The sequence below is a fragment of the Pseudoalteromonas luteoviolacea genome, assembly GCF_001696455.1.
In the GTDB taxonomy this organism is placed as follows: domain Bacteria; phylum Pseudomonadota; class Gammaproteobacteria; order Enterobacterales; family Alteromonadaceae; genus Pseudoalteromonas; species Pseudoalteromonas luteoviolacea_C.
This window is the reverse complement of record NZ_MAUJ01000007.1, coordinates 1-115343: the sequence shown is the minus strand read 5'-3', so window position 1 is coordinate 115343 and position 115343 is coordinate 1. Positions and strand designations below refer to the sequence as shown.

The 115343-nt window shown below is 42.4% G+C and carries 99 protein-coding genes and 7 tRNA genes (1 of these 106 running past the window's edge); 62 read left to right on the top strand and 44 right to left on the bottom strand.

Annotated elements, in window-relative coordinates:
* Window positions 1-466 carry the 5' end (the start) of an L-aspartate oxidase gene (nadB, locus tag A7985_RS18575; protein ID WP_065791899.1) on the bottom strand. It extends 1136 nt beyond the left edge of the window, so the window shows 466 of its 1602 coding nt (coding positions 1-466); its start codon is at window positions 464-466; the stop codon falls past the left edge of the window.
* 248 nt (window positions 467-714) lie between these two features.
* Here nadB and rpoE point away from each other — a divergent pair, with 248 nt between their 5' ends.
* The 10 genes from rpoE (at window position 715) to pdxJ (ending at window position 9154) form a co-directional block, all read left to right on the top strand.
* A complete protein-coding gene (rpoE, locus tag A7985_RS18570; RefSeq protein ID WP_063371694.1) occupies window positions 715-1296 on the top strand; it encodes an RNA polymerase sigma factor RpoE in 582 nt (193 codons plus the stop codon).
* Window positions 1297-1899, top strand: a complete 603-nt coding sequence (locus tag A7985_RS18565) for a sigma-E factor negative regulatory protein (protein ID WP_065791898.1) — start codon at window positions 1297-1299, stop codon at window positions 1897-1899.
* Between the two features lie 6 nt (window positions 1900-1905).
* Window positions 1906-2856 (top strand): MucB/RseB C-terminal domain-containing protein, encoded by a 951-nt coding sequence (locus A7985_RS18560; RefSeq protein ID WP_065791897.1) that lies wholly within the window; start codon window positions 1906-1908, stop codon window positions 2854-2856.
* Window positions 2853-3302, top strand: coding sequence for a SoxR reducing system RseC family protein (locus A7985_RS18555; protein WP_065791896.1), 450 nt, complete (start codon window positions 2853-2855; stop codon window positions 3300-3302). The genes A7985_RS18560 and A7985_RS18555 overlap by 4 nt, the downstream gene beginning before the upstream one ends.
* Window positions 3303-3369: 67 nt before the next feature.
* Window positions 3370-5157: a translation elongation factor 4 gene (lepA, locus tag A7985_RS18550; RefSeq protein WP_065791895.1), complete on the top strand. Its 1788-nt coding sequence runs from the start codon at window positions 3370-3372 to the stop codon at window positions 5155-5157.
* Between the two features lie 15 nt (window positions 5158-5172).
* Window positions 5173-6108 carry a signal peptidase I gene (gene lepB / locus A7985_RS18545; protein ID WP_065791894.1) on the top strand — a complete coding sequence of 312 codons (936 nt, stop codon included), beginning with the start codon at window positions 5173-5175 and terminating at the stop codon, window positions 6106-6108.
* A gap of 2 nt (window positions 6109-6110) precedes the next feature.
* Entirely contained in the window at window positions 6111-6788 is a 678-nt protein-coding gene (gene rnc / locus A7985_RS18540; RefSeq protein ID WP_065791893.1) for a ribonuclease III, read from the top strand.
* Window positions 6778-7677, top strand: coding sequence for a GTPase Era (gene era / locus A7985_RS18535; RefSeq protein ID WP_065791892.1), 900 nt, complete (start codon window positions 6778-6780; stop codon window positions 7675-7677). The genes rnc and era overlap by 11 nt, the downstream gene beginning before the upstream one ends.
* Window positions 7678-8415 (top strand): DNA repair protein RecO, encoded by a 738-nt coding sequence (recO, locus tag A7985_RS18530; RefSeq protein ID WP_065791891.1) that lies wholly within the window; start codon window positions 7678-7680, stop codon window positions 8413-8415.
* A 4-nt stretch (window positions 8416-8419) separates the two neighbouring features.
* Complete coding sequence (gene pdxJ, locus A7985_RS18525; protein WP_065791890.1) at window positions 8420-9154, top strand: pyridoxine 5'-phosphate synthase; 735 nt, start codon at window positions 8420-8422, stop codon at window positions 9152-9154.
* 51 nt (window positions 9155-9205) lie between these two features.
* Here pdxJ and bcp read toward each other — a convergent pair whose 3' ends face one another.
* Together bcp and A7985_RS18515 are read right to left on the bottom strand one after the other, a co-directional pair.
* Window positions 9206-9679, bottom strand: a complete 474-nt coding sequence (gene bcp, locus A7985_RS18520; protein ID WP_065791889.1) for a thioredoxin-dependent thiol peroxidase — start codon at window positions 9677-9679, stop codon at window positions 9206-9208.
* Window positions 9680-9688: 9 nt separating this feature from the next.
* Window positions 9689-10222: a glycine cleavage system protein R gene (locus A7985_RS18515; protein WP_065791888.1), complete on the bottom strand. Its 534-nt coding sequence runs from the start codon at window positions 10220-10222 to the stop codon at window positions 9689-9691.
* 310 nt (window positions 10223-10532) lie between these two features.
* Here A7985_RS18515 and bamC point away from each other — a divergent pair, with 310 nt between their 5' ends.
* Window positions 10533-11594: an outer membrane protein assembly factor BamC gene (gene bamC, locus A7985_RS18510; protein ID WP_065791887.1), complete on the top strand. Its 1062-nt coding sequence runs from the start codon at window positions 10533-10535 to the stop codon at window positions 11592-11594.
* Between the two features lie 68 nt (window positions 11595-11662).
* Entirely contained in the window at window positions 11663-13033 is a 1371-nt protein-coding gene (locus tag A7985_RS18505) for a YjiH family protein (RefSeq protein ID WP_065792107.1), read from the top strand.
* Window positions 13034-13070: 37 nt separating this feature from the next.
* Here the strand turns inward: A7985_RS18505 and A7985_RS18500 are convergent, their stop codons facing one another.
* Entirely contained in the window at window positions 13071-13328 is a 258-nt protein-coding gene (locus A7985_RS18500; RefSeq protein WP_256096797.1) for a DUF2897 family protein, read from the bottom strand.
* Between the two features lie 180 nt (window positions 13329-13508).
* Between A7985_RS18500 and A7985_RS18495 the strand changes: the two genes are divergently transcribed.
* A complete protein-coding gene (locus A7985_RS18495; protein ID WP_065791885.1) occupies window positions 13509-14843 on the top strand; it encodes an ankyrin repeat domain-containing protein in 1335 nt (444 codons plus the stop codon).
* 52 nt (window positions 14844-14895) lie between these two features.
* Here the strand turns inward: A7985_RS18495 and A7985_RS18490 are convergent, their stop codons facing one another.
* Window positions 14896-15255 (bottom strand): outer membrane protein assembly factor BamE, encoded by a 360-nt coding sequence (locus tag A7985_RS18490; protein WP_065791884.1) that lies wholly within the window; start codon window positions 15253-15255, stop codon window positions 14896-14898.
* A 68-nt stretch (window positions 15256-15323) separates the two neighbouring features.
* Here A7985_RS18490 and A7985_RS25830 point away from each other — a divergent pair, with 68 nt between their 5' ends.
* The gene (locus A7985_RS25830) at window positions 15324-15743 is read left to right on the top strand and encodes a GIY-YIG nuclease family protein (RefSeq protein WP_370671174.1); all 420 of its coding nucleotides are present in this window, start codon (window positions 15324-15326) and stop codon (window positions 15741-15743) included.
* On the opposite strand, the gene A7985_RS18485 is transcribed toward A7985_RS25830, so the two are convergent.
* The 4 genes from A7985_RS18485 to ilvC all read right to left on the bottom strand — a co-directional run bounded on the left by A7985_RS18485 (window position 15626) and on the right by ilvC (window position 21343).
* A complete protein-coding gene (locus A7985_RS18485) occupies window positions 15626-16525 on the bottom strand; it encodes a M20/M25/M40 family metallo-hydrolase (protein WP_081310628.1) in 900 nt (299 codons plus the stop codon). The two genes, A7985_RS25830 and A7985_RS18485, sit on opposite strands and share 118 nt — an antisense overlap.
* Window positions 16506-17690, bottom strand: coding sequence for a tetratricopeptide repeat protein (locus A7985_RS18480; protein ID WP_065791883.1), 1185 nt, complete (start codon window positions 17688-17690; stop codon window positions 16506-16508). The genes A7985_RS18485 and A7985_RS18480 overlap by 20 nt, the downstream gene beginning before the upstream one ends.
* A 105-nt stretch (window positions 17691-17795) precedes the next feature.
* Window positions 17796-19700 (bottom strand): methyl-accepting chemotaxis protein, encoded by a 1905-nt coding sequence (locus A7985_RS18475; RefSeq protein WP_065791882.1) that lies wholly within the window; start codon window positions 19698-19700, stop codon window positions 17796-17798.
* Between the two features lie 170 nt (window positions 19701-19870).
* On the bottom strand, window positions 19871-21343 hold the full coding sequence (gene ilvC, locus A7985_RS18470) for a ketol-acid reductoisomerase (protein ID WP_065791881.1): 1473 nt from the start codon (window positions 21341-21343) through the stop codon (window positions 19871-19873).
* A 131-nt stretch (window positions 21344-21474) separates the two neighbouring features.
* On the opposite strand from ilvC, the gene ilvY reads away from it, so the two are divergent.
* The 6 genes from ilvY (at window position 21475) to A7985_RS18440 (ending at window position 29875) form a co-directional block, all read left to right on the top strand.
* Window positions 21475-22368 carry an HTH-type transcriptional activator IlvY gene (ilvY, locus tag A7985_RS18465; RefSeq protein WP_065791880.1) on the top strand — a complete coding sequence of 298 codons (894 nt, stop codon included), beginning with the start codon at window positions 21475-21477 and terminating at the stop codon, window positions 22366-22368.
* Between the two features lie 62 nt (window positions 22369-22430).
* Complete coding sequence (locus A7985_RS18460) at window positions 22431-23150, top strand: winged helix-turn-helix domain-containing protein (RefSeq protein ID WP_065791879.1); 720 nt, start codon at window positions 22431-22433, stop codon at window positions 23148-23150.
* Between the two features lie 288 nt (window positions 23151-23438).
* A complete protein-coding gene (locus A7985_RS18455) occupies window positions 23439-25220 on the top strand; it encodes a DUF4856 domain-containing protein (RefSeq protein ID WP_065791878.1) in 1782 nt (593 codons plus the stop codon).
* Window positions 25221-25307: 87 nt separating this feature from the next.
* Window positions 25308-26606, top strand: a complete 1299-nt coding sequence (locus tag A7985_RS18450; protein ID WP_065791877.1) for an imelysin family protein — start codon at window positions 25308-25310, stop codon at window positions 26604-26606.
* Complete coding sequence (locus A7985_RS18445; protein WP_065791876.1) at window positions 26599-28818, top strand: TonB-dependent receptor family protein; 2220 nt, start codon at window positions 26599-26601, stop codon at window positions 28816-28818. Before A7985_RS18450 ends, A7985_RS18445 begins: the two co-directional genes overlap by 8 nt.
* Before the next feature lie 79 nt (window positions 28819-28897).
* On the top strand, window positions 28898-29875 hold the full coding sequence (locus tag A7985_RS18440; RefSeq protein WP_065791875.1) for a sterol desaturase family protein: 978 nt from the start codon (window positions 28898-28900) through the stop codon (window positions 29873-29875).
* Window positions 29876-29948: 73 nt separating this feature from the next.
* Here the strand turns inward: A7985_RS18440 and A7985_RS18435 are convergent, their stop codons facing one another.
* Window positions 29949-30233: a hypothetical protein gene (locus A7985_RS18435; RefSeq protein WP_065791874.1), complete on the bottom strand. Its 285-nt coding sequence runs from the start codon at window positions 30231-30233 to the stop codon at window positions 29949-29951.
* Window positions 30234-30524: 291 nt separating this feature from the next.
* On the bottom strand, window positions 30525-32093 hold the full coding sequence (locus tag A7985_RS18430) for a cation:proton antiporter family protein (protein ID WP_065791873.1): 1569 nt from the start codon (window positions 32091-32093) through the stop codon (window positions 30525-30527).
* A gap of 202 nt (window positions 32094-32295) precedes the next feature.
* On the opposite strand from A7985_RS18430, the gene A7985_RS18425 reads away from it, so the two are divergent.
* Complete coding sequence (locus A7985_RS18425; RefSeq protein ID WP_065791872.1) at window positions 32296-33039, top strand: sporulation protein; 744 nt, start codon at window positions 32296-32298, stop codon at window positions 33037-33039.
* 24 nt (window positions 33040-33063) lie between these two features.
* The gene (locus tag A7985_RS18420; protein ID WP_065791871.1) at window positions 33064-33516 is read left to right on the top strand and encodes a GNAT family N-acetyltransferase; all 453 of its coding nucleotides are present in this window, start codon (window positions 33064-33066) and stop codon (window positions 33514-33516) included.
* 50 nt (window positions 33517-33566) lie between these two features.
* On the opposite strand, the gene A7985_RS18415 is transcribed toward A7985_RS18420, so the two are convergent.
* The 4 genes from A7985_RS18415 to A7985_RS18400 all read right to left on the bottom strand — a co-directional run bounded on the left by A7985_RS18415 (window position 33567) and on the right by A7985_RS18400 (window position 38122).
* Complete coding sequence (locus A7985_RS18415; protein WP_065791870.1) at window positions 33567-34913, bottom strand: sodium-dependent transporter; 1347 nt, start codon at window positions 34911-34913, stop codon at window positions 33567-33569.
* Window positions 34914-35115: 202 nt separating this feature from the next.
* Window positions 35116-36429, bottom strand: coding sequence for a sensor histidine kinase (locus tag A7985_RS18410; protein ID WP_065791869.1), 1314 nt, complete (start codon window positions 36427-36429; stop codon window positions 35116-35118).
* A gap of 87 nt (window positions 36430-36516) precedes the next feature.
* Window positions 36517-37224, bottom strand: coding sequence for a response regulator transcription factor (locus tag A7985_RS18405; RefSeq protein ID WP_065791868.1), 708 nt, complete (start codon window positions 37222-37224; stop codon window positions 36517-36519).
* A 145-nt stretch (window positions 37225-37369) separates the two neighbouring features.
* Window positions 37370-38122: a hypothetical protein gene (locus A7985_RS18400; RefSeq protein ID WP_256096796.1), complete on the bottom strand. Its 753-nt coding sequence runs from the start codon at window positions 38120-38122 to the stop codon at window positions 37370-37372.
* A gap of 275 nt (window positions 38123-38397) precedes the next feature.
* Here A7985_RS18400 and A7985_RS18395 point away from each other — a divergent pair, with 275 nt between their 5' ends.
* Window positions 38398-39552 (top strand): serine hydrolase domain-containing protein, encoded by a 1155-nt coding sequence (locus A7985_RS18395; protein WP_065791866.1) that lies wholly within the window; start codon window positions 38398-38400, stop codon window positions 39550-39552.
* Between the two features lie 19 nt (window positions 39553-39571).
* On the opposite strand, the gene yhbY is transcribed toward A7985_RS18395, so the two are convergent.
* Window positions 39572-39868, bottom strand: coding sequence for a ribosome assembly RNA-binding protein YhbY (gene yhbY / locus A7985_RS18390; RefSeq protein WP_065791865.1), 297 nt, complete (start codon window positions 39866-39868; stop codon window positions 39572-39574).
* Between the two features lie 84 nt (window positions 39869-39952).
* Between yhbY and rlmE the strand changes: the two genes are divergently transcribed.
* The 10 genes from rlmE to A7985_RS18340 all read left to right on the top strand — a co-directional run bounded on the left by rlmE (window position 39953) and on the right by A7985_RS18340 (window position 52298).
* Window positions 39953-40582 carry a 23S rRNA (uridine(2552)-2'-O)-methyltransferase RlmE gene (rlmE, locus tag A7985_RS18385; protein ID WP_065791864.1) on the top strand — a complete coding sequence of 210 codons (630 nt, stop codon included), beginning with the start codon at window positions 39953-39955 and terminating at the stop codon, window positions 40580-40582.
* Between the two features lie 67 nt (window positions 40583-40649).
* Window positions 40650-42575, top strand: a complete 1926-nt coding sequence (gene ftsH, locus A7985_RS18380) for an ATP-dependent zinc metalloprotease FtsH (protein WP_065791863.1) — start codon at window positions 40650-40652, stop codon at window positions 42573-42575.
* Window positions 42576-42761: 186 nt separating this feature from the next.
* Window positions 42762-43607 (top strand): dihydropteroate synthase, encoded by an 846-nt coding sequence (gene folP / locus A7985_RS18375; protein WP_065791862.1) that lies wholly within the window; start codon window positions 42762-42764, stop codon window positions 43605-43607.
* Window positions 43604-44944, top strand: coding sequence for a phosphoglucosamine mutase (glmM, locus tag A7985_RS18370; protein ID WP_065791861.1), 1341 nt, complete (start codon window positions 43604-43606; stop codon window positions 44942-44944). The genes folP and glmM overlap by 4 nt, the downstream gene beginning before the upstream one ends.
* 79 nt (window positions 44945-45023) lie before the next feature.
* Entirely contained in the window at window positions 45024-45767 is a 744-nt protein-coding gene (tpiA, locus tag A7985_RS18365; RefSeq protein ID WP_065791860.1) for a triose-phosphate isomerase, read from the top strand.
* A gap of 4 nt (window positions 45768-45771) precedes the next feature.
* Window positions 45772-46110 carry a preprotein translocase subunit SecG gene (gene secG / locus A7985_RS18360; protein WP_065791859.1) on the top strand — a complete coding sequence of 113 codons (339 nt, stop codon included), beginning with the start codon at window positions 45772-45774 and terminating at the stop codon, window positions 46108-46110.
* A 6-nt stretch (window positions 46111-46116) separates the two neighbouring features.
* A tRNA-Leu gene (locus A7985_RS18355) sits at window positions 46117-46202 on the top strand.
* 405 nt (window positions 46203-46607) lie between these two features.
* The gene (locus tag A7985_RS18350) at window positions 46608-48794 is read left to right on the top strand and encodes a TonB-dependent receptor (RefSeq protein ID WP_065792103.1); all 2187 of its coding nucleotides are present in this window, start codon (window positions 46608-46610) and stop codon (window positions 48792-48794) included.
* Window positions 48795-48947: 153 nt separating this feature from the next.
* Window positions 48948-50927 (top strand): UvrD-helicase domain-containing protein, encoded by a 1980-nt coding sequence (locus tag A7985_RS18345; protein ID WP_081310626.1) that lies wholly within the window; start codon window positions 48948-48950, stop codon window positions 50925-50927.
* A gap of 84 nt (window positions 50928-51011) precedes the next feature.
* Window positions 51012-52298: a Glu/Leu/Phe/Val family dehydrogenase gene (locus tag A7985_RS18340; RefSeq protein WP_065791857.1), complete on the top strand. Its 1287-nt coding sequence runs from the start codon at window positions 51012-51014 to the stop codon at window positions 52296-52298.
* A 164-nt stretch (window positions 52299-52462) separates the two neighbouring features.
* Here A7985_RS18340 and A7985_RS18335 read toward each other — a convergent pair whose 3' ends face one another.
* From A7985_RS18335 to A7985_RS18325, 3 genes are all read right to left on the bottom strand, one after another.
* On the bottom strand, window positions 52463-52654 hold the full coding sequence (locus tag A7985_RS18335; protein ID WP_065791856.1) for a hypothetical protein: 192 nt from the start codon (window positions 52652-52654) through the stop codon (window positions 52463-52465).
* A gap of 342 nt (window positions 52655-52996) precedes the next feature.
* The gene (locus tag A7985_RS18330) at window positions 52997-55516 is read right to left on the bottom strand and encodes a TonB-dependent receptor plug domain-containing protein (RefSeq protein WP_065791855.1); all 2520 of its coding nucleotides are present in this window, start codon (window positions 55514-55516) and stop codon (window positions 52997-52999) included.
* 293 nt (window positions 55517-55809) lie between these two features.
* Complete coding sequence (locus A7985_RS18325) at window positions 55810-56655, bottom strand: LytR/AlgR family response regulator transcription factor (RefSeq protein WP_065791854.1); 846 nt, start codon at window positions 56653-56655, stop codon at window positions 55810-55812.
* A 116-nt stretch (window positions 56656-56771) separates the two neighbouring features.
* Between A7985_RS18325 and A7985_RS18320 the strand changes: the two genes are divergently transcribed.
* A complete protein-coding gene (locus A7985_RS18320; RefSeq protein ID WP_065791853.1) occupies window positions 56772-57977 on the top strand; it encodes an acyltransferase family protein in 1206 nt (401 codons plus the stop codon).
* A 34-nt stretch (window positions 57978-58011) separates the two neighbouring features.
* Here the strand turns inward: A7985_RS18320 and A7985_RS18315 are convergent, their stop codons facing one another.
* Both A7985_RS18315 and queC read right to left on the bottom strand, forming a co-directional pair.
* Complete coding sequence (locus A7985_RS18315) at window positions 58012-58242, bottom strand: hypothetical protein (protein ID WP_065791852.1); 231 nt, start codon at window positions 58240-58242, stop codon at window positions 58012-58014.
* A gap of 189 nt (window positions 58243-58431) precedes the next feature.
* Window positions 58432-59088, bottom strand: coding sequence for a 7-cyano-7-deazaguanine synthase QueC (gene queC, locus A7985_RS18310; RefSeq protein ID WP_063371740.1), 657 nt, complete (start codon window positions 59086-59088; stop codon window positions 58432-58434).
* A 146-nt stretch (window positions 59089-59234) separates the two neighbouring features.
* Between queC and queE the strand changes: the two genes are divergently transcribed.
* Entirely contained in the window at window positions 59235-59900 is a 666-nt protein-coding gene (gene queE, locus A7985_RS18305) for a 7-carboxy-7-deazaguanine synthase QueE (RefSeq protein WP_065791851.1), read from the top strand.
* Window positions 59901-59927: 27 nt separating this feature from the next.
* Here queE and A7985_RS18300 read toward each other — a convergent pair whose 3' ends face one another.
* The 3 genes from A7985_RS18300 to A7985_RS18290 all read right to left on the bottom strand — a co-directional run bounded on the left by A7985_RS18300 (window position 59928) and on the right by A7985_RS18290 (window position 64659).
* Window positions 59928-60809, bottom strand: a complete 882-nt coding sequence (locus A7985_RS18300; RefSeq protein ID WP_141685403.1) for a substrate-binding periplasmic protein — start codon at window positions 60807-60809, stop codon at window positions 59928-59930.
* 399 nt (window positions 60810-61208) lie between these two features.
* The gene (gene cysK, locus A7985_RS18295; RefSeq protein ID WP_065791849.1) at window positions 61209-62177 is read right to left on the bottom strand and encodes a cysteine synthase A; all 969 of its coding nucleotides are present in this window, start codon (window positions 62175-62177) and stop codon (window positions 61209-61211) included.
* A gap of 181 nt (window positions 62178-62358) precedes the next feature.
* Window positions 62359-64659, bottom strand: coding sequence for a carbohydrate binding family 9 domain-containing protein (locus tag A7985_RS18290; RefSeq protein WP_065791848.1), 2301 nt, complete (start codon window positions 64657-64659; stop codon window positions 62359-62361).
* A gap of 198 nt (window positions 64660-64857) precedes the next feature.
* Between A7985_RS18290 and A7985_RS18285 the strand changes: the two genes are divergently transcribed.
* From A7985_RS18285 to A7985_RS18235, 11 genes are all read left to right on the top strand, one after another.
* Window positions 64858-66003: a dicarboxylate/amino acid:cation symporter gene (locus A7985_RS18285; RefSeq protein ID WP_065791847.1), complete on the top strand. Its 1146-nt coding sequence runs from the start codon at window positions 64858-64860 to the stop codon at window positions 66001-66003.
* A 144-nt stretch (window positions 66004-66147) separates the two neighbouring features.
* On the top strand, window positions 66148-66798 hold the full coding sequence (gene uvrY / locus A7985_RS18280) for a UvrY/SirA/GacA family response regulator transcription factor (protein WP_023398753.1): 651 nt from the start codon (window positions 66148-66150) through the stop codon (window positions 66796-66798).
* A gap of 8 nt (window positions 66799-66806) precedes the next feature.
* Entirely contained in the window at window positions 66807-68630 is a 1824-nt protein-coding gene (gene uvrC / locus A7985_RS18275) for an excinuclease ABC subunit UvrC (RefSeq protein WP_065791846.1), read from the top strand.
* A gap of 42 nt (window positions 68631-68672) precedes the next feature.
* Window positions 68673-69218, top strand: coding sequence for a CDP-diacylglycerol--glycerol-3-phosphate 3-phosphatidyltransferase (gene pgsA / locus A7985_RS18270; protein WP_065791845.1), 546 nt, complete (start codon window positions 68673-68675; stop codon window positions 69216-69218).
* Window positions 69219-69390: 172 nt separating this feature from the next.
* A tRNA-Gly gene (locus A7985_RS18265) sits at window positions 69391-69466 on the top strand.
* A gap of 14 nt (window positions 69467-69480) precedes the next feature.
* Window positions 69481-69554: transfer RNA gene (locus A7985_RS18260), tRNA-Cys, on the top strand.
* 38 nt (window positions 69555-69592) lie between these two features.
* Window positions 69593-69679, top strand: a tRNA-Leu gene (locus A7985_RS18255).
* Between the two features lie 19 nt (window positions 69680-69698).
* Window positions 69699-69774 (top strand) — tRNA-Gly (locus tag A7985_RS18250).
* A gap of 17 nt (window positions 69775-69791) precedes the next feature.
* A tRNA-Cys gene (locus A7985_RS18245) sits at window positions 69792-69865 on the top strand.
* A gap of 38 nt (window positions 69866-69903) precedes the next feature.
* Window positions 69904-69990, top strand: a tRNA-Leu gene (locus A7985_RS18240).
* Window positions 69991-70118: 128 nt separating this feature from the next.
* The gene (locus A7985_RS18235; protein ID WP_065791844.1) at window positions 70119-70739 is read left to right on the top strand and encodes a LysE family translocator; all 621 of its coding nucleotides are present in this window, start codon (window positions 70119-70121) and stop codon (window positions 70737-70739) included.
* 83 nt (window positions 70740-70822) lie between these two features.
* On the opposite strand, the gene A7985_RS18230 is transcribed toward A7985_RS18235, so the two are convergent.
* The 3 genes from A7985_RS18230 to A7985_RS18220 form a co-directional block, all read right to left on the bottom strand.
* On the bottom strand, window positions 70823-71398 hold the full coding sequence (locus tag A7985_RS18230; RefSeq protein ID WP_065791843.1) for a hypothetical protein: 576 nt from the start codon (window positions 71396-71398) through the stop codon (window positions 70823-70825).
* Entirely contained in the window at window positions 71395-72156 is a 762-nt protein-coding gene (locus A7985_RS18225) for a hypothetical protein (RefSeq protein WP_065791842.1), read from the bottom strand. The genes A7985_RS18230 and A7985_RS18225 overlap by 4 nt, the downstream gene beginning before the upstream one ends.
* A 164-nt stretch (window positions 72157-72320) precedes the next feature.
* Window positions 72321-75881, bottom strand: a complete 3561-nt coding sequence (locus A7985_RS18220) for a tetratricopeptide repeat protein (RefSeq protein WP_065791841.1) — start codon at window positions 75879-75881, stop codon at window positions 72321-72323.
* A gap of 763 nt (window positions 75882-76644) precedes the next feature.
* On the opposite strand from A7985_RS18220, the gene A7985_RS18215 reads away from it, so the two are divergent.
* Complete coding sequence (locus A7985_RS18215) at window positions 76645-78525, top strand: S8 family peptidase (protein ID WP_065791840.1); 1881 nt, start codon at window positions 76645-76647, stop codon at window positions 78523-78525.
* Between the two features lie 64 nt (window positions 78526-78589).
* Here A7985_RS18215 and A7985_RS18210 read toward each other — a convergent pair whose 3' ends face one another.
* The 7 genes from A7985_RS18210 to A7985_RS18180 are packed head-to-tail and all read right to left on the bottom strand — an operon-like array spanning window position 78590 to window position 87025.
* Window positions 78590-79684 carry a hypothetical protein gene (locus A7985_RS18210; protein ID WP_065791839.1) on the bottom strand — a complete coding sequence of 365 codons (1095 nt, stop codon included), beginning with the start codon at window positions 79682-79684 and terminating at the stop codon, window positions 78590-78592.
* A gap of 41 nt (window positions 79685-79725) precedes the next feature.
* Window positions 79726-81054, bottom strand: a complete 1329-nt coding sequence (locus tag A7985_RS18205) for a sensor histidine kinase (protein WP_065791838.1) — start codon at window positions 81052-81054, stop codon at window positions 79726-79728.
* Window positions 81054-82388, bottom strand: coding sequence for a sigma-54-dependent transcriptional regulator (locus A7985_RS18200; RefSeq protein WP_065791837.1), 1335 nt, complete (start codon window positions 82386-82388; stop codon window positions 81054-81056). The genes A7985_RS18205 and A7985_RS18200 overlap by 1 nt, the downstream gene beginning before the upstream one ends.
* Window positions 82389-82438: 50 nt before the next feature.
* Window positions 82439-83662 (bottom strand): ABC transporter permease, encoded by a 1224-nt coding sequence (locus tag A7985_RS18195; protein WP_065791836.1) that lies wholly within the window; start codon window positions 83660-83662, stop codon window positions 82439-82441.
* A 4-nt stretch (window positions 83663-83666) separates the two neighbouring features.
* Entirely contained in the window at window positions 83667-85034 is a 1368-nt protein-coding gene (locus tag A7985_RS18190) for an ABC transporter permease (RefSeq protein ID WP_065791835.1), read from the bottom strand.
* A gap of 9 nt (window positions 85035-85043) precedes the next feature.
* Window positions 85044-85739, bottom strand: a complete 696-nt coding sequence (locus tag A7985_RS18185; RefSeq protein ID WP_065791834.1) for an ABC transporter ATP-binding protein — start codon at window positions 85737-85739, stop codon at window positions 85044-85046.
* A gap of 17 nt (window positions 85740-85756) precedes the next feature.
* Complete coding sequence (locus A7985_RS18180; protein WP_065791833.1) at window positions 85757-87025, bottom strand: efflux RND transporter periplasmic adaptor subunit; 1269 nt, start codon at window positions 87023-87025, stop codon at window positions 85757-85759.
* Between the two features lie 91 nt (window positions 87026-87116).
* Here A7985_RS18180 and A7985_RS26560 point away from each other — a divergent pair, with 91 nt between their 5' ends.
* On the top strand, window positions 87117-87281 hold the full coding sequence (locus A7985_RS26560) for a hypothetical protein (protein ID WP_176716772.1): 165 nt from the start codon (window positions 87117-87119) through the stop codon (window positions 87279-87281).
* Window positions 87282-87438: 157 nt separating this feature from the next.
* Entirely contained in the window at window positions 87439-88797 is a 1359-nt protein-coding gene (locus A7985_RS18175) for a hypothetical protein (protein ID WP_065791832.1), read from the top strand.
* Between the two features lie 35 nt (window positions 88798-88832).
* Here the strand turns inward: A7985_RS18175 and A7985_RS18170 are convergent, their stop codons facing one another.
* Entirely contained in the window at window positions 88833-89291 is a 459-nt protein-coding gene (locus tag A7985_RS18170; protein WP_065791831.1) for a hypothetical protein, read from the bottom strand.
* Window positions 89292-89571: 280 nt separating this feature from the next.
* On the opposite strand from A7985_RS18170, the gene A7985_RS18165 reads away from it, so the two are divergent.
* Window positions 89572-91392 (top strand): cytochrome-c peroxidase, encoded by a 1821-nt coding sequence (locus A7985_RS18165; RefSeq protein WP_081310625.1) that lies wholly within the window; start codon window positions 89572-89574, stop codon window positions 91390-91392.
* A 60-nt stretch (window positions 91393-91452) separates the two neighbouring features.
* Here A7985_RS18165 and A7985_RS18160 read toward each other — a convergent pair whose 3' ends face one another.
* From A7985_RS18160 to A7985_RS18150, 3 genes are read right to left on the bottom strand one after another with little or no spacing between them, the layout of a single operon-like run.
* Window positions 91453-93051 carry a PepSY-associated TM helix domain-containing protein gene (locus tag A7985_RS18160; protein ID WP_065791829.1) on the bottom strand — a complete coding sequence of 533 codons (1599 nt, stop codon included), beginning with the start codon at window positions 93049-93051 and terminating at the stop codon, window positions 91453-91455.
* Between the two features lie 4 nt (window positions 93052-93055).
* Window positions 93056-93304, bottom strand: a complete 249-nt coding sequence (locus tag A7985_RS18155; protein ID WP_065791828.1) for a hypothetical protein — start codon at window positions 93302-93304, stop codon at window positions 93056-93058.
* Window positions 93294-93614: a hypothetical protein gene (locus tag A7985_RS18150; RefSeq protein WP_065791827.1), complete on the bottom strand. Its 321-nt coding sequence runs from the start codon at window positions 93612-93614 to the stop codon at window positions 93294-93296. The genes A7985_RS18155 and A7985_RS18150 overlap by 11 nt, the downstream gene beginning before the upstream one ends.
* A 498-nt stretch (window positions 93615-94112) precedes the next feature.
* Between A7985_RS18150 and A7985_RS18145 the strand changes: the two genes are divergently transcribed.
* A complete protein-coding gene (locus tag A7985_RS18145; protein ID WP_065791826.1) occupies window positions 94113-95273 on the top strand; it encodes a hypothetical protein in 1161 nt (386 codons plus the stop codon).
* A gap of 70 nt (window positions 95274-95343) precedes the next feature.
* Here the strand turns inward: A7985_RS18145 and A7985_RS18140 are convergent, their stop codons facing one another.
* The 3 genes from A7985_RS18140 to A7985_RS18130 form a co-directional block, all read right to left on the bottom strand.
* On the bottom strand, window positions 95344-99564 hold the full coding sequence (locus A7985_RS18140; protein WP_256096795.1) for a DEAD/DEAH box helicase: 4221 nt from the start codon (window positions 99562-99564) through the stop codon (window positions 95344-95346).
* A 75-nt stretch (window positions 99565-99639) separates the two neighbouring features.
* Window positions 99640-100230, bottom strand: a complete 591-nt coding sequence (locus A7985_RS18135; protein ID WP_065791825.1) for a GNAT family N-acetyltransferase — start codon at window positions 100228-100230, stop codon at window positions 99640-99642.
* Window positions 100223-100639, bottom strand: a complete 417-nt coding sequence (locus A7985_RS18130; RefSeq protein ID WP_256096794.1) for a hypothetical protein — start codon at window positions 100637-100639, stop codon at window positions 100223-100225. Before A7985_RS18130 ends, A7985_RS18135 begins: the two co-directional genes overlap by 8 nt.
* A 114-nt stretch (window positions 100640-100753) precedes the next feature.
* On the opposite strand from A7985_RS18130, the gene A7985_RS18125 reads away from it, so the two are divergent.
* Entirely contained in the window at window positions 100754-101551 is a 798-nt protein-coding gene (locus A7985_RS18125) for an AraC family transcriptional regulator (RefSeq protein ID WP_065791824.1), read from the top strand.
* A 29-nt stretch (window positions 101552-101580) separates the two neighbouring features.
* Here the strand turns inward: A7985_RS18125 and nfi are convergent, their stop codons facing one another.
* Entirely contained in the window at window positions 101581-102243 is a 663-nt protein-coding gene (gene nfi, locus A7985_RS18120) for a deoxyribonuclease V (RefSeq protein WP_065791823.1), read from the bottom strand.
* Between the two features lie 172 nt (window positions 102244-102415).
* Window positions 102416-103558, bottom strand: a complete 1143-nt coding sequence (locus A7985_RS18115) for a porin (RefSeq protein ID WP_065791822.1) — start codon at window positions 103556-103558, stop codon at window positions 102416-102418.
* A gap of 84 nt (window positions 103559-103642) precedes the next feature.
* Between A7985_RS18115 and A7985_RS18110 the strand changes: the two genes are divergently transcribed.
* From A7985_RS18110 to A7985_RS18070, 9 genes are all read left to right on the top strand, one after another.
* Complete coding sequence (locus A7985_RS18110; RefSeq protein ID WP_065791821.1) at window positions 103643-105526, top strand: methyl-accepting chemotaxis protein; 1884 nt, start codon at window positions 103643-103645, stop codon at window positions 105524-105526.
* Between the two features lie 85 nt (window positions 105527-105611).
* A complete protein-coding gene (locus A7985_RS18105) occupies window positions 105612-106064 on the top strand; it encodes a YaiI/YqxD family protein (RefSeq protein ID WP_065791820.1) in 453 nt (150 codons plus the stop codon).
* 164 nt (window positions 106065-106228) lie between these two features.
* Entirely contained in the window at window positions 106229-106711 is a 483-nt protein-coding gene (locus A7985_RS18100; RefSeq protein WP_065791819.1) for a GNAT family N-acetyltransferase, read from the top strand.
* A 20-nt stretch (window positions 106712-106731) separates the two neighbouring features.
* Window positions 106732-107205 carry a GNAT family N-acetyltransferase gene (locus A7985_RS18095; protein WP_065791818.1) on the top strand — a complete coding sequence of 158 codons (474 nt, stop codon included), beginning with the start codon at window positions 106732-106734 and terminating at the stop codon, window positions 107203-107205.
* Window positions 107202-107630, top strand: coding sequence for a VOC family protein (locus A7985_RS18090; RefSeq protein ID WP_065791817.1), 429 nt, complete (start codon window positions 107202-107204; stop codon window positions 107628-107630). The genes A7985_RS18095 and A7985_RS18090 overlap by 4 nt, the downstream gene beginning before the upstream one ends.
* Before the next feature lie 154 nt (window positions 107631-107784).
* Entirely contained in the window at window positions 107785-108138 is a 354-nt protein-coding gene (locus A7985_RS18085) for a hypothetical protein (protein ID WP_141685397.1), read from the top strand.
* A gap of 279 nt (window positions 108139-108417) precedes the next feature.
* A complete protein-coding gene (locus A7985_RS18080) occupies window positions 108418-109617 on the top strand; it encodes an efflux RND transporter periplasmic adaptor subunit (protein WP_176716771.1) in 1200 nt (399 codons plus the stop codon).
* Window positions 109618-109627: 10 nt separating this feature from the next.
* The gene (locus tag A7985_RS18075; protein WP_065791815.1) at window positions 109628-112756 is read left to right on the top strand and encodes an efflux RND transporter permease subunit; all 3129 of its coding nucleotides are present in this window, start codon (window positions 109628-109630) and stop codon (window positions 112754-112756) included.
* 75 nt (window positions 112757-112831) lie between these two features.
* On the top strand, window positions 112832-113137 hold the full coding sequence (locus A7985_RS18070; protein WP_065791814.1) for a DUF962 domain-containing protein: 306 nt from the start codon (window positions 112832-112834) through the stop codon (window positions 113135-113137).
* A 4-nt stretch (window positions 113138-113141) separates the two neighbouring features.
* Here the strand turns inward: A7985_RS18070 and A7985_RS18065 are convergent, their stop codons facing one another.
* Complete coding sequence (locus A7985_RS18065) at window positions 113142-114068, bottom strand: DMT family transporter (protein WP_065791813.1); 927 nt, start codon at window positions 114066-114068, stop codon at window positions 113142-113144.
* A gap of 297 nt (window positions 114069-114365) precedes the next feature.
* On the opposite strand from A7985_RS18065, the gene A7985_RS18060 reads away from it, so the two are divergent.
* Window positions 114366-114701: a hypothetical protein gene (locus A7985_RS18060; RefSeq protein ID WP_065791812.1), complete on the top strand. Its 336-nt coding sequence runs from the start codon at window positions 114366-114368 to the stop codon at window positions 114699-114701.
* Window positions 114702-115343 lie beyond the last annotated feature (642 nt).

The window sequence follows — 115343 nt, the reverse complement described above, 5'->3', positions numbered from 1 at the left end:
AAATATTGGGGTTTTCAAGCACGCGATCGACGAGTGTCGTCTGCACAGCTTTTCCTGTGGCATCGGCTGCATGAAGGATACGTCTATGACTATGTCCCCCTTCTCGCGTAAGGTGGTATCGCTCTTTGCCCTTGCTGTCGAACTCCATATCAAATGGGACACCCTGTTCGATAAGCCATTTTAAACATTTCTTAGCATTTGACGCAGTGTAGTGCACGGCCTCTCTGTCACATAATCCACCACCTGCAGCCAGCGTGTCCTCAACATGAGACTCAATGCTGTCATTTTTTTTGTCGAATACCGCAGCAATGCCCCCTTGAGCATAAAGGGTTGAGCCTTCTTTTAAGTCTCCTTTACTGATTACAGTTACTTGGCAATGGTTTGCCAAAGAAAGAGCGAGGCTGAGTCCAGCGGCGCCGCTACCGACAATAATAACATCTGTCTGATGCTGCATTTTTTTCTTCATGTTAGTGGTTCTTAGCGTTTAAAGTTTTATAACAACTACATTATGAACTAGTATCATATATCAATTAACTCAGCTTTATTAGAGATAAAAATAGTAGTTGTGTATCGTCTAGGACGAAGTAATACGGACTATTTTAAAAAAAATATTAAAAAAACAGAACTTTTTATTCATGGTGCAGTCAGACTAGCTGTAAAATGATGGCAACAATGCGCAAAAACAAGTAATAACAAAGAGGAGTACCGGCTCGAATGAACGAGCAGGATTTGGATTTAGAATTAGTTAGAAAAGTTCAGCAAGGAGATAAAAACGCCTTCAACCTACTGGTTGCCAAATATCAAAATAAGGTAGCGGCGTTGATTTCTCGTTATGTATCTAACTCAGGTGATGTTGCCGATGTGGCACAGGAAGCATTTATCAAAGCGTACAGAGCTTTGCCCAACTTTAGAGGGGACAGTGCTTTTTATACTTGGTTATACAGGATAGCTGTAAACTGCTCTAAAAATTATTTGGTATCTCAGGGCCGCAAGGCGCCTGCAAGTGATATAGATGCTGAGGAAGCGGAAGTTTATGACGGCGCGGAGCAGTTAAGATCTAATGCTTCTCCTGAAAGCTTACTCCTTAGTGACGAAATCAAAGCTGTGATTTTTCGAACGATCGAAGAATTGCCCGATGACCTAAAAACAGCCATTACCTTGAGAGAAATAGAAGGTATGAGCTATGAAGAGATAGCCGTTATTATGGAATGTCCCGTGGGCACGGTGAGATCTCGTATTTTTAGGGCTCGAGAAGCGATAGATAAAAATATTAACCCACTCATAGGTAAAAATTAAATGACGCAGTCAAAGTTTAATGTGAACAATGAAGAAGTGACGTCGGAAATTTTAGACGGAGAATGTGCATTAAATGGGAGCAACCAAGCGCAGTTAGATGCGCATAAATTTGCTCGCTACGCATTGATTGGTGATGTAATGCGCCAAAAAGAGCAGTCAACAGCATGTATTGATATTACTTCAAGTGTTGCTGCAGCACTTGCCGATGAGCCCGTTTACACTGCAACTGACAACACGGCTGTGAAACAAAAAGATGACGAAAAAGTCGTACAAATGTCATTTTGGCGTCGCCCAATATCGCAAGTTGCCATTGCTGCAAGTGTGGCTTTGTGTACTGTGGTTGGCGTAAACAACTTCATGCCACAAAATGCGGTAGATACACATTCACCTGTGTTACAATCTACGCCATTAACAGGCTCTGTAGCCCCAGTAAGCTTCTCTTCAGAGCAACCAGCACTGCAATCAGCTGAACAAGGGCTTAGAGAGTTACAAAAACAACGCATCGGTGCGTTAGTTCTTGAGCACCAGCGCCAGTCCAGAATGGCGCACGCACTTTCGCAAAATACTGCTCAAGCGGATAAGGAACAGCAAGAGGAAAAATAAACCTTGATGAAATGGCTCTCGGTAGTACTGAGCTTGTTTTTAACAACTCAGATTTATGCCAACGAAACGATTAATGCTCGCCAGTTACTAAAAGACATGTCTCTGGCTGTGCAGGAACGTAACTTTGACGCCTCTTTTGTTGTCGTTAAAGGAAAGGGTATGGAACCTTATAGATGGATCCATGGCCAAGTGGAGCAAACTGATCTAGAAATTTTAACGTTATTGAATGGCGCTGGGCTTGAAGTAGTGAGAGTGGATGATGTTGTAACTTACTTTGAGCCTCAAACTGAACCTTATTCGGTGAATACAGACGCCATAGCAGGGCCAATTCCAGAGGTGTTGCTGCGTGATATTGATTCGCTAAATGAAAGCTATGAATTTGTACTTGGTGGAAAAGAACGTATTGCAGGTCGCCCTGCGCAATTAGTGCGCCTAGTCGCTAAAGACGAGAATAAATACAACTATTGGTTGTGGGTTGATTTACAGTCGGCGTTGTTATTAAAAGCCGCTTATGTCAATCAACGCTCTGAAGTATTAGAGCAACTTCAGTTAACGCATATTAGCGTGACGGAGAAACCAGCCAATCAACTTTTAGAGTTGCATGAACGGGAATTTCCGAAACCTTCTTCGAGCAAAGAGCTGCAAGCACAAGCTAAAAAGCAGAATAACTGGCAAATTGCGTGGTTACCTAAAGGGTTTAAATTATTAAAATCTGACAGGCACAAGTTGGATTTGAATAATGAGCTAGCAGATTACTTTCTCTATTCAGATGGCTTAGTCGAGATATCCGTTTTTGTGCAAAGACCACTTTCTGGACAAAGAGCCAGTGGCGCACTGACTTCTGGTGCAACAACTGTCTACGTTCACAATGCTGGCGCGTATGATGTGTCGGTTGTTGGCAAGGTCCCAGTGGATACTGCAAAGACGATTGCTGAATCTGTTAAGCGTGCTTTATGATAGAGCAGACGCTGACGGTTTCAGAGCTAAGAAACAACACCGCATGGCTGGTTTCACAGCAGAAGCCAGCTTGTGAGGGCTGCAATGGTAAATGCGGCTCTCAAGTATTTAGCAAACTATTCGGTACCCACAAAAAAGCATTTCCAATTCCTCTCACTGAACCTCTTCAAGTCGGGCAAAAAGTAAAACTCGCGCTCGATGATAGTCAGGTGGTTCAACATGCACTTTGGGTGTACTTATTGCCGCTTGTTATGGCATTCATAGGCATGTTTAGTGCCTTACTTCTGTTTTCACTGTCTGAAGGTGGCCAAATAGCCAGTGCAGCTGCTTTCGCATTTTTAGGCTTTTTGATAGCGAAAAAAAAGGGGCAAAGCCTAAAACACGACGTAAAAGTGATAAAAATTTATCCAATTAGCCTTCCAGTAACGCAAATAGATGGTGATTAACTCAAATAAATTGTAAAATCGGCGTTTAATCTCTATTTGTGAATAACAGAAGTTTAGAATCCAGTATATGAAGCATATCCGTAACTTTTCAATTATAGCCCATATAGATCATGGAAAATCGACACTTTCGGACCGCTTAATCCAGGTATGCGGTGGCTTGTCAGACCGCGAAATGCAGCAGCAAGTACTGGATTCAATGGAACTTGAGCGTGAGCGTGGTATTACGATCAAGGCGCAAAGTGTTACCCTGAACTATACAGCGCAAGATGGCGAAACTTATCAGTTAAACTTTATCGACACACCAGGACATGTTGACTTCACTTATGAAGTATCCCGTTCTTTGGCTGCCTGTGAAGGTGCATTATTAGTTGTCGATGCAGGACAAGGTGTAGAGGCACAAACGCTTGCTAACTGTTACACAGCAATTGAAATGGACTTAGAAGTCGTTCCAATTCTGAATAAGATTGACTTACCACAGGCCGACCCTCTGCGTGTTGCAGAAGAAATCGAAGAAATTGTTGGTATTGATGCGCTAGAAGCTGTGCAGTGTAGTGCGAAGACCGGTATTGGTATTGATGCCGTTCTTGAAGAGATTGTAAAGGAGATCCCACCGCCAGAGGGCGATGTGAATAAACCTCTGCAAGCTTTGATCATCGATTCATGGTTTGACCCTTACCAAGGGGTTGTATCACTGGTGCGCATTAAGCACGGTCAACTACGTAAAGGTGAAAAAATCAAAATTATGTCTACGGATCAAGTTCATATCGTAGATAAAATTGGTATTTTCACGCCTAAGCAAACCGACACGGGTATACTAACGAGTGGTGAAGTTGGCTTTATCATCGCAGGTATTAAAGACATCCATGGTGCACCAGTTGGTGATACGATAACCCTTGCAAAAACGCCTGCAGAAGAAACACTGCCGGGCTTCCAGAAAGTGAAGCCGCAAGTTTATGCAGGTATGTTCCCGATTTCTTCAGACGATTACGAAAACTTCCGTGATGCACTGAATAAACTGAGCTTGAACGACGCATCTTTGTTCTTCGAGCCTGAAAACTCTACGGCACTGGGCTTTGGTTTCCGTTGTGGCTTCTTAGGTATGCTGCACATGGAGATCATCCAAGAGCGTCTAGAGCGTGAATATGACATGGACCTTATCACCACTGCGCCAACCGTGGTCTACGAAGTAGAAACCAAAGATGGTGTTATTCAAATCGATAACCCGTCTGATTTACCACCAGTTAATGACATTATTGAAATTCGCGAGCCAATCGTTGAAGCAAATATTCTTGTACCTCAGGAGTATCTTGGTAATGTCATCACCTTGTGTGTTGAGAAACGCGGTATGCAGACGAAGATGAGTTACCATGGTAATCAGGTTGCAGTCACTTATGAATTACCTATGGCTGAAGTGGTCATGGATTTCTTTGATAAATTGAAATCGACTAGCCGTGGTTTTGCATCATTAGATTACAACTTCAAGCGTTTCCAAGTATCTGACATGGTACGCTGTGACATTCTGATTAACGGTGATAGAGTCGACGCTTTGGCGATCATTGTGCACCGCGATAACTCTCAGAGCCGTGGCCGTCAATTGGCAGAAGCGTTAAGAGAGCTTATTCCAAGACAAATGTTCGATATTGCTATTCAAGCCGCAATTGGTAATCATGTAATTGCACGTACTACTGTTAAGCAGTTACGTAAAAACGTAATCGCCAAGTGTTATGGTGGTGACGTGAGTCGTAAGAAAAAGCTATTGCAGAAGCAAAAAGAAGGTAAGAAGCGTATGAAACAGTTAGGTAATGTTGAAGTACCTCAAGATGCGTTCCTTGCGATATTAAAAGTAGGTAAGTAACAGGAATTATTATTTATGGCAGGTTATTTTTCGGTCTTTCTCGTGCTGTTAACTTTGGGATCGGGCCTGATCTGGTTGATAGATCACTTAGTTTATGCACCAAAGCGTAAGGAGCGTATTGCGCTTGCCCAAGGAGCTTCAGAGCAACCACTTGATCAAGAAGTGATTGATCAGATAGCGCCAGTGCCTGCCATAACTGATAGTGCGAAGTCTATTTTTCCAATGATAGCGGCGATCACAGTTTTTAGATCGTTTATCTTCGAGCCTTTTCAAATTCCGTCGGGCTCAATGATGCCAACATTGTTGGATGGTGACTTCATCCTCGTTCAAAAGTATGCATACGGTATTAAAGACCCCGTTTGGCGTTCTCAACTTGTTGAAGTTGAAGATCCTAAACGTGGCGACATTGCTGTATTTAAGTTTCCTTTGGACGAGCGTATTGACTTTATCAAGCGTATTGTCGGTTTACCGGGCGACAGAATTGTGTATCGTAATCGTCAACTTTTCATTAATCCTAAATGTGAAGATGGTGAGCAAAACCGAGATGGGTTGGTATGTGGAGAATTCAACAAGATTGACGTAGAAATTGTCAATCGCGATGAATTTAAACAAGGGTCTATGCCACTAGTACGTTTGACAGAATCTTTACCAGATGTTGAGCACGACATTTTAATTAATCCGAAAGCTTTAGAATTGTCAGAGCGCTATTACCAGCAAGCTGGAACACGCCGAGACGAATGGGTCGTACCAGAAAACAGCTATTTCGCCATGGGCGATAACCGAAACAACAGCCAAGACAGCCGTATGTGGGGCTTTGTTCCTAAAGAGAACTTAGTAGGTAAAGCTGTATTCATCTGGATGAGTTTTGATTTTGAGAATGGCCCAGATAGCTTGTTGCCAAGCTGGGTTCCAACAGGGGTTCGTTTTGAACGCCTAGGTAATATTCAGTAACAATGAAAAAGAACGTCACAGAATTATATAAAAAAATCGGCTACGATTTTGCAGATCAGGGCTTGCTTGAGCAAGCCATGACTCACCGTAGTCATAAAGGTCAACATAACGAGCGCCTAGAATTTCTAGGCGATTCTATTTTAAGCTTTGTTATTGCAGACGCGCTGTATCACAAGTTTCCTAAAGCGCGGGAAGGCGATCTAAGCCGCATGCGTTCGACTCTTGTGCGCGGCCAAACGCTCGCAGAGTTTGGTGTTGAATTTGGCTTAGGTGATTATTTACGCCTAGGTCCAGGTGAGCTTAAAAGTGGCGGTTATCGTCGAGAGTCTACTTTGGCAGATGCTGTGGAAGCGATTATTGGCGCGGTGTTTTTAGATTCAGACATCGAGACCTGTAAGACGCTTGTATTACAGTGGTATCAGAGCCGTTTAGAAGCTATTTCACCAGGGCATAACCAAAAAGACCCAAAAACGCTGTTGCAGGAGTATTTGCAAGCGAGAAAGCAGCCTTTGCCAGCATATCAAGTTATTGATACTAAAGGGCAAGCGCACAATCAGACATTCACGGTCGAGTGCTCTGTTAAAGGGATGGATAGTATTATCTCTGTCGGTAGCTCACGTCGTAAAGCTGAGCAAAAAGCCGCTGAACAAGCATTGAAGATTTTAAAAGATGAATCCTAATACCCATTGCGGCATGGTTGCCATTGTTGGCCGCCCAAATGTCGGTAAATCCACCTTGTTGAACAAGATTGTTGAACAAAAAGTGAGTATCACGTCTCGTAAACCTCAAACCACGAGACACCGTATTATGGGGATCCATACAGAAGACAACTACCAGGCTGTCTATGTGGATACACCGGGGTTACACATTGAAGAAAAGCGCGCTATAAACAGACTGATGAATAGGGCTGCCAGTAGCTCTATTGGAGATGTTGAGCTCATCATTTTTGTTGTTGAAGGCACTTTGTGGAATCAAGATGACGAGATGGTACTTAACAAGGTCAAAGAAAGTGGCCGTCCAGTTTTGGTGGTGATGAATAAGAGTGATCAGGTAAAGGAAAAGGAAGCTATCTTACACCATATGCAGTGGTTGAGTGAGCAACATGAGTTCATCGGGATTGTGCCTGTATCAGCCAAAATCGGCAAAAACATCGATATGGTAAAAGATGAGGTTAAAGGCCGTTTGCCAGAGTGCGAATTTTATTTTCCAGATGACTACGTAACGGATCGCTCAATGCGCTTTTTAGCGGCAGAAATTGTACGCGAAAAGTTAATGCGCTTTATGGGTGATGAGTTACCTTACTCAGTAACGGTAGAGATTGAACAGTTTAAGTGGCAGGACAACGGCGTCTGGCAGATCAATGCTTTGATACTTGTTGAACGACAATCACAAAAACGCATGGTTATTGGGAATAAGGGCGAGAAGCTCAAAGTGATAGGCCGAGAAGCACGAAAAGACCTAGAAGATATGCTTGATAACAAAGTATTCTTGGAGCTATGGGTTAAAGTGAAATCTGGTTGGGCAGATGACGAGCGTGCACTTCGCAGCTTAGGTTACGGAGAAGACTGATTGGATAGCGACTTTCGGCAAGCATATTTGCTGCATCGGCGACCATACAGAGATTCGCAAGTGATGCTAAATATGCTGGTCGAAGGTATCGGCCAGCTTTCCATGGTGGCTCGAATAAAAGGTAAAAGAGCACTAAAACAAAATGCATCTTTGCAACCATTCACTTGCCTGCTGGTGAGGTTTGCTGGAAAGTATGACTTAAAGTACCTCAATGATTTTGAGATTCAAACTCCCCCTCTGTTATTTAAAGGTATCCACCTTTATTGCGGCTTTTACTTAAACGAATTGTCGCACCGTGTAATCCCAACAAACGAACCCTTAGATCACGTGTTCGAGTTATATCAAACTCACTTAAAACAGTTATATACAGCCAACCTAACAATGATAAACTCAAATGAGCATGATAAAGCGGCTGTCAGTGAACAGATTGAGGGAATACTTCGTAACTATGAGTTTCAATTACTCTGTGAATTGGGTTTTGGTGTGGAGTTCGATTTCGACGCATATGGGGAGCCAATTGAAGTAACGAAACATTATCAGTTTGTGCGTGAAGTGGGGTTTTGCCCAAGTGAAGACATACATCGCAGCTTTTCTGGAAAGACGCTCTTTGCTATTGCTCAAGGTGACTATCAAACACAGACAGTGAGACGGCAGGCAAAAGCTTTGAGCCGCTATTTATTAAAACCACTGCTTGGAAGTAAACCACTTAAAAGCAGAGAATTATTTCAACCAAGGTAAAATAATGAAAGATATATTATTGGGTGTTAACGTAGACCACATCGCTACTTTAAGACAGGCTCGTGGTACAAGCTACCCAGATCCTGCTCATGCCGCTGCGGTTGCAGAACATGCCGGCGCAGATGGTATCACGATTCATTTGCGTGAAGATCGTCGTCATATTCAGGATAGAGACGTGTATGTCATGGCTAAAACAATTCAGACACGTATGAACCTAGAGATTGCCGTGACGGATGAAATGCTGGATATTGCGTGTGAAGTAAAACCTGAATATGTTTGCCTAGTCCCAGAGAAGCGTGAAGAATTGACCACCGAAGGTGGCTTGGACGTTGTGGGTAATCAACAAAAGGTCACAGATGCTGTTAACAAACTAGCGGACGCGGGTATCAAGGTTTCACTGTTTATTGACGCAGATAAGGCGCAGATTGATGCGGCAAAAGCCACTGGCGCGCCTTACATTGAAATCCATACAGGCGCATATGCGGACGCACACACAGACAGTGAACAAACAGCTGAGCTGGAACGCATACGCGAAGGCGTACAATATGCTCATAAGCAAGGTATTGTGGTCAATGCGGGACATGGACTTCATTATCACAACATAAAGCCAATTGCAGAGATGCCTGAGATTTATGAGTTAAACATTGGTCACGCCATTATTGCGCGTGCTGCGATCGATGGCTTGGATAAAGCAGTGAGAGATATGAAGCGCTTAATGCTTGAAGCGCGTCAAGCTTAGTTTGAGCGACTTTTCAAATAAAAACCCCAGCGATGCAGCTGGGGTTTTTACTTATGCTTGTTCAGCTAGGTAATCGATAACTACCTGATGGTGTTCTTTGGTTTTAAACTTATTGAACACATGGCTCACTTTACCGTCTTGGCCAATTAGGAAGCTAATGCGGTGAATGCCATCGTACTCTTTACCCATAAACTTTTTTAGACCCCACACACCAAATGCATCTGCAATCGCATGGTCTTCATCTGAAAGTAGGTCAAAGTTTAATTCTTTTTTTGTTTCGAAGTTCTTTAACTTTTTCACAGGATCTGGGCTAATGCCGACCGCAACGGTATTGTGTTGTGCGAGTTGCGCTTTATGATCGCGCAGCTGCTCTGCTTGCACGGTGCAGCCAGGTGTTAATGCTTTCGGGTAAAAGTAAACCAATACCTGGTGTGTACTTAGTAGATTACTGAGTTCTACCATTTCACCATTTTGATTTTCAAGTTTAAAACTAGGTGCGTTATCACCTGCTTGTAATGTATTCATTTATGATCCTTAGCGAATGCGTCTGAAAACATAGTGTACGTTTGAAATACCAGAAAGTTCTTCAAACTTTTCTTTAAATTTATCAAAGTCTAATTCAGAAGGGGTATTAAATTCTAGAAGACAGCTCATGTGCATTTCACCTTGCTCATCATAAGTGTCAGATTTTAGGGAGCAAATACTCATATTTTGTTCAGCAAAAAAGCGTGTTACGCGGCTGAGCGTACCTTGTGTATCGAGGCCCGAATATTCTAATGTATACCCAGCGCCATATTCATTTTCTGTATGACTCGAAGTACGTTTCATCATTGTCATAAGACCGAGCTCAACGCTTTTAACAGGCAGCGTATGTTCGACTCGACTAATTGCGGCCATGTCGCCAGACAACAGCATGATAAATGTAAATTCGTTACCTAATATCGCAATTCGACTATCAATGATGTTGCAGTTGCTTTCACTCACCAACTGGGTGAGTTCGCTTACTATACCGGGTTTGTCTTCCCCGATAGCAGTTAAAACAAGTTGATGTGAAGTAAAAGTAGTCATACTGACATCCTAGTGAGCTTGCGCCAAATTGAGTTATTGAGACTGGTTTTTAGTTATATAGCGGCGAATACTATCACAGTTTAATACTGAGTCCCACCGCTGAGCAAAAGCAGCGGCTACGCGCTTAGGACAATTCAGACTTACTATTCTTGTGTTTACGGGGTTTGCCAAGTAACATAGTGCAAATTTTTTTGAAATTTATCTGTCACTCCAGAACAAATTTATTGAGTTTGGCAGTGAACCATTTCAGCAATCCTTAATCTTAAGTGAAAGAATAATTATATAATGGGTTTGCTAAGGAGTTTTATTAGTGCAGTATTGGGTCCCTAAAGCGCTAACGTTAGGCGTTGTACTTGGTTTATCAGGTTGTAGTGTTTTTACCAACGACGCTCATCACAAGAAAAACTATCGAGTTCACGAAGCTGTGCAAGTTCCAGCAGATCTTGAGCAACCGTATCAAGACCAAGAATTTAAAATGAGTGTTGCCACTTATGCCAATGATTCTGAAGCTAAGGGTTATCGCCCACCTCAGCAAGTTCTGACGCTAGCCAAGGGCAGTTGGGCAGAAGATAAAGAAGATGTTGCGCGTATTTATTTTGACAAAAATGATGGCATTGAAACATTAGACGACTTTATTTGGCGTGCCGTTGAAAATGTTGTGAGCAGCCATGAAACAAGTATTGGTGAAGATAACCGTAATCAAGGTTCAGTGACGACGGGTTGGTATTCATTAATCAAGGCTGAGGAAGGCTGGTTTTGGGAAACTGAAAAAGAAGTTTCAAGACAGCGCTTTGAATTCGTCTTGTCTCAAAAAGAACACCAGAGAACCGCATCGTTAGAAGCCAAGCTTGTTGACTATCAGAGTGATGATGTCCCACTTAACGAGCTATTACAGCAACAGCTTGAAGTGCGTGCTATCAATGAAGTTGTGGCAGAGTTTGATTATCAGTACCGCTTATTGGTAGTCGAGATGCGCAAGCAGCAGGGCGTTCTTTCGTTAGATCTGGGCTTTGATAAAGAAGGTAATGCTGCTTTAATAACTCTAGCTGACCGCAGTACGGTTATGGAAAGATTATCCAACTTCTTAGAGCGAGTGAACTTTACGGTTATCAGAATTGATGATGATATCAATGAAGTCCTAGTTAGATATGAAGCACCAGAGAATAGTGTGTGGGATTCTATCTGGGGCGAGGAAGTAGCAGCGCTTGCTATTCCTGATGGTGACTACACCATTAAAATTGGTACGACAGATGATGAACAAACATCTCTAACATGGTTTGATGCAGAAAGTAATATACTAGATGCAGCAACCATGTCATCGCTTCAGCAAGGGCTTGTTGAGGCGTTAAGAAACCGCGGACTAAGTATATAATTACAAACCGCTAAAGTAGTTCAGAAAAGAGCATTTGCTCTTTTCTTTTTTTTGTGGGTAAAGAAATGATGTCAGATACAACGCATTCATCACAAGTGAATTGGCGAACTTGGTTCGCGTTTTTGGTGCCATCGCTAATAGGTGTTTTTCTTTTTATGACGCCTGTACCTGATGGTGAAGCAATGACAATTCCCATCGCAAAACTGGCAAAAGCCTTACAGGAAATCACCGGACCAATTATACATGCATTGATTTTATCAATCGTTTGCATAACGGGCGTCTTAAGTGTTGTTGTAAAAGTATTTAAACCAAAACCCCTACTAAAAGTAGACTTGATCAGGCATTTGTTTGATGTAAGTTGGTTGTGGGTAGTAACTCGTCTATTTGGTATGCTTTTTATTATCATGACTTTTTTCCAAGTGGGCCCCGAACTCATTCATTCAAAATATACCGGGGCATTGGTATTAAATGACTTATTGCCTGTATTATTTTCGGTATTTGTTTTAGCCGGCTTACTATTACCTTTATTACTGAATTTCGGCTTGCTAGAGCTTGTAGGTACGTTGTTAACAAAGATTATGCGACCTGTTTTTGGTGTGCCAGGACGCAGCGCCGTAAATTGTGTGGCATCTTGGCTAGGGGATGGAAGCGTTGGTATCTTGATGACTTCTCGCCAATATGAAGATAAGCACTATACGCAAAGAGAAGCTGCTATTATCGGCACGACTTTTTCTGCTGTATCCATTACGTTTTGTTTAGTGGTGATTGGACAAGTTAAACTTGAGCACTTATTTGCACCATTTTATTTGACGGTATGTGCTGCGGGTATTGTTGCGGCAATCATAGTACCAAGATTGCCCCCATTGAGTTTTAAAAAAGACGTATATGTAGATGGTGCTACACACAATGAAGATTCAGAACTAGTACCCGAAGGCAAAACCCTGTTTGGTCATGCGCTAGATGTAGCACTAGATAAGGCACATAAAGCACCAGGCGTAAAAGGAACGGCAAAAGAAGGAGTTTATAATGCTTTGGATATGTTATTTGCTGTGCTGCCAGTCGTAATGGCTGTGGGCACCTTTGCACTTATCATTGCAGAAGAAACACCTATCTTCCAATTCTTAGGCCAACCATTTATTCCATATCTAGAATTATTACAAGTCCCTGAGGCGGCAAAAGCTGCCGAAACAATAGTTGTGGGCTTTGCGGATATGTTTATCCCATCTATTCTTGCCGCTGGCAGCATTGAAAGTGATGTAACGCGGTTTATCGTTGCGGCACTGAGTGTCACTCAACTAATTTATATGTCAGAAGTTGGGGCGCTACTACTGGGTAGTAAAATACCAGTGAACATTTTTGAGCTATTTGCGGTATTTATCTTGAGAACCTTGGTGACTTTGCCTGTGATTGCATTGATGGCACACTGGCTGGTTGGGTAATCTCAGGGGCAGGGGATCTCAGGTGCGATCCTCTGTCCTAATCTTTGCTGCTTTGTTTATCCTCGGGCTTTTCCTCACTTACCTCTTCATTTTTAATTTGCTTATCTAATTTGTTTTTTACATTGAACTTTGTGGCGTATTTTAACAGCGTAATGTTGCCTATGATGTAGCCAAGTACAGCGACAATAATTAAGATTATTTGCCAAGTTTCTAGCTTTTCTTCACCCATTAAATCGCTCTCGTGTTCTAAGTTGTTCAGGTTATATAAACTTCTGATAAATATTCTAGAAGTCACATAAGATAGTCTACTAAAATCACTCTGATTGTTCGACCAATAATAATTGTAAATAGTGTGAGATATTCGCAGCATTTTAATTTTACAATTGGTATGATCGGCTGTAATGAAAGTGATGCAAATGATTGCATAGTTTCTAGAACATCTAAATTTTCTGATTAATAAATGGTTTGTGCATCCATGGAGCAAGTTTTAATTTGGCCTTCTCAGTTTCCGTTGCTTTTAAAAGGGCTTGTTGAAGACAATGGCGCTTTTATTTTGGACGCCTTAGAGGCGTGGCCAGAATGTGAAACTATAAAGGATGAACAAGGCGTCGTATCACAAGTACTGCCACCAATTTTTTATGTCGCATGGCTTCAACCGTTAGACCCCTTTGAGTCTTGTTTTTTTCAACATATTGATGAGTATGACGCAGAGGAACACCAGTATGTGGCTGGCTTACTGCAACATATTGCCGCTGCAGGAATGAGTAAAGATGAGTTAACGCTAAAGTTACTTGGTAGTCTGGCAAGATACTCCAGTATCAAAGCACAGGTGAAACTGCAGAAAAAAGTCTCATTCGCTGACTTACTACTCAAAAATGAGCAGTATAAAACAATCGCTTGGTTACTTGAGGGAGATTTAAAACTAACCCCAGCGCAAGCTTGTGACTACTGGATTTATGGCGCAGCCAGTGCAAGAGAAAGTCTGTCAAATTGTTATCAAAACGCGCTACAAAATCTAACTCAAACTCAGCTAGAAGCTGTTAAAAGGCTCAATGAGGGGGAAGATTGTGACGGACTTTTGAACCTTCTGTGCAATGAAGAAGAGTTGCTTCATATATTAGACAATGCATTGCTTGAACAAGTGATGTCAGGTACCGCAAAGCAATCACACATGATGTCTTTAATCGAAAAAGGCGCAAAGGGGCATGGCAAGGATAGTGCAGGTAAATCTGCGATGATGTGGATTGTTGAAAAAGGGTTTGTCAGTGCTGCAAAAGCACTCAGCAATTTTCATTGCGCCGTCTCATTAGACGATCTCGGGCGAAACTTAATGCACTATGCTGTTCTATCCAATTCAAAGCCAATGTTAGAGTTGGTGGAGGGAATGGGCGTCGATCCTCGGCTGGCTGATATCACAGGCTGTACGCCATATCGTTTGGCATCAGAAAATCAATCTGTCAGTGCCAAAAAATACCTGGAAAAACGGGGGATCATCGAGCTGAGCGATGAAGCAAAGTACCAACGAATATTTAGAGTGTATTTGCTCAAAGCGCTTGTTGTGGTGTTGTTGCCAGTTCAAATGGCATTGTTCTTTGACTCTGGGCGCGATAATAAACTTTCGATGATTATATTGTTGTCTAGTTGCACATTGTTTATCTTTGCCCTTGCCCGGCTTTTAAAAGGCCGAAAACTGTTTCCCACAATGAGATTGCCAATTACGTTAAGGTGCTTAGGTGCAATGAGTTGGCTGAGTTTGGCTATCCAAGCATTGTTTACTGTGACAATGTGTTTAGCGGTTGTGAGTAGTTAAGAAGAGTTGTTAGGGGATATCGGCAGGTGTTCAACCTGCCGCATTAATAAGGTTACTGATCGAGCGGTGTATCGAATTCAGCCGGCTTGTCAAAATCGCCTGATATGCGTACCAGCTTATCGTTTTCAAAATAAACCGTTAGACTCTTGCGGATTTCAGAGTCACGATCAATGTTGAACACATAATTATAGTGCCATTTACTCGAGTCAAAAGCGTCTTTAGCGACGGGAGTACCAAGCACGTACATTACCTGTTCTCTGCTCATTTGAACTCTGAGCTTATCAACATCTGATTGCTCTAAAAAGTTACCCTGAGGAACATTGATCCTATAAACCCAGCTTGAACAACCGGACAAAAAAACACTCATTATGGCGGCGGTTAGCCAAGTTAAAAGGAGTTTATTGTACTGCATGTATATGTGTATCCTTATTTTTGATTCTTACGAATGATACAGATTGCATAAAGAAGGTAAAGTAGATTGTGCATTTCGACTGCTTAATTTACAAAAAGTTTCTAAAAGTGAGAAATATAATAGTGACTGAAAATAAACAAGCAGAATCAAACTGGCTCTTATATATTGTAGAAAATGCTTTGGGTCATTGGTACACCGGAATTACCAATGACTTGGAACGAAGACTGGCCTCACACCGCAGTGGCAAAGGAGCAAAAAGTTTACGAGGGAAAGGGCCGCTTACGCTGATAATCGCTGTAGCTGGGCTCTCCAAAAGGGATGCAGCTAGACTTGAATGGCAAGTGAAACAACTGAACAAGCGCCAGAAAGTTCAGTTAGTATCCGACGCGTTAACGCTGGCCAGTGATAAAACAACACCAGTAATTGACTTTGACACCTGCGCTAACTTTTCCAAATTAATTTTGTCCAAGGAATCGTCCGTTGAGTGATGGTTTTTATCTAAACCGGAGCCAAAGTAAATAAACGGGATTTTAGCGCGGTGAAAAGGGTAGTGGTCACTTGCTCGAAGCCAGTCGATCTTCGGTGCATTTAACTTTCTTGCCATTCTCTTTGAGGAGAAAAATACAGTGAGTTGCACTAATTGGTTACTGAATTGACTTTCGATTTGCGTCTTTAATGGCTTAAAATCTTTGGAGGCGAGGGCATACAACGTATTGCGTTTTTGAATACTAAGCATATCCAAATTGATATTCATAAACACAGGATCATCACCAATTTGCGCGACATAATGCTTAGCGCCATGCAGCCCCTTTTCTTCGGCATCTGTTGCGACAAACACGATGTTTCTATCAAGTTGTATGCCTTTCAAGCGTCTTGCAATATCCATCATCACAGCGACACCTGTGGCATTGTCGTTCGCGCCAGGGTAGTGCCTGTATCCACTGCTGCCTAAATGGTCATAGTGTGCTGTTATAACTATTGGCGCGTGGCACTCTTTTGAAGTGCAGTGCTTAGTAGCCACCACATTGTGCCCTGTGCCAGTTTCAAAAAAGCCGCGTTTAAACTCAAAGCTAGAAATTTGAACGTCTAATCCGGGCTTTTCAAATTGCCTCATGATGTAAAATGCACTGCGATGTGGCACTTTAGCCCCCGAAGGCCGACCTTCGAAATCGGGGCTAGTCAATACAACCATGTCTCTAGTGAGCGCAGAGGATAGGACATTCAGAGGCATTAAAAGTAATAAGAGCGTACTAATTCTTAGCCACTGCATCCAGCCACTCCAGCTTTCCTCTATATTGCAATTGATTGTGCTTGAATTGAGAAAGGGCGAGTGCACGCTGCAAGTGCCGTTTTGTCAGCTCTAGTTTGCCAAGAGCAAAATAGGCTTTGGCGAGCGCAAAATGCCCTTCGTGAAGCCTTTTATCCAGCTTTAAGGCATCTCGATAGAGGTTTATTGCTTTGACTGCATTACCTTGTTCAAGTGCTTCGTTACCCAATGTGATGACGTAATAAGGGTTACTTTTTCTCACTTGATATAATTGTGCTCTAATTTGTTCGGCTTGTTCACTTCTATCTGTCATATCATAAAGCACCGCTAAGTTGCCTTTGGCGGTATTGTTATCCGAGTTTAACGCCAATGCTTGGTTATACATTTTTTCGGCGATTTGAAGTTTTCCAGAAAGTCGATATAAAATCGCTAAGTTGGCCCAAGCACTGGAGTACTGAGAGTCCATCTCTATGGCTGCTTGAAAGTAGCTGAATGCTTGATCTTTTCGCCCTTCAACCATATTGATTGCGCCCTTGTTGTTATAAAACATTGCGGTCACGCGATCTTTTGTAATTTCGGTCGTTCTAAATGCTTGTCGTCTACTATTAGGGTCGAAGTCGATGGTTAACGTTTTAGGCGACGTATGAAGTACATTCTTGCCGATAAATTTGGCTCTGTCTTCGTATACTTTGAGATTAATATGGCCGCTTAGGAAGTTATATCCACGGCTACTTGCCCAGTATTCAGGTACGTGTACTTTCTGGAATTGACCTTTTAAGTTGAGGTATTCAGACAAACTAAAGGCCAAGATAGACAGTGATAGGCAGTTGGCGTTTAAATTATGGTAAGCCTGTGAAGCAGTTAGGTTTGCATCACTCATGTAAGAAAGGGTGTTATCACCATTGTCTAGCAAGAATTGCATGATGACTTCGGCTCGACGCAATTCAGGTTGCTCACTACGTTTAAAATTTTGATTCAGCGTGTCTACAATGTGCTCATCTAGTGTGAAAATCTCTTTTTGGCTTTCAACGGGTAACACTTTGAATGGGGCATTATCTAGCAGGGTTAAATCAGCAGGAGGGGCGTTAGTCGATTGACAACCAACAAGCGACGCGCTTGAAACAAATAGCAAAATGGCACTGAAAACACTTTGATAACTTAACTTCATTTAGATTACTCCCAACTACTTATCTATTATTAGCGTAGCGAATGTTGGGAGTAAATAAAGAAAAAATTGTTACAAAGCGTTGCTGGCTTTTTATTCAGTGTCGAGCTAAAAAGACGCCACTAATTTATCCAGTGCTTTAGCAGAATCAGCAAGTTGCTGTATCGCTTGCTCAGTATTAAGCTGCTCATTCATAACTTCATCACTGATCACGCTTATCTGCTCGATACTACGACCCACATCAACGACCACATTGCTCTGTTCTTCTGTCGCTGTCGCAATAAGCGTCGTCATGTCATTAATCTGATTGGCCGTTTCTGTGATGGTGTCCATCAGCTCAACCGAAGTTTGCATTTGGCTAACGCTCTGCTCAGCCTGCTTGGATGAGAGGGCAATTTGCTCTACGATTGAGTCGGATGCTGAAGTGAGTTCAGTAATCGTTGCTTGAATTTCGTCAGTTGATTGAGACGTCCTACTTGCCAATGCCCGCACTTCATCTGCTACAACGGCAAAGCCTCGTCCATGCTCACCAGCACGGGCTGATTCGATAGCGGCATTGAGTGCGAGTAGATTTGTTTGCTCTGATATAGCACGAATAACATCTAGAATATTTGCGATTGACTGAGTTTTACTTGCCAGCGTTGCAACCTGTGAGGCCATATTTTGAATGTCTGTTGCTAACTCCATCAGGGTCTCTTGACTGGTTTGCACACAGTCGTGGCTCTCTTCAGAGTTGTCTTTACTCGCAAGTGTTAACTTGGCAGTGTTGTTTGCACTGCCAGCAATTTCCTGCACAGTTGCCGCCATTTCATTGATTGCAGCCGCTACGGAAATCGTCTGATTCTTTTGTTCATCCAAGCATTGAGAGTTACGTTGTGATTGCGCAAATACTTGCTCACTGGCCGCGCGAATATCACGGCTCTCGCTTGCGACCTTGGTAATCGCAGACTCAATTTTGCCGATAAACTGATTAAACCCATCTCCTAGTGCTGCCAGCTCCGGTTGCTCGGAGTTAGGTACTCGGTAGTTCAAATTAGCATCGCCACTACCTAATTGTTTAAATACATCTGCCATTTTAAGTAATGGAGCGCTTAATGTACGGGCTAAAAGTACGCTAATAATACTTGCTATCAGTGCAATGACGAGTGCAAATGTTACGATCTGCCATTGTAAATTATTTACTTCTGAGAACACTTCACTCTGTGGTACTTGTGCGATAACGTATAGATCTGTCTCTGGGATTTGATTCGCGGCAACTAATACAGCCTCACCCTGCGACTCTAATTTTAGGATATTTAGCTTTGAGCCATTTAATAGCTTAGCAGCCGCTGATTGGTCGTAGAATTCGTCCAAGTTTGACTTTGCAACTAAACTTGCGTCTGGGTGTAATTGCACCGTCCCTTTTTTGTTAACGACAAAAACAAAACCGCTCTTCTCGATGCGCATGTTTGCAAGTTTTCTCTGCATTTCATCAATGCTTTTAGCGAGGCCAGCAAGACCTATACCGTTGGTTTGCTGGTGATTTACAAACATTTTAACGTCACCAGGCGCTTCTTGGAATATACTAATTGAGTACGACTGATTACTGCTTTTAAACGCAAAAAACCAGCCATCTTGCTGTTGATTTAATACGCGCAAAAAGCCACTTTGATTCCAGTATTTATAATTCTCTCTATTTGCCCATGAGGCTGTGGCAAGTCCATATTGGCGTTGTAGTCTATTTAATTCTTCAAGCAATAGCTTCTCGTCTAGTTGCCCGCTTTTGGCTGCGTCGACAATAAATTGGTTGCTAGAAAGTTGTTTGGCGGCATTTTTCAAAACCACAATCTCTTGCTCTAAAGATTTGGTGATGCTTTCAACTTTACTAGGTAATTCAGAACTAAGCATTCTGGTCTCAACCATCGTTTTTGATTGGTAAACTGAGATAAAGCCGATCAAACTTGCAACGAGAATTGCCGTTGCACTGCCTAGAATGGTGATTTTCTGCGTGATTGTTAAACCTGTGTTACTCATTTAGCCTACTAGTACTTATTACCGTGTGGTGATAATTTTAGCATGGTCAATAATTAACACATATACATTTATACTAATTGTCGTTAAACATAATAAAAAAGGATTAAAAAAGACTAAAAAAGCCCATAGCTTGCACTAATGGGCCTTGGTTCTAACAAGCGAACTTTACTTTAAACAATGCGTTTCATTGCGGACATATAGCCACGTAATTCTTTGCCGATGATTTCAACAGGGTGGCTGCGAATAGCATCGTTCACGGCAATGAGTTTTTGATTATCCACATAATTGTCGTCTGTGCTTAGGCCTGCACCGATAACGTCACTTTGAATATTCTCCATGAATGGTTTCAATAGCGGTAGGCAAGCATGGTTATATAGGTAGCAACCATATTCAGCTGTATCCGAGATTGTTCTATTCATTTCAAATAGCTTTTTACGTGCTATCGTATTTGCGATTAGTGGCGTTTCATGCAGTGACTCATAGTATGCTGACTCGTCAATAATGCCAGCTGCCGTCATAGTTTCAAAAGCAAGCTCAACGCCAGCTTTAACCATCGCGACCATCAAAATACCCTTATCAAAAAAGGCTTGTTCAGAGATGTGCTGCTCAGTATTGGCTTGCTTCTCAAAGGCGGTTTGTGCAGTTTCTGCACGCCAAGTCAATAGCTTTGCATCACCTTCGGCCCAATCTGCCATCATGCCTTTAGAGAATTCACCACTGATGATGTCATCCATATGCTTGTTGTATAAAGGCGTCATCAGTGCTTTAAGCTCTTCACTTAATTCAAAAGCTTTTATCTTTGCCGGGTTTGACAATCTGTCCATCATGTTGGTAATACCACCATGCTTGAGTGCTTCAGTGATTACTTCCCAGCCATATTGGATCAATTTTGAAGCGTAGTCAGGTGCAATACCTTGCTCAACCATTTTGTCAAAGCACAGCAATGAGCCTGTTTGCAGCATGCCACATAAAATTGTTTGTTCACCCATCAAGTCAGACTTAACTTCTGCAATAAACGATGAGTTAAGAACACCTGCACGATGTCCACCAGTACCAGCTGCGTAGGCTTTAGCTTGAGCAAGCCCTTGACCTTGTGGGTCATTCTCAGGGTGCACTGCAATCAACGTTGGCACGCCAAAGCCTCTTTTGTACTCTTCTCTAACCTCTGTACCCGGGCACTTGGGCGCAACCATAATCACAGTAATGTCGTCTCTGACTTGCATGCCTTCTTCAACGATGTTGAAACCATGGGAGTACGCTAAAGTTGCGCCTTGCTTCATTAAAGGCATTACAGCACTGACCACAGCGGTATGTTGCTTGTCTGGCGTTAAATTTAAAACGAGATCAGCGTCTGGGATTAGTTCCTCATAGGTGCCTACGATAAAGCCATTGTCGCTTGCATTTAGATAAGACTGTCTTTTTTCATCAATCGCAGACTGCCTCAACGCGTATGATACGTTGAGCCCTGAGTCTCTTAGGTTTAGGCCCTGATTTAACCCTTGCGCACCACACCCTACAATTACCAACTTTTTACCAAGTAGTACGTCAACGCCTTCACTAAACTCTGAAGGGTTCATAAATTCGCACTGTGCTAATTGCGCTAGCTGTTCTCGCAATGATAAAGAATTAAAATAGTTCGCCATGTCAGATCCTGCTTATTTCTTAATGTTACTCTGTTTTTCGGTATAGGTTTAAGATAAGAGGATATTTAGGTTGCGTAAAATGATATATTTAAATTATTGTATTTCACATTATGAAATACAAAGGCAAGTAAATGGACCACAAACAACTTAATTACTTTTTAGCCCTTGCAGATACACTACACTTTTCTCGTGCGAGTGAGCGTTGTTATATTAGTCCCCCGACATTGAGTCGCCAAATTAAGCAGCTCGAAAATGAAGTTGGTACGGCTTTGTTTATTCGCGATAATCGCAGTGTGTCTCTCACTCCGCAGGGAAAAGCCTTTGTGCAATATGCCCAAGCTACTCTGGCCAGTTGGCGGCAATTCAAAAGTGAGTGCCAAGATGAGTCTCAACCGCTGTCTGGTGAATTGAGTCTATACTGCTCTGTGACAGCCTCTTATAGTTTTATCTACGACTTATTTGCCCGTTATAGAAAAGAATTCCCGCAGGTTGAATTGAATTTAATCACCGGAGATCCGGCACACTCCATTGCTCAGGTGCAGAGTGATTTAGCTGATGTTGCAGTAGCGGTAAAACCAGCACATCTAGCTCAGGGAGTAGAGTACCAATCAATCGGTCGTTCTCGGCTCGTATTTATTGCGCCGACAATGCAGTGCCCACTAACTGAGCTGCTAGAAAAATGCGCGGACTCTTCATTACCTTGGGCGCAGCTCCCATTTATTGTGCCTGAGCAGGGCGTATTAAAAGAGCGGATAGATCGATTTTTTAAACGTATGTCTATTCAGCCTCAGGTATACGCCCATGTGTCAGGGCATGAAGCGATGGTCGCGCTAACAAGCTTGGGTTTTGGCGTTGCGTATGTACCTGAGATAGTTCTTGCACAAAGCCCTTTTAAAAACCAAGTACAGCAATTAAATCTACAGTCTGAGGAGATAGATATCGGCCTCGTGGCTAAAAAGAAGCGCCTGCAAGATCCCGTAATTAATAAATTATTCCATGTCGCCAATGGAATATTTAATTCGTAAAGCTAGAGTTCAGTTAGCCGCTGTAGACTCGCAAAAATATAAATCAAATGCGGGGTTTAGCAGTGCATACCGTTTTAATCGCAGAGAGCAAAGTTAACAGCTTGGCAGCGCCTTTAGCTGCACTTCAGGGTCAGGGTTTTGATGTGCAAACGATGGTGCTAGAAAACTTGGATCATGTAAATCATAGAAATAATCAAGGAATTGTAAACAGCATTGTGATTGACCAAACTATTGCCACAAGCGCAAGGTTTGACACCATTAACACATTAAAGTCTCACTTTCAGGTACCTGTACTAGTTTCCGTTGATGACAATAATGACGATATCCAAAGTTTATTGTTAGAGCTTGGTGCGGACGATGTCGTCTCGACTCACGCAAAACCCAGGTTATGGCGGGCGAGATTGGATGCTCTTATCAGGAAAGTGCGCGGCTCGACAACAACTAAGGCGGGTGCATCAAGTAGTGAGCTCTCATTTGGCAATTTAACGATTAAAGGAGATGAACGCACTGTATTGCTTGATGGTGAATTAGTGAGTTTGACAACGCACGAATTTGATCTAATTTGGTTATTAGCGTCTCGAGCGCCAAAAGTTGTAAGCCGAGAAGAGATATATCAAAAAATTATTGGCCAGCATTATCAAGCTAATAGCCGAACCATTGATGTTCGAGTTTCATGCCTGAGAAAAAAGCTTGGTGACAATGCGAGTAGCCCACAAAAGATAAAAACCGTTTGGCGCCAAGGGTATCTGTTCGTAAAAGAGGCGTGGGAACAAAATTTATAGTTCGAATTTTTCGAACTATAAATCAACTCTTTTCTGTTAAAAATAAGTTTTCTCTTTACATTGCATTCACTGGAATAAACCTGTTTTCTTTTTAAAACATATGCTTATGAAATTATATGTAATTAATGCTAGTGACTCTCATTTTCTCTTCTATATTTAATCTTATCTCTACCCCTCTATTTGTATACTCTTAACAACGCAAATAATATTGATTGCTATTTAGGTCTGTGTATACTTTGTCCCGTTAAGAAAATGCAAATACAAATAATTTTCATAGGAAAACGTCCAATGGCAATAAGAAAGTCTCTGCTTGCAACTGCAGTTTTAGCTGCAACTATGGGTTTAACTGGCTGTGGTGGCTCTAGTAGCGATAACAACACTCCTGAACCTACGCCTACACCAACGCCTACTAATCAAAAGCCAACAATTACATTAGGTACTGTTGCTGTTGAGGAAGATAAGCTAGGTGAAGCGGTAACTGGTGTTACGTTTGCTGATGACACAGACGCATTAGATGCACTAAAGTACACTGTAAGCGATGGACGCTTTGAAATTGTTGACGGACAGCTAAAGCTAAAAGCAGCAAACACACTTAACTATGAGCAAGAAACAGATCACAAAGTCACATTAACTGTTTCAGCGGAAGACTCTGCAGGTGAAAAAACAGAACAAGAAGTTGTTATCACAATTACTGATGTGCCAGCGACAGATGGCGTGAATGTGTATGCATTTGGCCACAATGGTACGTCTTCAGTTTCTTATTCTGGTCAAGTTTCTCGCCAAGCGGCTATCTCAGAAGCGAAAAAGCTACTAGGTACCCTTAAAACGGGTGTTGATGGTACAAACGATGTTACCGAATTAAGAAAAATCTTAGCGGATGCACGTGGCTTCTTGTTCCCAACAGACGAATCTCGTCAAGACACAGCATTAACTTTCCTATCTGGTGTTACGGCTGAGCAAACAACTCTAGGCCAAATCTCTAGCCTTAAAAAAGTAGCTGGTGAGGGTGGTAAGATTGCAGGTCGTGATACGACTTACATGAACAAAAAGTGGGAAGAAAACGGCTCTCTAGTTGGTTGGACTGAGTTTGGTACTCACCCATCTACACCTGAAGGTTTGGTTCTTTACTACCTAGACCTGATTGACGCGCAAATCACTAAATTCGAAAATGGTGACCTACACACGGCAACACATAATGGCGTAACAGTAGAACTAAACAGCCTATTCATCACGCCTGAAGGTCTTGACCTTGTTCAGCTTATTCAGAAGCATTTAAATGGTGCCGTTGCATTATCTCAGGGTGCTGATGATTACCTAGATGAATTAACAATTGGTGACAAGTCTGCTGACAACACAGTTATTGCCGATGGTAAATCTTACACTGAGCTTGAGCACAAGTTTGACGAAGGTTATGGTTACTTTGGTGCTGCGACTCACTACCTAGAGTTCAGCGATGCAGCTATCTCAAGCTCTGCAGCTCAGGATGCTGATTCAAATGGGACAATTAATCTACTTACAGAGTACAACTTCGGTAACTCAACCAATGCGTCTAAGCGTGACAAGGGCACAGTAGAAAATATCAACCCAACAGATTTCTCTGGTGCTGCGCAAATTGCATTTATTAAAGGTCGTGCACTAATCAATGCGAACTTCACAAAGAACGTGGCTGATTGGAGCGACGATGACCAAAAGGCGCTTAAAACGTACCGTGACCAAGCGCTACTGAATTGGGAAAAATCAATCGCGGCGACAGTTATTCACTACATCAACTACACAATTGCTAAAGAAGACGGTAACTTGACTCAAATCAAGAACGGTGAGTTTGACGCTGGTAAATTTGCGAAGTTGGCTAAATACTGGGGTGAAATGAAAGGTTTTGCATTGAACTTCCAGTTCAACCCGTTTTCTCCAGTTAGTGCAGACAAGTTTGCAGAAATTCACACGCTAATGGGTGATGCGCCAGTGCTTGAAGCAGACAAAGTAGATGCATATATCGAGGACCTTAAAAAGGCACGTACAATTATTGCAGAAGCATATGAGTTCGATGCTGAAAATGTTGAAAAGTGGTAACCAACTAGTTTCACATTTATGAAAAGGTTAGTCGCTAAAGCGACTAACCTTTTGCTGTATTTATAGGTATCAAAAAAGAGAATCGCAATGAGAGTGTTAAAACCTTTGAGCGCAGTTGCTGTTGCAGTGTCATTGCTTTTGAGCGGCTGTGGAGAAAGTACGTCGAGTACAACAGGTTCAGAATTTGCTGACAATGGTGATACGCAAAACCCTACAAACCCAACCAACCCAACTGATCCAACAACGCCGACAGAGCCCACAACATTTGATGAAGCCGCTTTGGTTGCAAACTTAGTTAATAATGTGCTGAGCCCTGCTTTAACCCAGTTCCATACATTTGCACAAGCACAACAGACTCAAATTGGCGCGTTTTGTAGTGCGGCAAAAGCGCAAGCAGAGAATGCAGACAGCCTTCATGAGCAAGCTAAAGATAGTTGGCGCGCGGCCATGGCTAGCTGGCAGTATGTTGAATTGATGCAGGTGGGTCCTTTGCTTACTAATGGCAAAGAGTTGAAGGGCAAGATCTATTCTTGGCCTGCAGGTGGCGCACTGTGTAGTATTGATTTAGACATCGTATATCACGAAGCTGGTATAATTAATGGTAATGCGAATTTGCCTTACGATATCAAAACCCGTACATCGGATCGCAAAGGCTTAATTGCTATCGAGCATGCTTTGTTTAATGCGAATTACGACCACAACTGTACTTTTGAAAATGATGCTTTGGCACCGTGGAATGGTCGAACTATCAATGAGAGAAAAGTCGCACGATGTGAGTTCGCACACACTGCAGCAGGCGACATTGTTGATAATAGCAATGAAATCTTGTCGCGCTGGCAAGGTGATAATGGATTTGCGAATCAGCTATTAAATGCTGGCCAACCCGGGTCATCATTTGATACGCCACACCTTGCATTAAATGAAATTTCAAAAGCGCTTTTCTATATGACAGAAGAGCTAAAAGACAAAAAGCTTGGTACACCGCTGGGCCTATTTGTAAACAGTTGTGGGTTTGAGACATGCCCGCAAGATGTGGAATCCGATATCTCGGAGCACTCTAAAGAGAACTTACTGGCTAACCTTCGCGCATTTAAACAAATCTTTACCGGAGAGGGCAGTAACACCGATAACACGTTAGGGTTTGATGACTTCCTAGATGCGGAGCAGGGCTCTGAAGTGAAACAACGCATGTTAACCGGCATAGAAGAGGCAGAAGCCGCTTTAATGGCCATTGATGGTTCGCTTAAAAACGCAATTGCTACTGATTCGGCAAAAGTAACTGAAGTACATACCAAAGTTAAAAATGTGACCGATGAGCTTAAGAATGATTTCATCAATAAGCTTGCACTGGAGCTTCCTCAAACATCGGCAGGTGACAATGACTAAGTATCCACGTATGAATAAATCACTATTAGCAATGGCTGTGGCCGTTGCTCTACCAAGCGCTTTCGCCCAAGATAATGATCAGGATGACATTGAACATATTCAAATCATCAGTCATTACGATAAGTTAAGAACTGAGGCGGGCTCTGCGACGCTTTTGACCGAAGAGCAGTTGGGTGAATATGAATATGACGATATTCACCGAGTACTTTCTTCAGTTCCGGGTGTAAACATCAGAGAAGAAGACGGCTATGGTTTAAGGCCCAATATCGGGTTTCGAGGTGTTACGCCGGAGCGTAGTAAGAAAATTACCATTATGGAAGATGGCGTACTGATTGGGCCTGCGCCTTATTCTGCGCCAGCTGCGTACTATTTCCCGCAAACAACGCGTATGACAGCGGTTGAGGTCTTTAAAGGCCCTGCGGCGATTAAACATGGCCCTCAAACAATTGCAGGGGCACTTAATTTAGTGACTCGCCAGGTGCCTGAGTTTACAGAGGGCGCAATTGATATTGCTGCTGGTGGAGATGGTTACACCAAAGCACATGGCTATTTTGGCTCAGTGGTCAATAATATTGGTTTTTTACTCGAAGCGGTAAATCTCCAAGCTGACGGTTTTAAAGAGCTAGATGGCGGTGGTGATACTGGGTTTGATAAAAATGACATTCTCGCCAAGTTTAATTATCGCCTGAAGCAAGGGGATTTTGAACATACGTTTGGTTTAAAGCTAAGCTATGCGGATGAAGTGTCAGACGAGACCTATCTTGGTTTAACCGAGGCAGATTTTGCTGAAAACCCATACCGTCGTTATGCGGCGACTGCCCCAGCAAAAATGGATACTGAGCATCAGCAAGTGATGTTTACTCATAATGTTTCTGGTGAAAATTTAAATTTAACAACGCGTATTTATCGTAATGACTATGAACGTGCATGGCTTAAATTAAATAGTATTTCAGGTAAATCACCACAAGAAGTGCTCTATAACCTTGAATCAGACAATAACCAGCGTCTGTATGAAATCTTCAAAGGCGAGCAAGACTCTATCGTTGCTGGCGCGACTGACTTTTTGACTATGGGCACCAATGACCGAGAATACTATTCTCAAGGTATTCAAGTGGACGGTGATGTGAAGTTCAACGTGTTTGACTTGGACCATGATATTTCTTTTGGTGTACGTCTTCATGAAGACGAAATCGAAAGAAAGCATTTTGAAGAAAGCTATAACATGAAGTCTGGCGTATCTTCTTTGGTTGAAGGCAGCAAACGCTTTACGACGCTAAATACTGAAAATACCAAAGCTTGGTCGATTTATATCGAAGATAAAGTAAAATTCGATGCACTGACGGTAGGTGTTGGCATACGCGGTGAGTTGATGGACATGCATTATCAGGACAACAACAATCCGAATGTGTGGCAAGATAAAACCACGCGGATCTGGTTACCTGGTGTGAGTGGTTTTTATCAGTTGAGTGAAGACGCGGGGCTGTTGTTTGGTGTACACCGTGGATTTTCGCCAGCATCACCAGCACAACCAGCAGAAATCGAAGTTGAGAAAAGTACGAACTACGAATTTGGTGGCCGTTATAATGATGGTGTTACGCAATTTGAAGTTGTGAGCTTTTTCAACGACTACAGCAATCTGAAAGAAAGTTGCGGGCAGTCGAACTGTGGCGATATCAAACAGCAAGACACAGAGTTTAATGGTGGCGCGGCGCATGTTTATGGCTTAGAAGCACAGTTTAGCCAGCGTTACCCACTTAATCTGCAATTAGATATCCCTTACGGGTTTGTGTACACCTACACCAAGGGTGAATTCAAAAATGAGCGCTACACTAAGTTTGCTCAGTGGGGCCAAGTACAAAGCGGTGATCCATTACCTTACTTACCGGACCACCAGGTTAGCTTTAACATTGGTTTAAGTGCTGACAACTGGCGCACATCACTGGCGGTCAAGTACATTAGCTCAATGGAAGAGGCTGCGGGGCGAAGTTGGCAAGAAGGCACGGATGAATTTACACTGTACTTAGAGGGACAAGAAGTACCGACCTCTACGACTGTAGACTTCTCTGCAAGCTATGACTTTGACAAGTATGGCCAAGTGTACTTAAAAGTTGATAACTTGCTAGATGAAGATAAGATTGTAAGCCGCAGACCTTATGGCGCGCGCCCTGGTAAGCCAAGGCAATTTACGATTGGTTATAAGTACCAGTTTTAGTCTGAGTGGTTTAACCTAAATATTTTGTTTAAGGCCACATTCGTGGCCTTTTTTGACACTCTCGGAGTTAATACGCTAGATGTTAGACACTATTTGGCAAAGCATCAGTACATTGCCAGGTTACCTCGTAGACGCAAATAAGCGTATTTTTTGGCTATACCTCGCCTCTGCGGTAGCGATGGCTGCAATGGTCTACTATGCAACGAATAAAACTCGCTCTGTGAAAGGGTTCTGGCACTTTTTATTTCCTAAAGTGGTTTGGTTCCATGAAAGTGCTAAGCAAGACTACTGTCTATTCATTATTAACCGCATCATTAAAGCCTTAACCTTTACCCCTATCGTACTCACCATGGTCCCTGTTGCGATAGGTATCTCTGATCTCATGGAATCTGTTTTTGGTCCATCGTTGCACTTGGATTGGCCGCAATATGTCGTTGTTGGATTGTTTACTTTGATGCTGTTCTTAGTTGATGACTTAACACGGTATCTGTTACACCTCGCCTTACACAAGGTCCCTTGTTTATGGGAAATCCATAAAGTACATCATTCAGCAAAGGTGTTGACGCCATTTACCATTTACCGTTCTCACCCTATCGAGAGCTATTTCTACGCGTGCAGAATGGCCCTAACTCAAGGTATCGTTGTTGGTCTTGGGTACTTCTTTTTTGGCTCTGCGCTTAGTATGTTCGATATTTTAGGCGCCAATCTGTTTGTGTTTATTTTCAATGTATGTGGGTCCAACCTGCGCCATTCACATATTTGGTTTAGCTGGGGAGATAGATTAGAGGGGTGGTTTATCAGTCCAGCCCAACATCAAATCCACCACAGTGATAACCCAAAACATTTTGATACTAATATTGGCTCTGCGTTAGCGATATGGGACCGGATAGCGGGGAGTCTGATCAAAGCATCTGAAGCAAAAGGGATATCAATAGGTGTAGGAAAGTACGATGCTGGACATGATTCATTGTGGGATATTTACTATAAACCCGTAGTTGAATGCATCAGAGCTTGTATACCGAAGGCGTTAGTGAATAGAAAACGTCGTAATGGGTAGGAAAGGTAGGCTGACGACGGGCATGGCCAGCCTAGTGAGAGGGGAGTAGGCCCCTCTTAAAATCGATACTAAATTAGTGCATTACTCGACTTGAAGTGCGATAAAAACCGAGTTCATTAAGCTTGTTGATTAAGCTTGGGTCATCAAGTCGTTCCGGAGTAGACTCGTTACGTAAATAGTGATCTTGAGGCACAGCGTGTAGATCTAACATTTTATGAAATAAAATATTACGAATGGCGAGCGCTGTCATTCCCGAGTCCTGAATATCATCCAAACGTTTTTGTATGTCTGAAAACGGGGCTGCATTGACGTCATCAACAGCTGCTGGAAAGTACGAATTTAACTTATTTTTGCTCATGCAAACCCTCATTAACAATCTTGATAGAATTTCTTCTTGTTCCTAAAAACAGATACTAAGTATAAGATTTAAGTACAAAAATTAGAGACACGTTCTCTAAATGACGTAGCCAGTGTACTCTTTTTCATGGTCGAATTACTAACTTCGTTGTAAAGTTTTGTAAATCGCACTATTACAAAAAATGATGGAAAGTCGCGGGGTATTTTAGACGTCTAGATGTAAGTGTATGACAGGAAAATAAAAATAGTTCTCAGTACCTTTTAAGGGGCCTGAGAACTATCACAATAAAACCTAGAATAATTTTTCTTTTACGTGTTCTGCAAAACCGCTACCGGCCTCTAAATAGAAGTTATAAGTAGAGTGAACCCCCATATCCTCCAGTTCTTTTTGCTGGTCAGGGTAGTTCGCAATTGCGGTCACTTGTCCCTGATAACCTGACGCTTGGAGTTGTTCAAGTGCATATATGTTTTGCATATGCTTAGGCATTGCAAGCATGACCATCTCGACATTTGAGTGGTTAACTCGCTGCCAAAAGTCTGGATCGGTCGCGTCTGCGATTAATACACGCCTTCCGCGTCTGATATGTTTATCCACGACCTCTGGTTTAATGTCGATTCCAGCAACGGAACCAGGGTGAGAACTATGTATGGTTTCATAAGCACCGGTACCTATACGCCCCATACCAAAAATAACGATGCGAGTATCAGTAAGGTTGACTGGCAGCTCTTCTTCCAAGCGTTTAGGGTTTTCGAAGCGCACTAAAATATGCTCAAACTTCACATACAGCTCATTCGCGCGTTTATTTAGTGGAGAGGCGATAATGAAAGTTAATGATACGGCAATGGCAACGACCGCTAACCAATCTGCGGCAATCAGCCCGCTGCTTGCGGCGACAGCACATACAATCAGCCCGAATTCACTGTAATTGGACAAAGTAAATGCGCTAAGTAGTGAGGTACGAGCACGCAGCCTAAAGCGGTTAGTCAGTACATAGTAAAGTAAAACTTTAACCGGTAATACCAGTACGAGTAAGAGCCCGATAAGCAGTGCATTTGTCGACATACTGGCATTTAAACCAATGTTCAGGAAAAACCCGACTAATAGGACATTTTTTAGATTTAACAGTGATTTAGATAGTTCGCTGGCTTTTTTGTGAGGGGCGAAAATCATACCAATTATGAGCGCGCCTAAGTCACCTTTTAAACCTGCAAACTCAAAAGCATGATAACCGACTACGAGCGCGAAGAAAAAGCCAAACAATGGGAGTAGTTCACCGTGTTTAGAGCGGCTTAAAACCCAAAACATCACTGAGCGGAACACAAACAGTCCTGCAATCAGGGCGACAGCCCAAATATTGGGCACTTTACCTGTACTTACTGCGAGGAAAACCACTGCGAAAATATCTTGCATGACTAAAATACCAATGGCGATCTTGCCATGCAGGCTGGCCATTTCGCCTCTTTCTTCGAGTACTTTTACTGCGAAAACGGTACTGGAAAAGCTAAAAGCAAAACCGACTAGCAATGCGCTTTGTAAGTCCAGTTGGTCAAACAGAGGTAGTTGCATGATGCCGAGCAGCAAGAGTAAAGAGGCAAAAAAAGCGCTGCTCAAAATAATATGTAATGTCGCAGGGGCCCAAACTTGTGGTTTGACGAGGTTTTTTACTCTGAGTTTTAGGCCGATACTGAACAACAGAATAGTAACGCCTAAATCGGCTAGTTGAGAGAGAAGCGGTGTGGTTTGCTGCCCCAATAGATTGAGGATAAAACCAGCCATTAAGAATCCAATCAACGGCGGCAGCTTAAGCTGATAGACAGAAAACCCACAAGCAAAAGCAATAGCAAAATAAAGTAGTTCCATAAGTCATGCAGATTGTACTAGGTAGTCTGATTCTATCAAATCAAACTGTTTTATAAACAAATTATGGATAAATCAGTATCAAACTTTGTACACCGATAAAGCGAACAAAGTTCGAATTAAATAAAAACGATAGATTTTCACTGACAAGTCTCGGCAAATGTGTTTAAGATGCCTTAACGGAACATCCTCGAGAGGAGTAATGATGTTTAAAAAACTCTTAGCATCTGTTGGAGTAGGTGCTGCAAAAGTCGATACAGTATTGGAAACTGAGCACTTACACCCAGGTCAAAAGTTTCAAGCACAAATTATAGTGATGGGTGGTGATGTAGAGCAGGAGATTTCTGGACTTGAGTTGGCGTTAATGACCAAGGTCAAGGTTGAAAGTGACGATGGAGAGTACTTTACAAATCACGTCATAGATAAATGGCGTATCCCTGAAGAGTTTACAATTTCCCCTGGTGAACAAAGAACGATACCTTTTGAAGCTCGACTCCATTCAGAGACTCCAATTACTCAAATCAATGCGCCATACAATCACTGCCATGTCTGGATAGAGACTGGATTAGATATAGATCTCGCACTGGACCCTTCGGATAAAGATGCGTTACATATCTACCCTAATGAAGCCGTGAAAGCCGTATTAAGTGCGATGGAGAAATTGGGCTTTCAATTGGTTAAAGCGGACGTAGAAAAGGGCTACCTGAGAGCTTCGAGCTTCCAGTCGACTTCTGGTTGCTATCAAGAAATTGAGTATCGCCCAAGTAGCCACTCAATGTTTGGTTTGCAAGAGGTAGAACTTTCTTTCGTACCTGAAGCGCATAAAACACACGTATTGATTGAATTGGATCGTGCCTTTAGAAGTGATGGCTATATTGATTTAACGATTGAACATGATCAAGTTAACCTATCGCGTATCTGTGATCAGCTAGAGCGTCTGTTTGCATAATCGCTGTTGGAGCTGAGATAACGCATGTTAGAACCGGTTGTAAAATCCTTTTATGAGCTTAGCCATGAAGAAATTTTCATGATGTTTAAAGCGCGTGTTGATGTATTTGTTGTTGAACAAGAATGTGCTTATCCAGAAATTGATGACATAGACCGTGATTTAAATACGCGTCATCTTCTTTTTTTGGAGCATGGGTGTTTGAAAGCTTATGCAAGGTGCTATCCGAAGTCAGAGAATACAGCGAGTATCGGACGCGTATTAATCACACCTGATGGCAGAGGCGCGGGAATGGGCTACACGTTGATGAACGCGGCGTTGGCTTGCTGCCATCAACAGTTTCCGCAAATGAATGTACAAATAGCGGCACAGAGCTACCTGCAACCATTTTATGGCAAACTCGGATTTGAACCGATCAGCGATGTGTATCTCGAAGATGGCATAGAGCATTTAGATATGCAGTTAAAGCAGGGTAATTAAAAGCTTACGGCTTTACAAAGAAAAAGGCGCTTCGTTCGAAGCGCCTTTTTTTATAATGAATTGATAAATACCAAGCCAATGGCCAATGGGCAGACAAACTTGATATACCATGGCCAAATTTTCCAGAACAAAGTGTTATCTACCGCTTCGTTACCTTCTTTTATTTCAGCAAGTAGCTTGCTTCGATGCCAGATCCAACCTGCAAAGATACAACACAGCATGCCGAGCAGCGGTTGTGCAAATTGCGTGGTTAGCTGAACTACAAACCCAAAGAGTGCTGAGAAGTTAAAAATAATCGATACACTCACAACACTGACAATGAAACCAATTAGCCAGGTTGCTTGTACACGAGCCAGAGCAAACTTTTCTACTACGTATGAAACTGGTGCCTCAAGCATAGAGATTGAGCTTGTCAGTGCCGCAATACTCATTAAGGCGAAAAATGCAAAGCCAATGTAAATACCTATGCTGCCCATACTTTCAAATAAAGCGGGTAATACTTGGAATACTAATGTGTCTTCAGACAGCAGTTCTCCTGAAGCAGAGAATATTTCAACGCCTTGAGCTTGAGCTACATACATAGCTGGAATGATCAACATACCCGCTACAAAGGCGATAAATACATCAATTAACGTCACGTATGCACCTAACGACACTAAGTTTTCTTGTTTACTAATGTATGAGCCGTAGATGATCATAACGCTTGTGCCTAAAGACAAGGAAAAAAACGCTTGCCCAAGTGCACTGACGAGCAGGCCAGGGTCTAAAATTGAGCCAAAATCTGGTACTAGGTATGCCTTTAATCCTGTCATTGCGCCATCTTGGGTGAGCACGTACGCGATGAGTGCAAAGAGAATAAATAGCAGAGCAGGCATAAGTCTCTTTGACCATTTTTCGATGCCATTTTCGACACCTTTACTAATAATTGAGACTGTCAGAATGATGAATATAGCGGTAAAAATAAGATCTCTTGATAGTGACTGCTCACTTAACCAAGACGTCGCTTGCTCAGATCCTGCGATAACAGAAATGGGTTCTAGCGTCGCACTAAACATCCACCCTGCGACAATGGCATAAAAGCTCAAAATGAGGCCAGCGCAAACAATACCACCAAATCCAACGAGAAAGGCAAAGCGCTTTTGCATTTGATTGTTTGCTAGTTTTTGTAGTGAGGCGACAGCATTTGCTTGACCGTGTCGACCAATGACAAGTTCCGCCATTAAAGCCGGATATGCTAGGCAAAATGCCAAGACTAAATAAACGAGTACAAACGCAGCACCACCATTACTCGCTGTTTGTGTAGGGAATCCCCAAATGTTGCCCAAGCCTACGGCAGAGCCCGCGGCGGCCATAATAAATCCAAACCGAGAACTAAACTCTCCTCGAATACTGCTCATGTTTTTTTATTTCTCTTTTTTTAAAGACGGCCGCAACAATCTACTGTAAATGAAGACAAATAAAAAAGTCTTATCTGCACTGATCTAGCGCAAGATTTAAGGCTAAAAATGACCGTAGTTGTAAATATCCACTTTAAAATTACGAATATGATTTTAACGTTATGATATTTAGTCTTTTTTGTTGTGATTTTTTGAGGTGGTGTCAGCTGTTATGTACGTTTTGTGAAACTGCTTTACACGGTAAGGTTAATGTAAATTTTGCGCCACCTAGTAACTCTGAGCGGCTTACCGCTGCTTTTCCATGATGCCAGTCAACAACTTTCGCTACGATGGCAAGTCCTAAGCCATAACTTTTACCAGCACGATTACGGTGTCCTTGCTCTTGAAAGAATGGATCAAAGACCTTATTCCAGTTTTCTTGTTCAATACCTGGACCATCATCCTCGATGTTTATTTCTATTTCATGATCATGCTGCTGGGCGCTGACAAATAGCTGCATATTTGCAAAGTCGCATGCGTTACTTAATAGATTGGAAATAGCACGTGCGAGCCAATGAAGATCTGCTTCAATGACTAATTCTGGGTGGATTGAGATGTTGGCTGTCAGCCCCTTTTTAGACATTTTAGGGTGCATTTGGGTAACAACATCTGAGATATAACCAGTTAACATGATAGGTTCGAATTTTAATAAATGGGACTTTTGCTCCAGCGTTGCAAATGATAAATAGCTAGAAAGCATATCTTCCATTTGATCTAAATCTTTTTCCATGCGTTCGAGCAATTGATGGACTTCTTGAATATCATCTTCTTCTAATGCAGCATCAAAACCAAATCGTAAACAAGCGACGGGTGTGCGAATATCGTGAGATAAGCTTGACGCCATTAATTTATTTTCAGCCAAAAGTTTTTCTATTTGATTGGCCATTCGGTTAAAAGTTAACTCTACATCTTTGATGTATGTGAAGTGGTTTACTTCGATACGGGTGTCTAAATTACCACTGGCAAATTGCTTTGCTGCATGTGTTAAAACAGATAGACGCTTAGCCAACGGTGCCAATACAAACCACATAAGTGCACACACACCAGAGTAAAACGCCAGAGTGAGTAGTACATCATAGCTGTTACGCTCCGGGGGTTTTTGTAACTGCAGCTCAATGTAATCAGGCATCAATTGCGGCGTTGATTTGAGCAGATAAAAATAACCCTCATCTGAGTCTATTAGGAGCCCCTGAGGTCTATACATTTGCTCAGTAACTTCTGAGGGCAAAGCTAGGGAAGCACCGGAGTGATAGGAAATAGAGAGGTCAAAGTCTTTACCTGCCTTTTCTATAAACTGAAGCCTTTCTTCTAAAGGAGTTGAACTCGCTTGATTGGCGATGCCAACCAATAGTTTGGCTTGCCAAAAGAAACTGTCATCGTCCGGAGAGGTTTGCTCGTTGAGGGTGTCTATCAACCATCCAAGAACAATGATTGAAATAATCACACCGGTAAGCAAGGATAAATATAGTTTTCTCACAAATTCACTCTACCTAGAACAACATGACAACTTCAAGAGCTGGAGGAATGAGCTGTGAACAGTGTGTGTTACACAGCTCAATAGATTTTACCAAGCAGTAGGCACTAGCAAGTAGCCCTTGCCCCAAATAGTTTTAATTTTTTCAGGGTTTTGTGGGTCGTCATCAAACTTTTTACGTAGTGCGGATATAAGGACATCGACGCTTCGGTCAAGGCCATCGTATTCTCTGCCTTTTGTGGCTTTAAACACCGCATCTCGGGAAACTACATTGCCTGCGTTTGAGGCAAGGAAATGAAGTAATAAGTACTCGGCACTGGATATAGCGACTTCTTGGCCCGATACCAGAACCTTTCGAGCTTGTGTATCAATTTTGAGATTTCCAACGTTCAAGATGGCACTACTAGAGTCACTTTGAGCACTACTGTCTTGTGCTGCGCGAGCATTTGCTTTGATTCTGGCTAACAAAGCTCTCGGACGAACAGGTTTGATAACGTAATCACTGGCACCCACTTCCAAACCGATAACTTCATCCATTTCTTCGTCTTTTGCGGTTAGCATGATGATCGGTTTGCTGTAGAACTGACGAAGCTCTCTACAGACGCTAATACCGTCTTGTCCGGGGAGCATAATATCCAGCAAAACTAAGTCGGGGTTGTGCTGTTTTACCATTGAAACGACTTCATCGCCGCGATGACAACAGTGAGTCGTATAACCTTGATTATTTAAATAGTCTGCTACCCACTGCGCTAGTGATTCATCATCCTCAACGAGTAATATCGTACCGTACTGCTCCATGAAAACTCTCCTTTACATACCAGCTAAGTATCATTATGGACGATGATACTTGCCTCTTTTAAAGTCATACTAACTATTTTATATCATCCTGGCATTATAATTGTGCAAAGAAATTTTTATGTAAGTAAGTGTATGAGTTTGTTCTTTATTGAACATTAAGCTTATCGATTAAGTTGTTTGTCAGCGTCAGCATCATTCTGGGAGTTAGTTCACTCACTTCCGCCTTTTCACACGCGCCAGCTACCTTAATTAGCGGTGTAACATCCGGTTTGACAATGTATTGGGGAATGGTAACTGGCTCTTTATGCCTTGCTTTTCGTGCTTGCTCAGTGTTTTGTTCTGTGACAAAAGTAATGATTTCTTGCTCATTCACTACTTTTTCAGTTTCTGTAAATGAGTATTGTAAAGGAATACCTTGAAACCCTGCGCTGTCAACGGACGATTTAGCAAACCAAACCACATCCGCAGATTGGTTGTGTGTTAAACGCATACTTAAAGATGCTGTTATATTACTACACTGTTTACTGGGGTTTGTTTGAGAAATTTGAGCGATATAGGGGTGGTCATTACTTGGTTTATTGAGCACATAGGTTTTATCTCGTCCGTAAGAGAGTTCCATTTGCTGGATCACTAAACGGTAATCAGTATTTTGTTGAGGTTCTACCTTTAAGCCCTTATTACGCAACATTTTAACTAGTGCTGAATGCAAGTTGTCAGTGAGTGTCACTTTGCTTGAGTCGATGTACACCGTATCTTGTTTTTTAACGACATGAGCAGGTAATTGAACCGACTTGATACGTGCGGACTCCAATTCAGCGGTGTAGCTGATTTGATAGATGGATTTTTGCAACAGCGGTTTAGGAGGAACACCTAGCTTTGGCGCTAGTGGCTGAGTCATAGCACATCCTGTTAAGCCTATCACTGCTAAACAGCTAATGATTCCTCGCATTATAAATACCTCAAATTACTATTTTCTATCAAGTTAAGTGGATTTTTCACCAAATTTTACACGGTAACCCATGCATGACGACAGCGTTAAATTGTTCAAGTTTGTAACAGGGATTTTGCTTCGAGCACCAAGCTACAAAGATTCTTGTTTTATTTTATGTATGTCGTGAGCTAGCGACTTACTTCGTGATACCATAACATCGCGTGTTAATGTACTGAGTCATTATGAAGTCACTATTTATTTACTCAAAATGCTTACTATTGCTGACTTTATCACTTTCAACGAAGAGTGAAGAACACAACAAAGCAAAAGCATGGGAGCATTTTGTAAGCGACTATTCTAAGCAAGTCCGACAAAAACTAAAAGAAAAATCGATACCCGGGGCAGCCTTGAGCATAACTCATGTAAAATATGGAGATATAGCTAAAGGGTATGGTAAAACTAAGACTAAAAGAGGCCGACCTGTAAATGGGCAAACGCGATTTCGCCTCGCGTCTGTGTCAAAAACGTTTGCAGGATCATTGACTGCAAAATTAGCTGCGGACGAAAAAGTTGATTTAGACCGCTACGTTGCAGACTACCTGCCTATTTTTAGAGGTAGCCAATATGCCCCCCTTCGTGTCTATCATTTATTGAGTCATTCCAGCGGACTGGTCCCTAATGCCTACGATAACCTGATTGAATCACGGATGGAGTATGGCAATATTTATCCAAGATTATTGAAAGTTGATAGATTGTGTCGCCCAGGTATTTGTTATGGCTATCAAAATGTCATGTTTAGCCTTATTGGAAATGTAATAAACCAAGCGACTGGCCTGAGTTATGAAACGTGGTTAAATGAATTTATTTTTAAGCCCTTGGGGATGAAAAATGCAGGGCTTGGCTATGCACATATGACCAAGGACGATAATTTTGCATTACCTCATGTGAAAGGGCGAAAATACTGGCATACGGCAAAACTTAAGAAACACTACTATAAAGTAGCGCCTGCAGCAGGGGTGAATGCCAGTGCCGAAGACATGGTTTTGTGGCTAAAAGCGCAACTTGGTTTGTTTCCGAGTGTTCTTTCACTCGATGCGTTGACCATTCAATCACGCCCATTTACGTTAACTAAGCGAGAACTGCGAAGGCGCGTGTGGAAAAAGTATGTGGAACAAGCGCATTATGGGCTCGGATGGCGAATTTACAGTTTTGAAGGTGAAACCGTTTATTACCACAGTGGCTGGGTACAAGGTTATCGAACAGATGTGGCGGTCATCCCATCATTGGGTATTGGGTTCAGCCTATTACTAAACGCAGAGAGTGGTTTAATTAATCAGTTAACGACAGACTTTTTGCGAAAAGCCATTGATGTGGCGAGCATAGTTGAACCGCATTAGCGGTTCAACCAAACAATGATTAGTTGCGAGGCAAAATTATTTTTTTGTCTTCGCTTTGACGATACAGCACGATGATATGTCCGATCACTTGAACTTTGTGTGCACCCGTTTCGCGTACAATGGCATCAAAAATAAGCTGTTTGGTTTCTCGATCAGTCGTCGGGACTTTTACTTTAATCAATTCGTGAATTTCTAAACATTGTTCAATTTCTAGCAATACACCCTCAGTTAGACCGTTACCGCCAAGTAAAACGACTGGTTTAAGGGCATGTGCTAACCCTTTCAGGTGTTGCTTCTGTTTATTTGATAATGTCATATTGGTACAATTTACTAAATTAAGGCTTGAATTCTCGACATTCTAACGCCATCTAAAGAAGATTACTAATGAGTTGCAGTGAATATGGCAAATAAAAAGCATTCAGCGAGTTCGAAGCGCTGGTTAAAAGAACATGTAGATGATCCATTTGTACACGAAGCCCAAAAGCGGGGTTATCGTTCTCGTGCCGTGTTTAAACTGGAAGAAATACAGCAGCGAGACAAGCTTATTAGGCCCGGTATGCATGTTGTAGACTTAGGTGCTGCACCAGGAAGTTGGTCACAATACCTTGCCGAGCAAGTTTCTGATAAGGGCGAAGTTATTGCTTGTGACATCTTGCCTATGGACTCTCTACCTGGCGTCGCGTTTTTGCAAGGTGACTTTCGTGAAGAAAGTGTACTCAATGCATTACTAGATAGGATTGGTGGTAAGAATATTGACGTGGTATTCTCAGATATGGCGCCTAATATGAGTGGTAACAACGTCATAGATCAGGCTGGTAGCATGTATTTAGTCGAATTAGCACTCGATATGTGCCACCAAGTACTCAAACCGAATGGTGCATTTGCGGTTAAGGTGTTTCAGGGCGAAGGCTTTGATCAATTTGTACAAGAAGTACGTAATGCCTTTAAAGTTGTAAAGATCCGTAAACCAAAAGCGTCTCGACCTAGATCACGAGAAGTATATATAGTGGCGACAGGATACAAACTGTAGTACAGTTGAGGTGCATTTAAGATGATTTTAAATAAATTGGATACAAGAGGTTAACCCCTTGAGCGATATGGCGAAGAACTTAATTCTCTGGCTTGTTATAGCGGTTGTGCTAATGACAGTGTTTCAGAGTTTCAATGGTGGCGAACAATCTGATCGTCAGACAAGTTACACACAGTTTGTAAAAGAAGTCCGCAGTGGCGTGGTCAGAGAAGCAAATATTGACCGTGCCGCGGGTACTATTTCAGGGATTAAAAATAACGGAGAGCGTTTCCAAACAATCATGCCGTTATATGATGAAGATCTAATTAATGACTTGCTAAAGAATGATGTAAACGTAAAAGGCGTTGCACCTGAAGAGCAATCTTTCTTAGCTAACGTTTTCATTTCTTGGTTCCCAATGTTATTGCTTATTGGTGTATGGATATTCTTCATGCGTCAAATGCAAGGCGGTGGCGGCAAAGGTGCGATGTCTTTTGGTAAAAGCAAAGCGCGCCTAATGAGCGAAGATCAGGTAAAAACTACGTTTGCCGACGTTGCTGGTTGTGATGAAGCAAAAGAAGACGTTACAGAGCTAGTAGACTTTTTACGTGACCCCTCTAAATTCCAAAAGTTAGGTGGCAACATTCCTAAAGGGGTGTTGATGGTAGGTCCTCCTGGTACTGGTAAAACGTTACTTGCTAAAGCAGTAGCAGGTGAGGCAAAGGTCCCATTCTTTACCATTTCAGGTTCTGACTTTGTGGAAATGTTTGTAGGTGTGGGTGCCTCTCGTGTGAGAGATATGTTCGAGCAAGCCAAAAAAGCAGCACCTTGCATTATATTTATCGATGAGATCGATGCGGTAGGTCGTAAACGGGGTGCTGGTATGGGTGGCGGTCACGACGAACGTGAGCAAACACTAAACCAAATGCTTGTTGAGATGGATGGTTTTGAAGGCAATGAGGGGATCATTGTAATCGCTGCGACTAACCGTCCGGACGTTTTAGACCCGGCACTGTTGAGACCTGGTCGATTTGACCGCCAAGTCGTTGTTGGCTTGCCTGACGTAAGAGGTCGTGAACAAATTCTGAACGTGCACATGCGTAAAGTGCCTCTTGATTCTAATGTTGAGGCGTCGCTCATCGCACGTGGTACGCCTGGTTTCTCGGGTGCAGATCTAGCTAACTTAGTAAATGAAGCTGCGTTATTTGCTGCACGTGGTAATAAGCGCAAAGTGAGCATGGCTGAGTTTGATGCTGCTAAAGACAAGATCATGATGGGTGCAGAGCGCAAATCGATGGTCATGTCAGAGAAAGAAAAAGAGATGACAGCATACCACGAAGCGGGACATGCAATTGTAGGTCGTTTGGTACCAGAACATGATCCGGTTTACAAAGTGTCAATCATTCCGCGTGGCAGAGCACTCGGTGTTACTATGTATCTACCAGAGCAAGATCGCGTAAGTCACTCTAAAGAGCATCTAGAATCAATGCTGTCTAGTCTTTACGGTGGTCGAATTGCAGAAGCCATTATTTATGGTGATGAAAAGGTCACGACAGGTGCGAGTAATGATATCGAACGCGCAACAGACATTGCCCGCAAGATGGTTACTCAATGGGGTTTGAGCCCCGTACTTGGGCCACAAATGTACATGGAAGAGCAAGGTGAAATGTACATGGGTGGCGGTGGTTCAAGAATGTCTGGTGTTTCAGGCGAAACTGCAAAACTTATCGATGAAGAAATTAAGTCATTTGTTACTCGCAACTATGACCGAGCAGAACAAATCCTAAAAGACAATATGGATATTCTTCATGCGATGAAAGATGCATTGATGAAGTATGAAACAATCGATGCAGGACAAATAGACGACCTTATGGAACGTAAAGAAGTTCGTCCACCAAGAGATGCTCATGACCGCAAGTCAGACAAAGACAGTGGTTCAGATGTGACGAAGAGTGGTGAAAACAACTCGGATGTCCCGCCTCCAAGTAATACAGAGGTTGATGACAAGCCTTAATAAAAGGTAAAATGTCACAGCAGGAATTAAGGCCTCGAATGGTGAACCTTCGAGGCCTTTTTGTATCTTATGTAATACTTTGTATCTATATACGCCTAATACCAATCTCTATGTGAGTGATTTTGGTCAAGAAACTGGTAGGGGTATTTAAAGTATGCTTAGATACAAATAATAGGAAGGCGATTTATGTTTCAACTCTCTCTACCTCGAGGTCGTACTCTTGATCTCCAAAGCCCGCAAATTATGGGCATCGTTAACACAACTCCAGATTCTTTTTCTGATGGTGGTAAGTACTACAAAAATGATAACGCTGTCATTCAGGCGCTTGAGCTGTTAGAGCATGGTGCGAGCATCCTTGATATTGGCGGTGAATCGACCCGACCAGGTGCGGCTGATGTATCGTTAAATGAGGAGTTGGATAGAGTAATCCCCGTAATCGAAGCGATTCGCGCACAATCTGACTGTGTAATATCAATAGACACCAGTAAAGCTGAAGTAATGAAACAAGCTGTGCTAGCTGGGGCTGATATTATTAATGACGTACGGGCGTTGCAAGAAGAGGGGTGTATAGAGGTTGCCGCTCAGTTTTCCGATGTGCCAATATGTTTAATGCACATGCAGGGGCAACCGAGAACAATGCAAATAGCGCCTAAATACGACCACCTAATCAACGATATTCTTTCTTTTTTTGAGGCTAGAATTGCGGCGTGTGAAAAGCTAGGTATTGCGCGCGCTAGACTCATTTTGGATCCAGGCTTCGGATTCGGAAAATCTTTACAACATAACTTTGAATTGCTTGGGAAGTTTAATCAATTCTGTGAATTGAGTATGCCTCTATTGGCAGGTTTATCACGCAAATCAATGTTTGGGAATTTATTAAACCGGGATACAAATGAACGCTTGGCTGCAAGCTTAAGCGGCGCATTGTTATGTGCACAACAAGGTGCGCACATCATACGCGTTCATGATGTAAAAGAAACCAGTGATGTGTTGCAGGTATGGGCTGCAGCAAACCATGGAGTAACTAAATGACAACGAGAAAATATTTTGGCACTGATGGTGTAAGAGGACTTGTGGGTGAGTTTCCAATTACACCAGAATTTGCGCTTAAGTTAGGCTGGGCTGCAGGTAAAGTCCTATCCAAATCAGGCACTAAAAAAGTAATAATTGGTAAAGATACGCGCATTTCAGGGTACCTACTTGAAACTTCGCTTGAAGCAGGCTTAATAGCCGCAGGAATCGATGTTGTTCTACTGGGTCCTATGCCAACTCCCGCAGTCGCCTATTTGACGCAAACGTTTAGAGCCGAAGCTGGTATTGTGATCAGTGCATCTCACAACCCTTACCATGATAATGGCATTAAGTTCTTCTCTGGTAACGGCAAAAAACTAGCCGATGACGTGGAGTTAGAGATCGAAGCAATGCTCGACGAACCAATGACGTGTGTACCATCAGAGTCGTTAGGTAAAGCCCGTCGTTTGGATAGCGCAAGCGGTCGTTATATCGAGTTCTGCAAAAGCCAATTTCCAAAAGAGCTGTCATTAGAGGGCATCAAAATCGTACTGGATTGCGCAAATGGTGCAACTTATCATATTGCGCCGTCTGTTATGGAGGAGTTAGGTGCAGAAGTAATCGCTACAGCTTGTGAGCCTGATGGCGTAAATATCAACGCAGAGTGTGGTGCAACACATGTAGATGCGTTAAAACGTCAAGTACTTGAGCATCAGGCGGATGTTGGTATCGCCTATGATGGAGACGGCGACCGAGTCATGATGGTTGATCATAACGGCCGTGTATTTGACGGTGATGACATCGTCTATATTGCAGCTATGCAAGCCAAGTTCAATGGCACACTCAAAGGCGGTGTGGTTGGTACTGTGATGTCTAATATGGGCCTTGAAAATGCGCTCAAAGCACAGGATATTCCTTTCCTACGTAGTAAAGTGGGAGATCGCTATGTACTTGAGTTACTAGCTAAAGAAGGATGGAATATCGGTGGTGAAAGCTCGGGTCATGTGCTTAACCTAGACCTGATTGCGACTGGTGATGGTATTATTTCAAGTCTTCAAGTTTTAGCTGCAATGGTTGCACAAAATAAGACGCTCAAAGATCTTGGTGTAGGTTTTACAAAATACCCTATGAACATGATTAATGTTCGATATGCCAAAGGTACGGATCCTGTTGCTGACAAAGCGGTTCAGGAAGCGGTTAAACAGGTAGAAAACGAACTAGATGGCAAAGGCCGAGTTTTGTTACGTAAGTCCGGCACCGAGCCAGTAGTGCGCGTTATGGTAGAAGCAGAACAAGAAAAGCAAGTGATGGACTTTTCTCAACAAATTGCCGAAGTTGTTGAATCTGTGAGCAATTAAACCAAAAAAGTAAAATTTTTCTTGTAACTTTGGACGAGTGGCGTTAGTATCTCGTCCGCTTTCTTACGCGGAGTATCGAATGTTAAGTAGAAAGCCTATGGTAGCGGGTAATTGGAAGATGAATGGCTCATTGGAGCTAGTTCAAAACATTGCCAGCACAATTAAAGACATCAGTAATAACGATGTTGAAGTAGTTGTTATTCCGCCAACTGCACTGTTGAGCAACGTGGTTGCTTCAGGCGTAACAGCCGGCGTGCAGACAATCTCAGAGCACCCACTTGGTGCATATACAGGTGAGGTTCAAGCGTCCTTAGTTAAGGCGCTAGGCGCAACTTACACACTTGTAGGTCATTCTGAGAGAAGAAGTATTTACGGTGAGTCGAATGAAGACGTAGCCAACAAGTTTGAGCAAGCACAGACTGATAAGCTAATCCCTATACTGTGTGTAGGTGAGACTGAATCAGAAAGAGAGCAAGGTCAAACTGAAAATGTCGTTGCAGCGCAAATTAAAGCTGTAATTGATAAATTAGGTATAGCATCATTGAATAACTCTGTGATAGCATACGAGCCTGTTTGGGCAATAGGAACTGGTAAAACAGCATCTCCTGAGCAAGCTCAAGCAGTACATAAGTTTATTAGAGATTTAGTAGCAAGTTATGATGCTGAAATCTCGAACACACTGCAAATCCTGTATGGTGGCAGTGTTAATGAAAGTAATAGTGAATTATTGTTCGCACAAGCAGATATCGATGGTGGTTTGATAGGCGGAGCAAGCCTTAAACCTGAAGCCTTTAAGATTATCTGTGAGAGTGCAAAAGGATAAGTAAATGTACGAGATTCTTTTGGTTGTCTATTTAGTTGTTGCATTAGCATTAGTTGGAATGATACTAATTCAGCAAGGTAAAGGTGCCGACATGGGGTCGTCTTTCGGAGCAGGTGCGTCTGCTACCGTATTCGGTTCGTCAGGTGCAGGCAACTTTATGACAAAGACTACAACAGTACTTGCAACAGTGTTTTTTGTGCTAAGTATTGCATTAGGTAACCTAACAGCAGGTCAAATTAAGCAAACTGATCAGTGGGAGAACTTAGAAGCGCCAGCGGCGACTACAGTTCCAGCTACTACAGATGTACCTGCTTCAGAAGAGAATTCTGACGTACCAAACTAAAGATTTGCGAATGTGGTGGAATTGGTAGACACGCCATCTTGAGGGGGTGGTGAGCTATGCTCGTGGGGGTTCAAGTCCCCCCATTCGCACCAAATAAGAATCCCGGTGAAATTGTATTCATCGGGATTTTTTATTTCAACTGAGTACTCTTACACACTCATTTCTATACTTCTTCTTCGTAGTCCAAAATAACGTAATCTGTTTCAGATATCTCGAACTCCAGTAGATTAGTGGCTTAAACAGCCAGTTTACTCATGTGCGTTACTTTATTTTGGCTTGTAACTTTTATGTATTTATTAAGTTTTTACTAGGTAATAAATTTGCAAATGAAAATATTTATGAAATTTTTATTTCAATTGGCGCACTAAATACATATAATGACCTTCCAGAGGAAATAGATGCGTGATGCGCATCTTTTTTTATGTCTATTTTTAAGCGGGCATAATTTCAACCACCCTCAGGTTGAATACACACACGGCGATTCCTTTGGAGAAAATATGAGAACAGTTTTACCACGCGTTGGTCTATCTGCATTGAGCGCTGCCATCTTGTCGGCAGTGAGCTTACCTTCCTTTGCTGCTGAAGAAGCGCAAGCAAAAAAGAATACTTTTGAAAAAATCGAAGTAACAGCTCGTAAACGTACCGAGAGTTTATTCGAAACACCAACAGCGATCACATCTATCGGCTCAGACGCCATTGAAAAAGGCAACATGAGCAATCTAGATGACATTGGTAAATTTGTTCCAAACCTAAATATCACTAGATATGGTGTTGGTAACGCGGCGCACGCTTCTGTGTTCATTCGAGGCATTGGCTTACAAGACCACATTATCACAACCGATCCGGGCGTAGGCGTTTATGTTGATGGTGTCTATCTTGGTCGTCAAATGGGTTCTAACCTATCTTTACCGAATATTGAGCGCGTTGAAGTTCTGCGTGGTCCACAAGGGACACTTTATGGCAGAAATACGCTGGGTGGTGCGGTAAACATCATTACTAAAAAGCCTGGTTCTGAAGACGTTGTACGTGTTGAATCTAAAGTGGGCTCTCGCGGTCGCTTAGGTGGTGACATCTACACGAACCAGACTATCAACGACCAGTGGAGCTTTGCTGCAAACGCATCTTACAAAGAACGCGATGGTGTTGGTCGCGCTGTAAACCTTGCTGCGCCAGAAAAAGAAATTGGCGAAGAACAAGAGATGAGCGGTCGTTTGGCTATCAAGTGGCAGCCAAGTACCGACTTTAGCCTAAATGTAGCTGTGGATGCGGTTGAGAATGAATCAGGCCAGTCTCCTTATACTATAGAGTTAACCGGTGGTCTTGATCCAAATGACCCAAACAATGGTGACTTCCCGTTACTGAATGCGAGCTTGTTGCCTGAAAATCCTGATGACTTGGGCACGACAGTTGCTGGTATTGAAAGCACTGATTATTCTGGCTGGGGCGCTTCTGTGATCGCCGATTGGCAAGTGAGTGATGAGTACACAGTGAAATTCATCACCAGTAAGCGTGGTTCTGATTATACTGGTGGTTTGGATGATGATGCATCACCACTACACTTATCAGAGTTCCCTGAAGAAGGCGGAGCAGATCAGTTCTCTGTCGAATTTCAATTAAACGGTACGTTCGATTCTTGGGATTTTGTATCGGGTCTTTACTACTTCAATGAAGACGGCTTTACAGAGTCAACGCCTTATGTATTTAGCCCGTTCAGCGTACCGGGCAACTATGGTCGTTTCCGTATTGATCAAGAAACAGATTCATATGCGGCCTATTTCAATGCAAGCTTTGACGTTACAGAAAAGCTGAGCTTAGGTGGTGGTTTGCGCTACTCAGAAGACGAGAAAGATGCGTTTGCTGATTTCGGTTACTTCAAAAAAGGTGCACAGGCCAAGTTTGATGAAGTGACCTGGGATGTGAACGCAGCATATCAATTAAATCGTGATATGAATGTTTACGCGCAAATTCAAAAAGGTTACCAAAGTGGTGGCTTCCCTCCACGTCCATTTGGTGGTGCGGACGCATTTGTATCATTTGATGAAACCAAAGCGCTAAACTATGAAGTGGGTTTCAAAGGCCAAGTGCATGACCAAGTTTCAATGATGCTAGCATTATTTGTGACTGACTATACTGATTTAGCCTTGCCTTTTAATGATCCTTCGAACGGCTTTAATACATACATTGAAAACGCGGGTGAGTCTCGTGCACAAGGTATCGAGCTAGAAACAACGGTTGCCCTCACAGATGACTTTACGATTCGCAGTTCTGTGGGTTATTTAGACTCTGAAATTACACACGTTGATGATGGTGTGCAAGGTATCACTGTAGGTAACGCACCCGCTCTAACACCACGTTGGACGGTAATGGTTGCTCCATCATACTTCATTGATATGGCATCTGGCGCGACTGTGGCGGTTAATGCTAGCTATTCATATCGTTCAGATATGCAAGGCCAGTCTGTGAATAACCCTAACGAGTTTATTGAGTCTCGCGAGCTATTCGGCTTTAATATTTCTTACACCAACAGTGAAGGTGATACTGAGATAACGCTGTATGGCGAGAACGTGTTTAATGAAGTATACGATGTAGGTCGTCTGCAGCAATCTGGCTTTGTTGGGGTTATGCGCAGCAATGACAGAAGTGAATTTGGTCTTAAATTCAGAAAAGACTTCTGGTTAGACTAATTAATTTAATTAAGGCCGGTAATTACCGGCCTTTTTTTATGCAGAAACACAAGCGCTTATAGGGTTAATTGACCTATCAGGAAGGATTGGGCATGACAGGCGCGTTAGATTCCCCTAAACTCTTGGTAATATTAAGGTTAGCTTGAAGATTGCATGCAGTTTATAGTCCACACGCTGTCCAGAATCATGGATGGGATCACTTCAATGAGCGTTTCTAGTAAAGGAATCGTCATAGAAGGTAAGCTTGGCAAAAAACTCTATACGTGGCAGTCGCAATTGCAACCTCCTCTGATCCTCGAGGGTAAAATCACACCCAAAATTCAAATCTTTATGCCAGACACACGTATTAAAATACGTATCAAGGACTGTGACTTGGCACTTGCCCAGTTTGAACTACAAAAGTTTTGGCTTACGTCCCACATGGTTAAATTGCGCCAAAGCATCGCTAAGATTGAGGCTTTGCTTGAGCGACGTTATTTGTCTCACGGTTTACTGAAAGCTGCAAAAGAGATGGCACAAGAGTTGGCGGGACATTGGCTCACTTGGTCGATGGATCAAAGGCTTGAAGCATACCTTGCTCAAACCCGCTATACCCTAGAGGAAGTGCACACTTGGCAACCACACGATGTAGACGATTTTAGGGAAGCCTTTATTGCCAAGCAACTCGCAGATTATGAAGATTTTTTTAACCGAGTTGCCGGACAGCCGCTAACGATCGCACAAAGGCGCGCATGTGTGGTTGTGGATGAGCGGCAATTGCTATTGGCAGGTGCGGGCACAGGTAAAACAAGTGTCATGATTGCCAAAGCTGGTTACTTAATTTCAGCCGGAATATCAGAGCCATCACAAATTCTGATGTTGGCGTATGGTAAGGAGGCTGCCTGCGAAATGCAGTCTCGTTTATCGAATGCACAGCTATCTGTTACATGCCGTACTTTCCATAGCTTAGGTATTCGGATTCTAACAGAAGTAGAGGAAAAGGCACCGCAGCTGTCTCAGTTGAGCAATAACGAGCAGCAAAAACGCCAGTTTATTCTTGAGTCGCTTCAGTCTCTTTGCCAAGATACTGATTTTTATAATAATTTACTTGCGTTACTGAAAGACTGTTTTAATGTCGATGTGTGCGAAGTTGAAGTTGACTTTACAGCCCCGTATATGAGCAAGTTACTTAAGCAGTTCAGCGAGTTAATTAGTCTATATAAGCAAAGTCGCAGCTTAGGGCCTGGGCATATACAACACGTTGAATCCGAGTTTGAACTTTACCTTTCAGTTTTTAGGCCTGTACTGACTGAATATCAGTTGTATCTCAATAATGAACATGCAATTGACTACGATGACATGATCAGTAATGCGACTAAATATGTTAAAAGTGGGCAATACAAAAGTGAGTGGCTGCATGTTTTGGTGGATGAATTTCAGGATATTTCGCCTGCCAGAGCAGAATTGATCAAAGCGTTATTGGCACAACGCAATCGAAGCCACTTATTTGCTGTTGGGGATGACTGGCAATCGATATATCGTTTTAGTGGTGCTGATCTGTCACTTACAACGCATTTTTCGCAACATTTTGGACCATCTACCGTAATGCAGCTGGATAAAACATTCCGCTATCCGCAGGATCTTCTGGATTTAGCCAGTGACTTTGTTTGCCAAAACCCCCTGCAAATCGTAAAGCAAGTAAGAGCACAGGTCTTGTCAGATGGACCTTCAGTGGTTATTGAGCGCGATCAGCAAAACGATTTTGTGTATGGAAAGTTATCTGAGTTAGCTAAAACAACGTCTGATTGTTCCGTCATGATACTGGCTCGTTACCACAAACAGTTACCTGATAATCAAACTATTGCAAAGCTGAATAAACAGTTCAACTTCATCAATATAAAGGCGATGACTTTTCATGCTGCAAAAGGAAAAGAAGCGGATTACACAATCATCATAGGACTTGATAAACGTGTGCCAACGCAACAGAAAACTGAAAGAATAATAGAGGCATTCTTACCTGCATTGGAAGCTTTTCCTTATGCAGAGGAGCGACGTTTATTTTACGTCGCACTGACAAGAGCGAAAAAGTGCGCCTTTATCATGTCGCCTGATGAGCCAAGTCGTTTTATCACCGAAATTGCAGAGCAGCTATAACCTAACTGTAGGCTTTGTGAAAGCTCGCAAAGTTAGAACTCGACGACTAAAGTTGATTTAAGAGATCTGCAAAGCGAGCGAAATATGGACAACGACCTGTTGACGGATGCATTGGTGCGTTTGAGTACCATTGCTAAACATTTAAATATTTCTAATCACACACTTCAGGCGTTAAGCCAACCTCTATGTACTTTAACGAGCTACCTTTCTATCAGGAAAGATAATGGCGAGTCTGCCTACTTTAAAGCATACCGCTGTCGATATAATAGTTTACTCGGGCCCACCAAAGGGGGGATCCGTTTTCACCCCAGCGTTGATCAAAGCGAGGTAGAAGCCTTAGCGCTGTGGATGACGCTCAAATGTGCAGCTGTGAATGTACCGTTTGGCGGAGCAAAAGGGGGCATCTCTGTCAACGCAAAATCATTGTCTGCGCTTGAATTAGAGCGACTTTCTCGCTCTTACGTAAGGGCTATGGCTGACTTCATTGGCCCTAAAACTGATATTCCTGCCCCAGATATGTATACAAATGAACGTGTGATGGGCTGGATGATGGACGAGTATGAGACCATTAAACGCGTCAAAGCACCGGATGTCATCACGGGTAAGCCACTGGTATTTGGAGGCAGTGCTGGGCGCACAGGCGCGACGGGGACAGGTGCCTTTCTCTGCATAGAAGCATTGGCAAAAAAGAGAAAGTGGCAGAGGCACAAGCAGACTGTAGCCGTTCAAGGGTTCGGTAATGGTGGGGCACAATGCGCACTGTTACTGCAAAAGGCTGGATATAAGGTCGTCGCCGTCAGTGATTCAAAAGGGGCAATTTATTCACCTGATGGTCTAGATATTTTAAGTATCCTGTATGAAAAGCAAAAGAGTAGGCAACTTAAGGCCGTTTATTGCGCAAACTCGGTGTGTGAGCTGGTCAGCCACAAGGCGTTGACGAATGAAGAACTGTTAACGTTAGATGTGGATATTTTAATCCCAGCAGCGGTTGCGGGTGTGATAACGGGGTCAAATGCCGGTTCGGTGAAAGCACGCACGATTGTGGAAATAGCTAACGGGCCAGTAAGCGCTGCTGCTGACAGCATATTACACGAGAAAGGTGTGTTTGTTATTCCCGATATACTCGCAAATGCCGGAGGCGTGATAGTCAGTTATTTCGAGTGGTGCCAGAACCGCCAAGGTGAACTTTGGACTGAAGAGCAAGTTAGCAGCAAACTTTCAGACTATATTCATAAGGCTTTTGAGCAAGGCTGGCAGCGTCATATTAGCGCAAATATTGACATGCGAGATGCGATTTACGCGCAGGCATTAGAAAGGCTGACATTGGCAATCGAAGCACATGGCACACATGATTATTTTAATGCCAATTAGACCAATATAGATTTTTATCTTTTCATTATAAAAATGATTAAGAGTCGTTTAAATGTAGTCATTTTGTGGCTTTGTATGAAGCGAATTATTTATTAATAACCTGCACGGACACTCAATCAAGCCTTCTTTAAGAAGCTTGAGGCTAATATACTAGCGCACTGATTTTAGTGACAGCGATCGCTATATATCTGACATGGTTGACCCGGGCCACGTTGTGTCCAGCAAACGTCAACGGTATTGCAAACAATAACGCTCAAATGCTCTGCGCCACCAACTTGAGGTGTTGCTTCTAGTGGCAGGGTATTTTTATCAGTAGTTAGCTTTTTAATACTTTTTTTACTTAGTTTTAGATTCATAATAAATATCCTTCTTTTTATAAAATAGGCTAGCTTCACTGGCTTTAATGTCCTAATGAAGTTGGTAGCCCTTCGCTTGTATAGACTACTAAGATCAATCGCTTACTCTTCTGGCTATGGAATAATATCTTGATCCCAACAACCTTACTAATTTATTAATATCATGGAAATTAAAACAAAGGCAAGTATGTTTTTTATACATATATTAAGGACTATTTATGTGGGGTAAGGAAGCTTAGGTTAATACCAAGATGTGCAACTTAGATATTAGTTTTATGTGCGAGAGGTTAATGAACAGGGACGCCAGCACCTATTAACAGGGCTGGCGTAAAAGAGGGATACTTAAAAGTTAAATGCTACCTTGCCATAAACAAAGCGGCCATCTGTGTTGTACGCTGAGAACGCAGAATATGGGAAAATTTGATTGAAGTTACTGAACCCTATATTGCCAACTGTATCTTGTGGGTATTGGTCAAACAAGTTGTTAGCACCCACCGCCAAGCGCCACTGTTCGTTAAACTGGTATGCGACTTCAAGGTCGGTTATCCATTTTGCTTCAAGTACTTCGTCTTTTTCTACCGTGCTAGATGAGTCAATGGTTTCACCATATCTGGTGGCTTTTAAAATGGCCGTCCAATCTTGGTATTGCCAAGTTGCAACCAAGTTAAGTTTGTTCTTTGGTGTACCATCTTCAAAACGTGCAATTTCACGACGTGCAAAATATTGATATTCGTCACCCAGCGCAGCCAGCTCAGCAGGGTTATCTTTTACATTGGTAACTTCCGTATCATTACGATTTAATGCCGCGCTTAGAGCTAAGCTGCCATAAGTATCTAGGTCAAAATTATAAGTTGCAACAATATCGACACCTTGTGTGCGAGAATCAATCGCATTGGTGAAGTAACGAACACGCTGTACATTGTGTTCACCAGCCACAGCTAGGATCTGCTCAACGGCGTCGCCGCTTAAGTTCTCAGATAATACAATGCGGTCATCAATATCAATGCGGTAAGCATCTACAGTTAGGCTGAAGTTATCTTGCGTATAAATAAAACCTGCGGTGATATTTACCGACTCTTCAGCTTCCAGTGACTTTGCCCCTAATGCTTGAGCTGCAAGTGTATCGACTGGAAATAACCCGACTTCATTTGGTACGCCATTTTCGAACACTGTGGTAGTTGACTTGTAAGAGGATTGCGCAAGTGATGGCGCCCTGAAACCAGTGCTTACAGCCCCTCTAAACGATAGTGCATCATTGACTGCGTATCGGCTTGCAAGCTTGCCCGTGACTGTTGAACCAAAGTCACTGTAATCTTCCAGTCGTGCTGCGAGTACTAAATTCCAATCTTCATTGATATAGGTATCAAACTCGGTAAAGAGTGCGATGTTATTGCGTGATTCGTCAACGACACTGGCTGGAGAAAAGCCAGCTAATACCTGTGCGCCACCTGCTGCGACAGGGGCACCGTTAGCGTCTAACACCGTTAAGTACGACGCTTCTTCTCCCGCCTTTATTTGGTATGACTCATGGCGGTATTCAGCACCGATAGTAATATAGACTTCTTCGTATAAACCAAAGTCGAAACTATTTTTGGCATCAAAGTTGAGAGTGAGTTGATCATAAACTAACGCGCCATTTTCAAACTCTGTTGGGCTGTCGGTTCCCATAGACGTATTCAAGCTGTTTGTCACGCCGAAGTTAAACTCATTGCGACCAAAGTTTGCGCTGTTATCAAGGTCCCAGCCCGACATGTGCGTCGTTAGGCCAATCGCAATGGCAAAGTCTTCTACTTCTGTTGTGATTTGTGGCAAAAAGCCATCAGGGTAAATCGCGGTCAGGTTTCGGCCATCTTTTGGTCGGCGGAAAAAGCCGCCAGAATTACCTTCACGTTCAGAGTAACTGCCAAATGAATATAGTGTTGTATCTTCGGATAAGTCGTAGCCAGCATTGTAGAAAAAGGCGAAATCCTCGATATCGGCTTTACCAAATCTGTGGTTATATCTCTGCGCATCAAATTCTCGAGGGTCTAGGTTGCCATTATCATCACGCGCGTATTGTTCTCGTGGGTCAAAGCCTGAGCGATTAGACGGCGCTTTATTTCGTGCCTCTGCTGAAAGGTGAATGAAGCCAGCCTCGCCAAGAGGTAAACCGATATTGCCAGTGATAGTACTGGTATTGCCATCACTTATCGTGCGGTCTTCACCTAATTCAAAAGCAAGCTCGCCACTGTCATTTTGAGATACGCCCTCAAGTTGCTTGGCACCAGCCATTTGAGTATCGTACTTACCATAGGTGAAACTCAATGAACCACCTTCGTCTGCATCTTTCAGTACGATGTTAATTACGCCAGCTATCGCATCAGAGCCATATTGTGCCGCAGCGCCATCTCTGAGTACTTCAATGCGCTTAATGGCGGCAGTAGGGATCATGTTTAAGTCAACAGCTGAAGAGCCTCGTCCTACCGTACCATTGAGATTCAGTAGCGCACTTGAGTGGCGGCGTTTTCCGTTGATGAGAACCAAAGTATGATCCGGTGCCAAACCTCTTAGTACGGCTGGACGCGCATGATCTGTTCCATCTGCAAGTTGCGAGTTTGGAAAGTTAAAGCTTGGTACCAAAGTGGTTAGAACTTGGCTCAACTCTAGCTGACCAGAGCTGTTGATCTCATCAAGGTTGATAATGTCTACTGGCACCGTACTTTCGGCAATACTGCGCAGGCTTCTTCTAGTACCTGTTACTTCGATAACCTCAGGTTTTAATTCTGGTGTAGAGGCTACTGACTCCTGGGCTTGAAGTGTAAATACAGGTGCTGAGGCTAGTATCAGGCTGACTGATGCTGCCACGAAGTTCGGTTTCGACATTATTTATCCTAGCGAGTTGATTTCAAAATGATGTTTAGTCAGTGGTTAGATTGAGACTAAATACTTATTGGGATGCGGATAGTAATGAGTAATTTATGCGTCGTTAAATTCAATTTCGTTATAGATTATAACTTCTAACCTCTGGCTATTTTATTGGAAAAGGTACGCTACCAAATGCTTTCAAATTATTAATAAATTTAAATATATTTTCTCTATAAGGGGTGGGTTTTAACATTCATTAATTGGCGATAGTTTAGGAATAAGATATTTTATCTTAGTGATAAAATGAAAGGTCATGTCTTTGGCGTCTCAAGCGCAAGTTTAAAATCACTTTTGTATCGTCGAGACAAGTTTACTTCTGCGCCTGACTCTAGCGTGATAATGCCATCGCCACTCGATGCAAATCGAACCGATTTAATTTTGTGTTCATTGACCGCGAATCTGCGGTGTACACGAGTAACATGTGCAGTGGCTAATCGATTACTGAGGCTGTTTAATGTTTCGCGTAGCGGGTAGATTCGACCTTTACTATGCAAGTTGACGTAGTTTCCACTGGCTTCATACCATTCAATTTCTGAGACTTTGATTAGATGTTCTTCCCCATGTTTTTTGACCAAAAACTGGGTGGGTGGTTGATTTAAAGGCATCTCTTGTTGCTCATAGTCAGAGGAGGACTCAAGGACCCATTTTGCACTGTGGAAAATGAAGAATATAAACAGGTAGGAAAGTAAGTCTTTTCGGTACTCGTACCAAAATTCTTGGTGATATTCACCAAAATCATAGTGTCCTTGCATCCATGTATATGCCAAGTGGCGCAGCCCCACCATTAGTAAAACATGACATAAAGAAAATACCAAAGACGAAGCGATGTGAACCATCACTTGCTTCAAAGGTGGTGTTGTTTTAATTGGATAGCGTTGAAATAGTGCGACTAACATGGGAATGAGTACAAGCAAAGAAAGTGCACTTGTGTACTCCCAAACAAAGGGCTCCCATAACTGTGTCGTCGAGGCTCCATCTCGGTTATGTTCAGTCCATACAGACAGCGCATTGACCGTATTATTGATCAACAAATATAGCGTGGCGGCGATGTACCCACACAGTGCGGTATGTTGTTTTATTGTTTTTTCTAACCACATTACGGCTCATCCCTTAATTCCACCGCTTATCACTATATTCATGTATTTCAATAGCATGGATGGTTTACTGAGTTTGCAATTTAGACACTTTAAAAAATAACATGCTAGGAGGGACTATGACAAATTCGCAGTTTACGCGCCAATGGGACTTAGATTGGTTGCGTGTTTTGGTGTTTGGTGTACTCATTTTGTATCACGTCGGTATGTATTATGTCGCTGATTGGGGTTGGCACATAAAAAGCGCATATACTTCCGAGTTACTGCAAAATTTTATGCTGCTTAGCAACCAATGGCGTATGTCTTTACTATTTTTTATTTCGGGAATGGTTTTAGCCTTTTGCCATCAACGAATGAGCACTTGGCAGTTAATCAAAGCGAAAACGCTACGCCTGTTTGTGCCGCTACTTTTTGGTATGTATGTGGTGGTAGCACCTCAAATGTATATTGAGATGCTAGATAAGGGGTTAATCACGATGTCTTTTTTTGATTTTTGGCTCGCTTATATCAACCCCAATACGCCTTTGCTGGCGCAATATCAATCTGAGATAGGGCTGTTGACTTGGAACCATCTGTGGTTTTTGGCTTATCTTTGGGTTTATTGCTTGTTACTGTTGGTTTTTACACGAATCGTGCCACTGAGACCTTTGTTGTCTGCACTAGAGGCTAAGCTTTCTGCCTCTGTAGCATTGGGAGTGGCGATTGTTACCTTGTTTGTAGTTTGGATGATGTTAAGGCAAACATATCCTTCCACCCACGGACTGATTGATGATTGGTACAATCACGGTAAGTATTTTTCAGTGTTCTTGATGGGGTATATATTTGCACTGTTGCCGCATTTAAAAGCGAGTGTAGTCAAAAATCGACATAGGTTGACGGCAGTTGCGCTCATTGGCTACACACTTATTTTGTTGGATAAACATGGGTTTTTATATTTCTTGTCACAACATTTTGAGACGAATATCTGGGTAAAAAGCTTGTATGGGGTGGTGGTGTGTACAAATCATTGGGCTTGGATGTTGGCACTAATCGGGTACAGTGCGTCCCATTTGACTTCACCGAATCCACCATTGCGCTATGCGACGTCAGCAGTTTTACCTTGGTATATATTGCACCAAACCCTCATTATTGGTTGTGCTTATTGGTTAAAGCCATTCGAGACTTCCCCCGGTATTGAAAGTATGTTTATCATTGCGCTTACCGCATTAGGGTGTTTTTTGGGATATGAGGTAATACAACGCAACAAGGTGTTATGTGTTTTGTTTGGTGTAGCTAAACAAGATAAAACCTGTATACCGAAGGCAAAGTACCAGACAGTTTCATAATGTGTGGCGCTAGTCGCTAGCGCCACACAATGAATTAGAGGCGCTTAATTTTTTTGTCTACCTGATAGCCTTCATCGGTAACAATTTTTTCTAAAACCGCAACTCTGTCTTTTAGCTGTGTAATTTCAGTTTTTAACTGTTCGCTTTCTTGCTTGTTCAATCCACCTAGCTTTTGCGCTTGTAAATACTTACCATAAAGATCTCGGATCACGCCAAAACCAATGCTAACAAGTACGATTAAAAACACCATCGTAGTAGCCGACATACATTTATCTCCTTAAGCTTACCTAACCTAATCATAGATGATAATTGTTGTGAGTATAGTGACAAGTGTCAGATAAGAAACTTCACCTAAATGGTTGTGGGTGAGGCCTGTAATCATCGCTGATTGAAGAGATTTGACTATCGGTTAGAACAGGCGTGCTCAATATTAAATTTGAGCACGCTGAGTTGCTTATTCGTAAGTAAGTGGATCAGTCGCTTGGTTTAAATCAAAAGCTTCCAAACGCTCTTGGCAAGCGCCACATTTACCACATGCTTTTTCACGGCCATTGTAGCATGTCCATGTTTGACTATAGTCCAGTCCCATTTTCAGGCCGTCAGTAAGAATATCAATCTTAGTATTGTTGAGATAAGGGCAGACGATTTCAACTTCGTCGTAGTTGGCGATACGACACACATCATCCATCTTTTTCACAAATTCAGGTCGACAGTCAGGGTAGATAGCATGGTCACCAGAATGTGCACCATAAAATACTTTGTTGGCTTTTAATGATACAGCGTAGCCAACAGCAAGAGACAGCAAAATCATATTCCGATTGGGTACGATTGTGCTTTTCATGCTCTCTTCTTCGTAGTGACCTTCTGGTACTTCAATGTCATCAGTCAAAGAAGAACCGGCAAGTAACTGATTGATTGCCGAAATATCAACAATCTTGTGCGCTACGTTCAAGTCGTCACATACTTTTTTAGCAACTTCTAGCTCTTTAACATGTCGTTGCCCATAATTAAAAGACAGCGCATAGACTTCGTGGCCCTGCTTTAGGGCTTTGTTTAGCACAGTGTAAGAATCCATGCCACCGGAATAGATAACAACGACTTTTTCGCTCATAAGGAGTACCTCGGATAAATGCCTCAGGTTTTGCCTCGATTTTAATAGAGGTTTGCTTCAGGGCGCGATATACTACACGGCCGCTGAAAAAATGACAATTTTAGCAGGTTATTTTCGCAAAATATATTGAGTAGTTTGGAGCTGTTTTGTACAAAATCAACGAAGTTTTTGAAACCATTCAAGGTGAAGCAAGTTATACGGGAACGCCGTCAATCTTTGTTCGCTTGCAGGGCTGCCCTGTGGGTTGTGCTTGGTGTGATACTAAGCAGACATGGGATGTGAATCCAACATACTTGGTTAGCCTAGACAAAACGGTCGAAAAAAAGTCAGACTCTGAATGGTGGGCAAATGCGACCGCACAGGACATTATCGAACTATTTAATAAGCGAGGATATACCGCAAAGCATATCGTGATCACTGGCGGTGAGCCGTGCATGTATGATTTAACATCACTTTGTGAAACGTTGCATAAGTCGGGATACTCGACCCAAGTAGAGACCAGCGGAACGTTCGAAATCTTAGTACCCGACGAAACATGGGTCACCGTTTCACCCAAAATCAATATGCGTGGCGGCTATGAAGTGCTTAAATCTGCTATGCAGCGCGCGGATGAGATTAAACACCCAGTGGCGATGCAAAAACATATCGATGAATTAGAGGCGTTGTTTGAGCAAACAGGGGTGAGGCCAAAGCTGATTTATTTACAGCCTATCAGTCAAAAAGCTAAAGCGACCAAGTTAGCCATAGATACGTGTGTGAAGAAAAACTGGCGCTTGTCAATTCAAGTACACAAGTATATCGGCATTAACTAAAAAAGGCGGTAAATACCGCCTTCCAACTTAGTAACATTCGGTACTGCCAATCTCAATAATACGTTCGGTTTCGCTACTGTTGTTAAATAAGTATAAGCCTTTGTTTATGTCATTAAGTATGGAACGCCACTTTGGGTTCTTTTTGCTTAATGCAAAAAATAAATTGTTATAACGCAACGCGGGCTCCACATCTTCCAGTCCGCGAAGTAGTGTCACCTTTTCCGATTTAGAAAGCTCAGAGTAACTTACAGTAAAGCGCAACACTTTCGGGTCGCCTATTATGAGGTCAACGCGTTTACCCACAAGTAACTTCACAAGCTGTAAATCATCAACCGCTTCAACGATAACGAATTCGCCATTGTCCATCATGGCATCAAACTCTGGCGTATTCTGATAGCCTCTGACAACACCGATTGTTGTGCCTTTCAAGTCGTTGAGGTTACCTTCAAATTTATCGGTTTCACCACGCCTTTTTAAAAAGCCAATTTCTCCGCCTGGGAATGCATTGGATAAAGCCAGTAATTCGCGTCGTGTTTTTCCTGGAAAGTTGTCAGACGGGGACGCATCTTCAATAAAGTACTCAGGAAAGAGTATATCCGCTTTGCCAGATTCGGCAGCTTTCACCGCCCGAGCCCAAGGCAAAAACTCAACGTAAACAGGGTAGCCTTGATCTACGAGTAATGATACCGTAAATTGAAAAACCCAACCCTTATTGCATAGTTGGTCGCCGATATAAGGGGGCCAGTCAAGCGTTACTAAGTGCAACTGTTCTTTCGTGGCATCTTTACTAAACAAATAACCATTCTTGTACTGTTCTCCCATGATCATTTGATACTGCCCAGACTTGAAAAAGCCAACCTGAAGACTCGCATTGGCAGGTGTCGCAAACAGGGCTAAATAACCAAACATAAAGTAAACTAGTGGTTTCATTTTATTGATCCTTATCCGAATAAGGTACTTAAATCAGCAGCCCATCTGCTCGAATTTACATTGTAATGTCAAAGTGGCGCATTTTGCTTTCACTTTAATCAAGGGTGATTTAAACAAATTTTTATAGCGATACTGGTATGATTAGTTGCTTTTTTACCATGATAATAACCATTGGAACCGATTTATTGCACTTATGAATTGACAATCTTCCATGGTATTCTGGCACTAATCGTTACCAATTTTAGCAATCAAAAATACAGCGCATTTTTGACTTTGTTTGTTTATTTTAGTCTAGTAAGAATACTAAAAAAGGCGAGGGTAATTTATGGAATTGAAGAGAAAAAAGCCAGCAAATTGCTGGCCTTATAAAATTGACTATTACTGAACCAATTCTTGCTCACTGAACTCATCAGCAAACATTGGGCTAGAAAGGTAACGCTCAGTAGCACTTGGTAAAATAACCACGATATTTTTGTCTGCATTCTCTGGTTTTTCTGCAATGCGCTTAGCTGCGACCACTGCTGCACCAGAAGAAATACCCACTAAGATACCTTCATCTTTCATTAGCTGATGAGCCATAGCAATTGCATCTTCGTTAGATACTTGCTCTGTACCATCGATAAGCTCCAAATCTAGGTTTCCTGGGATGAAGCCTGCGCCGATACCTTGAATTTTATGAGGACCTGGCTTGACGTCTTCACCTGCAAGTGTTTGAGAAATAACTGGAGAGTCAGTAGGCTCTACAGCAATTGATTTTACACCTAGGCCTTTTTCTTGTTTCAAGAAGCGGCTAACACCCGTGATAGTACCACCAGTACCGACACCCGCTACGAAGTAGTCAATATTGCCTTCAAGTGCTTCAAAGATCTCTGGACCCGTTGTTTCGAAGTGGATCTTAGGGTTCGCTGGGTTTTCGAACTGTTGCAATAAAACGTACTTTTCAGGATCGCTTGCTAGGATCTCGTTCGCCTTTTCAATTGCACCTTTCATGCCCTTTGCACCTTCAGTAAGGACAAGGTTAGCACCCAGTGCCTTTAAAAGCTTGCGGCGTTCAAGGCTCATTGTGTTTGGCATTGTGAGTGTTAGCTTGTAGCCACGAGAAGCTGCAACGAACGCCAATGCGATACCTGTATTACCAGAAGTCGGCTCGATTAGCTCTTTGCCTTCTCCTAACAGACCTTGCTTTTCTGCTTCCCAAATCATTGAAGCACCAATACGGCACTTTACACTGAAGCTTGGGTTGCGAGATTCAACTTTTGCGTAAACGTTACCGCCTGTAACACGGTTTAATTTAACGATTGGCGTTTGGCCTATCGCTAGGCTGTTATCTGAAAATACTTTAGACATAGTGTTCCCTTGAATAAGCTTAGGACTATTATTAAGTAATAATGAATATAGTCACACTTTACTGGTCAGAAAACAAAACAAGAAGTAAAGAATGGCTATAAGATATATTAAAAAAGCTTATAGCCAGAATGAATATAAAATAAGCTGTTAATTACTCTGGGTAATTAACAGCTTATTTTTGTTACAATAGCCAAGCGTAGCTGAATTTGGCAAAAAAGGTTTTATTGTCTTTAGTGATACTGGTTAGATCATCGTCTTGGTAACCACTGTCTGAATAGCCCACAAATAACACTGTTTCGGGGTTTAACTTGTATGAGTATAGAAGCTGAGTGCTCAATTTCTTGTACTTACTATCAACGTCATCTTTGTATTTCAGCTGGTTGCGATCAATATCTAAATTAATCACTGCAAGCCTGATGTAACTGTTGATACCAAATTGATACGTAAAGCGCACATCAGAGAGGTTAGCTGTGTATACGTTGTCTCCTTGATGCTCAAATTTCTCGTAGGTATGTCTCATTTTAACTTCAAAGTGTCTACCGAGATTGAAGTTAAGCGTCGGTTTAATCAAGTATCTTTGCCCTAGGCGATTGTTTGCCAAATCTACTCGATTACCTGTGTTAAGGCTTATTGCCGCAAAAACACCTGCTTTTGGCTTCATTTCAAAATAGGCCCATTGGGTGTTTTCTGTAAACAGATCTGTATTTCCATCAATCGCAAGGATGGATTCATCTAGTCTGAGCCCGGTGCGCTTTCGATGATCTACACCAAATTCGATAATGCTCTGGAGAGGCCCTTGCAACTTAAAGCTTGATTGCACTTCTTTTTCGAGTAGTTCGCCATTTTCATTATGTGTAATGTCCCAATCTGTGTACCAATTGGCTCGATTCCACCAACTCTCGTCTTCGCCGTACCAGCGATACTCAAATCCGGTTACAAACTTATTAAAATCTACCTGAGATAAGAAACCCATGTCCGCACGAAAAGCAGATTCATAACTGCGATAAGAACCGAATGCGCGCCAGTGTTTACGGTTATGTTCGTAGCTTGCATAGTAACCTAAACCTTGCTTATCTTTCTCATTGAGCACACGTAAAACGCTTTCATCTCTTTCACAATCCGCGAGGGGGTCATCGTCGCAAAGCTCATTGACAAAATGTTGATCATATTCAGTATCGGTCGCGGTCGCCTGCAGCTTTAGGGTGTCATGTTTAGTTGGACGATATTTGCTATCTATACTAACTACCTGATTGCGGTAGTCTTCGCTTTGCCTGATAGTGCTGGTGGTACCAATAGATAGCTTATCATCTGCATCATACCTATATCTAAACGCCGCATTCTCACTCTTTTGATCAAGCGACACGATACTCGATCCCAAGTTGCCAGGGATTAGTACGTTGGTCATTTCATCATTTGCGACGAATCCGGCAAAGGTATGGCCTTGTTTGCTACTGGTCACTTTGACCCCATAGTCGGGAGACGCGACATTGCGAGTGTGCACCAAATTCAGATGGGATGAAAAATAATCGTTATTTTCAAGAAAAAAAGCACGCTTTTCAGGGAAGAATAGGCTAAAGCTGTTGTTGACGCTTAACTGCCCAGTGTCGGCTTCAACTTGTGAGAAGTCTGGGTTAAGTGTCAGATTTAATGTTGTGTCAGGGGTAATTGCCCATTTGACATCAAGACCTGGTTCATAGTCTGTGTCGTCAGTAAAGTCAGGTACTTCGCTGCCATCAATATCTCGCGTTTGTGTGTTTGCGATAGCAAGTGCTGGGGTCACTGTAATATTACTGCTCTGTTTCGCTTTTTCAAACCCTCTAAACTGTGGCATTTGGCATATCCAGCAGCTGTTATTGTGATCCAGTCGCATGTTTGAAATACGCAAACGTTCATCTCTTGGCAAGAAACGTAAAAACTCCATCGCCATGGTTTTGATTTGTATACTATCGTCAAAGTTTAGAACCCGCAGTGGAATTTCTACTTCTACGGTATAGCCATCCTCTGTGATTATGCCCTTACTTTTCCAGATCCCATTCCAAGAAGCATTTTCATTCTTGGTAAGTTCATCCTCTATTGAGTCCAGTTGCACGCCTAACGGATTAATAAAAAACTGATAAGCATTACGGCTTGTGTTGAGAGAATCTATTTTGATGCCGACAAGATCGTCATTCCAAATTTTATCTCTATCTCGGTAGTGCACTCTAATTTGTTCTGGGTTTGGGTCTTTGGCAATAAATGCCACAAATAATGAACTGCCATTTTCATACACAAGTGCTTCGGTCTTAACGGGGCTGGCTACATTGTCATGTGGCCAGTTGACATTATCGATGACAATGTTTTTTGCTTTTTGCCAAACCGGATCTTGGACATTGCCATCAATAGTTGCAGGCTCAGGTATGTAAGGGATGTCTATGGTTGCTTTTTCTGCAAATGCATTTAGTGAAAGCAATAGTGCACAGGTATAGCTAGTACTTCTTAACATGGGTAAACAGTTTATGCTCAGTCGAATGAGGGCTTAATTAAATAATAATAGTATAAGTGTCTCAATTCATTCTCGTTGGGTTGCGTTAATTTCAGGTGAAATAAGGTAAACCAGATACATTTAAAGTGTCGCATTTGTATACCTAAGAGGGAAAAACATGGTAAAAAGGGGCTTAATTTAATGTGATTCGGGCAAAATATGTCTCTAATAATAAAACTTATCGCCGGTATCTTAGGTGGTATTTTGGCAGGTTTGTACCTGCCTTTGGGTATAACTGAACTACTGTATACAGCAAAAGTAATCATAGGCCAGTTGATTAGCTTTACAATTCCTTTGATTATTCTGTTTTTTATTGCATCCGGTATTGCGGGCTTACCAAAAACTTCAGGGCACCTCTTAGGTAAAACTGTTGGGTTTGCTTACGGCTCAACGGTGATTGCGGGAACCTTGGCTGTTTTACTTGTCTTGGCTGCTACTGGTCTTTTTGAAGGCAGCGTTGCCTATGAAGCGGCAAAAGGTGCAGAGTTAAAAGGATATATTCAACTAGAAATTCCTCCCATTATGGGTGTTATGACGGCACTTGCGGCGGCCTTTATATTTGGTATTGGTATTAGTCAACTGAACCTAGTACAGCTAAAAGATGTTGTTGATCAAGGGCGTGATGTCATTGATGCGTTACTGGCTAAAGTTATCATTCCTGCTTTGCCATTTTATATCGCAGGTGTATTTGCTGAAATGGCTGTAGCTGGCACAGTTGTTGATACGTTAAGTACCTTTGGCGTGGTGTTGATTGCCGCAGTAGCGATGCACTGGTTATGGTTGACCACACTTTTTGTGGTAACTGGATTAATGTTAAAGCGTAGTCCGATTGAACTGGTAAAAAATATGCTGCCAGCTTATTTTACAGCAATTGGTACTATGTCGAGTGCGGCAACGATCCCAGTATCATTGAGAGCGAGTAAATCAAACGGTGTATCTGAAGAAGTTGCAAACTTCTCAGTTCCGTTATGTGCAACGATTCATTTATCGGGCTCAACCATTACTATTGTGACCTGTGCGATGGCGGTTATGTTTTTGTCACCAACAATGGCGGTGCCTTCATTGATTGAGATGTTGCCGTTTATTTTCATGCTAGGGGTGGTAATGATCGCAGCCCCAGGTGCACCTGGTGGTGCTGTTATGTCGGCGCTCGGGTTATTAACTTCAATGCTCGGGTTTGACGAAAGCGCTATTGCATTAATGATCGCGTTATATTTGGCACAGGATAGCTTCGGCACAGCGTGTAATGTAACTGGTGATGGTGTTATCGCTCTATGGGTTAACCGCTTTTCTGAAAAGGGATAGCGCTTCAATCAAGAATTAGTAAAAAATTCGTATATTTACTAAATGAAATGATGTAATTGATGATGCTTTGCGGAATTATGTGTTAATCTCGCAAAGCAAATCGACAAGATTTTATTTACCAAGGGCTAGCATGAGGATGTTCCATTGATTAACGTACTTTTAGTTGATGATCATGAACTTGTAAGGACTGGAATCAAACGCATTTTAGATGATGTGCGTGGTTTCAAGGTGGTCGGAGAGGCTAAAACTGGGGAAGAGGCGGTTACTTTTTGCCGTCAAAATGAACCTGATATCGTATTAATGGACATGAATATGCCGGGGATCGGCGGGCTGGAAGCAACGAAAAAGATTTGTCGTTACTGTCCAGACGTGAAGGTGATCGTGTTAACGGTACATTGTGAAGACCCATTCCCAAGCAAGGTTATGCAGATTGGCGCGCACGGATATTTAACGAAAAGTGCGGGTCCTGATGAAATGATCAACGCAATTCGCTCGGTAAATTCTGGTCAACGATATATCGCACCTGAAATTGCACAGCAAATAGCATTAGCACAATTTAGTGGTAAGGTGGATGAAAACCCTTTCCAATCTCTTTCTGATAGAGAGCTGCAAATAATGCTGATGATCACCAAAGGTGAAAAAGCGCAAGATATTGCAGAGCGTTTAAATTTGAGCTCTAAAACAGTAAATAGCTATCGCTACAGAATGTTTGAAAAACTGGATGTTAGCGGAGATGTTGAGCTAACTCATTTGGCAATTCGTCATAAAATGATCGACATAGATAGCTCGCGTTAACCGTTTTAATGGCTGTATTTGATCATAAATCGTTTTTAAAAACGCTTACAACTGAACCTGGTGTATATCGTATGTACGATAAAGAACATCAGGTTATCTATGTCGGCAAAGCAAAAAACCTCAAAAAGCGCGTAAGCAGCTACTTTCGCAGCAATATTCCAGACAGCAAGACGCAAGTTTTGGTGAGCAATATCGCTCACATTGAAGTCACGTTAACCAATACCGAAACTGAAGCACTACTTCTCGAAAATAACCTGATCAAGAAGTACCAGCCTCGATATAACATTTTACTGCGTGACGACAAGTCTTACCCCTATATTTTACTCACAGAACATCGCCACCCTCGGCTTGCGTTTCATCGGGGGGCACGCAAGCAAAATGGGGAGTATTTTGGGCCGTTTCCAAGCAGCGCCGCGGTATCAGAAAGCCTACGCTTGATGCAAAAAATCTTTCCTGTACGCCAGTGTGAAGATGCCTATTACCGTGCAAGAAGTCGCCCATGTTTACAACATCAACTCAAACGGTGTTCAGCACCTTGTGTGGAAAAAGTGTCAGATGAGGAATACGACAACCAAGTTGATTTGGTAAGGCAGTTTTTAAGTGGCAAATCGCATCTTGTTATTGAAGCCTTGGTTGCAAAAATGGAGCAGGCAAGTCTCTCCCTGAACTTTGAAGAGGCGGCAAAATACCGTGACCAGATTGCGCTATTGCGGCAAATGCAAGAACAGCAATCGGTCGCTGGCAATTTCGCTGAAATGGATGTGATTGGCTTTGTACAACACAATGGCTTGTGTGCAATTCATATGCTCATGATTCGGGATCACAAAATACTAGGCAGTAAAACCTATTTCCCGAAGGTTCCAAAAGATTCAAATAACGATGAAATATTGACATCCTTTATTGGTCAGTACTATATCTCCAATGGGTCCAATGCGCGTATTGCCAATGATATTGTATTGCCGTTTGACATTGCTGAGCGAACTCAACTGGCAACGGGTTTAACTCAGCTAGCAAAAAGGAAGGTGCAGCTGCGGGTCAATGTGCGTGCTGAACGAGCACAATATTTGGCACTTGCTAATAAAAATGCGCACAATAGCATTATGGTCAAACAAAGTGCACAAGATGCAATTAGTAAACGATATGCTTTGTTAAAAGAGGCTGTAGGGCTCACAGACATTGATCGAATGGAGTGTTTTGATATCAGCCATACTATGGGTGAAAATACGGTAGCATCTTGTGTTGTTTTTGATGGGCAGGGCCCCAATACTAGAGAGTATAGACGCTACAATGTGACTGGCATTACGCCTGGTGATGATTATGCGGCGATGGATTTTGCGTTGAATAAACGTTACGCCAAAATCACCGACGAACAAAAAGTGCCAGACATTATCTTTATTGATGGGGGTAAGGGGCAGCTTGCTCGGGCGGAAGCGTTCTTTGAAGATTGGCAGTTAGAAAAAATGCCCATGTTGATTGGTGTAGCAAAAGGTACTAGCCGAAAACCAGGCTTGGAAACTTTGTTATTTGACGGTGGACGTAAAACCATTAATCTGGAGAGCGACTCACCGGCTTTGCATCTAATTCAGCATATTCGAGATGAGTCCCATCGATTTGCGATTGCAGGGCATCGAAATAAACGCCAGAAACAAAGAACACAATCGGTGCTAGAAGAGATTGCAGGTGTTGGAAGTAAACGACGCCAAGCTTTACTCAAATATTTAGGGGGATTGCAGGGAGTAAAATCAGCAAATCTACAACAGTTAGGGCAAGTGCCTGGGATCAGTCCTGAGTTGGCTGAAAAGATATTTAATCATTTGCATGACAAAGCTTAATGCTTCATGCGAACATATAGAAAAAGAATTCTCTAAGTAGTTATGTGGAATATTCCAAACACGCTTACAACATTTAGGTTGTTTCTCATCCCCGTATTTGCCGTGGTGTTTTACTTACCATATACATGGGCCTTTTTCGCTGCCGCATTTATTTTTTGGCTGGCGTCTATCACAGATATATTAGATGGATATTTGGCACGTAAATTAAATCAATCTACTCCATTTGGAGCATTTTTAGACCCTGTAGCAGACAAAGTAATGGTCAGTGTTGCTTTAGTCCTGATTGCTGCGCACTACCAAAATGTTTTAGTCACTTTGGCGGCAGTAATAATCATTAGTCGCGAAATTGTGATCTCTGCATTGAGGGAGTGGATGGCAGGCATAGGTAAGCGTGCCAGTGTTGCAGTATCTAACTTAGGCAAGTTTAAAACGGCAGCCCAAATGCTCGCGATTATAGGCTTGATTTGGCAGTTTGCTCCTTGGATGATTATGTTGAGTTACGCGCTTTTAGCCATAGCTACATTACTTACTATCGTATCTATGCTGCAATACTTGTTTGCTGCAAGAGGAGAATTGCTTAAATCTTAACTGTTCTTGAGCAATTACAGAACACATTAGATAAAAAATAAGCAAACAGTTAAAAACATTCATTTTTTATGTTGACGCATCCAAGAAGTTCTGTAGAATGCGTCCGTGTTGAGAGACAACAGTCATCAAAAAGAAATGTTATTAAAGCATGTTTTAAAGCTTTAGTTACAATGCGAGTATAGCTCAGCTGGTAGAGCGCGACCTTGCCAAGGTCGAGGTCACGAGTTCGAACCTCGTTACTCGCTCCAATTTTTGATTTTATGGCGGAATGGCAGAGTGGCTATGCAGCGGATTGCAAATCCGTCTACCTCGGTTCGACTCCGGGTTCCGCCTCCACACTCTCAATATAATCCACATGCGAAAGCAAACCCGATGCCCGGGTGGTGGAATTGGTAGACACAAGGGATTTAAAATCCCTCGCTGGTAACAGCGTGCCGGTTCAAGTCCGGCCCCGGGCACCACTTGTTATCAAGTGAAAATGCGAGTATAGCTCAGCTGGTAGAGCGCGACCTTGCCAAGGTCGAGGTCACGAGTTCGAACCTCGTTACTCGCTCCATCTCTTTCTAAGAGTATGGCGGAATGGCAGAGTGGCCATGCAGCGGATTGCAAATCCGTCCACCCCGGTTCGACTCCGGGTTCCGCCTCCATTTTCTTCCACATATTTCTAATATATTAGACATCCGATGCCCGGGTGGTGGAATTGGTAGACACAAGGGATTTAAAATCCCTCGCTGGTAACAGCGTGCCGGTTCAAGTCCGGCCCCGGGCACCATCTTATCTTTAATTTCTTATTCTTTAATAGCGTCTATCCTGCTCGGTATTTCTTTCGTCTTCTTTCGTACCGAATAGAATCTTGCTAAGCTCGCTTATACAACTCTATCAGAGCGAAAAGGATTGAAAATGAGCGTTGAAGTTTGGTTTTCATTTGTTGCTGCATCACTTGCCTTGTGTTTCACGCCTGGTCCGGCTGTATTACTTGTCGTAAGTCAATCATTGTTAAATGGTAAAAAAGCGGTGATGCCAATGGTGTTTGGTATAGCGTGTGGCGATCTTATTGCTTTGAGCTTTTCTCTACTTGGGATCGGTGCTGTGTTGTCTACTTCGGCAACTGCATTCAATGTAATGAAGTATATCGGTGCTTTGTATCTAGTTTATCTTGGAGTACGTGCATTATGGCAGTCTCAGCACACAACATCAGACGAGCGCACTCAAGTAACATATAGTGGTTTCAAGTTATTTAGAGATTCAGTACTGGTAACGGCTCTAAACCCCAAAGGCTTAATCTTTTTCATGGCATTTTTTCCTCTTTTTATTAACCCGGAAAAAAGCATTGTCGAGCAAATGTTGATATTAGGAAGTACGTTTCTGAGCGTCTCTTTACTAAGTGCATCGACCTATGCAATAGGTGCACACAAAGTGCGCTCAATTGCTTTGTCAGAGCGAGCTCAGAGGCTGTTTAATAGATTATCTGGGGGAATGTTGATAGGTGCAGGAGGGATCACTGCAACGCTAGAGCAATAAGCGTTAATCTTACTGGTTGTGATAAAACAATTGCGGGCGAACTAGCCCGCAATGAATAAGGTGCTCACAGCAATCAAACCCAACTATTGTTCTTCGCCCGATAACGCAAAAAACTCGAGCATCAACTTAAAGTGGCCATTGCCAAAATACTCGCTAGAAATAATCTTACCTTGACCGCTTACGCAGTCTCCTTCAAATGAATGCACTAATTCACCTTCCATGACGACTTGACGGCGGTTCTTAGCCCAGTAAATTCGAATGCCTTGCTTGGTCCCTCTAAAGGTATCAAAGTAATCCTTAAATTCCCGCTCTTTGCCTTTTAACGGGTTTAGCTCAAAATCAACATGCTTACTTAGCTCTTGTCCATAGGAGCTGAATACTGCAAGCTGGAATGTATCATTGATGATGGTGTCAAAGTCCCACCATGGCTTGTCTACACTAATTTGCTCCGCACTTGCGGCTAGAAGAGGAACTTCGAAACTGAGTTCGTTGGATGCAACTTGCTCGGTTTTGTGTTGATTATAAATGTGCTCAATAATCGCCATTTCCTGAGGTGTGAGCGCTTTGTCATCCTCATACTCAAATTCCGTAATTGATTTTGCAATGAGGTGATCTTCTAGCGACTCTAATACCTTGTCTGTGATCTTAACCTTATTCATACTGATATCGTCTCATTTATTGTATTGCTGTGAGTGAGAAAGTAAATGTCGAAATCTGCTTGTGGGTTTCCACCTAACTCTAGGCTTAGCCCAGACTCTTCAACGCGTTTTGCCAACTTAGATACAAATCTAGATATATATGTGATTGCCGCATTTCCTTTAAAGCCATGACGCTCTCCAAGTTGTTTTTGAGTCAATGCATTTTGTCTGAAAGATAAAGAGAAAAAGTCATAAAAAAGAGCCTGTTTTTTCTTATCTTCCTCCTGAGCAATCGTTTCTAGAAGTAGGTTGATAAATAGCCGTGCATTTTTATCCATTTTCGTTACTTGGTCTGGAGTTGGCTGATCGCTGGGCATCAGCTCATAAATATTGCTTGCTTTTTCATCACCTTGATTAGATTCATATAAATGAATTATCTGTACTGAGCGCCCCTCATCAGGAGCCTTCGCTTGCTCAGAAGCCGATTTTTTTCTATACGTTACATTGCTACCCATATCCAAGTAGACGCTTTCAAAAGCGCGGTATGTATAAGCCTTTAAGACGTGATTAAAGTCGCTCTGGGCATTGAGCCTATGTGCGTCATGATGCGCTTCTTTATCTTGCTCAGCTTCTTGTTTGGTTGCCTTAATCACTTTTAGTAAAGTCTCTTGGATAAGTGCTTCGGTATCGATTCGATGGTCCGTAATTGCCTTTTTTCTAAGTAAAAACTTAATAAATTTATACGCTTCTTGTACGGCTTGCTTGTTATCAAACCACATCAATACCCCCTTTGTCGTTGCTGTTGTATCCTTTTGCCCGCCCATTGTATGGCTAACTCTAATGTGAGTCACCAGATAGCTACTTGCGGTATAACAACTTTTGATAAAGTTTCAGCACAATGTTTTACGTCTTCAAACTAATGCTATCAAAGTTTGTTGCTTTTTTAGTTACACTTTAATAATTCGATATAGTGTTCAAACTTATTCTTGGCTTTTTGCCACTTGATACTGGTATTCGTTTCCAAATAACGCTCAGAGAGCGTTTTCCCTTGAGTAAAATAATTACAAGCCTTCTCTATTTCCCCGGCTTCAGATGCAATATAACCAAGGTTGAACAGCTTTTTACGATAACTCACTTGAAAAGCTTGATTTTCTGGGCGCTTTTGGGTCAATGCAAATGCCAGTACGCGCGCTTGTTCTAAGTGTGACTGCGCGGCCTTTTTGTCTCCTAAGTCATAGAGGTGAGAGGCGACTTTAGAGTGTACCCCTTGTAATAAACTCGCAAAATCTAAGTTTTCTTCGTCTTGCTCTGCGAGCTTTTTGGCCGCTTGTAGGGCTTTTTCATAGTAAAGTGTGCTTTGTTCTGGTTGTGCAGACTCTTCGAAATAACCTGCATAAGCGGTGTAAAGCTCAATACTATGTCCTTGCCAATCGATATTATGTTCGTTCAGCTGTCGTAACTTTCTCGCAATATCTAGGCCGGCCAGAAAGTACTCTTGTGCCTCTACCAAGTAGCCTTGCGCGAGTTTGTGTTTTCCTAAACGGCTCGCTAGCAAGAGCTGCGCAACTTGTACGTAAACATTATCAGGGTCTTTAATTGAGTACATTCGGGCGAGCTCATCAGCCTGATGGTAGTACTGCATAGCTTGCGTTCTACTGGAACTGTACTCAGCTAGATTAATGTAGGTACGTAAAAGATTGTACTGTGAAATCAGGTGATTGGGGTCATTACTGAGTTGTTTTTCGAGTATCGTTTTTGCTTGTAACAGTAAGTCGCTTGATTTTTGTTGCGAGGACGACGCTTTGGCTAACTCTCTGAATACATTAATCCTTAGTACATTATATGATTGCTCTAACTGCTGAGAAGGTACATTGCTATTTAGAATTTGCAGGGTTTCATTTAGCTTTTCAGAGGCATAGGCTACATCTCCTGCGTCCAGTGCAATAGACGCTATCTGGGATGTTGCTCTTGCCTTGGTGAGCGTAAGCGACTCATCCTCTTGCATTCTTTCAATTTGCGACAGCGCTCGTTGGAAGTACGTTTCTGCTTCATCTGCGCGACCTTGTTTAAGTAACAAAGCGCCGAGCTCGTACTTAAAAGCAACAATGAGTTGTTGTTCTTTCGTGCCTTTTCTTTCAATGGAGGTTAGGCGACTTTCTAAAGAACCAATGGTGCTGATCACCTCGTCGATGTGAGTCGAGTCGTCTTGACGCAGTATTTTAATTTTAATCAGCAATAGTCTGAGCTTATCGATTTCATCAAGGGGAATATCATCGACACTATCTACTAACTTAGATAAGTGTGCATTTAAATATTTACGCTGAAAAGTCGGCAGGTATTGCGCCAATATCGGTTCTATGGAGTCTATATTTATCAGTACATTATCTTTTAAATGAACTAAAGCTTGCGCTGTTTTCTCTTGTTCAACCTCTATTTGTTGCTTTTGAAAGTAAGCAAATGCGGCTGTACCAACTGCACAGACAAATAAGAGACTAGTCGTAAACAATCGGCGCTTTTGGGTTTTGTTTTGTAATTCAAGTGAGGCTTGATAATGACTTTGTGACGCAATGATGTAATTTTTTACCGACTCCAGCCCCACAGTGCCTGGCTGGCTTAGGTACTTGGTACCGTCTGAAAGCTCATGTTTTGTCAATGCAAAATGACATTGCTCTTGTGGTTGTCCTGCGAAATTTTTCCATTGCTTATACTTGGTTTCAACGCCATGAAACCACTGTAGATATTCTTTTCTGGCGGTAAGCCAGATGTAAAATCTGGGCCAAATTTGCTGATCCAATGAAAGGTTATCGGCAATGGTGATTAAGCAGTCGTGCGTCAACTTCACATAAGGCGGTAACTTTTGAGCTTGATGACGTATAATGAGTTGCTTTTCTATCAGCGCATTTACTAACGAAAGTAATTCAGGGTTGTACTGTTCTAGAGCAATAAAATCAACGTGTCTTGCATAGCAAGTTCCATTTATGTTTACGCCCACAAATAACTCGAAAAATTGCTCTGTAAGTGGTTCAAACTGCCCTAATATATGCTCCGCTTGCTTATAAACGACACCAGTGAGTTTATTGAGTTGATTGTACTGGGCAAAAGAGAGTATTTTGGGTTGCTCGCTGGTTATCGCCAGAGCATGCATTTGTGCGAGCAAGTATTCAACTGCAGGGAGCGCATGAGACAATTTCAATGCTTCGGTTTGAATTGTTTGCGCTAGCCCTTCTTCCAATACAATACCTAAAGCGAGTGCTTGATTGTTAATTATTTTTAGCCAGTCTTCTGCAGATAAGCTGTGAGGAACATAAAAATCTCTACCCACCATGTCAGTCTGATGTAAGTACTCACTGCGTATACTTGTTATTATTCTCAGTGGAGTGTGTTCACCAAGCAAAGATAAACTTTGCAGCAATCGACTGTGGGGTTCTAACTCATAGATTTCTTCAAATTGATCTATAAACCAAACATAAGTTGTTTTATGCGCGTTGAGGTGATGAGACAGCTCATCTAAATAGGTGGTATTTAAATTTAATAACTCTTCCAAAAACAAATCTAAATCGACAGGCATCGTCTGCAATATAGTAGAGAACCCAGCTTCATTTGAGTTTATAAAATGAGTCAATAAAGTACGGCTATCAGCAAATTGTTTAGGCAGCCCAATCTCCCATTTCACATCAATCTGTTGTTTGGTCAGCTCTGGTAATAGCCCTGCCTTTATAAGGCTTGATTTACCGCTGCCTGAAACGCCGTGGACTTTTATCAGTGAAGGGTTTTCATTAAATAAGGTCAGTAATTTGGCAGTTAAGTCTTCTCGACCAAAAAAGTAGTAAGCGTCATGGGGATCAAAGCTACACAGCCCTTTAAAGGTTAGAGTACTGTTGAGTTGTTCACCATCAAAGTCCTCACCAAGCACATGAAAAAGCGCTTGGTTGATATGTTCTATTGGGCAAAGATGACCACCGAGGGTGGCGACCTGTTCAATGAGTTCTGGATCGATGTCTTGGTGGTTGGTTTTCGGGTAAAAAACAGTAAAGGGTCCGCTGTGGCGATGCGTCATCGCATAGAGGGCACCTTCAATTTTATTGTTGATGTGGCCAATGCTATGTACATTGCCACTAGGCGATACCTCACCTGTTGCAAATAAAGTTTCTGTTAAATGTATATGTTTATTTAAATGGCTGCGATAGGCCAAATAGCAGCCTAGGGCGTATCCAAGACCAATACTTGTGCTGTCTTGCTGTAAATTGATGGTTTCCTGATTACTTGATGTAAGTTTGAGCTCTATAAAAAACTGGCTTTGTTGTCTGTCGAAAGGATTTAAGGACATAAAAGCAGCTTCGGCTGCCATTGTGAAATAATTATTCTGCTCCTTAAATTTATAGCCCAGTGCAAGCACCAAATCATTGGCAAATTTTACTTTTACCTTTTGTTGGTCCTTTGGTTTTATAAATCTGAATTCTGGACTATACGTATAGCGTTTGTCAGACAAAAGAATGTGTATCATTTCTTGCTCTTATCATTTATTGCTGCACATGGAATGTGCACCTTCTCTTACTCATGTGTGTTGAACCATCAAACCGCAGCATGGTGTTGTAACAGCTCACCTATTATTACAACGTCAATTCGAGACAAAAAATAACATTTGCGATGAAAAAAGTTAATTTAGCAAGCCAGATTAACTCTTATGAATATTATTCAAGTTTGTGGGATTTTTATCTTTCCTTTAAGCATCTTTTTCGTAAAGTGCATGATAAGACATAGGTTTTATTTTCCTTACTATGAATTATTTTATAAAGCTACTTTTTTTTGAACTTATTGAGTCAAATTGAGTTTGATTTGTTATTTTTTAATCAATTTTTCGTTTGTTAGTATTGGGGACTTGTTTTTCTCTGTGGTATTTTGCTCTTTATAGCGTGGTTCTGTGGTACTACGGGTCGAAAAAGCTGTTTGATATATCTGTCTTTAATTCAAAGAAGTGAAAAATAAGATTTTAGTTTATCTCGAATTATGCAATTATTGAGGCGTCAATTGAGATTACTTTGATTGAATTACCAATCGAAATTGTGCAGCTGGACTGGTCTAAGAAAACGCAGAAAAAATGAATTTAGCCGCGGTCAATGAGCACCGGATTGAAGTTTCGATTGTTATACAGGGAGCTTAGAAAGAGAGGCTTTCGCAGATAAATACTCGTAGTGTCGATCAACAAGAAAAACAATAAGTTCAAAATAATAACTAGAAGTAGAAACATCGCTTTGTTAGGAGGGGATATGATCTGTTCGAAGAAAACTCTATTAATTGCATGTATGGCAACAGGGTTAAGTATTATGCCAATGGCACATGCGCAGGGAGCCGGTGGCTCTTACTTGGTTGAATATGCTCAAGGTCAACTATCACCCAATGTGCTAAGTTCTTTGAAAGTCATCGGACGAAATGGTAGCAACTATATTGCTCAAGGCCAGTTATCAGCTCAGCAAGTTGCTAGTCTTGAACAGCTCGATGGTGTGATTCTTGAACACGATTATGGTTTATCTTTAAGTAATAATTCGCTTGATTATCTTCGAAATAATTCAAATAGCCTAGACGTCTTAAACAACAGCGAGCTCGAGCCTTATTGGCTTAGAGCAACAGGCATTAATAATTTGCCTTTAGCGTTAAATGAAATTCCAGTGTGTATAATTGACTCTGGTGTTGATAGTTCACATCCTGATTTGCCCAACGATATCAACGGGTATCACAGTGTATATGCCGGATTTTGGAATCAAGATGCTTTGAGCCATGGTACACATATGGCGGGGATCATTGCAGCTCAGGGAAATGGTATTGGGGTTAAAGGTGCCCTGAGCGAAGGCGTTGCTAAGTTACAAGTGCACAAACTTATTAGAACTGCCCATGGTAAAAACTCGGCAATTTCTGGCGGCAGTTTAATTGAAGCAATTGAGGTGTGTGCTAATTCGGGTGCCAAAGTAATCAATATGTCTCTTAGCGGAGATCAATTCTCGCCAATGACGATGGCGGTAATAGATAGATTAACCTACGACAGAGATGTGATCTTTGTCGCAGCAGCCGGTAATCATGGCTCACAAATTAAAAAGCTCAGTGGGCTGCATAACGATTCGTTGCATTACCCCGCCTCGTATCACAACGTGTTGTCTATTGGAGCACTAGACACAAACGGCGTAGTGGCTTCTTTCTCCCCAGCTAATAGCGAAATTGATTTGGTCGCGCCAGGCAGTAAAATAATTTCTACTGCCAATCGCAGCCATTTTGCGGTGCAGCAAGTTGGTGTTCAGCAAGGCGGTGGAGCTGAAAAGTTGATCAGCTACACGCAAATTGATGTGGGAGTAAATAGCCAATCAATGCAAACAGCTTTGCCTGCGCAATGTTTATATTCATTGACTGCAGCAGATGTTGAGCAGCAAATTGCTGAGCGCACGTTATCTTACAGCACCAGAGTTGCCTTGAATAATGCACAAAGCAGTTGTAAAGCTGCAGGTGGTAAAGTTATGGTGATAGACTATCCACAAAATACGGTTGGTTCTGTTAAGGGGTTAGACTATTACACAGAGTTTCCAACGTTACTTGCTCACCAATGGCCTGTTGTAGGTGATACCTCAAATGTCACGCTCAATATAAGCAGCTTCCACAACAATTATGTAGTAGGCGCAGGTACTTCGCAGGCAACAGCAATTATTTCCGGCGGTATCGCGAGGTTGTGGTCTCAAAACCCTCAGTGGAGTAATACTCAGATAATCAATGCCATCAAAGAGACAAGCTATGATTTAGGATCAACAGGACACGATAATGTATATGGATATGGCTTACCTAACTTTTCAAAAGCGCTCGAATACTTGCATGCTGGTCGCGAGCCTGATTGTCCGCAAGAATGGTATCAAAACAAACCCTATTCCGGCGGTGAAAAAGTGACATATAACGGTATCGTATACACCGCGCATTACTGGAACAAGAACTTAAGTCCGTCAGCGGCTCCTTCAATGTGGGAAGCTCAAGGGTCATGTGATATGAATAATGCCTCTCAATCACAGCCTACAGATGGTGGCTACAGCACACTGGATTTTTCAGGCTTAGAGGAAGAAGAAGTAAACTACAGCTGTGAGGGGCTTAGCTTGATGTGTGGCGGCGGAAGGTAACTACGACACATTCTGAACAGTAGGGGCTAAAGTTGCCCTTACTGAACAAATGAGAAGGGGGCGTTTAATTGCCTTCTAACAGCCAGACATAGATGTTAGGAAGCCCATCCTTGTAATCGATTTGGATGTCGAGCAATTGACCACTCACTGTTTGCTGAACAGTATAGTGGGTATGGTTCAGAAAGTAGCGTCCGTTGTTTTGTACGAGCGTACTCTGTGACGATATTTCAATTCCTTTTATTTTAGCCAGCTCAACAAGTGCATCTCGAATTGCATACTTAATGGCGCTACTTAGTAGATTATCTGGTGCAATTGTGCCATCTTCACCAAAATTTCCCAGTACAACACTCTTTCCTTCAAATTCTTGTTTAACACGCCAGTTTATAGGGTTTGAAAGAGCGCGCTCTTGTGCTGAGGCTTGGTAATTTACAAACAAAGTCGAACCATAAGAACAACTGCTTGTCATGAGCAGTGGTTGCTCTACTTGTTGTGCAGAAACATCACCTTGACGAGATAGGTTGATCGCATATTTCGCTTCAGATTGTTCATCAGTCCTATAGCTTTCGCGTAATTGCTCTTTGACGTTGACTTGCGCTTGGTTAAGGTAACCAGCAAGGGTTTTGGCATTTTGTGCACTCATTGGAATTTGCTGATGGGCAAGTGCGGTATAATAGCTCACACCAATAACGCTACTTTGGTTTTTTTGACATAACCACGATGGTTCGCACTTAGAGAAGTTACACTGCATTGTTTGGCACTGTGCCACGGATGTGAGTTCAGAGGTGCTAGCGTAGCTATATAGTGTATCTGGTGTTATATAGGGTTCGGAAAAATATACTTTCTGACCATTGTTTAAGGTAACGTTCGATGCGCTATGAGTGACTTTACTTAATTCAAGGTCAATTTGGGGGAGCCCATAGTGGTTGATTAATGACGCCAAAGCGCGCTGTCGACTCGCAAGCAAAGAGCCATACTGAGTGGCGCTCAATGGTGCTGCTGTACCAATAAACCCAATTCGATCCGCTGTCACTGGCGTTTGCAACCAGCAAGGCACTTTTTCTGGCTCAATTGGTTCTTTGTTCACGCTTGAAGTAACTTGGCAGCCAATGAGTGCAATGGGAAGCAGGCATGACAGTGCAAAGCGATTTAATGGTGGCATAAGTTTTCCTGTGAGGCATCTAAGTTTAGATGCAAATCCTTTTAATTATATTTAGTGTCCTGTAATGGGATGTCAAATTCAACCATTAGACCGCCTCGCTCTCGGTTTTTAAGTTTTATTTGGCCTTGGTGGGCGTAAATTATTTCATTACACAGGCTCAAACCGAGGCCGGTACCATTGGCTTTTGTTGAGTAAAAAGGTTGTAGAGCTTGATGGTGATTTCCATCAATGATCCCAGAACCTCTGTCCACAATGGCAATTCTAAGCCGAGTATAATCTTTGACTACTTTGATTGCGACTTCGTCCACTTCGCTGCCAGATTCATGTGCATTTTTAATGATGTTAATAAGCACTTGCTCCATTTGTGCAATGTCGAAGTAAGCATGAGTAACCGGCAAAGGGGCCAGCATTTTGAATGGGTATAGCTTGTTTACTTGGGCAAAAAGGGGGGCTAAATCATGATACGCGAAATTGGGTTTTGGCAGCCTAGCAAAGCGAGCATATTGTGCAATAAATTCACTGAGGTGAGTGGTACGTTGGTCTATGGTTTGGAGAATATCGGGCAGCAATGCTAAGTGCTTGTTTTGCTCAATCATGGTTTTGGCTGAAGTTGTGAGTGAACTGATTGGGGCTAGAGAGTTATTGAGTTCATGACTGATCAAGCGGATAGCATTTTTCCACATATTGATCTCTTCTTGGCTTAGTTCATGAGAGACGTTTTTGAAGATCAATAGTTGGTGAGGTTTCTGGTTTAACGTGACTTGTTTAAAGCTTAAATAGTAACTTTGCTTTTGGTCATGTTGTTCAAAGCTAATTAGGCCAGTTTGTTGCTCGGTAATTGCAATTTGTAAATTGGGGTGCAATTTATTGATGCTGTGGTGCAGTGCCATTCCCTCGAGTTTAGGGGTCTTTAATAGTTGTGTCGCTTCGTTGTTGGAGTAGACAATATGATAAAACGTGTCCAGCAAAATAATCCCCATTGGAGATGCTTGAACAATGCTATCTAATAAGATTTCTCGCTGATTTGAAGATTGGCGTTGCAGCTTTAAACTGCCTGCGAGGGTGTTGTACATACGCAGAAGATCATTTAATTCATAACTATGGTGCTCTGCAATGCGTATGGAAAAGTCTTGGTCGTGAATACTCTTTAGTCCATTTGTCAGCGTATCAAGCGCGTGCTTGTGCTGCTTAAATATCAACTCACAATACGTAAATATTAAAGGGATGACAAATAATAACGACACGGCTGTTGCCACTTCAAACGGGGCGTCTAGAAAGCGCAGTCCAGACTGAATCGCCACGAAAACCAAGATTACCCCGATACAAAATATCGCCATTTTGCCAGCTAGCGAGTACCACTGAAACTTCATCAACGTGCTATTCCAAATTTGTCCATACGTCTATACATTGCTTGTCGACTAAGCCCTAAGCTCTTTGCCGCATGCGTTACATTGCCATCATTATTTTCTAATGCTGTGCGAATATCTTGTGCTGACAGCTCTGAGGAAATGGCGGAACTAGTCTGCTTGATATTCAGGCCTAAGTCCTGCGCTTCAATGGTATTGCCTTGCGCAAGCAAAGTTGCTCGACCAATCACATTTTGTAGTTCTCGAACATTGCCAGGCCAATGGTAGCGTTTTAGCGTATGTTGCGCGCCAGAACTCAATTGCTTACTACTATCTATAAAATGCTCTGCCAGTGGAATAATGTCTTCAGGTCGCTGTGCCAATGAAGGTAAGTTAAGCTCAATCATATTAAGACGATAGTAGAGATCCTCCCTAAATAAACCTTGTGATATCGCGTTGCTCAGCTCTGCATTTGTTGCACTCAATACCCGAACTTTGACGCGTTTGGTTTGGCTACTGCCAACGGGTTCGAATTCCCCAGTTTGCAAAACGCGCAATAGCTTTTGTTGACCAGAGAGTGGCAAGTTACCAATTTCATCTAAAAATAGAGTACCGCCATCCGCAGCTTCAAATCGTCCAACGCGACTTTTAGTCGCACCAGTATAAGCGCCACTGACGACGCCAAATAACTCTGCTTCAATTAAGTCAGCAGGTAAAGCACCAGCATTTACTTTTATAAACGGAGCATCACGATAAGGGCTGTTAGCGACTATAACCTCCGCAATTTTTTCTTTACCGGCTCCATTGGGCCCAGTAATTAACACGGGTGCATCAGAGTGGGCCACCTGTGTGGCCACTTCCAACAGGCTAAGCATTGCGGGATCTGCACAGATTAGTCCTGCGAGGTCGAACTTATCGGTCAATTTTGTTGTACGAGCAATCGATTGCTGTTGCTGCTGAAACTGTGCCTTTTCTAATCGATACATTTCTAAAAGCTGATTAACAGAAGCAAGCAGTTTCTCTTCCCGCCAAGGCTTTTCCAAGTAGTCAGCTGCGCCATCTTTGATGAGCTCGACGGCCATCTCTAGGTTGGCCCATGCCGTAAGGAGGATAATTGGCAGGTCAGGGTTAAGTTGGCGAATCGCTTGATAGAGCGCTTTTCCCTCAGCCCCTGATGTTGTATCGGAGGTAAAATTCATATCCTGAATGACGAGATCGTAAGTTGAACTTTTAAGCATTGCCAGACCTTTGTCAGGAGACGTTGCACCATCACAATCAATATCATTGAGTAAAAAAAGCAGTTTTAGTGCTTTGATTACATCTTGGTTGTCATCGATAACAAGTATTTTATGTTGCATAACTCTAAAACTCTGATGCCAGCACAGGTTGTGCTGGCTTATTATTTTTATTAACTCGTTTTTGTTACTTGAGCAGGGGCTATTCTAGCCGCTTTTCTAGCGGGTATATATACCGCGCAGGCACTTAGCAACCACACAGCAAAGGCCACTATTGCCGCCAACCAAGGGACGATAAGTCCTTGAATTCGCAAGTTGGTAACAAAATACTGATTTAGCCACATTGCCGCGAATAAGCCAATGGCAATACCTGCAAAAGCTAATATGCTATTTTCAACAAGTAAGGCTCTCATCACTCTTGCTTGACTGGCACCTAAAGCCCGAAGCACACCAATTTCTTTTGTCCGAACCGAAATTGAAAAAGACACCAGAGCGACAATACCAACACCGGTGACTAATATCGCGATACCACTAATCCCCATCATAATAAATGCAAATGTACTGCGCCCGTCCCACAAGCGTTTTTTAGCACGGGCAGCATATTCCACTTGCTTTACAATGCGCCCCTCTTCATTGAACAGAAGGCTTTCAATGCTTTCTAAGGTTTTCTCAGAATTATGTGTGCGTACTTTAAGAATGTAATTAACTTGGCTATTTTGTGCATAGTGCGCTTCTGGAATGACCGCGGAGTGATACCAGCTATTGTTATACACCGCACTTTCGCCAAGCATCATATCCGCGTATATCCCGATTACTCGATAGGGCAGGCGCGCGTTGTGCAGATAAACCGTTTGGCCTAGCGCACTTTGTTCGCCAAATAAGGTGTTTGCCAAAGCCCGACTGATAATGACGACACTGGCTCTTTTCGCTTGTTCGCTGTCTGAGAAAATGTACTCGGTTTCATAAAAATTTCTACCCTGCGTGACTGTGATACCCAGTGCTTCGACACCTTGCTGTGTCTGTGAAAAGAGTGCGACGTGCTCTCCCTGTTTGTCTTTATCTAAGGTGTCATGGGCAAAGTTACGGCCATTCACAGTAGCAAGTACAAGCTCATTTGCAGCATAACTAGCATATTCAACTTCTGGCAGCGCACGTAGATTCTGGAGATCTCTTTCTATCAATGCACCTTGATCTACCTTTTTATCAAATACACGTGTGTAAACGTTAATGATCTGCTCTTCAGCAATATTCGACGGAATAAGCCAGTTTTGCAGTGTTCGGTAGCTAATAAAGCTAGTGTTACCCACAATTGTAACTGCGATGGCAATTTGTAGTGTGATCAAGAGCGAGGTGCTTTTGTGTTTTAAGAGCAACTTTAATATATGTTTGATGGCCATGGTGTTACCCCCTTAATTGTGATGCAGGTGCGATGCGACTGGCTTTGATAATGGGGAACAAACCAGCTACGAGAATCGTTAAATAAATGGCGCCAGCTGCTTTGAGTGCAAACACTAAGTCCATTGAATAGAGCTTTTGTACTTGCTCCGCCACACCGGCATAGTCCATTTGATATAATGCGAGCAAATACATGACATATAGCCCAATTTGCGCACCGATAACACCCAGAATAATGGCCAGAGTGGCGCCTATAAGTAATTCAAAAATCTGAATTTTTATAATGTATAACTTGTTTGCGCCAAGTGCACGATAAAGCGAAACCAACTTGGCACGATGCTGATTTTTGGCCAGTAAAATTCCTACGGTATTTACCAAAGTAATGGCGAATAACAAGTATGCGAAGTTCAGGTAGACGCGTTCCCAATCCATAAAGTCATAGATAGTATCGTGTAGCAGCTTTAAAGACTGTAAGTAATATGGCTCAGCGTGGGTAAAGCGACCTTGGGTTGCTTGTTGTTGCGTATAATTCCTTAGCCATAGTGTGAAATTGCCCAGCTGTTCCTCAGCCTGCAATGAAGATACTTCGGCCCATGCATGAATGTAACCGCATTCCGCTGTTTTGAGTCCGCTCATATTGTATTGACGGTACCCTGTGCGAGACGACTCTTCTTTGGTCATACAGGGCATATACCCTACGCGAGGAAAATTGTGATTAGTTGCATACCCCAATGGGACGAAAGCTAAGTCATTCTCCCTATTACTAAAGCTGATATTTTGAAAGCGATAAGTATGGTTTGATAAATCGACAACACCTATTACTTCTAACTGCTGGTTGTTGATAACGACCAGTTTTCCCACTGAATTTTGACCTGCAAATAAGTGGTCGTTTGCTTTTTTATCGAGCACGATCACCGCATCATCATGCATGTTTTCGCTCCAGGCATGGCCGTATATAAAAGGGGTTTGCATCATTGAGAAAAAAGCATGATCTACAGCAGAACTGGTCGCGTCTAAAGGTCGTGCACTTTTGTCTGCAACATCTAATACAAATGACGTGGTATAACTAAAGCTCAACCCTGCAAGGCCTAAGTCTCCCTCTTGATAGGCTAGAGTTAGTGCCTGCGCATCTCGATAAGTCAGAGGGGGTGTTCTGAGTGCATGTCTTCTATCGAAGTCCGCATCCATGAAATTTAAACTGACATGATGTAATTGCTCTAGTTTATGTGATAAGGCCGAGTGACCACTTTGCGCAATGATTGTACTCATTGTCAGTAACAGAGTGATACCAATCACAAGGTTTGCAATCATTAAAGAAGTCAGTTTTGATTTTTGCTTAAACCCTTGCCATGCAAGGTGAATTACGTCGCTCATAACCACTCCCTAAACCGCTAAATCAGTTAGCTGACTTTTTGCGATATCGCTCAATTGACCATCTAATATTTGGATATTTCGGTGGGCGCGCTGCGCTAATTCATTGTCATGGGTCACCATAATTAATGTGGTGCCTTGTCGATTGATTTCTTGAAGCAGTTCCATGACTTGGCGCGCCATCATGGTATCTAAATTACCAGTCGGTTCATCAGCAAGTAAAAATCGCGGTTTTCCCGCAAGGGCACGTGCGATGGCGACGCGTTGTTGTTGACCGCCGCTGAGCTGTGCAGGGTAATGTTGTGCTCTGCTGCCTAAGCCGACTAACTCTAAGCTTTCTTCAATACGTTGTTTTCGAGCTTGCTTGCTGAGCCCTCTAAAAATCAACGGTACCTCTATATTATCGTATAGGTTGAGATCTGATATCAGGTTAAAACCCTGAAATATAAAGCCTATTTTCTCATTTCGAAGGCGTGACAAGTGCTTGTCAGGTAATTGACTCACATCCTCACCGTCCAATATATACTGACCTTCTTCAAAGGTTTCTAGTAATCCGGTAATGTTTAAAAAGGTCGTTTTACCTGATCCTGAAGGGCCGGTGACAGCGATAAACTCACCTTCTTCTACGGTAAGGTTAACGCCACTGAGCGCATGAGTTTCTACCAAGTCAGTACGATATATTTTGCTGATATTATTCATTTTTAGCATGGTTTTTCCTTTTTGTTTTATTCGCTTAAGATGACTTGTTGCGCTTGCCCAAATGGCGATAGGCTAGATATTACTATGGTATCACCTACCTGTAAGCCACCTTTGACTTCAACTTCTTTAATACTTTTCACACCCAGCTGTATTGGAGTGCGATATGCATTACCGTCTGCGACGCGATAAGCCGTACGAGCAGAGCCCGTTTCAACAAATGCACCGCGTTCCACTTTCAACACATCTTGTTTTTGCGAAATAATTATCTGCGCGTTGACCCTTTGGTTTTGCCTTAGGTTTTCTGGTTGTTGTTCAAAGCGGATGCGGCCTGACACTCTGCCATTTTCTACTTCTGGAGAAATGGCCATCAGCGTGGCTGGGAAGTATTGATTATTGATTTGAACTTTCGCGGTTAAACCAATGCCCAGATCGTCCGCGAGGTTTTCGGGGATATAGGCTTCGACTTCTAATTCACGGAGATCGACCAAAGACATGAGCTCAGTATCGCGCTGGACATGTTGTTTTTGTTGAACATTGATATTACCGACAATGCCATTGAGTGGTGAGGTCAGTTTTAGCGCATCTACTTTACGTTGTAGATCAGTGACTAAGTGGCGCTGGCGGTCTAAATCTAGTTGGGTACTTTGTAACTCAAAGCTGAGCTGTTCCTGAGATAATTTTAAGCTATCTATTGCATGGCGCTCTTTTAATTCGGCGCGTTTAAGCTCGACCATGGTTTGTTCCAATTCAAGCTTTGAGATAATTTGTTTTTCAATACTTGCTTGCGCGCGCGCCATTTCACTTTGCGCAGCTTCAAGCTCTACTTTGGCGAGTTCCATGGCTTGTGTATTGTCTAGTTGTTGCTGTTTTATGGCAATTTGTTGGCGTTTAACATCCATTTCTAAACGCTGTAATGTGGCTTCTTCTTGCAGTAACTGATTGCGTAATTCCGGACTTTCTAAACTGGCGAGCAATTGTCCTGCGCTGATTGCATCACCCGCTTTCACGTGTAAGGTGACGGTGCCAGGCGCTATGGCATAAAGTGATGGGCTGACAGCGGCAAGGGTGCGACCTTCTACGCGAATATCTTGAAGAATGTCACCTCTTACTACCTTTGCGGTTTTCAATTGTTGACTTGAAACTACTTGCTCAGCAGATAGCAACTGTGAAAAGCTGCCTAATGATAGGGCAACAGCACTTAACATACCGATGGTCGCAATGCCTGTTATGAACCATTTTTTAGAGCCTGTTCTGTGGGCAATTACCTTATCTTGATGAGATGTACTTCGGATCATGGTATCTGATTCCTTGAACTAAATTAATATCACTTTCTCTACATATCAACTGTTGTGCCAACTTTTAAGTTATTGAAAAGTATCGGGTTGCATGGCTTTGATTGATGGAGGTAAAGACAATCGGACGGACACCGGACAGTACGCGGACAGTAAATTTGGGCGGACATCGGACGATGTATTGTGCGTTAATCCAATGAGAAGCCTAAAAAGTAAATTGCAATTTTTAAGTGGCTTTAAAGGTAAGTGGGTGGACTAAGTTGTCACGAACTTAGCTGGGATTGTTCTGCTGTCGAGGTACTTTATTACATCGGTTTACAATAAAGGCTTATAAATCATGAATATACTCATTTCTGAGAATTAATTATAAACATTCACATGATAAAATCGCGGCGTTGTTTTGATAGGAAATTAAAATGGAAAAAATAATGCTAACTCGCTCTTTACTCAGCGCAGCAATAATCTTATCCCTAAGTGGTTGCGGTGGGTCTTCATCAGATAACAGTTCTACCAATAGTCCGATAACACCCACAGTTGAAAAGGTGGTAGAAAAAACGATCCAGCTGGAGACTGTTTATAGAGGCTGTGAAAACGACGAAGCAATGCCTAATATTGACATTGTTTTTCATAATGCCAATGGAGAGGTCGTCGCAACAGCGAAAACTGATGTTGAGGGCAAGTATACGGGTAAAGTCCCAGAAACCGCAAAGCATGTGTCAGCTATTGAATCTGGGGCTCAAACCAATCAAGTATTCACTTACATGGAAATAAGTGAAGGCGTAAACCTTGGCAAAATATATTTTGAAAAGCCGAGTTCACTACCTCTTTGCCCCTCTGAAATAGGTCGCTCTTGCGAAAGTATGGATGTCGATGTCACTGATTTAGCGGCCATGTACTCAGGTTATAAGCTGGTTAACAGCAACGGATATACCATCACTGAATTGGGTGGATTTCGCAGCAGTGTCGATTTGACTTACTGTGAAGGGGAGGAATTTTCTTATTTGGCCGTTGTTTCACCATCGGGTGATGAGGCGGTAGCTGCCAAAGTGTCTGTTGAAGATATTAAATTACAACGATTGAAAAACGATGCTTTTACGCACGAGGGAATAAAAATATCGACGCCAATGCATCTTGATTATGACTCTATGGGAATCTATTCACTTACAGATGGGAGTTCTGGCCAAAGGAAGTATGAAGAGGTATTTTTTACGTTCGATGATACACTACCATTTATATTTCCCAGTCTAGCAAAATACAATAACTACCGCCTTTCTAATGTAGAACAATTAAACTTGGGGAATAATGATTTTAGGTCGAGAGTATATACTTATTCTCGTTCAATGATTGCAAATGATGGTACGGTAGACTTGGAGTTGCCCGTTGCGGTAGACCATGACTTAGGTGCGGCATTTTTTGCTGGCAATGCTAACAACAGTTTTGAAATTACTTATGATTTTAGCCATCTCGATAACAGACTAAACATGTTGAGGTGGAGCTTTGACTTTACAACAACTCATGAGCAATCAGTGCAGTGGAGTATTCAAAGCGATGTGGTGGGAACACTACCCGACCTTCAGTTTGGTGATGTGTTAGATTTTGGCGGAGCAGACTTTTCAGCTCTGCAAAGTTTTAGAATCACCTTGTCAGGACATCCCCATGCACCACAAAACCTAAACGATTATAGAGTCTTTTTATCTGGCAAAGACTTTGACTATTCCTTACCTGAGTACAAGTCTTACATTAACATCAGCTATCATTTTACATCTACTAATTAAGAAAGCAGTGAGCTCAGGTTAATAGCTCAGAGCTTTTACCAGTAGAAGCCAAATTGTTGCAGCCCTTGGAGGGCTGCAAGTTGTATTAACCCCATCCACACAGTGAAAATCCCACTCCAAGATTTTGACAAACCCAGCGTCCTATTAAATACAAACATCAGCCAAATAAAAACGAAGGCCATACTAGCAAATGACTTTATTGCTTGAAGAGAAAATAACACGGTGACGGTGGCGATTAATACGACGACTGCACAGCGAGCAATACTGCCATAGTCTGCACCAATAAACCGCACAGTTATCTTGGTTGGAATAAGGGTAATGAGAAACAGTAATGACGCCAATGCTAGCGTTGAATCCTTTTGATACATTAAATCCATTTTTTCAGAGGTAGGTAATAGTTTCCCATATAGGACCATTATTTCATAGTTTAGGTCGAACTTTCCAGTACAAGTCATTAGTTCGAGCGCTCGCCGCGTGACAGTTAACTCGTGCAATAATGGTATCCTCCTATCTTTTTATCATGCTTTATTATTTAAATTTGATATTCTGAATGGTTCTTTTGTATTGTTTTTTTGTGGGTTCTCCATATTTTTTCCTTATTTCATCTTCATGCTTCGATTTATTGTGTCTGCCAGTCTAATTATCTGATTTTAATTACATTTTGTACCTATTTTCGGGGTGTGATTTGAGTCTTATAACGAGACGAGCACTTGGGACTGGCAGGTCATTACGTCACTCTTGGGGAGTGGGATAGATCGTTACGGAGGAAAAGCGATGTTTGAAAGTTACTATCGGCCCTTAATAAGGCAATTAATGTTGGTTGCTTTATTTATAACGCCAACTTATGTGTCCGCGGTGATGACCATCAAGTCGTCATCACCAGAACGGTTAATTGCGAAAGTTCACTCTGCGACAGAAGTCGGCTTAAGTTGGCAGGCACCGGCAGGTGTTGAAGACATTACTGGTTATCGGGTATTTCGTGATGGTAAACGAATAGGACGGACAAAAGTAACGTTTTTTGTGGATACGAATGCGCAGCCGGATACTGAGTACACTTACTATGTTACCGCTTTTACAAGAGGTAAAAATAGAGTTTCAAGTCTGCCTTCGAATTCAAGCATCATAAAAACTTTAAATACAGGAGAAAATGATGGCATGCGTAATGGCTCTGTCATTCGAGTTGGTATTGCTCGGCTGGTGGATCATTGTGGTACAAACGATCTGAGTGAGATATCAGATGAAGCACTTGATGGCTGTTTGGATAAGTTGATTGAGCATTACACGCTTCGTGAAGGGTTAAAAGATATGCAAGCATATGTTGCCCGTTATCGTCGCCAAGAAGATGCAAAGCTAATTGAATTAGGCAAGCGCCTGTTCTTTAGCAAAGCGTTGAGCCAAAACTACGATACATCGTGTGCTTCATGTCACCACCCTGCTGAGGGGTGCGGCAGTGATGGCTTGTCACTGTCTATTGGGGTAAATGCTGAAAATCCAGATCTAATGGGCATCGGTCGTAGTGACGGTTCTGTGGTGCCCAGTGTTGGTCGAAACGCTCCTCAGATTTGTAATTCAGCACTGTGGGTTGATAGCATGTTTTGGGACCAACGAGTACGGTTACGGGAAGCGAATCGTGATAGTGAGGTAGGCACCGTCTCGACTGCTGATATTCAAACCCCAGAGATTGAAGTCACTCGGCTAATGAATACTGAAGTAGCCAATACAGATCCTCTTCGCTTACTCATGGCACAAGCTCATTTTCCTATTACGGCCCCTGCGGAAATGGGAGATCCCAGCGGTTTTGACTCACCTCAAGCTTACCGGGAGTTTATCGCGCAAAGGTTGAGTGAGCAGTGGAAACCACATTTCAGCGCGGCTTTTGGTGATGATCAAATTAGCTTCTTACGCATTGCTAGGGCCATGTCAGCTTATCAGGCATCTTTTTTATTTATTGATAATCCATTCTTCAACTATATAGAGGGTCAACAAGATAAGTTGAACCATGATGAAAAGCGCGGTGCTTTGTTCTTTTATACCGGGGCAGGTTGTGCCAATTGTCACGATGGAGTGATGTTTACTCCCGAGAGAACGAGGGGGCCCTTGTATCCGCAAATCGGTGCACATGGTGTTGCAGACGGCAACTTTAAAAACCAATTTAGAATGCCTAGCTTGTTAAATGTCGGCATTACAGCGCCGTATGGTGACAAAGGGGTATTTGCGACCTTGGAGCGCGTGATTGAGCACTACTCAGATGTCACTGGTTCTTTGGAGCGCTTTTATGGCGACAACGAAACCTGTGCACTACCGCAGTTTCAGCATTTGAGTAGCGCGCAATGCGAAGCTGTTGTGGGCGATGCAGGTAGCTATGTTTTAGCGCTCAACGCACAAAATCGAGCTGCCTCTGACAGAAGTGATGAGGCAATTATCCGAGGATTTACACCACAACAAGTCAGTTATTTAGCGGCATTTTTACGTGCTTTAACTGATCCGAAAGCGCATGTGGGCAGTCACGAGATTAACGCCTTGATACCTGAACGAGATGGTGGGCCTGATGGTCATCAGTTCGATGCTGTTAATAAAGAGGGTGAAGCATTGTAAGTAAAATAGGTAAGGGCGCTTTTAGCCCCCCTTACCTAATCTCTATAATCTGAGTTGAATTTAGGAGTTTAGAGCCACCTCAGAGTCCATCGCATTTAACTCCTGTTGTAACTGCTCTGCTCGTTTTTCGAACTTTTGGGCGCTATACCAACACAGCGCTGCAATGGTAAAGAACATGATATCAACAATGATGAGATCAGAGATCACATACGTAGATAATATGTCTCCGTAATTCAGATAGTTTGGTAAGTTAAGTAACACTGCGAATGCATATACTAAACCTGAAAACTTGAGCAGATAGTTACAAAACACGTCTTGCTGCTTGATAAATAGCGATATCAAAGTACAAACAAAGAAACTCACGTACACAATGCTGTGAATCGTGGTCATTCGGCCCAGTGTATCGAGCGGAATAAGCTTCGCAGCCACAGCCCCCAAAGCGATGGCTAACATGCATCCGATGAAAGCACCCGAAGTCAGGCGTGTCACAAATGCAAGATTTCGTTTGCTCTGTTTCTTCTGTTTCGCACGTTTGCTTATCCACATGAGGTTACCAGTAATGATGATGTAAGCTGTGGCTAAGCCAAGAATAAAGAACGCAATTCGCATCCCATATCCAGCAAAGTCACCGAAGTGTAAACTGGCTATAGTGGCTAAGCCTCCACGCAGGTTGTTGTCATAATTGTCTTTAGTTATATAGACTTGCTTATGATCTTTTATTGCGTAACGTACTTCCACGTCGTTTGAGAATTCGTCATTACTTTTAGCCATGAAAACCAGTACCGCACTTTCATCACCAAAATGTTCGATCATCATGCGACGAAGTGTCACGTTGCCTAATTCATTCATGGCTTTGGTATAGAGTGTATCGATGCCTTGCATAGGCATGCGAATGTCGACTTCCTCTATGTGAGGCTCATTAAACCCAGCAGCTTGAAGTACCTTTCCTTGATCGCCCTGAAATAGCAACACGGCATAAGAGATTTGGTAGATAATCACCAGGTTAAATACCAACCCAGTAAAGGCATACATGATGTGAAACGGTAAGCCCATAGTGCCGATTAAATTGTGGGCATCTAGCCATTTGTCTTTGTTGGCACCAAGGCGATATTGATAAAAATTCTTAAACAACTTGCGCCAATGAATAACGACGCCACTGATCAGTGCGACAAAAAAGAATAGCGTTATAATGCCAACAAAGTACAAACCTATTCGACCAATCCCTAAATCATAATGTAAATGGTAGACAAAATTGGCAAATTGAAAGTTATTTGCATCGGCAATAATGTCACCACTGACAGGATTAAGTAACAGGTACATATCCTGATGGTCTTCGCCAGTCTCTGGGTGGGGCTCGTCTAGCTCTGCGGCGAAATAGACTTGAAGGAATGGGTTTCTTTCTGTCGGTTGATACAGATAAAAGATATGATGCGTATCTATGTCATATTTCTCATCTAGCTTGGCCAGCACGGTATCATATGATACCTGACTTACATGCGGTGAATGCTCACCTATCAATGACACCTTTTCCCATGTTTCGATATTTTCTCTGAATAAACTGATCGATCCCGCAATAAATACGATAAATAAGACAAAAGAAATGATCAGCCCAATCCAAGCGTGCGCATTTGTTAAGGATTTTAATGTTTGGTTTTTCATAGCATTACACCATCAAAAATACGTTGAGTAAGGCGGAAGGTAAGAGTACTAAAAGCAGGTATTTAGAGGCTTTTAGTGCTGTTTCAAACGCGTAGGTCCAAACCATAGTACTTGCCCAGATTGGAAACCCTAAGATGAGGCCGATAAGCAATCGAGTATCTTCGGCAAAGGGTAAGATAAGATTGGTATTCAATGCGATGGAAACCGAAATCAACAGGCCAAATATAAATCCAAGTATTGTTTTAGGCCACATAGATAATGCCTCCAACGGTTGAGCATATCGTGAGTAATAAAACGGAAGTTATCATAAACAAGCGTTTTGACTTACCCGCCAATATGGTGACACCAACAAGCCCCATCATAAGTACAACAAAGCTAGCCAATGATGCAGACACTATGGGGTAGCGCTGTGCAAATAACACATTGACACAAACATATAAACACAGGGCTGCGAGGTAGCTAAGCCACTTTGGTAATGGCTTGCTGAGTAAATACTGTTTTGGGCTGGCCAAATACAAAAGCAGTGACGCAACCCACACAGGGATAATAGCGAGAAGGCTCATGAGAATAGGAATAATTGTTATTTTGTTCTTTATTGTTTCAATAAGTGAATCAAAATTCAACACTTGAGCACAAATTGACAGCTGTTAATGATGGATTTATTAAACGCGCCATACTGATTAAGCCCAGCGAATCAAGAATCTTAAGGGCTTTATTCAATTACACTATTGTTCACAGCTGCTTTGCTATGCGTTAGTGAGTCTTTTTCATTCTGTTTAGCCGTTCACTTTTTAGTGTTAAATGCATGCTGGTGATACATCACGGCTCATTTATTTAAAATATTCTGTTTTAAATCGAAGGGTGTTACATCGTTGCCTTTCCTTTTTACTCAACAACGCAAAATAGCCCATGCAATATCAAGGCTTTACCTTAACCAGTAGTTAACAGTGTGTTATTTAAAGGTATATTTTAACGTTTTAATTCTGTAATCTACGGGGGAGTGTGCGAAGTTGGAATTCACTCATGGAAAATTTAATTGTGTTATTTACAAGGATCAGACAATGAAATTTATACAGGGTATTTTAATTTTTTATATTTTAATTTTTTCAAATCTAGGTCATGCAAAGCTGACTGTGATAGACAATGCTTGTTCAAGCTCAGTGAGCGGCGACTTTTCCACCGAGATAGACACTGCCGGTGTGCCTAATGAAATAGGAACTGAGCAAGCTATTAACGGTGGCGTACGGTTTTTAGGGTTTGATATTGTTGATGTAAATGGTGTGAAAAACTTGAGTGCACGATTTGCTGCTCAGGACATGCATTGGAGCTATGTAAGTTTAAAAGCGGGTAACCAACCACTTTTATGTGGTCGTTACTTCGGTTTGGGAGAGAGTGAAAGATCTTCATGGGCCATCCATATACCCGTCGAGAAAGCTCTGACGCACATTGAGCAGGGCCATGAGGTAGAAATATTGTTGTATTCCATTCATCACATCAACGGTGAAGAGAAGCGCTCCTATTCAAAATTAACATATTATCAACCAGCGCTGCAAAGGCTCGTAAAGAAAGATATATCAATCGGTTTGCCCTATGACCTAAAAGTTGAACACCCAAGAGATATATCCCACGACAAACGCATGGTGTATTGTTTGAATAGTAATTGGGTAGACTGTGATTACTCAATTGAAGATCATCCAAGATATCATATGGATACAATCAACGACCTTGGAATCGCTATTCCATTTAAAGGTCAGTTTGTTGTAGATGGCTATATTACGCGATTACTATTTAAAGAAGATATTGCACCTGCTACCAATTTATCGCCTACCGAGTTTGGGTTGTGGAATCGTTATGGAAAGGCTTTTGAATTGGGTGCACTTCGTGGCAATGCAAAAGCATTTTTGTCGCAATTTTTTACGTTGAATTATATGCGTGATCCCCTTACCGGAAAGGTGCTGACTAATATTGCTTGGAATATCCCAATGAAGCAGGGAGAGTTTTTAGATCGTGGCAGTTTTGTGCGTGATTACGAAACTTACTTGTTGATGAATTTTGCATTTGAAGTAAATAGCCTAGGGAGCTTGCAAGATGCGACTCGCCAAGGCTATAGCAAAGCTGACTATGAAATGCAGACACAACAAGGGTTCATTACGATAACAGGACTATCCGAGGCAAAATCGGGGGCGTTTAAGCAATCGCCACTCACGGTCACTTACCCCTAAGTATGCTTGAATGGCCACCACGCTACATGGTGGCCAACACCGAATTATCACAATGCAGCACAAGAGTGGGTTAAAGGGTGTCTTTGAGTAACTCCAACACCTCTTTCACAGATAGCTTTTGCACCGCATCACTTCCTGATAACACTTGTTGTGCGAGATCTCGCTTTTGACTGTGCATGGCGAGAATTTTCTCTTCGATGGTATTAGCAGCAATCATGCGATAAATCGTAACGGGCCGAGATTGGCCAATTCTATGTGCGCGATCTGAGGCTTGCGCTTCTACGGCGGGATTCCACCAAGGATCCATATGAATGACGTAGTCGGCGGCCGTTAAATTTAGACCTGAACCACCGGCTTTAAGACTGATTAAAAAGACTTCACCTTCACCTTTGGCAAACGCATTGACACTGTGTTGCCTTTGTTTGGCTGGGGTAGCGCCATCAAGGTATTGATAGGAGATGCGCATTTCGTCTAAATGTTGCTTGAGCAATTGCAGGTGCCCAACGAATTGGCTGAATATCAGTGCTTTATGACCATTCTTGCGAAGTTCGTTCAACAGTTCACTTAGCTTTTCAAGTTTTGTACTCGACAACGAAAGCTCAGGCGCCACTAGATTCGGGTTGCAACATGCTTGTCTGAGTTTAGTCAGTTCAGCCAACATTGTTAGGTGCTGGGAGCCTGCATCCTCTTGTTCATTTGCTTCGGCGATGTTGGCAATGGCATTTTGTCGCAATGCTTCATATAGCGTTTTTTCTTCATCACTTAATTCAATATTGACGTTGATCTCGGTGCGTGGAGGAAGCTCTGTCAACACCTGATGCTTCATTCTACGAAGAATAAATGGTTGTAAAAGGGTTTTAAGATTTTGCTGTGCATACCGCGCAGCTATTGGCTTACCCTCTTTGTTTTCAATCGGTTGGATAAAACGTTCTGTAAAACGTTTTAAATTGCCTAATAGCCCTGGGTTAACAAAGCGAAACAGAGACCACAATTCCGTCAGGTTGTTCTCGATAGGTGTACCAGTGGTGATCATCTTGAATTTGCCCTTTAAAGCACATGCTGCTTGCGCTCTTTTGGATAAGGGGTTTTTGATTGCTTGTGCCTCGTCAGCAATGATACTTTGCCATGTGATGGATTTTAGGATTTCAAGATCTTGAACTAATAAGCCGTAGCTTACGACCAACACATCGTGAGGGCCCAGTTTGGTCAGTAAATTTTCACGGTGTTTACCCGCTTTAATGTGCGCCAATGTGTGCAGTCGCAGGGTTGGGGCAAACTTACTGGCCTCTTGTTGCCAGTTAAAACAAACTGATGTTGGGGCGATAATTAAGCTTGCGCCGTTTGATGCTCTCGCTAACAGCACGGCCAACGACTGCAAGGTTTTACCTAGGCCCATATCATCAGCAAGGCAAGCTCCTGCGCCCCAATGCGCCAAGCGAGTAGCCCAGTCGTATCCAGCTTGCTGATAATCTCTCAACGTTGCTTGCAAGTCGCGCGGTAAGCTAACAGGTAACGTGTTCGCTTGTTGCATTAACTGCGATTGCTGTTCCCAAGCATGCAATGTTTTCATCCTCATACCGGTTACAGCCTCACTCACAAGTGGGCTTGCCAAGGGGTGAAACTGACCTTGTTCGGTGCCTTGATTTAGTTTGATGAGCTTTTCATGAAGTGAATGAGAGAGCGCCACCACCTGTTTCGAGTCTAGCTCAATGAAACGGCCATGACTTTGCTCAACAAGTTTCAGTAACGCTTTGAGTTCTATGACCTGTTGGTCATTTATATTGAGCTCGCCGTTGATATCAAACCATTGGTTTTTCTTGGCAATTGCAAGCTGTAAATGGTGAGCTTGTAGAGGTTGCGTCAAATGAATTTTTTGGCCCTTAGGCCAGCGTAGCTTAAAAGCTAGAGGCGGATCAGCTTGGATGGCAGTCTCCAACTGCTCTAATGCATTCAGCGCGTCTTGCAATTCGGCGATACTCAATTGATTATCTGCCATTGCCAAAAAGGCAGGACAGCTTTCATCTAACCTGTCTAACAGATCTTGTTCAGCTGCCAAGTCTCGTTGAGTAGCAATACGCTTGCCATCAATCTTTGCACTGATGTGTGCGTTGCCGACGGCAGGATGAAAAGCTGGGCCTTTATCTCCGAATGGCATACTTAAACAGTGAAAAGATAACCCTTGTTGATATGGACTAATGTTGATGACAAGTTGCCCCTGTGCTTTGACACTTTCTAAACCGATCTCAATATCAATAACTTCTGATTGAATGTTCATCAGTGGGGCAATCGCTTGAATGCTTTTCATTAATTTAGACTTGGCACTCATGGGAATGAGTAGTCCATTTTCACTTATTATATGGGCAACTTTCAAATGATCTTGGTTGAAGTGTGTGAATACGCACTGATATTTTGATTCATATTTAAAAGTATACACAGACCGGCGATTTCTAAAATCATTGGGTAAGTCTTGCAGTGTCAGGTATAGTTGCTCGCCGCGCTCAGATATAGCCAGTTGTGCAGGGCTTTCTCTAATTTCGAGAGGTTCTAATATATCGTTTGGATGATAGACATTAGATGCATGCTTCGCAGCTTTGAGCGCTTCTACGCCTTCTAATATATAGTCTGTACTATCCCAATGTCTTTGAATGTCTATTGCTTCTATCAGTGCGACGTCGGTATCGGTTAAGTAATTCAACTGGGTGTAAGTTGAATTAAGCTCTTCGAGGGAGATTGCTTTTCCTTTACTCCAGCCTGACTGCATACTTTTTTGTACTTTCGCTTGAAAAGAGACACGACCTCTACATTCTTCCAGTATCCAGATGAGCTGATGGGTGTTTGCTTGCGTTTTCTCGTCGTTATTCTCTCGGTGTGTCGGTGCTAAAGTAATTAACTTGTCTAACGCTAAGTCCCATTCAGACTGCTGTTGGATGAGTTGAGAAAAGTCCACCAGCTGGTGGTGTTCAAACTCGTGTGATTGCAGATCCGAGAGTACTTGCAAGACAATGCACTCTAGAAAGTAGATCTTTGATGTTTTATAAAAGGCCCTGCATCGCTCCAATATAATTATATGCTCATCGGTCAGTGAGTGCTTACACCAGTGCAAAGAAAGCACAGTGAGCAATTGACAACTGTAGTAGTCAAAAGGCCGACTTTGTAAATCTTGCTCATGCTCTTTAAGCTGTGAAATAAAAGGCGCGCTATTGGATAGAGACTCGGCAAGACACTCAAAAATATGGCCAATATGATAATTGGTTTTTGTGCCTTTTTTATCGGATAGTTGATTACTGGCAAGCTGCATGACTTGGTCAAAATGGGTATTTTGACCCGTTGCGTTAGCGAGTAGGGTAATCATATGTAGCCACCCAAATAACCCACTTAAATAAGGGTTTTTCTTTTTTGAGTATTTTTGTTGCGCTTGAAGTGCTGCATTGAACTGAGTATTTGCTGGGAGCAACTGATCAGTTACCAGTAAAGTAGCCGCTTTGAGCTGGAGTGCATAACTGGAAACATCGCTTGGCTTTACACAGTTTGAGGCGTCCTCATACTGGCCTTGTAAAAATAAATGTTCGGCTAGCAATAGTCTGAGATTTTGGTTTTTTGGTTTTTGCGTGCAAGCAAGCTTGAGTAGCTCGGTAACAACACTGAGGTCAGCGCCAAATTGTATTTGTATTGTACTCAAAGTTGCAAAAGCCTGATATTGCATGTCATCAGGCAGCTCGACAAAAGTTTCTAATTGAAATGGAAAGAATGCAAATTGCACCAACGGGTTGTTATTTTGCAAGTCAATTATCTGTGGGTTTTTGTTAAACCCCATTCGTGTTTTTGCTTTGGGGAATTGTCCTAGCCATAAAAAGTCCCGAGTAAGACGGTTTTCATCTTCAGGATCTCTTTCCCATTCATACGCATTTAGAACAGGCATATACGCTTCTGCACATTTTAATATAGGCAACAACCGTCCTAGTTTCTGAGCATGCTGCGTGACGCGATTAGCAACCAGCGGGTTTATTTGTATATTCAGTTGATCACAGTGTGCTAAATGACTTTGCTGTAATGCCGCCGTAAGTTCAGAGCTCAATGCTGACATGGGCCTGCCTGCTTCTATCACTCCTTGCTCAGTGAGTTTTTTTAGGATTTGCTTCACTTTAATCGTAGAGGCGGGCTTGAATATAACTGCCAGTACTTGCACGAGTGCCTGATAGTCAGGCTCAAGTGTCAAATAATCAGCATAGAGTTTTTCTATGGTGTCGTGGGTATGTGCCGTGAGTGTAAGAGGGCGATTAATAGCGTGCAAGGTTGTTCCTAAGTCTACGATTTGACGCTGGCAAATTAACAAATGCGCTGACTTGTCACAAGTATTGAATGCGTTTTAAAGGTGCAGCATGTAGAAAGCAGTTTGTTGCTCAGCATCATTACTCACAGCTTGAAAGTTGCACTTTTTCAATGTGCGGACAGATCCCAAATTATTTTTGTCAACTCCTGCGTAGACGGTCTTGACCAAAGAGTGAGTACGAAGATACGTCAAGCATCCAATTAACAACTCTGTGCCATATCCTTGATGCCAATATTGCTCATGGATTAAATAGCCAATATGGGCAGTGATTTGTTCGATATGAACAATAAAAAGTCCAAGCGGAGCGCTACGAATTTGGCGTGACGATTCGTTCAAAGCGCCTTTTTTCAGAGCCACATATATCTCGCTCTGAGAGAGCTTGTTAGTCAGCCAATCTAAAGCCAGATTGGCGTCAGGTGGTGATTGCCAATCTTCGGGTAAAAAGGCTGCGGTATTTGGCGTTAGCATACTCGTTACAATAGCGGCATTATCATGATTGGTTATGAGTGCCTCACAATTGTAAAAATCTAAGCGAGCGGTTTGAATGAGTGGCTTCATTGTATAGTACTCTGTTGGGCGACAAATATTGATCGCCCAAAAAGGGTGACCTGTTTTAACCTTAGTCACTTTTTTCCATCTGAGCTTGCTTAAATGCCATAACTTTTTGATGGCCGGTAAGCGCTGGCCCTGAGACGGCTTTCAGCAATAAGCTGCCAAACAAAATGAGTAAAGCGCCAACTAAGGCATCTAAGAACCAGGCTATTGGCTCGGCTGCAACCCCTAAGTAATCAGGCATTACCTCGAGTGAGAGCACAGTGAATTGCCCTGTGAGCACGTGCAGCATAAGTACGACCCAAAACCCGAAGCAGTATGGGCAGTGCCACGCATCATACAAATATGCCAAAGGTTTAGGCATCTGAGATATCAAGGTATTAAACCATGTGCCCCAGTCCGGTAACTTTTCCCAAATTAAGACGTGTAGTGACAACCCCATGAGTACCATGGCAAAGTTAATAGTCAGTGGCGTATCGGCCATTAGTTTATCCTCAAATCAGCTTTTTTTAATGTGGGTTTATTCTATGCTAGTATTTCAAAGCTAAATATTGATGTTTTTTAGTAAATATCGGCTTATTTTAATATTGAGGTGTGCATGCATGTTATATCGGCTGGGGAAGAATGTATAAGCGCCCTTACTAAACAAAAGCATGGTTCTCACAGTGAATGTGTACTGACTTTTTTAACATCAGGCTCGTTGGATATCGCGCATCGACAGGTTTTTACAGTATCAAAGGGCATGTTTAGTGTCGTGCCACCCGGTGTGCCGCATTCATTAATTAAAGGACGAGATTTACATGTACTGTGGTTAAGTTTTTGTCCTGATTGTTTAGATCTGACACACACGACTTTAATGGCACCGTTTGACAGTGTTAAAAAGGGCGCATTGCCAGCATTTAATAGCGAACCAAGTAGGCACGAATTTATTAAAACCTTGTTTTATGAATTAATGGCAGCATGTTCTCAAGGTGCGAGTTTGGAAGTACAGCGTAGTGTCGTTGTGTTATTACTCAACGAATTAAATCGGTCTAGTCAAAGCGATTTGCATCACACTCAGTATAATGAGAAAGTGATCAAAGCTATGGCTTTCGTGCAAGCCAATTATTTAAAACCGATTGGCCTGAAAGAAGTGAGTGAAGCCGTGCATGTCAGTGCTCCTTATTTAGCCGCTCTTTTTAAAAAAGAAACAGAGTTTACGGTGGGTCAATGGATCACTCAAAAGCGACTATCTCAAGCATGTTCGCAGTTACTCCACACTTCCCTCCCAATAAGTCAATTAGCCGAGCAATTGGGATGGAGTGATACCACACACTTCATTCGTCAATTTAAAAAACATCTAGGCCAGACGCCAGCGGCTTGGCGTCGAAACCGCGAGAATGAAAAAAATAACTAGGGTGTCTATTGCGTTGTAGGCAGTCTCGGCTAAATGTTTTTCAAACATCGGTTTACTAACTGGTCTGCTTGTCGTGTTGTTTCAGGCAAACGATACTTGGGTGTCAGTTTATCTATCCATTCCACCGCTGTGGCAAGGCTGACTTTATGGCCAATCGAAACAAACACGGGCTTAATCCCATTTTGAGTTCTCAACACTTTTCCTATGCACTGTTGATTGTCAATTAAATCACTATGGGATCCTTTTTGTTCTGCAGGCGGCGCATATTCACCAAGCAATTTTGTTTTTCCACAACCTATGGTTGGTATATTTAGGAGCACACCCAAATGGGAGGCCATGCCACACCTTTTTGGATGAGCGACCCCTTGGCCATCACATACGATCAGGTCTGGCTTGATGGTGAGCTTTTTTATCGCACTCAGTAATGGAGGGACTTCACGAAATGAAAATAACCCAGGAACATATGGGAAGCTAATCGGTTCTATGGCTGTTTGCGACTCTAGCACTTCAAATGTGATTGCATCTAACACCACAACAGCACCTACAACTTTGTTTTTTACTTCATCATAGGCGACATCCACACCAGCAATGTACTTTATTGGCTCAAACGCATCGGTTTTAATTACTTGCTCTGCCAACACATGTTGTAGTTGCTGGGCTTGTTCTGGTGATTGGGGATGAATGTATTCCATTATATTTTGACAACTTAAGGTACTCGTATGAGCTATTTATTAGGGGGAAAAGTTTGCATTTCAAGTCGTACAATGAAAAAAAGCTTTAATGACATGAGGTTGTGAACGAGTCATGAAATATGATGCCTAGGGTAAACTGCAGTTGCAAGCTTATCAAAGGCATCATGCACGTCTAATATTTTATCGAAGTTCTGAAGTCATATCTAAAGCCAACAGACAAAGAGTCGAAATCTTGATCATTGGTGTAAGACTTGGTTAGGTACTCTAAATGTACACGCAGTGGCGGTGTAGGTAACCACTCCAAGGTGATATTAAAGCCATCAAAACTTTGATTGCTGGGATCGTTATCATCATATCCGTCGTCAAAATCGAAATAGCCTGTTTTTAATTTGTAATGCTTGCCAAGCTTATATGCAAAAGATAAATCGAATGTGGAGCCGTCTCTATCAGCAAGGTTATGTCTCTCGTAGGTTTTATCTTGGTAGGCAACAGCAGCATATAACTTGTCAGTAAAGTCATAGGCAAAGGCCGCGGCCCAAATGGAGTTTTCACCTAAGTGTGTCTGTTGGTCGTAGACTTCGTTCATTTGATATGTGACGGCTGCGTGTAGACCATCTTTATCATAACTGAGCCCTGTGTTAAATAAGTCGTTATTCTTCTCGTTTTCAGCGCCGTCAAATTGGCCGACGGCGACAAAGGTAAGTGGGCCGCTTTCTAGGCGGTAGCTGATAAGATTATCGACAAAAAAGATACTTTCAGGGTCATAAGCAAAAGGGCTGTTTGCATGATTAAATATATCGACGTACTCGGCGATGAATAAATATTGAGCGGGGCGCTGTTTACCAATACCGAATCGCCCAATAGGCGTGACTAATGCAGTGTAAGCGCGTCGGGAACGGCCAAATTCGCCAGTATTTTGCACGTCAATACTCCATTCGCCGTGTAGTTCAGCTGCCCAGTCTTCGTTAAATTGGTGGGTCGCTTTCACGCCGGCATGAGATAGGGCATCTCTCACGTCATATTGATTTTCCCCTCTGTCCTCAATTCGGCCAAAAGTAGGTCGCATGGTGGCATACACATCCACTGTATGAGTGTGTTTTTCTGCTTGTTTAATTGCTTTGTGTTGTCGCTCACTTTTTGGCTTATCTTTTGGTGGTGATTGTTGTAAAAATCGTCGTTTAAGATCTGCAAGCTGCGCCTCTAGCGCCTTGATATCTTCCATGGTGACGGGACTATTTTCTGAGGCAGCTACACAGGGTTGCGCCAAAGAAGATGAGAGCAAAACGGCAAGAAGAGAGCGAGTCGCTGATTTCATAGTCTTTAAACCAATTAGTTGCGATAAAGCGAATTATAGACAACACTTTGCGGAGTTGACTGATTTTTTTTCTGGCGAATAACTATGAAGATTAGAACCAAGTTTTCAGTCGCTTCTGCGCTGGTGGTATTTCTTATTATCCTAGTGATCAGTGGCACTACCTATTGGTTTATCAACGACTCCATGAAGCAGAAAACAGCTGCATATGTAGCTGATACAACTAAGCTACTCGCAATCGGTATTGACAATTGGCTGTCAAAAAAGGCCTCTCAAGTCCATGTGGTTAAAACGCAGCTGGATGCTGATTTTAGTACTGAAAAGTTCCAAGCAGCGTTAAACACCCCGTTTTTTAAAGAGTCATTTTTATTGGCATTTGGCACTGTAGAAGACGAAACTGGGTTGAGGTCAAATAATCCCAACCGACAAAACCCGCCCGGGGTAGATTTTCGCCAGCGTCCTTGGTATTCACTCGCCCGCCAGCAGGGAAAAACTGTATTCACAAGCCCTTATATCGACGCTGCGACTGGGGAGTTGTTACTTTCTGTGGTCTCTCCGATCAACTATAACGGAACATTTAGGGGCGTAATAGGCGGGGACTTGAGTCTTGATACCATCGCGAGCAGCATAAATGCGGTTGACTTTGACCATACAGGCTTTGCTTTTTTGGTCGATAGAGAAGGCAAAATCATTTCTCATCAGCAAACAGATCTGAATGGCAAAACACTCAAAGACATTTCTCCAAATCTTTCGCTATCTCAAACGAAAACCATTTTGGAAGTGGAGGTGGGTGGCGATGATAAAATCATGTATTACTACCCATTAGATGATCAGTATGGAAATGCATGGTATCTCGCAGTAATGCTCGATAAAGGTAAGGTATATGAAGCGCTCAACAGTTTGACTCTTAACACATTTATGATTGCAATCTTGGCGATTGTATTGGGATCGCTAAGTATTCGTGCGCTGGCAATTCACTTATTAAAACCACTCAAAGAACTCGAGGCCGCAATCACTAATATTGCATCGGGAAGTGGCGACCTAACACAAAGGCTTACAATCCAAAATGAGGATGAATGTGGTAAAGTTGCAAGACAGTTTAATGTTTTTCTCGCATCGTTGCACCAATTGGTCACCCAAGTTAAGCAAGGCACGGATGTCGTAGTTTCCAGCAGTGAAGCAGCCAGAGAGCTATCCACGCAATCAAGTTCAAGACTGCAAGAGCAGGTTGGCCTGGTCGAGAGTTTGGCAACTGCGATGCATGAGATGAGCACGACTTCCAGTGAGATAGCAGGCAGTGCACAAAATGCTGCGAGTTCTATTACCACAGTCAACGACAAGACAAGAGATGGCCAACAGGTATTCTTAGAAACGAAAAATGAAATATCGGCACTGTCTGAAGAAATCAACGAATCCCATGCAATGAGTACACAGCTGGCGGAGTATAGTCATAGCATTGAAAACATTTTATCGGTGATCAATGGTATCGCAGAACAAACAAACCTATTGGCTTTAAATGCAGCCATTGAAGCTGCGAGGGCGGGGGAGCAAGGTCGGGGGTTTGCGGTAGTCGCTGATGAAGTGAGGTCATTGGCAACCAAAACTCAAGAATCGACGACAGAAATAAAGAGTATGATTGAACAAATTCAAGTCTCTTCCAACCAAGTACAAAATGCAATGGGTGCGAGCCGAGATAAGACTCAGCTATGCGTTGAGCAAACCGAACATGCGACGCAAATGCTCAATGAAATATCGGAGTCAGTAAAAGACATTATGGATCGCAATATCCAAATTGCTACTGCGATTGAGGAGCAAAGTGTGGTCATTGAGGAGATCAATAAGAATACGGCAAACATCAATGATATAAGCGTTGAAGTTGATAGCTTCTCGAGTCAACAATATCAGGCTAGTCAGGAGTTAGCTGAACAGTCTCATCAACAAGAAACGCTGTTGTCCAAATTCACTCTGTGATGGGCCTATCTGCTATATGCAGATGCGACAAATATGCGTATTATGCCCCTTAGTCAACTACCCCAGTGATTAAGAGGAGAGAGGAATGGCTATTTGGGTTGATGCCGATGCGTGCCCTGTTGTGATCAGAGAGATTTTGTTTCGTGCTGCGGTAAGAACGAAAGTGACGGTAACCCTCGTTGCTAATCAATATTTGAAAACGCCAGCATCTCCTTATATTTGTAAGCTACAAGTCAGTGCTGGTTTTGATGTGGCTGACAATGAAATTGTTCAACGCATGAATGTCGGTGATTTAGTCGTGACAAGTGATATCCCGTTGGCTGCGGAAGTAATAGAGAAAGGTGGTTTGGCACTTAGTAGTCGCGGAGAGATGTACACGTCTGAAAATATACGAGCGCGCTTAAATATGCGTGACTTTATGGACACACTGAGAAGTAGTGGTGTGCAAACTGGCGGACCGCCACCACTGAGTCAAAGTGAAAAGCAGCAATTTGCAAACTGCTTAGATAGATGGTTACAGCAACATAATTCTCAATAATCCCAGTTTCTCAAGCAACCTGCTTAATTGTGCAGGTTGCGTTTATTTTCGTTCCTCTTTTGTCGTTCTCCTCTTGCTATTTTATTGATTGTATGCACATTATCGTGTCTGCAAAGGCGATGTTTACATCACCATACAAAGTTTGTTTTAAGGGGTAAATTGTTATGATCAGAACAATGACAAGGCAAGATTTTGTGGCGTTTTGGCCGGTGTTTAAGGAAATAATTGCACAGCAAGAAACGTATGCTTTTGATCCGCAAATGGATGAAGAGAGCGCCTATCAACTTTGGTGTGAGCAATCGCTTAAAAGCTTTGTGTACGTTGAACAAAGCCAAGTACTCGGCAGTTATTATCTCAAAGCGAACGCGATGGGACCAAGTGATCATATAAGTAACTGTGGATATATGATATCTCCTCAAGCTCGAGGTAAGGGGCTGGCGAGAAAGCTGTGCGAACATTCTCAACAACAAGCATTGGAATTAGGCTTTCGAGCAATGCAATTCAACTCAGTGGTATCGAGTAATGAAGTTGCCGTGAAGCTATGGAAAAAACTGGGCTACGATATCATCGGCACAATTCCAAAAGCATACAGGCATCCAAAGCTAGGTCTAGTAGATAGCTACATTATGTACAAATGGTTGGAGTAAATTAATTAGGAAGCGGTTGAATGAATAAGGATTTGGCATTTTATTACTTAGGCGAGAAGCCACAATATCTTCCGAAAATTGCGTCTTGGTATTTTAAAGAATGGTGCGAACAAAGTGGGCGCTATTCTCAACATGAAGTGATGCAAAAGCTTGAGAAAGCACTTAATCAAAATAGCTTGCCAATGAGTATTGTTGCTCTGCGAGGCGATGAATTAGTGGGTGTTGCAGAGTTGAAGTTTCATGAAATGGACGCATATTTAGAATATGAACACTGGCTCGGTGGCGTTTATGTTTCGCCCGCTGCCAGAGGTGAAAATGTTGCCAAAGACTTAGTATTGTACCTAATTGACCAAGCTAAGCGGATGGGAATTAAAACGCTTTATTTGCAAACTGAACACTTAGCAGGTGGCCTGTATAGTAAGCTCGGGTTTACACCGCTTTTTGAGGCAGATTCCAAAGGTGTTCAGGTACTGGTGATGAGCAAAGAAATATGATCACTGGCGTTAACCATATAACGCTTTCGGTGACTGACTTATTGCGTTCCATGGAGTTTTATCAAAACTTGGGGGCAAAGTTACATGTGAGTTGGCAAAGTGGTGCTTATTTATCGCTTGGCGATTTATGGCTATGCCTCAGCCTTCATCACAACCCAAAAAGTAGTATAAACACTGAAAGTGACCACTCGCACTTGGCATTGAACATCGAAGCGAAAGACTTTAGAAGTTATTGCGATAAGATAGCGGCACTTAATATTCAGTATTGGAAACAAAATACCAGTGAGGGCGACTCGCTATATATTCTTGACCCTGATAGGCATAAATTAGAAATACATGTAGGGTCCCTACAAAGTCGACTTGAAAGTTTAAAAGCTAACCCCTACAAAAGGTTAACTTGGTACCCTGATGACGAATGGACCTAAAAAGCCAATACAGCCATTTTGAATTTTGCAACATTATCTAATAATGTTATTACATAACAATGGCTTGCGATGTTGTTTGGGCGATATTTAATTGACTTTTAAAATGGTGCTGTTTATATTGTCGTCGCATTGTAATTAATACTAAGGTGTTAGGTTGATATTAAGAATAGTGGTTTACGCGATACTTACGGTAGTGGTTGCATTGCAATCAGTATCTTCGGTTGCGTCACTATCCGAATTAAACTTAGTAGATGCTAGGCACTTACAAACCAACCACGCACATCAACACGATGAACAAGTCACCACAACGGTTAAATTGGATGAGCATGGCCATGCTGTTCAAGATTGCCATCATTGTGGGCACTGCACCGGTAGCCACACCTCTTGGGTCAGTGTTGAGTCTGTGAGTAATGCAAGCTTGGACACTTCGGGTCCGATTTTTTGCGTGACAGACCGACGAGTGCGCAAACGCGTGGAATCAACATTTAGACCTCCAATTTACTCCTAATTCTTCTGAATTTGGTTACTCCATGGCAGCCGATTTAATTTCGCTCAAATAGGGTAACGACCAAAAGGTTTAGTTAGGGATTAGAAGCAGCACTATTGTGTTTTTGTATACCAACTAATTTAGGAATAGCACGGACGTAAGGCCGTGCCAATTTGTCATGTTTGAACACCCGCCAATAAAATGGGGCGTGCGTTTGATTGATACATGACTGACATCCACCTGCATAATCCACATGAACGTTATCTGCTTGTGATTATGCAGTGGAATGGAGTTTTATTAATGATTATCAAATCTATGCGACTTTGCGTTTTATTAATGATTATTGTCTATTTAAAATGTGCACACGCAACCTCCCTGAGCGATGAGCACACACATTCTTCCCCGCGGAATGTTAAACCACACCCAGATACAGCCTTTCATAACCATAACCATAACCATGATGACAATGCACATGAAGGCACTGAAGCGCTAAAAACTATCGAGTTGAGCAAGTTACAACGATCGTTGGTTGACATCGAGGTGGCGAAAATTACGCCGAGGCACTTTGAACAAGTGTTCTATGCGCCAGCAGAAGTGAAAGCAAATGGGTATACCAGTTACATAGTGTCTCCTAGAACCGAGTCTGTTGTCATAAGCCGTCATGCTGTATTGGGTGAAAAGGTGAGCGAAGGCCGTAAACTGGTTACTTTGTTTAGTCACGAAATGGCGCAGGCACAAGCTGATTACTTGCTCGCGAAAAGCGATTGGGAAAGGACGGCGTTGCTGGCTAGAGAGGCTGTTAGCGCGAGTGAAAGAGTTGCTGCCCAAACAAGGTTTGACGCTGCTTATGGAAGGCTGGCTGCACTGGGTCTGAACGACTTAGCAATTCAAAAGTTGCATTCTTCAGCACGTGAAACTCTGGGTCAATATACATTGGTTGCGGAGCAGGCAGGTGTGGTACTGAAAGATGATTTTTCTCAAGGGCAACGTATCCCTGCCGGCAGTGAATTGATGTTACTAGCAGACGAGCGGACACTTTGGGTAGAAGCCAAATTGTCAGCGAGTGCTGATCTCGAACCAGAACATATTATGAAAGCTGTGGTGTCATTTGATAACCGAGAGTATGTTGCTCAAGTTATTCAGCAAACGCATACAATTGATAAGAAAACACGTACCAAAATAGTTAGATTATCCGTTGAGAACCCCAAAGATTCGCTTCATGCGGGTATGTTTGTAGATGTGAGTTTCTTCATTACTCCAGCTCACAAAGAGATGATAGTGCCAGAGTCGGCTGTGATGCGAGACGCAGAGCAAAATTGGGTCGTTTTTACAGAGCAGCCAAATAAGACATTCTTGCCAATACAAGTTCAATTAGGGAAGCAATTAGGAGATGAACGCATTGTTTATGGCCTTCCTGCTGGTAGTCTCGTTGCGGTAAAAGGCGCGTTTTTTATTGCTTCAGAGTCAGCGAAAAATGGCTTTGATCCACATAATCACTAGGAGAAGTAGAATGCTAAACAATGTGATTTTGTGGGCAGTGAACAACAGACTGCTAGTACTGATAATCACTGCGCTGATGGTGATTGTCGGTGCAACAACTATCCAAAAGCTAAATTTAGATGCTTTCCCTGATGTAACTAATGTTCAAGTTGTCGTAAATACTGAAGCACCAGGTCTAGCAGCAGAAGAAGTCGAGCAGTTGATCTCGTATCCGATTGAAGCTGCTATGTACTCGTTACCTGATGTTGAAGAAGTCAGATCTATTTCGAAAACTGGGTTATCTGGTGTAACGGTAGCTTTCGAAGACGGCACAGATATTTATTTTGCGAGGCAGTTAGTTTTTGAGCGCTTACAAGAAGCGAAAGCACAGATCCCATCTGGTGTCGGCTCTCCTACAATGGGGCCAAACACATCCGGGCTTGGTCAGGTTTTTCAATATTTATTGGTTTCTGACCCCGAAGCGGGATATGACCAGATGGCTTTGAGGAGCTTAAATGACTGGTTAGTAAAGCTATTATTGATGCCTATCGATGGCGTGACAGAAGTTTTATCTTTCGGTGGTGAAGTACGTCAATACCAAGTGAACTTGAATCCAAGAAAACTCTTAGCATATCGATTACACCAAGCAGATATTCAAAGGGCATTGGCTGACAATAATATGAATGCTGGCGGATGGTATATGGATAGAGGGCAGGAGCAATTAGTCATTAGGGGAGCTGGTTGGTATGCCAGTGGCAGCGAGGGGCTAGAGCAGATTGCGCAGGTGCCGGTTAAAGTTGAAAACGGTACAGTTATAAAAATTTCTGATGTGGCGAGCATTCAATTTGGCGCAGAGATTCGTCAAGGTGCGGTCACGATGACTGCACGTGATGAAAACGAAGAAGCCTATCCTATGGGAGAGGTTGTCTCAGGCATTGTTTTAAAAAGGGTGGGTGCAAACACAAAAGCAACAATTGACGAAATACATGAACGATTGCAATACATCAAGCAGGCTTTGCCAGCAGGCGTTACTTTGGTGCCATTTTATGACCAAGCTGAATTGGTTAATCAGGCGGTGAATACGGTAATCAAAGCGTTGGGACTAGCATGTATTTTCATCACGGTAGTATTGATGTTGTTTATATTGAATGTAAGAGCAACATTGTTGGTGCTTATATCTATTCCTCTTTCAATCGGACTTGCCATGATGACCATGGTTTGGTTGGGCATTTCGGCAAATCTTATGTCTTTAGGTGGTGTTGCCATTGCAATAGGTATGCTAGTAGATAGCTCTGTAGTGATGACTGAAAACATCGTAAAGAAACTCAATCAACACGAACATAACACACCAGCTGAGCACGCCTCATTGATTAAGGTGATTATTGAAGCGGCGTACGAGGTAGCTCGGTCCATATTCTTTGCTTCGCTTATTATTTTAATTGTGTTTATGCCGCTATTTAGCTTTGAAGGCGTAGAGGCCAAAATGTTCGAACCAATGGCAACGAGCATTATGTTAGCGATTGTATTTGCATTACTTATTGCAGTCACAGTGGTGCCTGCGTTAGCAAGCATAATGTACAAAAGAGGTCTTCTCCTTAAAAACAATCGCGTCTTGAATTACTTTGAGAAGTTATATCGCACCGCTCTGCTTCGGGTAATAAACAATAAAAAAATATTGATCTTCAGCCTTACTGGGCTCTTATGTACCAGTAGCTATCTTGCGATGGAAATAGGCACTGAGTTTATACCGGAGCTTGAGGAAGGCACTATTAACTTACGGGTGACGCTAGCGTCATCAGCCAGTTTAGATACTGCTTTGGAAATTGCACCTAAATTAGAAGAAAAGCTTCTTGAATTTCCAGAAGTCACGTATGCGCTCAGTAGAATAGGCCGGGCGGAAATTGGGGGAGATCCAGAACCAGTTAACAACATCGAGATCTACATTGGTTTAAAGCCTGTTGAGCAGTGGCAAACAGCACAAAGTCGCAAACAATTACAAGCGATGATGAAGGAGCAACTCAACGTATTTCCAGGTATTTTGCTTAATTTCTCTCAACCAATTGCGACACGGGTAGATGAATTACTATCGGGAGTCAAAGCGCAACTTGCGATAAAGTTATTTGGACCTGATCTAAATATCTTAGCGTCGAAGGGAGCTGAAATTGAAAGGGTGATTCGTGAAATAAAGGGGACTACTGACGTGGCGATGGAGCAGATCACTGGCGAAGCACAGTTACTGATTACTCCCAATAGACAGGCATTATCTAGATATGGGCTGTCAGTGGCTGATGTAATGTCTTTGGTAAATAATGGGATAGGAGGCGAGAGCGGTGGACAAGTAGTTAGCGGTAATGAGCGTTATGATATCAATGTCCGAATTGAACCAAAATTTCGCAGCAGCCCTGCGCTTATAAAGGAGTTGACCTTACTTGCTCCAAATGGAGAGTGGGTCAGGCTGGGAGATGTCGCCGATGTATCAATGAGTTTAGGTGCACCACAGATCAGAAGGGATGATGTACAAAGGCGTGTTGTTATCCAGGCTAATGTAGTGGGCCAAGATATGGGTGGTGTTGTTGCTAAGATTTATGAGCAGGTAAATGCAAACGTAACGTTACCGGTGGGGTATACAGTTGTGGTGGGAGGGCAATTTGAAAGTCAACAGCGGGCACAGAAGCGCCTCTCGCTCGTCATCCCCTTGTCGATTTTACTTATTACGCTATTGCTTTTTCTTGCATTTAAATCGTTAGGGCAATCGATTTTGATATTGATTAATGTGCCGTTTGCAGTGGTGGGTGGGGTAATTGGCTTGTATTATTCAGGCATGTATCTGTCGGTGGCAAGTGCTGTAGGTTTTATAACACTATTCGGTGTGGCCATTTTAAATGGTGTTGTCATGGTCGAGAGTATCAATTCCCGCTATGATAAAAGGAATATTCAGGATGCGATACTCGATGGGGCGGCTTCACGGCTGCGCCCTGTTTTAATGACTGCGTTGACATCTGCATTAGGTCTATTACCTATGTTGATGTCTGAGGGGGTTGGTGCAGAATTGCAAAAGCCTATTGCGGTTGTGGTTGCCTGTGGTTTGATGAGCTCGACAATTCTCACCTTATTTGTATTGCCAAGCTTTTACCCATTTTTTTCAAAAAAATATAATTGATAGCTACAACCTTACTTTTTAAGATGATTAAAGCCCTAGTTTTGGGCTTTATGTTCGACTTGGGAAGGTACGTTGATGAAGAAAGAATTCAAGAGCTTCGAAGAGTTTTATCCGTTCTACCTCGAAGAGCATAGCAATAGACTCTGTAGAAGAATGCATTTTATTGGCTCTTCGCTAGTGCTGATGGTGTTATTGGCGAGTCTGATGACACAATTTTGGTGGCTATTAACACTGTTACCGTTGCTAGGTTATGGGTTTGCTTGGTTGGGGCATTTTATTTATGAACGGAATAAACCCGCTACATTTACTTATCCATTTTATAGTTTGGTGGCGGATTGGGTGATGTATAAAGATATCATCACCCGAAAATTAACGATTTAGCTTGTTACTCAGAGCTAGGCTTGACTGGCTGGTTGAGTAAATAAACTGCGCACAAGGCAAATGCCCCACCTAAAGACACGGCTAGACTGAGTTGCTCACCAAAATACCAAACAGATAGCCCCATTGCTGTTACCGGTACGATGAAGATAAATGAGCTTGATCGGTTTGCACCTAACTTTTGCGTGGCAAGGAAGAAAATACTGGTAGCAATGCTAACAACGACGATAGATAGATATAGCATATGATACCAATACGTACTTGAGTAATTAGTTATGCTGCTAAGAGGATTAAACTCATAAGCGAATATATAGCTGATTATTGTTGCCCATAAATACATAAGTGTACTAAAAGTCAAAAAGTCTGAAAATCTAGTCCCCTGCTTACTTATCAGGGTTAAAGCTGCCCAAGTAATTGATGCTAATAGGAAAAAGGCATTACCAGAAGCAAAGATCTCGCCATAGTTGAATCGCCAAACCTCAATCATTAAAAGCCCTCCAACTAGACCAAATACGAGGCCAAGAATTTGTTTGGTGGACAACGCCATACGAAACAAAAGAAAACTCAACAGGAACGTAAAGACGGGGTTTGTTGTTGTTACAAGCATACCACCTTTACCAGGAAGTCCATCTACGAGCCCCATGAAGAAAAGTTGATTATACATTGCCATAAATGCGCCAGCAGGTAGAGACCATATTATGGCTTGATAAGAGCATCGCAACGAAATGAACTTGAGCTTTTGCATGAAATACAGTGTTGGTGTCATACTGATGACAGCAAGTGCTATTCGGTAAAATACGGTAACCTGCGAAGGAGCCATATCAGCGATAATTTTACCAGATATCCAACTCGATCCCCAAACGAGCATTGCACTAATCAGTGCAATAATTATGGACGTTTCCCTTGATGAAGCTTCTGCAGTAGTTGTTGTCATTTTTTCCCTTTTTTCAGGTATTCGTTCTAACGTGAGACTTGGTTAGGTGATACCTTCTTTGTTGTTATCTCTGTGTGTTGAGCGTATAAGGTAGGTCTAAATGAATTGTACAAACTTTGTCACTTTGGTTGAAGTAAATTTTACCTGCGAAATAATTCGGCCAACTGTACAAGGTCAACAGTTAAGCTTTCAATGTGATTGATAGCAATTACACAACTTACTGTAATGGACCGTAATTGCTTTTAATCTGGATATCCCTATAGTTGCACATAGATTATTCAGAACGAGGGAATCGCAATGTCTGCAAAAGTTACTGTGACATTTATCAATAAAACGGATAAGCCAATGTTCGCTTTTTTATTGCATGAAAAGCAGATTGTTGCACTTACTCTGACTCAAATTTTTCCAGGTTCAGCATACCGATTGAAGGAAGAAGTACAGAATTTGGAAAACCTATCTGTTGGGTTTGGTCAATCTTGGTCTCATGCTGACTTGGAAATGCAATTAGAAATAAAACGTGGCATCACCGACTTTAATGTTGCATTGGATAATAGCGGCGCTATGGAAATTATTACCAACGGTGAAACAAAATTGAAAAGGAAGCGCTACTTCTATAGTGAGTCTTTTTGCTAAGAAGGAAATACCCTTTGGTATAGAAACTCGTTTTCACTCAGTATATCTATAGAAGGGTGTTCATTCAGCTGACCGAAGTGACTTATGTGTGTTACTCAAAATCAAGTCTTTAATGCACATTCTGGTATCGATTCTACCCTGTAGGGATGAGCAAACCCTTTCCTAACAACTTCTTTTTAAACTTTATAAAAGAAAAAGTAAAAAACACTTGATCCTATTTTGGATCTCCCTATAATGCGCACCCACTGACACGGCGGGATGCAACGAAAAGCGCAAACCAAAGTGAAGGTTAAAGTTAAACGGAAAGCTTAATTAAGAAAAATTAAATTTTCTAGTTGACTTTAAAAGTGAAGCGGTTAATATGGCGCTCCACTTCGCAGCAACGCTGCGGTAACTAACCAAGGGTTAGTTACATTGTTCTTTAAAAATATGAAGCAATCATCTGTGTGGGCACTCGTACAGATTGAGTTCTAACAGCTCTTGATTCAGGAGCAAAAGAATTAGAGTCTCAATTTCTTATGAGTGACTATATAGTCAATTTATACAGAATTCATTGAGCACGAAACTTCGGTTTCAAAAACTTTTAATTGAAGAGTTTGATCATGGCTCAGATTGAACGCTGGCGGCAGGCCTAACACATGC

What these genes read in the sequence shown, in the direction of transcription:
- rpoE (WP_063371694.1), top strand. Translation starts at nt 715, where the DNA reads ATGAACGAGCAGGATTTGGATTTAGAATTAGTTAGAAAAGTTCAGCAA.
- A7985_RS18565 (WP_065791898.1), top strand. Translation starts at nt 1,297, where the DNA reads ATGACGCAGTCAAAGTTTAATGTGAACAATGAAGAAGTGACGTCGGAA.
- A7985_RS18560 (WP_065791897.1), top strand. Translation starts at nt 1,906, where the DNA reads ATGAAATGGCTCTCGGTAGTACTGAGCTTGTTTTTAACAACTCAGATT.
- A7985_RS18555 (WP_065791896.1), top strand. Translation starts at nt 2,853, where the DNA reads ATGATAGAGCAGACGCTGACGGTTTCAGAGCTAAGAAACAACACCGCA.
- lepA (WP_065791895.1), top strand. Translation starts at nt 3,370, where the DNA reads ATGAAGCATATCCGTAACTTTTCAATTATAGCCCATATAGATCATGGA.
- lepB (WP_065791894.1), top strand. Translation starts at nt 5,173, where the DNA reads ATGGCAGGTTATTTTTCGGTCTTTCTCGTGCTGTTAACTTTGGGATCG.
- rnc (WP_065791893.1), top strand. Translation starts at nt 6,111, where the DNA reads ATGAAAAAGAACGTCACAGAATTATATAAAAAAATCGGCTACGATTTT.
- era (WP_065791892.1), top strand. Translation starts at nt 6,778, where the DNA reads ATGAATCCTAATACCCATTGCGGCATGGTTGCCATTGTTGGCCGCCCA.
- pdxJ (WP_065791890.1), top strand. Translation starts at nt 8,420, where the DNA reads ATGAAAGATATATTATTGGGTGTTAACGTAGACCACATCGCTACTTTA.
- bcp (WP_065791889.1), bottom strand. Translation starts at nt 9,679, where the DNA reads ATGAATACATTACAAGCAGGTGATAACGCACCTAGTTTTAAACTTGAA.
- A7985_RS18515 (WP_065791888.1), bottom strand. Translation starts at nt 10,222, where the DNA reads ATGACTACTTTTACTTCACATCAACTTGTTTTAACTGCTATCGGGGAA.
- A7985_RS18505 (WP_065792107.1), top strand. Translation starts at nt 11,663, where the DNA reads ATGTCAGATACAACGCATTCATCACAAGTGAATTGGCGAACTTGGTTC.
- A7985_RS18495 (WP_065791885.1), top strand. Translation starts at nt 13,509, where the DNA reads ATGGAGCAAGTTTTAATTTGGCCTTCTCAGTTTCCGTTGCTTTTAAAA.
- A7985_RS18490 (WP_065791884.1), bottom strand. Translation starts at nt 15,255, where the DNA reads ATGCAGTACAATAAACTCCTTTTAACTTGGCTAACCGCCGCCATAATG.
- A7985_RS18485 (WP_081310628.1), bottom strand. Translation starts at nt 16,525, where the DNA reads ATGCAGTGGCTAAGAATTAGTACGCTCTTATTACTTTTAATGCCTCTG.
- A7985_RS18480 (WP_065791883.1), bottom strand. Translation starts at nt 17,690, where the DNA reads ATGAAGTTAAGTTATCAAAGTGTTTTCAGTGCCATTTTGCTATTTGTT.
- A7985_RS18475 (WP_065791882.1), bottom strand. Translation starts at nt 19,700, where the DNA reads ATGAGTAACACAGGTTTAACAATCACGCAGAAAATCACCATTCTAGGC.
- ilvC (WP_065791881.1), bottom strand. Translation starts at nt 21,343, where the DNA reads ATGGCGAACTATTTTAATTCTTTATCATTGCGAGAACAGCTAGCGCAA.
- ilvY (WP_065791880.1), top strand. Translation starts at nt 21,475, where the DNA reads ATGGACCACAAACAACTTAATTACTTTTTAGCCCTTGCAGATACACTA.
- A7985_RS18455 (WP_065791878.1), top strand. Translation starts at nt 23,439, where the DNA reads ATGGCAATAAGAAAGTCTCTGCTTGCAACTGCAGTTTTAGCTGCAACT.
- A7985_RS18450 (WP_065791877.1), top strand. Translation starts at nt 25,308, where the DNA reads ATGAGAGTGTTAAAACCTTTGAGCGCAGTTGCTGTTGCAGTGTCATTG.
- A7985_RS18445 (WP_065791876.1), top strand. Translation starts at nt 26,599, where the DNA reads ATGACTAAGTATCCACGTATGAATAAATCACTATTAGCAATGGCTGTG.
- A7985_RS18440 (WP_065791875.1), top strand. Translation starts at nt 28,898, where the DNA reads ATGTTAGACACTATTTGGCAAAGCATCAGTACATTGCCAGGTTACCTC.
- A7985_RS18435 (WP_065791874.1), bottom strand. Translation starts at nt 30,233, where the DNA reads ATGAGCAAAAATAAGTTAAATTCGTACTTTCCAGCAGCTGTTGATGAC.
- A7985_RS18430 (WP_065791873.1), bottom strand. Translation starts at nt 32,093, where the DNA reads ATGGAACTACTTTATTTTGCTATTGCTTTTGCTTGTGGGTTTTCTGTC.
- A7985_RS18425 (WP_065791872.1), top strand. Translation starts at nt 32,296, where the DNA reads ATGTTTAAAAAACTCTTAGCATCTGTTGGAGTAGGTGCTGCAAAAGTC.
- A7985_RS18420 (WP_065791871.1), top strand. Translation starts at nt 33,064, where the DNA reads ATGTTAGAACCGGTTGTAAAATCCTTTTATGAGCTTAGCCATGAAGAA.
- A7985_RS18415 (WP_065791870.1), bottom strand. Translation starts at nt 34,913, where the DNA reads ATGAGCAGTATTCGAGGAGAGTTTAGTTCTCGGTTTGGATTTATTATG.
- A7985_RS18405 (WP_065791868.1), bottom strand. Translation starts at nt 37,224, where the DNA reads ATGGAGCAGTACGGTACGATATTACTCGTTGAGGATGATGAATCACTA.
- A7985_RS18400 (WP_256096796.1), bottom strand. Translation starts at nt 38,122, where the DNA reads ATGACTCAGCCACTAGCGCCAAAGCTAGGTGTTCCTCCTAAACCGCTG.
- A7985_RS18395 (WP_065791866.1), top strand. Translation starts at nt 38,398, where the DNA reads ATGAAGTCACTATTTATTTACTCAAAATGCTTACTATTGCTGACTTTA.
- yhbY (WP_065791865.1), bottom strand. Translation starts at nt 39,868, where the DNA reads ATGACATTATCAAATAAACAGAAGCAACACCTGAAAGGGTTAGCACAT.
- rlmE (WP_065791864.1), top strand. Translation starts at nt 39,953, where the DNA reads ATGGCAAATAAAAAGCATTCAGCGAGTTCGAAGCGCTGGTTAAAAGAA.
- ftsH (WP_065791863.1), top strand. Translation starts at nt 40,650, where the DNA reads ATGGCGAAGAACTTAATTCTCTGGCTTGTTATAGCGGTTGTGCTAATG.
- folP (WP_065791862.1), top strand. Translation starts at nt 42,762, where the DNA reads ATGTTTCAACTCTCTCTACCTCGAGGTCGTACTCTTGATCTCCAAAGC.
- glmM (WP_065791861.1), top strand. Translation starts at nt 43,604, where the DNA reads ATGACAACGAGAAAATATTTTGGCACTGATGGTGTAAGAGGACTTGTG.
- tpiA (WP_065791860.1), top strand. Translation starts at nt 45,024, where the DNA reads ATGTTAAGTAGAAAGCCTATGGTAGCGGGTAATTGGAAGATGAATGGC.
- secG (WP_065791859.1), top strand. Translation starts at nt 45,772, where the DNA reads ATGTACGAGATTCTTTTGGTTGTCTATTTAGTTGTTGCATTAGCATTA.
- A7985_RS18350 (WP_065792103.1), top strand. Translation starts at nt 46,608, where the DNA reads ATGAGAACAGTTTTACCACGCGTTGGTCTATCTGCATTGAGCGCTGCC.
- A7985_RS18345 (WP_081310626.1), top strand. Translation starts at nt 48,948, where the DNA reads ATGCAGTTTATAGTCCACACGCTGTCCAGAATCATGGATGGGATCACT.
- A7985_RS18340 (WP_065791857.1), top strand. Translation starts at nt 51,012, where the DNA reads ATGGACAACGACCTGTTGACGGATGCATTGGTGCGTTTGAGTACCATT.
- A7985_RS18335 (WP_065791856.1), bottom strand. Translation starts at nt 52,654, where the DNA reads ATGAATCTAAAACTAAGTAAAAAAAGTATTAAAAAGCTAACTACTGAT.
- A7985_RS18330 (WP_065791855.1), bottom strand. Translation starts at nt 55,516, where the DNA reads ATGTCGAAACCGAACTTCGTGGCAGCATCAGTCAGCCTGATACTAGCC.
- A7985_RS18325 (WP_065791854.1), bottom strand. Translation starts at nt 56,655, where the DNA reads ATGTGGTTAGAAAAAACAATAAAACAACATACCGCACTGTGTGGGTAC.
- A7985_RS18320 (WP_065791853.1), top strand. Translation starts at nt 56,772, where the DNA reads ATGACAAATTCGCAGTTTACGCGCCAATGGGACTTAGATTGGTTGCGT.
- A7985_RS18315 (WP_065791852.1), bottom strand. Translation starts at nt 58,242, where the DNA reads ATGTCGGCTACTACGATGGTGTTTTTAATCGTACTTGTTAGCATTGGT.
- queC (WP_063371740.1), bottom strand. Translation starts at nt 59,088, where the DNA reads ATGAGCGAAAAAGTCGTTGTTATCTATTCCGGTGGCATGGATTCTTAC.
- A7985_RS18300 (WP_141685403.1), bottom strand. Translation starts at nt 60,809, where the DNA reads ATGTTTGGTTATTTAGCCCTGTTTGCGACACCTGCCAATGCGAGTCTT.
- cysK (WP_065791849.1), bottom strand. Translation starts at nt 62,177, where the DNA reads ATGTCTAAAGTATTTTCAGATAACAGCCTAGCGATAGGCCAAACGCCA.
- A7985_RS18290 (WP_065791848.1), bottom strand. Translation starts at nt 64,659, where the DNA reads ATGTTAAGAAGTACTAGCTATACCTGTGCACTATTGCTTTCACTAAAT.
- A7985_RS18285 (WP_065791847.1), top strand. Translation starts at nt 64,858, where the DNA reads ATGTCTCTAATAATAAAACTTATCGCCGGTATCTTAGGTGGTATTTTG.
- uvrC (WP_065791846.1), top strand. Translation starts at nt 66,807, where the DNA reads ATGGCTGTATTTGATCATAAATCGTTTTTAAAAACGCTTACAACTGAA.
- pgsA (WP_065791845.1), top strand. Translation starts at nt 68,673, where the DNA reads ATGTGGAATATTCCAAACACGCTTACAACATTTAGGTTGTTTCTCATC.
- A7985_RS18235 (WP_065791844.1), top strand. Translation starts at nt 70,119, where the DNA reads ATGAGCGTTGAAGTTTGGTTTTCATTTGTTGCTGCATCACTTGCCTTG.
- A7985_RS18230 (WP_065791843.1), bottom strand. Translation starts at nt 71,398, where the DNA reads ATGAATAAGGTTAAGATCACAGACAAGGTATTAGAGTCGCTAGAAGAT.
- A7985_RS18225 (WP_065791842.1), bottom strand. Translation starts at nt 72,156, where the DNA reads ATGTGGTTTGATAACAAGCAAGCCGTACAAGAAGCGTATAAATTTATT.
- A7985_RS18220 (WP_065791841.1), bottom strand. Translation starts at nt 75,881, where the DNA reads ATGATACACATTCTTTTGTCTGACAAACGCTATACGTATAGTCCAGAA.
- A7985_RS18215 (WP_065791840.1), top strand. Translation starts at nt 76,645, where the DNA reads ATGATCTGTTCGAAGAAAACTCTATTAATTGCATGTATGGCAACAGGG.
- A7985_RS18210 (WP_065791839.1), bottom strand. Translation starts at nt 79,684, where the DNA reads ATGCCACCATTAAATCGCTTTGCACTGTCATGCCTGCTTCCCATTGCA.
- A7985_RS18205 (WP_065791838.1), bottom strand. Translation starts at nt 81,054, where the DNA reads ATGAAGTTTCAGTGGTACTCGCTAGCTGGCAAAATGGCGATATTTTGT.
- A7985_RS18200 (WP_065791837.1), bottom strand. Translation starts at nt 82,388, where the DNA reads ATGCAACATAAAATACTTGTTATCGATGACAACCAAGATGTAATCAAA.
- A7985_RS18195 (WP_065791836.1), bottom strand. Translation starts at nt 83,662, where the DNA reads ATGGCCATCAAACATATATTAAAGTTGCTCTTAAAACACAAAAGCACC.
- A7985_RS18190 (WP_065791835.1), bottom strand. Translation starts at nt 85,034, where the DNA reads ATGAGCGACGTAATTCACCTTGCATGGCAAGGGTTTAAGCAAAAATCA.
- A7985_RS18185 (WP_065791834.1), bottom strand. Translation starts at nt 85,739, where the DNA reads ATGCTAAAAATGAATAATATCAGCAAAATATATCGTACTGACTTGGTA.
- A7985_RS18180 (WP_065791833.1), bottom strand. Translation starts at nt 87,025, where the DNA reads ATGATCCGAAGTACATCTCATCAAGATAAGGTAATTGCCCACAGAACA.
- A7985_RS26560 (WP_176716772.1), top strand. Translation starts at nt 87,117, where the DNA reads ATGGCTTTGATTGATGGAGGTAAAGACAATCGGACGGACACCGGACAG.
- A7985_RS18175 (WP_065791832.1), top strand. Translation starts at nt 87,439, where the DNA reads ATGGAAAAAATAATGCTAACTCGCTCTTTACTCAGCGCAGCAATAATC.
- A7985_RS18165 (WP_081310625.1), top strand. Translation starts at nt 89,572, where the DNA reads ATGTTTGAAAGTTACTATCGGCCCTTAATAAGGCAATTAATGTTGGTT.
- A7985_RS18160 (WP_065791829.1), bottom strand. Translation starts at nt 93,051, where the DNA reads ATGAAAAACCAAACATTAAAATCCTTAACAAATGCGCACGCTTGGATT.
- A7985_RS18155 (WP_065791828.1), bottom strand. Translation starts at nt 93,304, where the DNA reads ATGTGGCCTAAAACAATACTTGGATTTATATTTGGCCTGTTGATTTCG.
- A7985_RS18150 (WP_065791827.1), bottom strand. Translation starts at nt 93,614, where the DNA reads ATGAGCCTTCTCGCTATTATCCCTGTGTGGGTTGCGTCACTGCTTTTG.
- A7985_RS18145 (WP_065791826.1), top strand. Translation starts at nt 94,113, where the DNA reads ATGAAATTTATACAGGGTATTTTAATTTTTTATATTTTAATTTTTTCA.
- A7985_RS18130 (WP_256096794.1), bottom strand. Translation starts at nt 100,639, where the DNA reads ATGGCCGATACGCCACTGACTATTAACTTTGCCATGGTACTCATGGGG.
- A7985_RS18125 (WP_065791824.1), top strand. Translation starts at nt 100,754, where the DNA reads ATGCATGTTATATCGGCTGGGGAAGAATGTATAAGCGCCCTTACTAAA.
- nfi (WP_065791823.1), bottom strand. Translation starts at nt 102,243, where the DNA reads ATGGAATACATTCATCCCCAATCACCAGAACAAGCCCAGCAACTACAA.
- A7985_RS18115 (WP_065791822.1), bottom strand. Translation starts at nt 103,558, where the DNA reads ATGAAATCAGCGACTCGCTCTCTTCTTGCCGTTTTGCTCTCATCTTCT.
- A7985_RS18110 (WP_065791821.1), top strand. Translation starts at nt 103,643, where the DNA reads ATGAAGATTAGAACCAAGTTTTCAGTCGCTTCTGCGCTGGTGGTATTT.
- A7985_RS18105 (WP_065791820.1), top strand. Translation starts at nt 105,612, where the DNA reads ATGGCTATTTGGGTTGATGCCGATGCGTGCCCTGTTGTGATCAGAGAG.
- A7985_RS18100 (WP_065791819.1), top strand. Translation starts at nt 106,229, where the DNA reads ATGATCAGAACAATGACAAGGCAAGATTTTGTGGCGTTTTGGCCGGTG.
- A7985_RS18095 (WP_065791818.1), top strand. Translation starts at nt 106,732, where the DNA reads ATGAATAAGGATTTGGCATTTTATTACTTAGGCGAGAAGCCACAATAT.
- A7985_RS18090 (WP_065791817.1), top strand. Translation starts at nt 107,202, where the DNA reads ATGATCACTGGCGTTAACCATATAACGCTTTCGGTGACTGACTTATTG.
- A7985_RS18080 (WP_176716771.1), top strand. Translation starts at nt 108,418, where the DNA reads ATGATTATCAAATCTATGCGACTTTGCGTTTTATTAATGATTATTGTC.
- A7985_RS18075 (WP_065791815.1), top strand. Translation starts at nt 109,628, where the DNA reads ATGCTAAACAATGTGATTTTGTGGGCAGTGAACAACAGACTGCTAGTA.
- A7985_RS18070 (WP_065791814.1), top strand. Translation starts at nt 112,832, where the DNA reads ATGAAGAAAGAATTCAAGAGCTTCGAAGAGTTTTATCCGTTCTACCTC.
- A7985_RS18065 (WP_065791813.1), bottom strand. Translation starts at nt 114,068, where the DNA reads ATGACAACAACTACTGCAGAAGCTTCATCAAGGGAAACGTCCATAATT.
- A7985_RS18060 (WP_065791812.1), top strand. Translation starts at nt 114,366, where the DNA reads ATGTCTGCAAAAGTTACTGTGACATTTATCAATAAAACGGATAAGCCA.